At 69.9% G+C, this 115,343-nt stretch carries 87 protein-coding genes and 3 pseudogenes (1 of these 90 running past the window's edge); 39 read left to right on the top strand and 51 right to left on the bottom strand.

The features are described from left to right. Positions 1–1,170: the 5' portion of a pitrilysin family protein gene (locus tag KUM49_RS15430; protein WP_217237406.1), read on the bottom strand. The gene continues 180 nt to the left of window position 1, outside the view; 1,170 of the gene's 1,350 nt are visible here — the first part of the coding sequence; the start codon lies at positions 1,168–1,170; its stop codon lies off the left edge, out of view. A gap of 388 nt (positions 1,171–1,558) precedes the next feature. On the opposite strand from KUM49_RS15430, the gene KUM49_RS15425 reads away from it, so the two are divergent. Further along, positions 1,559–4,015: a DNA topoisomerase (ATP-hydrolyzing) subunit A gene (locus KUM49_RS15425; RefSeq protein ID WP_217237405.1), complete on the top strand. Its 2,457-nt coding sequence runs from the start codon at positions 1,559–1,561 to the stop codon at positions 4,013–4,015. On the opposite strand, the gene KUM49_RS15420 is transcribed toward KUM49_RS15425, so the two are convergent. After that, positions 4,012–5,043, bottom strand: a complete 1,032-nt coding sequence (locus tag KUM49_RS15420; protein ID WP_308406632.1) for a GTP-binding protein — start codon at positions 5,041–5,043, stop codon at positions 4,012–4,014. The genes KUM49_RS15425 and KUM49_RS15420 overlap by 4 nt on opposite strands. Before the next feature lie 467 nt (positions 5,044–5,510). Here KUM49_RS15420 and KUM49_RS15415 point away from each other — a divergent pair, with 467 nt between their 5' ends. Together KUM49_RS15415 and KUM49_RS15410 are read left to right on the top strand one after the other, a co-directional pair. Next, positions 5,511–6,008, top strand: coding sequence for a DUF6082 family protein (locus KUM49_RS15415; protein WP_308406631.1), 498 nt, complete (start codon positions 5,511–5,513; stop codon positions 6,006–6,008). Between the two features lie 121 nt (positions 6,009–6,129). Next, a complete protein-coding gene (locus tag KUM49_RS15410; protein ID WP_254401285.1) occupies positions 6,130–6,789 on the top strand; it encodes an alpha/beta fold hydrolase in 660 nt (219 codons plus the stop codon). A gap of 18 nt (positions 6,790–6,807) precedes the next feature. On the opposite strand, the pseudogene KUM49_RS48300 reads toward KUM49_RS15410, so the two are convergent. Continuing rightward, positions 6,808–7,226 (bottom strand): annotated as a pseudogene (locus KUM49_RS48300) (transposase); the annotation flags it as partial. A 232-nt stretch (positions 7,227–7,458) separates the two neighbouring features. On the opposite strand from KUM49_RS48300, the pseudogene KUM49_RS15395 reads away from it, so the two are divergent. The 3 genes and pseudogenes from KUM49_RS15395 to KUM49_RS48295 form a co-directional block, all read left to right on the top strand. After that, positions 7,459–7,768, top strand: a pseudogene (locus KUM49_RS15395) (transposase); the annotation flags it as partial. Between the two features lie 223 nt (positions 7,769–7,991). Next, a complete protein-coding gene (locus KUM49_RS15390) occupies positions 7,992–9,119 on the top strand; it encodes a PP2C family protein-serine/threonine phosphatase (RefSeq protein ID WP_217237401.1) in 1,128 nt (375 codons plus the stop codon). Between the two features lie 544 nt (positions 9,120–9,663). Continuing rightward, on the top strand, positions 9,664–9,903 hold the full coding sequence (locus tag KUM49_RS48295) for a hypothetical protein (RefSeq protein WP_254401284.1): 240 nt from the start codon (positions 9,664–9,666) through the stop codon (positions 9,901–9,903). A gap of 46 nt (positions 9,904–9,949) precedes the next feature. Here the strand turns inward: KUM49_RS48295 and KUM49_RS15380 are convergent, their stop codons facing one another. Then, complete coding sequence (locus KUM49_RS15380; protein WP_217237439.1) at positions 9,950–12,667, bottom strand: SpoIIE family protein phosphatase/ATP-binding protein; 2,718 nt, start codon at positions 12,665–12,667, stop codon at positions 9,950–9,952. A gap of 435 nt (positions 12,668–13,102) precedes the next feature. Here KUM49_RS15380 and KUM49_RS15375 point away from each other — a divergent pair, with 435 nt between their 5' ends. From KUM49_RS15375 to KUM49_RS15365, 3 genes and pseudogenes are all read left to right on the top strand, one after another. Beyond that, positions 13,103–15,160, top strand: a complete 2,058-nt coding sequence (locus tag KUM49_RS15375; protein WP_308406629.1) for a SpoIIE family protein phosphatase — start codon at positions 13,103–13,105, stop codon at positions 15,158–15,160. A 60-nt stretch (positions 15,161–15,220) separates the two neighbouring features. Continuing rightward, positions 15,221–17,671, top strand: coding sequence for a SpoIIE family protein phosphatase (locus KUM49_RS15370; RefSeq protein ID WP_217237399.1), 2,451 nt, complete (start codon positions 15,221–15,223; stop codon positions 17,669–17,671). 744 nt (positions 17,672–18,415) lie between these two features. Further along, positions 18,416–19,069: pseudogene (locus KUM49_RS15365) on the top strand (helix-turn-helix domain-containing protein); the annotation flags it as partial. 61 nt (positions 19,070–19,130) lie between these two features. Here KUM49_RS15365 and KUM49_RS15360 read toward each other — a convergent pair. Next, a complete protein-coding gene (locus KUM49_RS15360) occupies positions 19,131–19,868 on the bottom strand; it encodes a dienelactone hydrolase family protein (protein ID WP_217237398.1) in 738 nt (245 codons plus the stop codon). Between the two features lie 424 nt (positions 19,869–20,292). Here KUM49_RS15360 and KUM49_RS15355 point away from each other — a divergent pair, with 424 nt between their 5' ends. Further along, entirely contained in the window at positions 20,293–20,532 is a 240-nt protein-coding gene (locus KUM49_RS15355; RefSeq protein WP_217237397.1) for a hypothetical protein, read from the top strand. Between the two features lie 700 nt (positions 20,533–21,232). Further along, entirely contained in the window at positions 21,233–21,760 is a 528-nt protein-coding gene (locus tag KUM49_RS15350) for a DUF6082 family protein (RefSeq protein ID WP_217237396.1), read from the top strand. Positions 21,761–21,771: 11 nt separating this feature from the next. Here the strand turns inward: KUM49_RS15350 and KUM49_RS15345 are convergent, their stop codons facing one another. Then, positions 21,772–22,935, bottom strand: a complete 1,164-nt coding sequence (locus KUM49_RS15345; protein ID WP_217237395.1) for a citrate synthase/methylcitrate synthase — start codon at positions 22,933–22,935, stop codon at positions 21,772–21,774. Between the two features lie 123 nt (positions 22,936–23,058). On the opposite strand from KUM49_RS15345, the gene KUM49_RS15340 reads away from it, so the two are divergent. The 4 genes from KUM49_RS15340 to KUM49_RS15325 all read left to right on the top strand — a co-directional run bounded on the left by KUM49_RS15340 (position 23,059) and on the right by KUM49_RS15325 (position 27,791). Then, positions 23,059–24,315, top strand: coding sequence for a citrate synthase (locus tag KUM49_RS15340; RefSeq protein ID WP_217237394.1), 1,257 nt, complete (start codon positions 23,059–23,061; stop codon positions 24,313–24,315). 53 nt (positions 24,316–24,368) lie between these two features. Continuing rightward, positions 24,369–25,313, top strand: a complete 945-nt coding sequence (locus KUM49_RS15335; RefSeq protein WP_217237393.1) for a sucrase ferredoxin — start codon at positions 24,369–24,371, stop codon at positions 25,311–25,313. A gap of 130 nt (positions 25,314–25,443) precedes the next feature. Further along, the gene (locus KUM49_RS15330) at positions 25,444–27,114 is read left to right on the top strand and encodes a sensor histidine kinase (RefSeq protein ID WP_217237392.1); all 1,671 of its coding nucleotides are present in this window, start codon (positions 25,444–25,446) and stop codon (positions 27,112–27,114) included. Further along, positions 27,111–27,791, top strand: a complete 681-nt coding sequence (locus KUM49_RS15325) for a response regulator (RefSeq protein WP_217237391.1) — start codon at positions 27,111–27,113, stop codon at positions 27,789–27,791. The genes KUM49_RS15330 and KUM49_RS15325 overlap by 4 nt, the downstream gene beginning before the upstream one ends. A gap of 168 nt (positions 27,792–27,959) precedes the next feature. Here the strand turns inward: KUM49_RS15325 and KUM49_RS15320 are convergent, their stop codons facing one another. From KUM49_RS15320 to KUM49_RS15295, 6 genes are all read right to left on the bottom strand, one after another. Beyond that, positions 27,960–29,552 carry a cation acetate symporter gene (locus KUM49_RS15320; RefSeq protein WP_217237390.1) on the bottom strand — a complete coding sequence of 531 codons (1,593 nt, stop codon included), beginning with the start codon at positions 29,550–29,552 and terminating at the stop codon, positions 27,960–27,962. Then, complete coding sequence (locus KUM49_RS15315; RefSeq protein WP_217237389.1) at positions 29,549–30,109, bottom strand: DUF485 domain-containing protein; 561 nt, start codon at positions 30,107–30,109, stop codon at positions 29,549–29,551. The genes KUM49_RS15320 and KUM49_RS15315 overlap by 4 nt, the downstream gene beginning before the upstream one ends. Before the next feature lie 69 nt (positions 30,110–30,178). Further along, positions 30,179–30,862 (bottom strand): response regulator transcription factor, encoded by a 684-nt coding sequence (locus KUM49_RS15310; RefSeq protein ID WP_217237388.1) that lies wholly within the window; start codon positions 30,860–30,862, stop codon positions 30,179–30,181. After that, positions 30,859–32,010: a histidine kinase gene (locus KUM49_RS15305; protein WP_217237387.1), complete on the bottom strand. Its 1,152-nt coding sequence runs from the start codon at positions 32,008–32,010 to the stop codon at positions 30,859–30,861. The genes KUM49_RS15310 and KUM49_RS15305 overlap by 4 nt, the downstream gene beginning before the upstream one ends. After that, the gene (locus KUM49_RS15300; RefSeq protein ID WP_217237386.1) at positions 32,007–32,531 is read right to left on the bottom strand and encodes a DUF1453 domain-containing protein; all 525 of its coding nucleotides are present in this window, start codon (positions 32,529–32,531) and stop codon (positions 32,007–32,009) included. The genes KUM49_RS15305 and KUM49_RS15300 overlap by 4 nt, the downstream gene beginning before the upstream one ends. 713 nt (positions 32,532–33,244) lie before the next feature. Continuing rightward, positions 33,245–35,365, bottom strand: coding sequence for a type IIA DNA topoisomerase subunit B (locus KUM49_RS15295; protein ID WP_217237385.1), 2,121 nt, complete (start codon positions 35,363–35,365; stop codon positions 33,245–33,247). 441 nt (positions 35,366–35,806) lie between these two features. On the opposite strand from KUM49_RS15295, the gene KUM49_RS15290 reads away from it, so the two are divergent. Continuing rightward, positions 35,807–36,037 carry a hypothetical protein gene (locus KUM49_RS15290; RefSeq protein WP_217237384.1) on the top strand — a complete coding sequence of 77 codons (231 nt, stop codon included), beginning with the start codon at positions 35,807–35,809 and terminating at the stop codon, positions 36,035–36,037. A gap of 110 nt (positions 36,038–36,147) precedes the next feature. On the opposite strand, the gene KUM49_RS15285 is transcribed toward KUM49_RS15290, so the two are convergent. The 7 genes from KUM49_RS15285 to KUM49_RS15255 all read right to left on the bottom strand — a co-directional run bounded on the left by KUM49_RS15285 (position 36,148) and on the right by KUM49_RS15255 (position 47,601). Beyond that, the gene (locus tag KUM49_RS15285; protein ID WP_217237383.1) at positions 36,148–37,005 is read right to left on the bottom strand and encodes a serine protease; all 858 of its coding nucleotides are present in this window, start codon (positions 37,003–37,005) and stop codon (positions 36,148–36,150) included. Between the two features lie 121 nt (positions 37,006–37,126). Beyond that, positions 37,127–38,662, bottom strand: a complete 1,536-nt coding sequence (locus KUM49_RS15280; protein ID WP_217237382.1) for an RNA polymerase sigma factor — start codon at positions 38,660–38,662, stop codon at positions 37,127–37,129. A 429-nt stretch (positions 38,663–39,091) separates the two neighbouring features. Beyond that, entirely contained in the window at positions 39,092–39,979 is an 888-nt protein-coding gene (locus tag KUM49_RS15275) for a FadR/GntR family transcriptional regulator (RefSeq protein WP_217237381.1), read from the bottom strand. A gap of 162 nt (positions 39,980–40,141) precedes the next feature. Continuing rightward, entirely contained in the window at positions 40,142–42,010 is a 1,869-nt protein-coding gene (locus KUM49_RS15270) for an ATP-binding cassette domain-containing protein (RefSeq protein ID WP_217237380.1), read from the bottom strand. A gap of 170 nt (positions 42,011–42,180) precedes the next feature. Continuing rightward, a complete protein-coding gene (locus KUM49_RS15265) occupies positions 42,181–42,939 on the bottom strand; it encodes an NUDIX domain-containing protein (RefSeq protein ID WP_217237379.1) in 759 nt (252 codons plus the stop codon). Between the two features lie 129 nt (positions 42,940–43,068). Beyond that, on the bottom strand, positions 43,069–45,036 hold the full coding sequence (locus tag KUM49_RS15260) for a glycogen debranching N-terminal domain-containing protein (RefSeq protein ID WP_254401298.1): 1,968 nt from the start codon (positions 45,034–45,036) through the stop codon (positions 43,069–43,071). 804 nt (positions 45,037–45,840) lie between these two features. After that, a complete protein-coding gene (locus KUM49_RS15255; protein ID WP_217237378.1) occupies positions 45,841–47,601 on the bottom strand; it encodes a DUF4192 domain-containing protein in 1,761 nt (586 codons plus the stop codon). Positions 47,602–47,775: 174 nt separating this feature from the next. Here KUM49_RS15255 and KUM49_RS15250 point away from each other — a divergent pair, with 174 nt between their 5' ends. Beyond that, the gene (locus tag KUM49_RS15250) at positions 47,776–49,947 is read left to right on the top strand and encodes a RecQ family ATP-dependent DNA helicase (RefSeq protein ID WP_217237377.1); all 2,172 of its coding nucleotides are present in this window, start codon (positions 47,776–47,778) and stop codon (positions 49,945–49,947) included. 282 nt (positions 49,948–50,229) lie between these two features. Then, positions 50,230–50,865, top strand: coding sequence for a hypothetical protein (locus KUM49_RS15245; protein ID WP_217237376.1), 636 nt, complete (start codon positions 50,230–50,232; stop codon positions 50,863–50,865). A 286-nt stretch (positions 50,866–51,151) separates the two neighbouring features. On the opposite strand, the gene KUM49_RS15240 is transcribed toward KUM49_RS15245, so the two are convergent. The 3 genes from KUM49_RS15240 to KUM49_RS15230 form a co-directional block, all read right to left on the bottom strand. Further along, positions 51,152–51,793 (bottom strand): hypothetical protein, encoded by a 642-nt coding sequence (locus KUM49_RS15240; protein ID WP_217237375.1) that lies wholly within the window; start codon positions 51,791–51,793, stop codon positions 51,152–51,154. A 68-nt stretch (positions 51,794–51,861) separates the two neighbouring features. After that, positions 51,862–52,563 carry a ribonuclease HII gene (locus KUM49_RS15235; RefSeq protein ID WP_217237374.1) on the bottom strand — a complete coding sequence of 234 codons (702 nt, stop codon included), beginning with the start codon at positions 52,561–52,563 and terminating at the stop codon, positions 51,862–51,864. A gap of 60 nt (positions 52,564–52,623) precedes the next feature. Then, on the bottom strand, positions 52,624–53,268 hold the full coding sequence (locus KUM49_RS15230; protein WP_217237373.1) for a TetR/AcrR family transcriptional regulator: 645 nt from the start codon (positions 53,266–53,268) through the stop codon (positions 52,624–52,626). Between the two features lie 187 nt (positions 53,269–53,455). Here KUM49_RS15230 and KUM49_RS15225 point away from each other — a divergent pair, with 187 nt between their 5' ends. Next, positions 53,456–55,003, top strand: a complete 1,548-nt coding sequence (locus KUM49_RS15225; protein ID WP_217237372.1) for an MFS transporter — start codon at positions 53,456–53,458, stop codon at positions 55,001–55,003. 370 nt (positions 55,004–55,373) lie between these two features. On the opposite strand, the gene KUM49_RS15220 is transcribed toward KUM49_RS15225, so the two are convergent. Then, positions 55,374–56,279 (bottom strand): ADP-ribosylglycohydrolase family protein, encoded by a 906-nt coding sequence (locus tag KUM49_RS15220; protein ID WP_217237371.1) that lies wholly within the window; start codon positions 56,277–56,279, stop codon positions 55,374–55,376. A gap of 611 nt (positions 56,280–56,890) precedes the next feature. On the opposite strand from KUM49_RS15220, the gene KUM49_RS15215 reads away from it, so the two are divergent. Then, the gene (locus KUM49_RS15215; protein ID WP_217237370.1) at positions 56,891–58,132 is read left to right on the top strand and encodes an IS110 family transposase; all 1,242 of its coding nucleotides are present in this window, start codon (positions 56,891–56,893) and stop codon (positions 58,130–58,132) included. A 53-nt stretch (positions 58,133–58,185) separates the two neighbouring features. Then, on the top strand, positions 58,186–58,722 hold the full coding sequence (locus KUM49_RS15210; RefSeq protein ID WP_217237369.1) for a DUF4240 domain-containing protein: 537 nt from the start codon (positions 58,186–58,188) through the stop codon (positions 58,720–58,722). Between the two features lie 69 nt (positions 58,723–58,791). On the opposite strand, the gene KUM49_RS15205 is transcribed toward KUM49_RS15210, so the two are convergent. Next, entirely contained in the window at positions 58,792–59,451 is a 660-nt protein-coding gene (locus KUM49_RS15205; protein ID WP_217237368.1) for a histidine phosphatase family protein, read from the bottom strand. 119 nt (positions 59,452–59,570) lie between these two features. Beyond that, a complete protein-coding gene (locus KUM49_RS15200; RefSeq protein WP_217237367.1) occupies positions 59,571–60,176 on the bottom strand; it encodes a YdbC family protein in 606 nt (201 codons plus the stop codon). 148 nt (positions 60,177–60,324) lie between these two features. Between KUM49_RS15200 and KUM49_RS15195 the strand changes: the two genes are divergently transcribed. Next, positions 60,325–60,858, top strand: a complete 534-nt coding sequence (locus KUM49_RS15195) for a TerD family protein (protein ID WP_217237366.1) — start codon at positions 60,325–60,327, stop codon at positions 60,856–60,858. Positions 60,859–61,014: 156 nt separating this feature from the next. Here the strand turns inward: KUM49_RS15195 and KUM49_RS15190 are convergent, their stop codons facing one another. Then, complete coding sequence (locus KUM49_RS15190; protein WP_217237365.1) at positions 61,015–63,909, bottom strand: vitamin B12-dependent ribonucleotide reductase; 2,895 nt, start codon at positions 63,907–63,909, stop codon at positions 61,015–61,017. 165 nt (positions 63,910–64,074) lie between these two features. Then, positions 64,075–64,635, bottom strand: coding sequence for a transcriptional regulator NrdR (gene nrdR / locus KUM49_RS15185; protein ID WP_217237364.1), 561 nt, complete (start codon positions 64,633–64,635; stop codon positions 64,075–64,077). Positions 64,636–65,209: 574 nt separating this feature from the next. Here nrdR and lexA point away from each other — a divergent pair. Next, complete coding sequence (gene lexA, locus KUM49_RS15180) at positions 65,210–65,989, top strand: transcriptional repressor LexA (RefSeq protein ID WP_217237363.1); 780 nt, start codon at positions 65,210–65,212, stop codon at positions 65,987–65,989. A gap of 159 nt (positions 65,990–66,148) precedes the next feature. On the opposite strand, the gene KUM49_RS15175 is transcribed toward lexA, so the two are convergent. The 4 genes from KUM49_RS15175 to KUM49_RS15160 form a co-directional block, all read right to left on the bottom strand. After that, positions 66,149–68,179: an ATP-dependent DNA helicase gene (locus tag KUM49_RS15175; protein WP_217237362.1), complete on the bottom strand. Its 2,031-nt coding sequence runs from the start codon at positions 68,177–68,179 to the stop codon at positions 66,149–66,151. A 355-nt stretch (positions 68,180–68,534) separates the two neighbouring features. Beyond that, positions 68,535–69,374 (bottom strand): GNAT family N-acetyltransferase, encoded by an 840-nt coding sequence (locus KUM49_RS15170; protein ID WP_217237361.1) that lies wholly within the window; start codon positions 69,372–69,374, stop codon positions 68,535–68,537. Between the two features lie 85 nt (positions 69,375–69,459). Continuing rightward, entirely contained in the window at positions 69,460–71,523 is a 2,064-nt protein-coding gene (locus KUM49_RS15165; RefSeq protein ID WP_217237360.1) for an IucA/IucC family protein, read from the bottom strand. Positions 71,524–71,747: 224 nt separating this feature from the next. Continuing rightward, the gene (locus KUM49_RS15160) at positions 71,748–73,397 is read right to left on the bottom strand and encodes an aminotransferase class III-fold pyridoxal phosphate-dependent enzyme (RefSeq protein WP_217237437.1); all 1,650 of its coding nucleotides are present in this window, start codon (positions 73,395–73,397) and stop codon (positions 71,748–71,750) included. 989 nt (positions 73,398–74,386) lie between these two features. On the opposite strand from KUM49_RS15160, the gene KUM49_RS15155 reads away from it, so the two are divergent. Together KUM49_RS15155 and KUM49_RS15150 are read left to right on the top strand one after the other, a co-directional pair. Then, positions 74,387–75,610, top strand: a complete 1,224-nt coding sequence (locus KUM49_RS15155) for a serine protease (RefSeq protein WP_217237359.1) — start codon at positions 74,387–74,389, stop codon at positions 75,608–75,610. Positions 75,611–75,900: 290 nt separating this feature from the next. Further along, positions 75,901–77,103 carry a serine protease gene (locus KUM49_RS15150; protein ID WP_217237358.1) on the top strand — a complete coding sequence of 401 codons (1,203 nt, stop codon included), beginning with the start codon at positions 75,901–75,903 and terminating at the stop codon, positions 77,101–77,103. 98 nt (positions 77,104–77,201) lie between these two features. Here the strand turns inward: KUM49_RS15150 and hflX are convergent, their stop codons facing one another. The 6 genes from hflX to miaA form a co-directional block, all read right to left on the bottom strand. Then, positions 77,202–78,695: a GTPase HflX gene (gene hflX / locus KUM49_RS15145; RefSeq protein ID WP_217237357.1), complete on the bottom strand. Its 1,494-nt coding sequence runs from the start codon at positions 78,693–78,695 to the stop codon at positions 77,202–77,204. Between the two features lie 168 nt (positions 78,696–78,863). Continuing rightward, positions 78,864–80,366, bottom strand: a complete 1,503-nt coding sequence (locus KUM49_RS15140; RefSeq protein ID WP_217237356.1) for a M1 family metallopeptidase — start codon at positions 80,364–80,366, stop codon at positions 78,864–78,866. 139 nt (positions 80,367–80,505) lie between these two features. Continuing rightward, a complete protein-coding gene (locus KUM49_RS15135) occupies positions 80,506–82,692 on the bottom strand; it encodes a bifunctional (p)ppGpp synthetase/guanosine-3',5'-bis(diphosphate) 3'-pyrophosphohydrolase (RefSeq protein ID WP_217237355.1) in 2,187 nt (728 codons plus the stop codon). Positions 82,693–82,900: 208 nt separating this feature from the next. Then, positions 82,901–83,770: a diaminopimelate epimerase gene (gene dapF / locus KUM49_RS15130; protein WP_217237354.1), complete on the bottom strand. Its 870-nt coding sequence runs from the start codon at positions 83,768–83,770 to the stop codon at positions 82,901–82,903. A 76-nt stretch (positions 83,771–83,846) separates the two neighbouring features. Then, positions 83,847–84,350: a hypothetical protein gene (locus KUM49_RS15125; RefSeq protein WP_217237436.1), complete on the bottom strand. Its 504-nt coding sequence runs from the start codon at positions 84,348–84,350 to the stop codon at positions 83,847–83,849. 108 nt (positions 84,351–84,458) lie between these two features. After that, a complete protein-coding gene (gene miaA / locus KUM49_RS15120) occupies positions 84,459–85,397 on the bottom strand; it encodes a tRNA (adenosine(37)-N6)-dimethylallyltransferase MiaA (RefSeq protein WP_217237353.1) in 939 nt (312 codons plus the stop codon). Positions 85,398–85,580: 183 nt separating this feature from the next. On the opposite strand from miaA, the gene KUM49_RS15115 reads away from it, so the two are divergent. Next, positions 85,581–85,916, top strand: a complete 336-nt coding sequence (locus KUM49_RS15115) for a hypothetical protein (protein WP_217237352.1) — start codon at positions 85,581–85,583, stop codon at positions 85,914–85,916. A gap of 24 nt (positions 85,917–85,940) precedes the next feature. Next, positions 85,941–86,210: an antitoxin gene (locus KUM49_RS15110; protein ID WP_217237351.1), complete on the top strand. Its 270-nt coding sequence runs from the start codon at positions 85,941–85,943 to the stop codon at positions 86,208–86,210. Between the two features lie 148 nt (positions 86,211–86,358). Here KUM49_RS15110 and KUM49_RS15105 read toward each other — a convergent pair whose 3' ends face one another. The 4 genes from KUM49_RS15105 to KUM49_RS15090 form a co-directional block, all read right to left on the bottom strand. Beyond that, on the bottom strand, positions 86,359–87,072 hold the full coding sequence (locus KUM49_RS15105) for a class III extradiol dioxygenase subunit B-like domain-containing protein (RefSeq protein WP_217237350.1): 714 nt from the start codon (positions 87,070–87,072) through the stop codon (positions 86,359–86,361). A 211-nt stretch (positions 87,073–87,283) separates the two neighbouring features. Beyond that, positions 87,284–88,801 (bottom strand): tRNA (N6-isopentenyl adenosine(37)-C2)-methylthiotransferase MiaB, encoded by a 1,518-nt coding sequence (gene miaB / locus KUM49_RS15100; protein ID WP_217237349.1) that lies wholly within the window; start codon positions 88,799–88,801, stop codon positions 87,284–87,286. Positions 88,802–89,025: 224 nt separating this feature from the next. Beyond that, entirely contained in the window at positions 89,026–89,697 is a 672-nt protein-coding gene (locus tag KUM49_RS15095) for a response regulator transcription factor (protein WP_217237348.1), read from the bottom strand. Beyond that, positions 89,697–90,647 carry a sensor histidine kinase gene (locus KUM49_RS15090; protein ID WP_308406627.1) on the bottom strand — a complete coding sequence of 317 codons (951 nt, stop codon included), beginning with the start codon at positions 90,645–90,647 and terminating at the stop codon, positions 89,697–89,699. Before KUM49_RS15090 ends, KUM49_RS15095 begins: the two co-directional genes overlap by 1 nt. A 199-nt stretch (positions 90,648–90,846) precedes the next feature. On the opposite strand from KUM49_RS15090, the gene KUM49_RS15085 reads away from it, so the two are divergent. After that, positions 90,847–91,332, top strand: a complete 486-nt coding sequence (locus KUM49_RS15085; RefSeq protein ID WP_217237346.1) for a TrkA C-terminal domain-containing protein — start codon at positions 90,847–90,849, stop codon at positions 91,330–91,332. Between the two features lie 4 nt (positions 91,333–91,336). Beyond that, complete coding sequence (locus KUM49_RS15080) at positions 91,337–92,581, top strand: cation:proton antiporter (protein WP_217237345.1); 1,245 nt, start codon at positions 91,337–91,339, stop codon at positions 92,579–92,581. A 73-nt stretch (positions 92,582–92,654) separates the two neighbouring features. Here KUM49_RS15080 and KUM49_RS15075 read toward each other — a convergent pair whose 3' ends face one another. Beyond that, on the bottom strand, positions 92,655–93,101 hold the full coding sequence (locus KUM49_RS15075) for a MazG nucleotide pyrophosphohydrolase domain-containing protein (RefSeq protein ID WP_217237344.1): 447 nt from the start codon (positions 93,099–93,101) through the stop codon (positions 92,655–92,657). Positions 93,102–93,308: 207 nt separating this feature from the next. Here KUM49_RS15075 and KUM49_RS15070 point away from each other — a divergent pair, with 207 nt between their 5' ends. After that, complete coding sequence (locus tag KUM49_RS15070) at positions 93,309–94,298, top strand: TAXI family TRAP transporter solute-binding subunit (RefSeq protein ID WP_217237343.1); 990 nt, start codon at positions 93,309–93,311, stop codon at positions 94,296–94,298. A 161-nt stretch (positions 94,299–94,459) separates the two neighbouring features. On the opposite strand, the gene KUM49_RS15065 is transcribed toward KUM49_RS15070, so the two are convergent. Together KUM49_RS15065 and KUM49_RS15060 are read right to left on the bottom strand one after the other, a co-directional pair. Beyond that, on the bottom strand, positions 94,460–95,851 hold the full coding sequence (locus KUM49_RS15065; protein WP_217237342.1) for a HAMP domain-containing sensor histidine kinase: 1,392 nt from the start codon (positions 95,849–95,851) through the stop codon (positions 94,460–94,462). A gap of 9 nt (positions 95,852–95,860) precedes the next feature. Beyond that, a complete protein-coding gene (locus KUM49_RS15060; protein WP_217237341.1) occupies positions 95,861–96,547 on the bottom strand; it encodes a response regulator transcription factor in 687 nt (228 codons plus the stop codon). Between the two features lie 288 nt (positions 96,548–96,835). Between KUM49_RS15060 and KUM49_RS15055 the strand changes: the two genes are divergently transcribed. The 7 genes from KUM49_RS15055 (at position 96,836) to KUM49_RS15030 (ending at position 102,832) form a co-directional block, all read left to right on the top strand. Further along, positions 96,836–97,612, top strand: coding sequence for an amino acid ABC transporter ATP-binding protein (locus KUM49_RS15055; RefSeq protein WP_217237340.1), 777 nt, complete (start codon positions 96,836–96,838; stop codon positions 97,610–97,612). A gap of 90 nt (positions 97,613–97,702) precedes the next feature. Beyond that, entirely contained in the window at positions 97,703–98,548 is an 846-nt protein-coding gene (locus KUM49_RS15050) for a glutamate ABC transporter substrate-binding protein (protein ID WP_217237339.1), read from the top strand. 93 nt (positions 98,549–98,641) lie between these two features. After that, positions 98,642–99,316, top strand: coding sequence for an amino acid ABC transporter permease (locus tag KUM49_RS15045; RefSeq protein ID WP_030038910.1), 675 nt, complete (start codon positions 98,642–98,644; stop codon positions 99,314–99,316). Then, positions 99,313–100,224, top strand: a complete 912-nt coding sequence (locus KUM49_RS15040) for an amino acid ABC transporter permease (protein WP_217237338.1) — start codon at positions 99,313–99,315, stop codon at positions 100,222–100,224. The genes KUM49_RS15045 and KUM49_RS15040 overlap by 4 nt, the downstream gene beginning before the upstream one ends. 177 nt (positions 100,225–100,401) lie before the next feature. Beyond that, positions 100,402–102,030, top strand: a complete 1,629-nt coding sequence (locus tag KUM49_RS15035) for an FAD-dependent monooxygenase (protein WP_217237337.1) — start codon at positions 100,402–100,404, stop codon at positions 102,028–102,030. A gap of 7 nt (positions 102,031–102,037) precedes the next feature. Next, a complete protein-coding gene (locus KUM49_RS50685) occupies positions 102,038–102,199 on the top strand; it encodes a putative leader peptide (RefSeq protein ID WP_374200155.1) in 162 nt (53 codons plus the stop codon). 81 nt (positions 102,200–102,280) lie between these two features. Continuing rightward, positions 102,281–102,832: a cysteine dioxygenase family protein gene (locus KUM49_RS15030; protein WP_217237336.1), complete on the top strand. Its 552-nt coding sequence runs from the start codon at positions 102,281–102,283 to the stop codon at positions 102,830–102,832. A gap of 114 nt (positions 102,833–102,946) precedes the next feature. On the opposite strand, the gene recX is transcribed toward KUM49_RS15030, so the two are convergent. The 4 genes from recX to KUM49_RS15010 form a co-directional block, all read right to left on the bottom strand. Continuing rightward, on the bottom strand, positions 102,947–103,840 hold the full coding sequence (gene recX, locus KUM49_RS15025; protein WP_217237335.1) for a recombination regulator RecX: 894 nt from the start codon (positions 103,838–103,840) through the stop codon (positions 102,947–102,949). A gap of 3 nt (positions 103,841–103,843) precedes the next feature. Then, a complete protein-coding gene (gene recA, locus KUM49_RS15020) occupies positions 103,844–104,971 on the bottom strand; it encodes a recombinase RecA (protein ID WP_217237334.1) in 1,128 nt (375 codons plus the stop codon). 404 nt (positions 104,972–105,375) lie between these two features. Next, complete coding sequence (locus KUM49_RS15015; RefSeq protein WP_217237333.1) at positions 105,376–106,629, bottom strand: AI-2E family transporter; 1,254 nt, start codon at positions 106,627–106,629, stop codon at positions 105,376–105,378. A gap of 60 nt (positions 106,630–106,689) precedes the next feature. Next, on the bottom strand, positions 106,690–106,884 hold the full coding sequence (locus tag KUM49_RS15010) for a DUF3046 domain-containing protein (protein WP_217237332.1): 195 nt from the start codon (positions 106,882–106,884) through the stop codon (positions 106,690–106,692). 80 nt (positions 106,885–106,964) lie between these two features. Between KUM49_RS15010 and KUM49_RS15005 the strand changes: the two genes are divergently transcribed. Continuing rightward, positions 106,965–107,909: a hypothetical protein gene (locus KUM49_RS15005; protein WP_217237331.1), complete on the top strand. Its 945-nt coding sequence runs from the start codon at positions 106,965–106,967 to the stop codon at positions 107,907–107,909. Between the two features lie 100 nt (positions 107,910–108,009). On the opposite strand, the gene KUM49_RS15000 is transcribed toward KUM49_RS15005, so the two are convergent. The 3 genes from KUM49_RS15000 to KUM49_RS14990 are packed head-to-tail and all read right to left on the bottom strand — an operon-like array spanning position 108,010 to position 109,930. Next, positions 108,010–108,318 carry an AzlD domain-containing protein gene (locus tag KUM49_RS15000; RefSeq protein WP_217237330.1) on the bottom strand — a complete coding sequence of 103 codons (309 nt, stop codon included), beginning with the start codon at positions 108,316–108,318 and terminating at the stop codon, positions 108,010–108,012. Beyond that, on the bottom strand, positions 108,315–109,067 hold the full coding sequence (locus tag KUM49_RS14995; RefSeq protein ID WP_217237329.1) for an AzlC family ABC transporter permease: 753 nt from the start codon (positions 109,065–109,067) through the stop codon (positions 108,315–108,317). Before KUM49_RS14995 ends, KUM49_RS15000 begins: the two co-directional genes overlap by 4 nt. Further along, positions 109,052–109,930, bottom strand: coding sequence for an AraC family transcriptional regulator (locus KUM49_RS14990; RefSeq protein WP_217237435.1), 879 nt, complete (start codon positions 109,928–109,930; stop codon positions 109,052–109,054). Before KUM49_RS14990 ends, KUM49_RS14995 begins: the two co-directional genes overlap by 16 nt. Before the next feature lie 328 nt (positions 109,931–110,258). On the opposite strand from KUM49_RS14990, the gene KUM49_RS14985 reads away from it, so the two are divergent. After that, positions 110,259–115,241, top strand: coding sequence for an ATP-dependent helicase (locus KUM49_RS14985; protein WP_217237328.1), 4,983 nt, complete (start codon positions 110,259–110,261; stop codon positions 115,239–115,241). The last annotated feature ends 102 nt before the right edge of the window (positions 115,242–115,343 follow it).

Genomic DNA, 115,343 nt, shown 5'->3' with positions numbered 1-115,343 from the left:
CAGGACGGCGTAGCGGCACAGTTCGTCGGCGCGGCCCGCGACGGTGCCGAGCCGGTCCAGCCACTCGCGCTCCAACTGGGCCTGGGCGCGTTCCATCTCCTCGGCCGTGGGGCCCTCCTCGGCGAACCGGGCGAGCTCCTCGTCGATGGCGGCCTCGATGACCGGCACCTCGACGTCACCGGAGGTCTTCACGTCCAGCCAGCCCAGGGAGGGCGCCCCGGCCAGCCGCAGCAGGCCGAAGCCGGCCGCCACCGCGGTGCGGTCACGTCGTACGAGCCGGTTGTAGATGCGCGACGACTCGCCGCCGCCGAGGACGGTGAGCGCCAGGTCGGCCGCGTCGCACGCGCGTGTGCCGTCCTCCGGGAGCCGGTAGGCGGCCATCAACGCGCGCGCCGGAACCTCTTCCTCCACGACCTCACGCAGCTCCTCGCCGATGATGTCGGGCAGCGAGCCGTCGCGGGGCACGGGCTTGCCGTCGTGCGGTGCGATGGATCCGAAGTACTTCTCGATCCAGGCGAGCGTCTGCTCCGGGTCGATGTCGCCGACGACCGACAGGACGGCGTTGCCCGGCGCGTAGTACGTGCGGAAGAACGCGCGCGCGTCCTCCAGGGTGGCCGCGTCCAGGTCGGCCATCGAGCCGATCGGGGTGTGGTGGTAGGGGTGGCCCTCCGGGTAGGCGAGGGCGGTCAGCTTCTCGAACGCCGTGCCGTAGGGAACGTTGTCGTAGCGCTGCCGGCGCTCGTTCTTGACGACGTCCCGCTGGTTCTCCATCGACTCGTCGTCGAGGGCGGCCAGCAGCGAACCCATGCGGTCGGCCTCCAGCCAGAGGGCGAGCTCCAGCTGGTGGGTGGGCATGGTCTCGAAGTAGTTGGTGCGCTCGAAGCTGGTGGTGCCGTTGAGCGAGCCGCCGGCTCCCTGGACCAGCTCGAAGTGGCCGTTGCCCTTGACCTGGCCGGAGCCCTGGAACATGAGGTGCTCGAAAAGGTGAGCAAGTCCGGTACGACCCTTGACTTCGTGGCGCGAGCCGACGTCGTACCAGAGGCACACCGCCGCGACCGGGGTCAGATGGTCCTCCGAGAGCACCACGCGCAGCCCGTTGGCCAGGCGGTGCTCGGTCGCTGTCAGGCCGCCGGAGCCTGCCTGTGCTGTGGCCGTGTGACCCATGGGCATGTACGTCCCTTCCCTCGCGGTCGCGGTCGCTGAAACCGCGGTTTTCCTGCCGGTCCTGCCACTGTATGCAAGCGTGCGGACGGTCCGCGAAGTTCCCGGACGACGTACGCCGTCAGCGAGATCGCGTAGCCTGCGGGCAATCGCGGTCAGGCGCCCGCCCCTCCCGGGCCGGGCGGCCGACAGTGGGCCCCGGCCCGCACTGTCAGTGCCGCGGTCCACAATGGTCGCGTCAGATCCCGTTCACGCTTCAGCAAGAGTGAGCCGAAGGGACGCGTCGATGTCGAGAGGTCGAGCGCGCACAGGCCCGCAGGGCTGAGCACACTCGGGCCCTCGACACCGACCTCAGCGCCCCCAGGCGAACTACCAGAAACAGGAGGAGCCGGCAGCGATGGCCCGCCGCAGCACGAAGACCCCGCCGCCCGACGACTCGTACGAGGAGAAGATCCTCGACATCGACGTCGTCGACGAGATGCAGGGCTCCTTCCTCGAGTACGCGTACTCGGTCATCTACTCCCGCGCCCTGCCGGACGCCCGTGACGGCCTCAAGCCGGTGCACCGCCGCATCGTCTACCAGATGAACGAGATGGGCCTGCGCCCCGACCGCGGCTATGTGAAGTGCGCCCGCGTCGTCGGCGAGGTCATGGGCAAGCTGCACCCGCACGGTGACGCGTCGATCTACGACGCCCTCGTGCGCATGGCCCAGCCCTTCTCGATGCGCGTCCCGCTGGTCGACGGCCATGGCAACTTCGGCTCGCTGGGCAATGACGACCCGCCGGCCGCCATGCGGTACACCGAGTGCCGCCAGGCCGAGGCGACGAGCCTGATGACCGAGTCGATCGACGAGGACACGGTCGACTTCAACCCCAACTACGACGGCCAGGAGCAGGAGCCGGTGGCCCTGCCCGCCGCCTTCCCGAACCTCCTGGTGAACGGCGCCTCGGGCATCGCCGTCGGCATGGCCACGAACATGCCGCCGCACAACCTGGCCGAGGTCATCGCGGCCGCCCGCCACCTGATCCGCTATCCGAACGCGGACCTCGAAGCCCTGATGCGGCACGTCCCGGGTCCTGACCTGCCGACCGGCGGCCGGATCGTCGGCCTCTCCGGCATCCGGGACGCGTACGAGACGGGCCGCGGCACCTTCAAGATCCGCGCCACGGTGGCGGTGGACAACGTGACGGCCCGCCGCAAGGGCCTCGTCGTCACCGAACTGCCCTTCACGGTCGGTCCCGAGAAGGTCATCGCCAAGATCAAGGACCTGGTCGGCTCGAAGAAGCTCCAGGGCATCGCCGACGTCAAGGACCTCACCGACCGCGCGCACGGCCTGCGCCTGGTCATCGAGATCAAGAACGGCTTCGTGCCGGAGGCGGTCCTGGAACAGCTCTACAAGCTGACGCCCATGGAGGAGTCCTTCGGCGTCAACAATGTGGCGCTGGTGGACGGCCAGCCCCTCACCCTCGGCCTCAAGGAACTCCTGGAGGTCTACCTCGACCACCGCTTCGAGGTCGTACGCCGCCGCAGCGAGTTCCGCCGCACCAAGAAGCGCGACCGGCTGCACCTGGTGGAGGGCCTGCTCACCGCCCTGGTCGACATCGACGAGGTCATCCGCCTCATCCGCTCCAGCGACAACTCCGCGCAGGCCAAGCAGCGCCTGATCGAGCGCTTCTCCCTGAGCGAGATCCAGACCCAGTACATCCTGGACACGCCGCTGCGCCGCCTCACCAGGTTCGACCGCATCGAGCTGGAGTCGGAGAAGGAGCGGCTGAACGCGGAGATCGCGGAGCTGACCCGGATCCTCGACTCGGACTCCGAGCTGCGCAAGCTGGTCTCCACCGAACTGGCCGCGGTGGCGAAGAAGTTCGGCACCGAACGGCGTACGGTCCTGCTGGAGTCGGCGGGCTCCCCGGCGGCCGCCGTGCCGCTCCAGGTGGCCGACGACCCCTGCCGCGTGCTCCTGTCCTCCACGGGCCTGCTGGCCCGCACGGCGAACGGCGAGCCGTTCCCGGAGGACGCCGAGGCCCGGCGCACCAAGCACGACGTGATCGTCTCGGCGGTGCCGGCCACCGCGCGCGGCGAGGTGGGCGTGGTCACGTCCTCCGGACGCCTGCTGAGGGTGAACGTCGTCGACCTGCCCCAGCTCCCGGACACCGCGTCCGCGCCGAACCTCTCGGGCGGCGCACCGGTCGCGGAGTTCGTCCCCCTGGAGGGCGACGAGACGGTGGTCTGCCTGACCACGCTCGACGAGTCCTCTCCCGGCCTGGCGATCGGCACCACCCAGGGCGTCGTCAAGCGCGTGGTCCCGGACTATCCGACCAACAAGGGCGAGCTGGAGGTCATCACCCTCAGGGAGGGCGACCGGATCGTCGGCGCGGTGGAGTTGCGCACCGGCGAGGAGGACCTGGTCTTCATCACGGACGACGCGCAACTGCTGCGCTACCAGGCCGCCCAGGTCCGGCCCCAGGGCCGCCCGGCCGGCGGTATGACGGGCGTCAAGCTCACCGAGGGAGCGAAGGTGATCTCCTTCACGGCCGTCGACCCCGCCGCGGACGCGGTGGTGTTCACGGTCGCGGGCTCACGCGGCACGCTGGACGACTCCGTGCAGACGACGGCCAAGCTCACCCCGTTCGACCAGTACCCGCGCAAGGGCCGCGCCACCGGCGGCGTCCGCTGCCAGCGTTTCCTGAAGGGCGAGGACTGTCTGTCCCTGGCCTGGGCGGGCCCCGTCCCGGCGAAGGCGGCCCAGAAGAACGGCACCCCTGCCGACCTCCCGGAGATGGACCCGCGCCGCGACGGTTCGGGCGTGTCGCTGCCGAAGACGGTGTCGGTGGTGGCAGGACCGGTCTAGGCCTCCTGCGCAGCCTCTTCCTCCGGCTCCTGCACGTAGCGCAGAACGCCCCACATCCCGTGCTCGTCGGCGTGTGGGGCGTCGCTCTTGCACGCCTCCAGCTCCTTGCCGAGGGCGGGTACGTCGATGCCGGAGCCGATGAGCACGAGCTGGGTGAGGCGGGCGTCTGCGGGCGTCCAGGGCTCCGGGTAGAAGCGCAGGAACCGCCCGACGGCATGCACGCCGTAACGGTTCGCGAGGTCGTTCGGCCCGAAGTCGACGTATCCCTTGATCCGGTACAGCCCCTCGGGCCTGCTGTCGAGGAACTGCATCAACCGACGCGGGTCGAGGGGCACTTCGGAGATGAAGGCCACACTGTCGTAGCCGCTGTGCAGGTGCTGGTCGTGACGGTCCCCCGCGGTGTGATCGTGCAGGTCGTCGAAGGACAACTGCCCGATACGTTCCTCGCTGGGCCGGCAGTCGAAGAGGAACTCGGGGTCGATGCGGCCGTAGCGGGCCGGCACGACGGCAGCCCGGTCCACGAGGGACCGGACCAGCCCGAGGACCCGCTCGCCGTCGGCGGCCCGGTCGAGCTTGTTGACGACGACGAGGTCGGCGAGGCCGAGGTGCCGGTCGATCTCGGGATGCCGCGCGCGGGTGTCGGCGAACTCGGCGGCGTCGACGACCTCGACGAGCCCGCCGTAGACGATCCCCGGATGCTCGCTGGCGAGCACCATGCGCACGAGTTCCTGGGGTTCGGCGAGTCCGCTGGCCTCGATCACGATGACGTCGATGCCGAGGGAGGGTCGCGCGAGCCGCTCCAGGTATTCATCCAGCTCACTGGCGTCGACGGCGCAGCACAGACACCCGTTGCCGAGGGAGACCGTGGAGTCGCCGAGGGCCCCGGCGACGGCCATCGCGTCGATCTCGATGGCCCCGAAGTCGTTGACGACGGCGCCGATCCGGCTGCCTCCGCTGCGGTGGAGGAGGTGGTTGAGCAGGGTGGTCTTGCCGGAGCCGAGGAATCCGGCGAGCACGACGACCGGGATCTGCCCCGCTCCCGGAGTCGTCGGCCGACTCTCCGACGGACCCGGACGCGGGCCTGCGTTCGTCTGCGGGCTCGGCTGACTCAACGTGCGACCTTTCTCTCACCGAAGCGCGCACCGGCTCACGGCCCGGCGCACGTACCAGAATTGAATGCCGACCCAGGATACGAGCCGCAAGAATCCCCGCGAAGTGAACGATTGTTAGCAGCTCTTGCGGGGCAGACGTTGGGGAAGGCGCCGGACTGTGCGACCCTCGCTTCCCTCCGTGCGCCTCCTCTCCGCCTCCCCGCCGGTCAGAGCCGCTCGGCATTCTGGGAGGCGGCAAGCGCCGCCCTCCGCTCGCCGGTCCCCTCCAGTCGACCCGCACTCCGACGACCGGCGGACGGCCGCCTGATTCGGGGGTTGACATGGCCACACGGAAGCGTGGAACACGGGGGTTCCCTGGGCCCCTGGCAGCAGGCCTGGGCTTGGTGACGGGAGTTCTCGCCGCCCTGGCCGCACAACACCGCACGCTCCAGTCGCTGCGCGTACGGCTCGACCACCTGGAGGAACAGGTGGCTCACAGCCAGGTCCACACCAACCTGGCCAATCAGCAGCGCCTGCACTGGGAACTGCTGAGCAAGGCGATCGACAGCCCGGAACTGGCCGAGGTGCTGGACATCTTCGAGGCGCCCGCGTCGCAGCAGAAACGACGGCAGTATCTCTTCGCCAACGCGCTGTACACGAACCTCGTCTTCTACTACCGCATCGGCAACATCAGCCTCGAGGAGTTCTTCGGCTTCATCAGAGGCCTGCTGCAGAACCCCGTCGTCCGCGAGTACTGGTACGCCACACAGGGGCAGCGGGCAACCCTCCCGGACGGATCAGACGAAGCCGACCTTGGCCGGATGGTGGACGAACTCCTACGGCAACTGGAAGAGATGGACGGAGACGAATGGTGGGTGGTCGGGGATCCCCCGGCCGGCTAGTGCTGTGACCGCGTAGGTTCGCCGGGTCGGGTTGGGGTGAGCCGCCCGGTGTCAGAGCCTCCCGATAACGTGCCGACAACCAGATCTGACTCCTCCGGGAGAACCACTGAGGACATCCGGCTTGTGGCTCGACGGATCCGCATGGGACGGCGTCGTGCCCGAACTCGTTGCGCTCGGCCACCATCCCGTGCCGCTCACCTTCCCAGGTCAGGGCGACGGAGCTGCCTCCGCGACGCTTGACGATCAGCTGGGAGTGGCGCTCGCCGCGGTTGATGCAGCACCCGGAAAACCACTGGTGGTAGGGCACTCGGCAGCATCGACCCTGGCCTGGCTGGCCGCCGACGCACGACCGGAGAGGGTGGCCAAGGTCCCCCTGATCGCCGGCTTCCCCGCCGCCGATGGGCGGGCCTACGCAGATCACTTCGCGATCGAGGGCGGCGCTGTGCTCTTCCCGGGCTGGGAACCCTTCGAGAGCGCGGACGCCGCCGACTTGGACCAGCAGGCCCGGGACCGCTTCGCGTCCACCGCTATTCCTGTCCCCGAGGCGGTCACCAGGGAAGTCGTGCGCCTGACCAACGAGGGCCGCTTCGACGTCCCCGTGGTGGTGGTGTGCCCCGAGTTCACCCCCGCCCAGGCCAAGGAGTGGATCGCCGCCGGCGAGAGTCCTGAGCTCGCCCGCGCTACCCACCTTCAGTACGTGGACCTCGACTCGGGCCACTGGCCGACGACCACCCGCCCTCGCGAACTCGCCCGCGTGTTGTCGGAGGCCGCCAACTCCTAGCGGTGCCTAAATTGGGCTTCAGGCCACCGCTGACATCGGCCGGCCTCCCCGGCGGATGCCCTTCTCCCTGCGGATGCGGGCACGTTCCTTGCGCTGGGCCGCGAGAACATCGGGATGGCGAGCGTTGCTGTTCCGCCAGCGCAGGTAGGCGTGCAGGGCCCGGGTCTGCGCGGTGTGGTTGCGATGGTGGGAGTTGGCGACGGTGAACTGCCGCAGTGGCCCGAAGTGAGCCTCGATCGGGTTGGCCAGGACGCTTAGGTCGGGGTGAAGCACAGCTCGACACGGCTTTTGCTCGCCCAACGCCTGACGGTGTCGCCCTTGTGGGCGGACAGGTTGTCCAGGATCACGTAGATCGGGGCGCCGTCCGGACGGGCGGCCCGGATCGACTTCAGCGCGGCCAGACTGTTCGCGGCGCCCTTCTTGCGGCGGTTGACGCCGCTCCGACCACCAATCCTGTGAACCTTCCTGGCCACAGCACTAGCGGACAAGTGCAGGCAGGCTCTGGGCTTTTCAGCGTGCGGCTGGGGGCAGCTGCGGGGAGTCGGCAAGGCCAGCGTCACCCCGTGCGGCCCGAGCTGGTGGTGGAAGTCGGCGTCGACGTCGCCTGGACAGTTCCGGACGCTGGCGGCACCCGGCCCGCTGGTACCGCGCCCACCTCGACCCCCCAGGATCCTCATCGACGTCGGCGATGGCAGCAGGTTCCCGTCCGCCGCCCACCTCGCCGCTTACGCCGGACTCGCTCCGGCGACCCGCAGTTCGGGCTCGTCGATCCGCTGCGAACGGCCCTCCCGCCGAGGAAACGAGCAGCTAAAAAGGGGCCTTCCTCCTCTCCGCGTTCGCGGCCATGGCCGACCGGGTCTCCCGGACCTACTACGACAAGAAGATCGCGCAGCGCAAACACCACACCCAAGCCCTCCTCTACCACGCGAGACGACGAGCCGACGTGCTTTTCGCGATGCTCCGCGACGGCACCTTCTAGGACCCCTAGCCCTCCCCCACGGGCTGACGGGGACATCGTTCTCGACGGCTTGGAGTACGACACCCAGGACGCCGCAGCGCGTCCCGGTGCCCGTGGCCTGACCGCCGGGCCAGCCCGCGTCGGAGCGTTGCGCCGGACGGGTGGGAGGTCCGTTCAAGCGGCTGATCGTCGCGTATGAGCGCCTGCTCCCTGACCACTCGAAGTCTGATTCATCCCGGATAGGATGCATTATGTGATCAGGACAGGATGGCTCCGGGGCCGTAACCGTCCGTACGGTGGTCGGCAGCAAGCCGTGCTGCTGTCACCGTTGATGGTCACCATCCTCATCGCCGGCCTGGCTTTCTCCACTCCGCGGGAGATCGCCTTCAGCCGCCTCCTGCCCGCAGCACCGGCTCTCGCCGCCGCGATGTGGCCCGTGCTCCCGACGGTGCTGCTCGGGGCGTTCTGCCTGCTGATCATGATCGGTCTCAGCTTCGTCTATGCAGATCTGGGGACGCCGTACACGGCTGCCGCGATCATCGCGGTCACCTTGGCGGCAGCGTATGCGAGCCATCTCCGACTCCAGCGGGAGGAGACGCTCTTCCAGGTCCGGCTCGTCGCCGACGCGGCCCAGAAGGTGCTGCTGCGACCGCTGCCGTTCCGCATGCAGGACCTCGAGATCGAGGCGCTGTATCTGGCGGCCCAGGAGCAGGCCCGGATCGGAGGCGACTTCTATGAGGCGGCCGACACCCCGTACGGTGTCCGGCTACTCATCGGCGACGTGCGCGGCAAGGGCCTGTCGGCGGTGGGGGCGGCCGCTGCGGTGATCAACAGCTTCAGGGAGAACGCGTACGATCAGCCGGACCTGAGGAGCATCATCCATCGGCTGGAGATGAGTATCGCCCGCTACAGCGCGGGGAGCGTGGCCCGTGACCGGCTGGAGCACTTTGCCACCGCTCTGATCGCCGAGATCCCGTACGGCAGCGGGCAGGTCCGGGTTCTCAACTGCGGGCATCCGCCACTGCTTCTCGTGCGGCGCGGGAAGGTCCACGTCGTCGAGCCCACCACCGCCTCGACACCCCTCAATCTCGCGACGCTCCTCGGAGACGACTACTACGTCGAGACCGTCCCGTTCGGCCCGGGTGATCACATGCTGCTCTACACCGATGGAGTGACAGAGACCCGTGACCGCGCCGGCGAGTTCTTCCCTTTGGCCGACTGGATGGGGCGGCATACCACGGCGCCGCCCCGGGAGCTGCTGGGCCGGCTACACCGGGATCTGCTCCACTACAGCAGCGGTCGGCTCGACGACGACATCGCAGCCGTCGCCGTGCGCTGTCGGCCCGCCCCGGGTGAGGACCACTGCGCGTAGGTGCCCGGGAACCGTGCCGGGACTTACTGGCGGACTCGCGTGGCCTCGGTCGGGCCGCTTCCGCGGCATCCGCGTGATGCTTGGTGAGAGGCACCCCCAGGAGGACGGCCAGGAGGCGGTGACGGTGAACGCCGTCAATGCGACGGACAGCGCATCGGTGCGAGGCTGCCTTTGATGCGCCCGGTGTCCTTGTGGTGGTCTTCGCGGAGTCGGGACTTCTGGTTGTCGGCTTCTTCCTGCACGGTGACACGCTGCTGGTTTCGGCCGGTGTGCTGTGTGGGGGAAGTGCCCATCAGGCGCCCCGGCCGGAAATGTGGCAGGTACTCCTGTGCGGCGCCGTCGGCGCCGTGGCCGGAGGCGGGTCGGGCTCCTGATCGGGCGACAAGGCGGTGGGCGGACCCTGAGGCCCGCGTCTCGAACCGCCGTGTGCCGGAGGCCGCGGCTCGGGCCGAGAAGCTCCTGGCTACGGCAAGACTCTCATGATCGGCCGCATCGTCCCGATCCTGCAGACGGTGCTGCACCCGGCGGCGCGTGCCCTCTCGGCGTGCCCACGCCGACCGTCACCGTCCGGCAGGGCGTCGGTAGCCTGCTCTGGTCGCAGAGCCTTGTCCTGGCCGGATACACCCTCGGCTCTTCGCTTCCCGACATCGAGAACTACCTGCTGCCGCTGATCACCGTCGTCACCGCGCTCTCCTGCTGCCGCTGCTGGCCGAGGGACGTCGCACCCGGCGCGATCACGGTCCCCCTCGCGGTGAGCGGGCTCGTGGCGTGGGACAGGACATGATGACGGACGGCAGATCGCCCCTAGGGGCACCTGGTGCCGTCCGGCCTCAAAGGGCGGCATCACCGAACTGCTCGAGGAGTACGTCGACCTGTGTGGAGGACGCTGGTGCGGATAGGCCGTCGTGAAGAGTCTGTTCCGCCCAGATGACCTTGCCGCGGGGCGTGTGCCGCGTGCCCCATCGCTGTGCGAACTGGGCCACGAGGAACAGCCCCCGCCCGCCTTCGTCCGTGGTCGTCGCCCGCCGCAGATGCGGGGAGGTGCCGCTGGCGTCCGAAATCTCGCAGATCAGGCAGCGTCCGTACAGCAGCCGCGCTTTGACGGGTGGCGATCCGTAGCGGATCGCGTTCGTGACCAACTCGCTGATGATCAGCTCCGTGGCGAACGCGAGGTCTGCCAGGTCCCACTCCGCCAGCTTCTCCCTGCACTGTGCCCGCACCGAGGGCACCACCGCGGGGTCCGACGGCACGTCCCACTCGGTCACGTGCGAGGGCGGCGGCCACAGTCGGGTACGTGCCACGAGCAGCGCGATGTCGTCGGAGGAGTGTGCGGGCCTCAACTCGTCGATCACCACCTGGCACGCTTCCTCCGGTGTGCGCCCGGCGGCCCCGTCCAGCGCCCGGCGCAGCGAATCCAGCCCTACATCCAGGTCGCGGGTGCGGTCCTCCACGAGGCCGTCGGTGTACAGCACCAGCTGTGAATCTTCTGGCAGGTACATCTCGGCGGTCTCGAAGGGGTAGCCTCCAAGCCCGAGCGGGGCGGAGGCCTGCACGTCGGCGAAGTCAACGGATCCGTCCGGCCCCACTACCACCGGGTCGGGGTGTCCGGCGCGGGCCATGGTGCACGTCCCCGCCACCGGGTCGTAGATCGCGTACAGACAGGTTGCGCCTGTTACGCCCTCTCCCTCGTGGTGGTCCGGGGCGCCGTCGGTGCTCTCCTCCTTGTCCATGCGCACGACCAGGTCGTCCAGGTGTCCGAGCACTTCGTCCACGGGGAGGTCTAGAGCGGAGAAGTTGTGCACCGCGGTGCGCAGTCGTCCCATCGTCGCCGCCGCGTGCAGCCCATGACCGACGACATCGCCCATCACCAGCGCCACCCGTGCGCCGGGGAGCGGAATGACGTCGAACCAGTCCCCGCCCACCCCCGCTTCCGCCGGCAGATACCGCCAGGCCACCTCGAGTGCGTCTTGGTCCGGCTGCCCCCGTGGCAGCAGGCTGCGCTGCAGCGTGACCGCCATCGTGTGCTCGCGGGTGAATCTCCGAGCGTTGTCGATGGCCACCGCCGCGCGCGCGGCCATCTCCTCCGCGAAGGACAAATCCTCCGGCTCGAACGCTGGGGAGTCCCCCGTCCGGTAGAAATTCGCCACGCCCAGAGGCACACCCCGCGCCTGCAGGGGTACGGTGACCAGGGAATGCATCCCGCGGTCCAAGGCCTCACGCGCACGATCCGGGTCCTGCTCCTGCCAGCCGCGCGCCTTTCCCAGGTCCGCTTCCAGAACGCCCCGTCCCTGTTGCAGCGTCCACATCTGCGGAGTGTCCGGCAGAAAAGCGATCACTTCGCCGAGTGGGTACAAGGGCATCCCCTGCTGTTGGCCTCCGATCGCCGCCCGCCGTAGGTACCGCCATCCCTCGGCCGTCGGCTCCCACCCTCGCAGCACCGCGTCCAGCAGATCCACCGCGACGATGTCGGCGAACTGCGGCACGGCCACTTCGGCCAGTTCCTGCGCCGTCCGCGTCACATCCAGCGTCGTTCCGATGCCCACCCCTGCCTCGTACAGCAGTTGCAGCCGTTCCCGCGCCACCTCCGCCCGCCCCGAGACCGCGGCCAGCTCGGTGGTGTCCCGCAACGTCACCACGCTGCCGTCGCGGGCCGCGTGCGGGAACGTTGGGCGCTTGTTCACCGACAGCAAGCGGTTGCCCACGAGATGTACCTCATCGGTCACCACCTTCCACGACGTGAGCAGGCTTGTGATCGGCTCCGGCAGTCCCAATTCCCGGACCGGGCATCCCTGCGCCCGTGCCGACAGCCCCAGCAGCTGCTGCGCCTCGTCATTGGCCAGCAGCAGTCGCCCGTCGGCGTCGGTGATCAGCACCCCTTCCCGCACCGCGTGCAGGACGGCCTCGTGGTGCTCGTACATCCGCGCCAGCTCCGCCGGGGCCAGACCGTGCGTCTGGCGCCGCAACCGCCGGGCTACCAGGGTCGTCCCGACCATGCTGAGCGCGAGCGCTGCCGCGCCGGCGCCGACGATGATCGGCAACTGTGGCATCCACAGTCCCGACACGTTCTTGACCGTGATCCCTGCGGAGACCAGGCCGACCACCGTGCCGCGCGAGTCGGTCACCGGTACCACCGCCTGCACGGCCGTTCCCTCCCCCGCGGGCAGAGGCGGGCCGCCGGCCTGCTCGACGACGGTGCGGCCTTCCAGCGCCGGTGCGATGGTGCCGACGAACTTCCTCCCGATCTCCTCCGGGTAGGGATACGTGTGACGAATGCCCTCGGTGCTGATGGCGACGACGAAATCCACACCCGCTCTCCTCCGCGCCTCTTCGGTACGCGGTTGCAGCACCGCGCTAGGGTCCTGGCTGCGGAACGCCTCGACAACACCGGGCGCACTCGCGAACGACTGGGCCGCGACGACCGACTCCCTTCGCCCCTCCCTCAGAGCGTCACGTGCCGCCTGGAGCACCAAGGCGGTCACCGCGGTCACGACCAGCAGCACCACGATCACGACCTGGAGAAGGAACACCTGCCCGGCCGCACTGTGCATGTTCAGCAAGGAGACACGACAGTCAGGCGAACGTTCCGTGCGCCGATGACGCCACGGTGCCAGATATCGTCCGAGAGATACCTGCATACACCTTTCATAGCACCACCGTGCGAGCCCGGCCCGATGCCGTTACATGACGGAAGTGCCACTGTCGGATTCCCCCGCCGTCACCGAGCGCTCGCCACGGCGGGACCAAGGCCACGATGCCGCCGTCGCTCGCTTCTGAAGAGGCGAGGCCGCCCACAACCGGGGACGAAGAAGCAGTGGATCGCTGGGCCGCCGTCGGCGCCTCGGATACGCTTATGTGGTAAATGCCCCGTATGGATCACCCGAGAGGCCGTTACCCGACGACGCTGACGCGTCGGCAGAGTTCGCTCAAATCGCCCGGAATACTACGGCCCGAACAGGTCCCTGTGCCCCCGGGGTTAGGTCGCTGTGGTGGACACACACGAGTCGACAAGTGATGTGCCGGATCTGCCCCTGCCTACGGTTGGGCATGCGGGGCAACTGCGCGACCTGCTGTGGAGGGCCGATACGCAAGGGCGCATCGTGGAATGGTCGCGCGCCGCACAGGACCTGCTCGGCTACCTGCCGGGCCAGCTGCTGGGCCGGAACGGATTCCGGATTTTGGTCCCTGCGCCGGACCGGGAGCGTGCCGACCTACTGACGCGGAGAGTCCAGGCGGGCCAGGCCGTGCTCGAAACGCTGCGGGTACGGCACCGCGACGGGCATCTCGTACCGGTGGAGATGTGGATTTGTCCCGCCGAGGACCACCAGGGCAAAACGGGCACTTTGACCATCGCCGTGGAGACGTCCGGCGTCCGGGCCATGCGGGATTCGCTGACGGTGCTGGAATCCCTTTTCACCCAGTCGCCGATCGGACTGGCCACGCTCGGCCCCGACCTGCGTTTTCTGCGGGTCAACGACGCGCTGGCGCGGATGAACGGAGTCCCCGCGGCCGAGCACATCGGCAAGCGGCTGGCCGAAGTGGCGCCGGGGGTCAACGCCGCGATGCTGGAAGAGGTGATGAGGCAGGTCCTGGAGCGCGGTGAGGCGGTGGTCGACGTCCGCCGCACCGGTCGTACCCCTGCCGATCCGGATCACGACCGGACCTGGTCGTGCTCGTATGCACCGCTGGTCGGCAGCACCGGGCAGCGGCTGGGACTGATTGCTTCCCTGATCGACATCACCGAGGGGCAGCAGGCGCAGGCCGAGGCCGACCGGGCGCGGCAGCGCTTCGCCCTGCTGGCGGATGCCGGCTCCCGTATAGGGACCACATTGGACCTGCGGCAGACCGCGGAAGAAGTGGTGCACGTACTGGTGCCCCGGCTGGCTGACTCGGCCGACGTGCAGCTGCTGGAAGCAGTACTGGAACCGGACGAGGCCGCCGGGTCCACCCACGGCGTGGTACGTCGGCTGGCGGCCGCGTTTCCCGAACCGTCGGCCCCCACCGCGCTGCTCCAGGTGGGCGAGACGTTCCAGGTTCCGATCGGCTCGGTGTACGAGCGGGTGATCATCGACGGGCGTCCGATGAACCTCTACCAGGCCGACATCCCGGCGCTGATCACCGATCCGAGCGCCGAGCCTCTGCGCGCGTACCTCAGTACCCGTCTGGGCTCGGCACGACTGGTCCCGCTGGTCGCCAGGGGCAAGGTGCTCGGCGCCGTGGTGGTGACGCGTGTCCGCAGTCGCGAGCGGTTCGACGACCAGGACTGCGTCCTCGTCGACGAGCTGGTCGCCCGAGCGGCACTCAACATCGACAACGCCCTCATGTACACGAGCCAGCGCGCCGCGGCCCTCACCCTGCAGCGCAGCCTGACGAACAGCACGCTCCCGCAAGTGACCGGCCTTGAACTCACCGGGCGCTACCTCCCCGCCAGCGACCACGAGGTCGGCGGCGACTGGTTCGACGTCATCACCCTGCCGCACGGCAGGACCGGCCTGGTCATCGGTGACGTCATGGGGCACGGAATCCACGCCGCGGCCGTCATGGGACAACTGCGCACAGCGGTACGGACGCTGGCACGCCACGAGATTCCACCGGCTGAGATGCTCATGTCCCTGGATGCCGCCGTGGCCGACCTTGGCGAGAACGAAATGGCCACCTGCATCTACGCGGTCCACGACCCGGATGCCGGCGGCTGCCTGATCGCCAGGGCCGGACATCCACCGCCGGCGATGGTCGACGCCCGGGGAACGCTCGCGTTCCTCGACGGTTCCACAGGTACGCCGCTGGGGGCGGGCGGAAGGACCTTCCAGACCGAGTGGGTCCCTCTGCCCGTCGGCGGACTGCTGGTGCTGTACACCGACGGCCTCATCGAGGCCCGCGACAGAGACCTGGACCAGGGCATGCGGGAGCTCGCCGAGGCGCTGCGGGATCTCGACCATCCGCTGGAGGAGATCTGCGGGCACATCCTGCGCCGTGTGCTGCCGTCCACTGTCCGGGATGACGTGGCGGTGCTTCTCGCCAGAACGGTCCTGGGAACACGGTGAACAGCCGCCCCGAACGGCCCCACTCGCGCCGCGCCAGCCGGAGGCGGAAGGTGGATAGCGATGGAGATACCGGTGACGACGTTCAGCGAAGGGCAGGAAGACCCTTTGGCGGTGCAGCGCGCTGCCTCAGTGGTGTTGGACGACGGGGGCAGGATCGTCGGCTGGAGCGAGCGGGCTCAGGCGTTGCTGGGCTACCCGTCCGAGGAAGCCCTCGGGCGGTCGACCATCGGTTTCCTCGTCGACCCGAGCGACTACCACGTGGTCATGGAAGCAGCGGCGGCATGCCTCCGCGACCAGGGGTGGTTCGGGCTCGTGCCCGTACGGCACCGCGACGGCCGACGCATGGAGTTCGGGTGCTGGTCCCGGCCGATCATCAAGGGCGACTCCTCCCGGGAATGGTTTCTCCTCGGCGCACCCGCCGAGGAGGTTGTCCGGTGGAACACCGACCGGTCGGTCCTGGAGGGGTTGTTCCGCCGCTCCCCGATCGGTCTGTCGGTCCACGCCCCGGATCTGAGCATCCTGCGAGTGAACCGGGCGATATCACGATTCAGTCAGATACCGCCCGAGCAGCATCGCGGCCTCCGCACCAGCGACTTCCTGATCCAGCACGACACCGACACGGTGGAGAGGCAACTGCGGGAGGTACTGGAGACGGGCCAGTCCTCGATCTTCACCGAGCAGCCCTGCCGCCTGAGGAGGGAGCCCAGCCGTGAACTGATCGTGTCGATCTCGGCGTTCCGTCTACAGGACCCCTCTGGGCGGATCCTCGGGGTGACACAGACGGTCGAGGATGTGACGGATCGCTATCGGGCCCGTCGTCGGCTCGCCCTCCTCAATGAGGCCGGTGCCCGCATCGGGACCACGCTCGATGTGGCCAGGACCGCACGTGAACTGGCCGATGTGGCTGCCCCTGACCTCGCCGACTGCGTCTCCGTGGACCTCCTGGAGCCGGTGATCCACGGCGAGGAACCCGGGCAGCAGACGCTGGGCACCCTGCGCAGGACGGCAGTCCGCAGCCCCCTGCCGTCCGACGCGGACGTGATGTATCCCGTGGGCCACACCATCGACGTCCCGCCGGACAGCGTCCAGGCGCGGTGCCTGGCCGAGCGGCGACCCATCCTGGAAGCGCAGCTGCAAAGGTCCTCCGCCTGGCTCGACCTGGACCCGGAGCGGGCCGAGCGCGCCCTCAGCTTGGGCACCCATTCGCTCATGGTGGTTCCGCTGGTCGCGCGGGGCCTGGTGCTCGGCCTGCTCAGTCTGTGGCGCTGGCGGCAGCTCGATCCGTTCGAAGAAGACGACCTCAGGGTCGCCGAGGAGTTCGCCTCCCGGGCCGCCGTCTGCATCGACAACGCACGCCGCTACACCCAGCAGTACCAAGCGGCGCTCACCCTGCAGCACAGCCTGCTGCCGCACGAGGTTCCGAGGCACCTGGCGGTCGAGGTCGCCCACCGCTATCTGCCGGCCGACGCCGCGTCAGGCGTCGGGGGTGACTGGTTCGACGTCATCCCGCTTTCGGGGCTCCGCGTGGCCCTCGTCGTCGGCGACGTGGTCGGCCACGGCATCCACGCGGCGGCAACCATGGGCCGGCTGCGCACCGCCGTACACACCCTGGCCAACCTCGACCTCACGCCGGACGAGGTCCTCGCTCACCTCGACGATCTCGTGGACCGCCTGGCCGAGGAGCAGGAGCCGACCAGCGAGCAATCCCCCCAAATAGTGGGCGCTACCTGCCTGTACGCCGTCTACGACCCGGTCTCACAGCGCTGCGCGCTGGCCCGCGCCGGCCACCCGCCGCCCGCCGTGGTGAGTCCGGCCGGACAGGTCCACCTGCCTGACATACCGGCAGGACCGCCGCTGGGTCTGGGCGGACTGCCGTTCGAGGCCGCCGAGCTGACGCTGCCCGAAGGCAGCCTGCTGACCCTCTACACCGACGGCCTCATCCATGCCCGCAAGCGGGACGTCGAAGAGAGCCTGGCAGATCTGTGCGGGGCCTTGACCGCACCCGCCCTCTCCTTGGAGGAGACATGCGAGGCGGTGGAGGGCGCACTGCTGCGCGACCGCGCCACCGACGAGGTCGCCGACGACGTGGCGCTGCTCATCGCCCGTACCCGCGTCCTGGCGGCGGCGAACGTCGTCACGTGGGAACTGCCCGTGCAGGCCACGGCCGCTGCAGGCGCCCGGGCGCTGACGGCATCCCAACTGGCCGAGTGGGAACTGGAGGAGATGGCCTTCACCACCGAGTTGATCGTCAGCGAGTTGGTCACCAACGCCTACCGGTACGGCGGCGGGCCGATCACCCTGCGTTTCATCCGTGATCACCACCACCTCATCTGCGAAGTGTCCGACACCAGCAGTACCTCCCCGCACCTCCGTAGAGCCCGCACCACCGATGAGGGCGGCCGCGGCCTCTTCCTGGTGGCCCAGCTCACCGAGCGGTGGGGCACCCGGTACACGCGCGAGGGCAAGACCATCTGGACCGAGCAACTGTTGTCCTCCGGGTCGGCGCGGTGAGAGGGGCAACGCCAGCTCACCGTAGGCTTTCCCTCCGCTCTGCTCCTCCGCACCCGGCGATGTCCTCCGGCCCGACTGGAAGGGAACGCCGAAGGTGACCAGGGCGGCCGGCCCCGGCGTGAGGTGCGCCACCTCGTCGTTCTGCCGCAGCACGATCCGCCCGTTGATCGGCAGCAGGAGGCCGTAGTCCTCTTCCGGGGCCTGCCGTACCTGCTGGGCGGTCCGGCTGTATTCGATCTCGTCCGCCTCGAACCTGACGAGCTGGTAGTTGCGACTGCGCTGGCGGACCGTCGCGCCGCAAGCAGGTGCTTCTTGAAATGCCTCGCGGAGCCCCCACCGCCTGGTCGTCGTCCGCCGGGGCCGCCGGCGGCGTCGCTACTGGGGTGGTGTCGGCCGTGGCGGCGTCGGGCTCTGCTGCGGGGGCCGGCGGGGGTGAGGCTCCTCGCGGTCTGCGGCCGGGGTCGGCTCGGTGGTGTGGACGGGTCGGCCGGGGTGTTGCTCCAGGCTTCGGTCAGAAAGTCGGCAGGCGGCGATTCGGGGCGGCAGGCTTCTGCAGCTGGGTCGGGGCGGGCTGGGCGGGGACGGCCGAGTGCTTCTTGCCAGTTCACCGGTCCGGTGGTGGCCCTACTCACGGGCTTCAGCGTCGGCGCAGGCCCCTGGCTAGTGCTGACCGCGTAGGTTCGCCGGGTTGACGGTCGTGACGGTCGGATGTGCGGTGACGTCTATTCGACCGGTGGAGGCGCGGTGGCTGAGCCTGTCCGTGTACGCAGACTGACCGACCAGGAGGGGCAGAAGCTGCAGCAGATCGTGCGCCGGGGCAGCACCAGCTCGGTGCGCTTCCGGCGGGCGATGATGCTGCTGGCCTCGGCGGGCGGGAACCGGGTGCCGGTGATCGCCCAGCTGGTGCAGGCCGACGAGGACACCGTGCGCGATGTGATCCACCGGTTCAACGAGATCGGCCTGGCCTGTCTGGACCCTCGATGGGCGGGAGGCCGTCCCCGCCTGCTCAGCCCTGACGACGAGGACTTCGTCATCAAGACGGCCACCACCCGCCCGACCAGACTCGGCCAGCCTTTCACCCGCTGGTCGATCCGCAAACTCGCCGCCTACCTGCGCCGCGTGCACGGACGCGTCATCCGCATCGGCCGGGAGACCTTACGGTGCCTGCTCCTGCGCCGCGGCATCACCTTCCAGCCACCAAGACCTGGAAGGAGTAGCCCGACCCCGTCCGCGACGCGAAGCTCGACCGCATCGAGCAGGTGCTGGACCGCTTCCCGGACCGGGTTTTCGCCTTCGACGAGTTCGGGCCGTTGGGGATCCGGCCCACCGCGGGCTCCCCGCTGGGCGAAGCAGGGCAAGCCCGACCGCCTGCCGGCGACCTACCGCCGCACCCACGGCGGGGGAGGGGACTGTGAGTGCCCGACGCGGACCAGGCCTGGCGCCAGGCTGTTTGCCTGGGTCATGCCCGCAGATCTTCCGTCACGGGCAGGCACTCGGCGAGCAGGTCGACGACGTCGCGCCAGGCTCGCTGCGCGTGCCGTGGGTGGTAGCCGACGCCGGGGACCGTGGGATGGTCGACCGGCGGGTGGTGGAAGGCGTGCAAGGCGCCGCCGTAGACCGCGAGGCGCCAGTCGACGCCTGCGGCCTGCATCTCAGCGGTGAAGGCGTTCCGTTGCGCGGGCGGCATGATCGGGTCTTCCGACCCGACCCCGGCCCATACAGGGCAGCGAATACGCGCCGCCTCGCCCGGTCGGCCCGTGGTCAGTGCGTTGACTGTCCCGATCGCGCGCAGGTTGACGCTGTCGCGCCCGAGTTCCAGCCCGACGGCGCCCCCGGTGCCGTAGCCGACGGCGGCGATCCGATCGGGGTCGGCCCGCGATTCGCTGCGCAACACGTCGAGCGCTGCATGGCCGATGCTCCGCATCCGGTCGGGATCAGCGAGCAGTGGCAGGCAACGGTCCAGCATCTCCTCGGGGTCGCTCAAATAGCGCCCGCCGTGAAGGTCGAAGGCCAGCGCTACGTATCCCAGCTCGGCGAGAGCATCGGCCCGGCGGCGCTCGACGTCGCTGAGCCCCATGCCCTCTGGTCCGAGCAGCACCGCGGGCCGGCGGTCGACACCGGCCGGGAGCGCGAGGTGCCCGATCATCGTCAGACCGTCGGCCGGATACTCGACCGTACGCGTCGTAATCGTCGTCATGAGACTGGACTGCAGTGATCGTCGAGCCCGGTCCGGCCGGTGTTCTCCCGCTGGCAGAACAGTGCGCGTGTCCTCTGAAATACGGGGGCCGAGCGCTCAGGGCTTCAAGATCATCTCGTTGCCCCTCTGGCGCGTACCTCGGTCACACCCCTCCAACCGTTCCAACCGCCAACCCGGCGAACCATCGCGGTCAGAGCACTAGCAACACCACATCCCGGGAATCACACCCTCGGGCCATAACGAACGGGTCAAGTCACCAGTTGTCCCAGACGCCGCTGAGGTTGACTCACGCCTGATCGCGTAGAGCGACCCCACAAGCGTCGCTCACGCCGCCGGAAGACGAGTGCACCCCACAAGGCTGCCTTCGTACGCCGCAGCCGTCGTGTGCACAAGTTCTTCAGTCGTGGACCAGAGGGAAACAACAGTGAGTCAGATCATCCGTCGGATCGGTGTACCTCCCAGTGCTCGAGGGAGCGCGGGCGGGGGCAACTGCCCTGACATCTTCGAATTGGCCGACGGGAACTTCGCGGTAATCGGCACGGACGTCACGCAGAAGCTCGACGAGGAGCTCCCTCCCGACGCATCACGAGCCGACTACGAGCGAATCGTTGTCATCACCCGGGAGACGCTCATTCGGGCCAAGGCGGACATCCCGGAAGCCTGAGCACCTGGGAGTCCCTTCGACACCGGCAACGCGACTGACGAACGGCTCGTCCCAAACCGCATGTCCAGACGCGCCGGACTGGTTCTCCTCCACCCTTTCTCCGCAACGAAGGGATCCGGATGCCCATCCGTCTCGGGCGCAAGTCGGCCTGCCGACTACCCGCCACACGCCTCCGTATAAAGCAACGCATCGGCGTCCCCCCTCAGTCGAGGGGGAGCACCGGTGGCGCACACTGCCCGGACATCTTCGAACTCCGTGACGGCCGCTTCGCAGTCATCGGCACAGAACGCACGGCGGAGATCCGAAGGGCGCACCCAGGAATGCGCGCACTGGCCCCGTCCGAGATCGTCGTGGTCGTGGACCGGTGCACCCTGGCCTCCGCCAAGGTCGACATTCCCGATAACTGAGGAAAAAATGCCCGCCCGGAACTCCTGGGCGGGCATGCGCCGTCCTCATGCCGCCGTCAGTGGCACTGTTTCTCCATCTGAGCCTCGGGAAGGATTCGCCGGACTCGAGGGGGGCATGGATGGCGACACACCGCCAGATAGGGCGCTCACTGCTCACGATGTGTGTATGGGGTGCCGCCACGATCGCCGGGACCGCCCTCGTGGGTGCCGCGTCCATAGTGGTGAGCGGCTGGCTCGTCAGTGGCGTGGAGGAAGCCAATGGAGACAGACGCACAGCGTTGGAGCGCAGCTCCATGGGTGACTATTTCGGCGGGGTGAGTGCCGTCTTCTCGGGGATGGCGCTGCTCCTGCTCGTGGCGACCCTCCTCCTGCAGCAGCGCGAGATACGGATGCAGCGCCACGAACTCGCCCTGCAGCGTGAGGAACTTGCTTCCTCCCGTGACGAATTGCACCGGAGCGCGGAGTCCGACCTACGCGCCCTGCACATCGAACTGACGCAGATGGCAATGGACGATCCCGCCTTGGCCGAAGTCTGGAACGACTTTCCGGGAGTGTCCCGGCAGACGCTCCGTCAGAACCTCTTCGCCAACCTGACGTTCAGTCACTACCTGCTGGTCTACAGGTGGGGAGGCATCACAGAGGAGGAGTTGCTCGCACGGGCGGGAACCCTGTTTCAGAGCCCGGCCTTCGCTCGCTACTGGGAAGCCTCTCGCAGTGCCAAGGACGTTCTGCCGCCCGACAGCGACGAAGGGCGGCTGTTCAGGATCTTCGAACGGGCGATCCGTGAGAGGCGGCAGCGAGGCACGCCTCCCCCCGCGTAAGCGAGGCTCCGTCACCCCCTGGGAACCGCCACCGGGGCTCCCGGCCCCACATACCGGGCAACCGGCCTGATGATCTTCGAGTCCGCCGCCTGTTCCAAGATGTTGGCGCTCCAGCCCACCACCCGCGCAGCCGCGAACGTCGGCGTGAACATCTCGCGCGGCAGGCCGCACAGCTCCATGACCACACCCGCGTAGAACTCGACGTTGGTGTGGAGTTCCCGGCCCGGCTTCAGCTCGGCGAGGATCCGCTCGACGTGGCGCTCGACCTCGACGGCGAAGTCGACGCGCTGACCGCCGAACCGCTGGGCGACCTCACGGAGCATCCGGGAACGCGGGTCCTCCGTGCGGTAGATCGCGTGGCCGAAGCCCATGATGCGGTCACCGGCAAGGACCCGTTCGCGAATCCAGGAGTCGATGCGGTCGGGAGTGCCGATCGCGTCCAACGTGTCCAGCGCACGACTGGGCGCACCTCCGTGCAGCGGACCGGACAACGCCCCCACAGCCCCCACGAGACACGCTGCCACGTCGGCACCGGTCGACGCGATGACCCGGGCCGTGAAGGTTGACGCATTGAATCCGTGATCAATGGTTGAAATCAAGTACTGCTCGACGGCCCGGGCCGACTCCGGCTCCGGCTCCGAACCCGTCAGCATGTAGAGGTAGTTCGCCGCATAGGACAGGTCCTCACGGGGCTCCACGGGATCAAGCCCGGCCCCCATCCGGTGCAGCGCGGTGAGCAGCGTCGGTACGGCCGCCGCCGCGACAACGGTGTCCTGGCGACGCCGGTCCGCAGCGAGGTCGTACACCGGACGGAAACCCTTCGCCGCACCGAGCAGCGACAGCGCGGTGCGCATCCCGGCGAGCGGACCGGAGCCCGCGCCGGCCGCGGCGATGGCGGGCAGTGCAGCCCGCACCCGGTCGGGCAGTCGCCGCAGTGCGGCGGTCTCGGCGGCGAAGGCGGCCCCCCGCTCGGCCTCCGGCAGTTCGCCGTGGACCAGCAGATGCCAGACGTCCTCGAAGCTGCGGGTCTGCGCGAGTTCGACCGCCGAGTACTGGCGGTAGTGATAGAAGCCCTCGCGCCCCCGCACGTCCCCCACCTCGGTGTCGGTGACCACGACGCCCGCGAGTCCTCGCGGTACGTCGACCAGAGTGCCTGCGGACCTGTTGACGGACATGATTCCTCCCTCGACTTGATTTGACTGTCCATGATTGACTGATTTCCTGTCAACGTTGATTGAATCAATATAAGTGAAATCAACACGCGATCAACAGACCGGCTGCGGATACGGTGATCTCTTATGCGCGATCAAGAACCCCTCCCAGGCCCCGCCGGACAGCGGCTGAGCACCAAGGAGGCCGCCGAGCTGCTGGGCGTGAAGCCCGAGACCGTGTACGCCTACGTGAGTCGCGGCCAGCTCACCAGCCGTCGCGTCCCCGGCGGCCGGGGCAGCACCTTCGACGCCAAGGAGGTGGCGGCGCTCGCCCGGCGCAACAGCCGCGAAGGCGGCGGAAGTTCGAGTTCCGGAGGCGAGCTGTCCGTACGGACAAGCCTCACGTTGATCGACACTGATCGCTACTACTTCCGGGGCGTCGACGCGACCGAACTGGCCGCCCGGCACTCCTACGAAGAGGTCGCCGAGTGGCTGTGGACCGGGCGGATGCGGCCCGGCGTCACCTTCACGGCTTCCGAGGCCGCCGTCGCCGTGGCCCGCCGTGCCGTGGACGCACTGCCCGAACACGCCGCTCCCACCGACCGGTTGCGGGTCGCGGCGATCGCCGCCTCCACCGCCGATCCGCTGCGCTTCGACCTCTCCGAGGAGGCCGTGCTCGGCACCGCGCGCGTCCTCATCCCCACGATGGTGGCCGCCCTGCCGCCGATCGTGCACGACCCGGGCGACGGCGGCCCGCTCGCCCACCGCCTGTGGACGCGACTCAGCGGCCGTCACGCCGACGAGGCCGGTCTGCGCGCCCTCGACACCGCGCTCGCGCTGCTCGTCGACCACGACCTCGCCGCATCGACTCTCGCCGTGCGTGTCGCGGCGTCGGCCCGCGCGCACGCCTATGCGGCCGTCTCCGCCGGGCTCGGCGTGATCGAGGGCCCTCTGCACGGCGCGGCCAGCGGGCTTGCCCACCGGCTGCTGCTCGACGTGCTCGACCAGGGCAGCGCGGCCCCCGTGATCGCGGACGAACTGCGGGCCGGCCGAAGCATCCCGGGGCTCGGCCATCGTCTCTACCCGGGCGAGGACCCACGCGCGCGTGCCCTGTTCGCCCTCCTGGAGCAGATCCCCAAGGCCGAGTCCGCCCTCGCCGCCGCCCAGGACATCGTGGCCACCACCGCGCGTCACGCTCCCCTTCACGCCAACATCGACCTGGCGCTCGCCGTTCTCACCGCCTCCTCGGGCATGCCCGCCACGGCGGGCGAGACGATCTTCGCGGTGGCCCGTACGGCGGGCTGGATCGCCCACGCCCTGGAGGAGTACGGGGAACGCCCCCTGCGCATGCGCCCGAGCGGCCACTACGTCGGTCCGAGGCCGCCGCAGCCCCTCCCGGAGTAGGACACCCGCCCGCCCGGAAGTCGCCTGCCTCAAGTCAGGTTAGGCTCACCTCTGTGAGTACGTGCTCAACCGTCTCCCAGGAGCTCGACGAGCCCATCTCCGGGACCGCGGCGACAGCGAGGACCTGGCTGCTTCTGGAGCAGCCCGGCCCCTGGGGTGCCAGGGCGCTCACTTCGAGCCACCTGGACCCCGCGCTGGGCCGCGCCCTGGAGGCGGCCACCAACGGTACGGACGTACGCGTCGCACTGATCCGCCGCCCTGGACGCCACGCCGACAGCGGCACCCCCACCGCGCGTCACGTGTATGCCGCGCACACCCTGCCCGGGAACGCGTGGCTGCGCTCCGCCACGACCTGCGATCCGCGCCGGCTGCTCGACCTCGACTTCGCCGCGCTCGGCAGGGGCGACCACAGCTCCTTCGACGCGGCGCTCGACGGGCGGCCCCACACCGGCGATCCGCTTGCACTCGTCTGCACCAACGGCAAGCGTGACCGCTGCTGCGCGCTCCTGGGCCGCCCGCTCGCCGCCGAGCTGGCCGCGTCCGGCCTCAAGGGCGCCTGGGAGGTCACCCATCTGGGTGGTCACCGCTTCTCGCCGACGCTCCTCGTCCTGCCGTACGGATACGCCTACGGCCGGGCCGAGGCCCATGCCGTCAAGGAGATCCTGCACAGCGTCCAGGAAGGACGGATCGTCGTGGCGGGGTGCCGCGGGAACTCGGCCTGGGAGCGGCCCGGCCAAGCGGCCGAGCTGGCCGTGCGCACGGCCGGCGGGGAGGATGCGGCGGACGCCCTCGCCGTCGTCCGCACGGAGGGCGAAGCGCCGCGCTGGGAGGTGACCGTCGCGCACACCGACGGACGCCGCTGGCGTGTCGTCGTGGCCCAGGACGCGTCGCTGCCGCCCCGCGCGGAGAGCTGCGGGGCGTCGGTGCTCGGCTCGCCCGCGCGGATGGACGTGGTGGCGGTGCACGAGCTGACGGGGACAACGGCACACGCGAGCTGAGGGCGCACGCGTCGTCCTGGCCGAGTCCCCTTCCGACAACACGCGTCGTCCAGGCATCTCACATATTGATCAAGTAATCCACGCCACACCCCCTGCGGCAGTTGAGGCACACCCACGTACCTTCATGGGTATGAGCCGCACTTCCCCCGCCCGCCGCCTGCGCCTCGGCCTGCCGAGGCGCGTGTTCTCGCAGGTGCTGCTGATGCAGCTGGCGATCGCCGCGGGAGTCGCGGTGCTCGCGACCGGCCTGTTCCTCGCCCCCCTCAGCGACCAGCTGGACGACCAGGCGATGCGCCGGGCGCTCGCGATCGCCCAGACCACCGCCGCCGAGCCGCGGATCGCGGACGAGGTCAAGAACACGCCTCCGACGGCCGACGGACCGGTCCAGAAGGCGGCGGAGCGGATCCGCGAGAGGACCAGGGCCGAGTACGTCGTGGTGATGGACTGGCGGGGCGTGCGCTGGTCGCACCCCACCCCCGACCAGGTCGGCAGGACCGTCTCCACCGACCCCGGCCAGGCTCTCGCCGGCAAGGAGGTCATGGAGATCGACAGTGGCACTCTGGGCCGCTCCGCCCGCGGCAAGGTGCCGCTGCGCGACAGCGACGGCGACATCGTCGGCGCGGTCTCGGTCGGCATCGCGTACGACAGCGTGCGGGCGCGGCTGATCCACGCGATCCCTGGCCTGTTCGCGTACGCCGGCGGCGCCCTGGCCGTCGGTGCGCTGGCCGCCTGGCTCATCTCGCGCCGGGTCCATCGGCAGACCCACGACCTGGCCTTCTCAGACATCTCAGGGCTGCTCGCGGAACGCGAGGCCATGCTGCACGGCATCCGGGAGGGCGTCGTCGCCCTGGACCGCGCCGGCCGCGTCCGCCTGATCAACGACGAGGCGCAGCGGCTGCTCGGCATCGGGGAGGAGTCCGTCGGCCGCTCCCCCGACGAGGCGCTCGGCGCGGGCCGTACGGCCGACGTCCTCGCGGGCCGGGTGACCGGCACCGACCTGCTCACCGTGCGCGGCCAGCGCGTGCTGGTCGCCAACCGCATGCCCACCGACGACGGCGGCGCCGTCGCCACCCTGCGCGACCGCACCGAGCTGGAGCAGCTCGGCCGGGAACTCGACTCCACGCAGGGGCTCATCGACGCCCTGCGCGCCCAGGACCACGAGCATGCCAACCGCATGCACACACTCCTGGGACTGCTCGAACTGGAGATGTACGACGACGCCGTGGAGTTTGTCGGCGAGGTCGTCGGCGACCACCGTGCCACCGCCGAACAGGTCACCGAGAAGATCCAGGACCCCCTGCTCGCCGCCCTGCTGGTGGGCAAGGCGACCGTCGCGGCCGAGCGCGGGGTCGCCCTGTGGGTCTCGGACCGGACCCGGTTGCCGGACCGGCTGGTCGACCCCGGTGGGCTGGTCACGATCCTCGGCAACCTGGTCGACAACGCGCTGGACGCCGCCGCGGGCACGCCGCACGCGCGCGTGGAGGTCGAATTGCGCGTGGAGGGGCGTACCGCCGTCCTCAGGGTGCGGGACACCGGCCCCGGAGTCCCGGTGGAGAACCGCGAGCTGGTCTTCACGGAGGGCTGGTCCACCAAGAAGCCGCCGGCCCACCGCAACCGTGGCATCGGGCTCTCCCTGGTGCGCAGGCTCACCGAGCGCCAAGGCGGCACCGCCACTGTCGGCGAGGCGAGCGGCGGGGGTGCGGAGTTCACGATCGTCCTGCCCGACGCCCTGGCCGATCCGGAACCGGCCCTCACCGCGCCGCAAGCCCCGCAGTCCGCCACCGAGGAGGAATCACGATGATCGAGGTCCTGGTCGTGGACGACGACATCCGGGTCGCGCGGGTCAACGCCGCCTACGTGGAGAAAGTGCCGGGCTTCCACGTGGCCGGCGAGGCGCACAGCGCGGCGGAGGCGCTGCACCAGTTGGAGGCGCTGCCCCACGTGGACCTGATCCTCCTGGACCACTACCTGCCCGACGAGACGGGCCTCACGGTCGTCCAGGAGATGCGCCGACGCGGCCACCAGAGCGACGTGATCATGGTGACGGCGGCGCGGGACGTCTCGACCGTGCAGGCCGCGATGCGGCAGGGCGCGCTGCAGTACCTGGTCAAGCCGTTCGCCTTCGCGGGCCTGCGGGCCAAACTGGAGGCGTACGCGCAGCTGCGCCGCACCCTCGACGGCGGTGGCGAGGCGGAACAGGCCGAGGTGGACCGCATCTTCGGCGCCCTGTCCACACCGTCGGAGCCCGGACTGCCCAAGGGCCACTCACCCACCACCGCGGAACTGGTCCGCCGCTCCCTCATGAACGCGGAAGGCCCCCTGTCCGCCCAGGAGATCGCCGAACGCACCGGAGTGAGCCGCCAGACCGCCCAGCGCTATCTGAAGCTCCTGGAGCGCACGGGACGGGCCAGACTCACCCTCAAGTACGGCGACGCGGGCCGCCCGGAACACCGTTACGTGTGGGCGACCCGCGCCTGAGGACACGGCCGGGGGAACGGGGGAAGGCACCGTGCCCGCCGTTACTTACGGATGCGAGCCGCGGGGATGTCAGCCCGGGGCCAAGGACTCCTTACGCCGGTGGTGACGCTTGCCGTTGGGAGCCGTCTGGGCGAGCTGCGCACCGGTCGGCGAAGCACGCGCCGCCCTCTACACGGCCCCCGCCCCCGTCAGCGACCGCACCTCGGTCTCCGCGTGCTTGGCCTCATCAGGCAGTTCCGAGGAGGTGACCGTGCCGAACCAGCCCGCGACGAAGCCAAGGGGGATCGAGACGAGGCCGGGGTTCTGCAGCGGGAAGTACTGGAAATCGACGCCGGGGAACAGTGATTCGGGGCTGCCGGACACCACTGGCGACAGCAGCACGAGCACGACGGCCGGGATCAGCCCGCCGTAGACGGCCCACACGGCTCCGCGAGTGGTGAAGCCGCGCCAGAACAGCGAGTAGAGCAGCACCGGCAGATTGGCGGACGCGGCGACGGCGAAGGCGAGGCCCACGAGGAACGCCACATTCAGGTCGCGTGCCAGCAGGCCGAGGGCGATCGCGATCACCCCGATGCCGACGGCGGCGGCGCGGGCGACGGCCACTTCGCTGCGCGGCTTGGACTTCCGGCGACGCAGCGAGGCGTACAGGTCATGGGCGACGGACGCGGAGGAGGCCAGCGTGATGCCGGCGACCACGGCGAGGATCGTGGCGAACGCGACGGCGGCGACGATCGCGAACAGAACCGTTCCGCCCGTGGAGTCCGCGCCGCCGCCCAGGTCGAGTGCCAGCAGCGGGACCGCCGTGTTCCCGGCCGCGTTCGATCCCCGTACCGCCTCCGGCCCCACGATCGCCGCCGCACCGAATCCGAGGACGATCGTCATCAGGTAGAAGCCGCCGATGAGCCCGATCGACCACACGACCGAACGCCGGGCGGCCCGCGCGGTGGGCACGGTGTAGAAGCGGGACAGGATGTGCGGCAGCCCTGCCGTGCCCAGCACCAGCGCGAGTCCCAGGCTGATGAAGTCGAGGCGGGCCGTCCAGTCCCCGCCGTACTTCAGGCCGGGGGCCAGGAACGATGCCCCGTGACCGCTGCGCTCCGCCGCCGTGAGCAGAAGCCGGTCGAAGTCGCCGTGAAACCGCACCAGGACGAGCACAGTGAGCGTGACGGTGCCGCCGAGCAGCAGGACCGCCTTCACGATTTGGATCCAGGTGGTGGCCCGCATCCCTCCGAACGACACGTAGATCACCATGAGCGCGCCGACCCCGATGACCGTCCAGGTCTGCGCCGCCCCGCTGGTACCCCCGAGCAGCAGCGCGACCAGACTGCCCGCTCCCACCATCTGCGCCACCAGATACAGAACGGACACGGTGACCGAGGAGGTTCCCGCCGCGATCCGCACGGGACGCTCGGTCATCCGCGCCGCAACCACGTCGGCAAGCGTGAAGCGCCCGCAGTTGCGCACGAGTTCCGCGACGAGGAACAGCACCACGAGCCAGGCCACCAGGAAGCCCACCGAGTACAGCAGCCCGTCGTAGCCGTAGAGGGCGATGAGGCCGGAGATGCCGAGGAAGGACGCGGCCGACATGTAGTCACCCGCGATGGCAAAACCATTCTCCATCGGTGAGAACAGCCGGCCACCCGCGTAGAACTCCTCCGCCGAACCGTGCCGGTGACGACTCACCCACGTCGTGATCCCCAGTGTCACGGCGACGAACGCACTGAACAGAAGCAACGCCAGCGCCTGATGGTCCCCCGTCACGACACACCTCCTCGGAGGCCGCGCGTCAGTTCCTGGGTGTCCCACCGCAGTTCGAGCGCGGCCCGGTCCCGGCGCAGCCGCGCGTGCCGCGCGTACGCCCAGGTGAACAGGAAGGTGGTGAGGAACTGTCCCAGCCCCGCCAGCATCGCCACGTTCACAGCGCCCGTCACGGGGCGTGCCATCAACCCGGGCGCCGTCGTCGCGGTCACCACATAGGCGACGTACCAGGCGAAGAACACGGCGACCCCCGGCACGACGAACCTCCGGTACCGGCTGCGCACCTCCTGGAAGGCCGCGCTGCGCTGGACCTCCAGGTACACCTCGGCCGCCGCGACAGCCGGGGCCTCGTGTTCCAGCGACACCGAAGACACCGCGGACACGGGCGCTTCGGCCCCACCCGACTCGCCCCAGCCGGAGGCCAGTGCGTCGTACCAGGGGTCGTCGTACCTCACCTGTCCGGGCCCCTCGGCGAGCGCCGAATCATGACCGTCATGGTTGTCGACCGAACTCTCGGCACCACCGCCGCCTCCGCGGGGGCGACCGTTGCTTGACTGCATGCCCAAGGATGGACAGAACGGGAAGATCCCCGACTCTTTTTCCCTGCGCTCTTCACCCCATTAGGTGACTCACCCCGTCGGTGGCCGTACAAGCCCCTTCCCGTACGCGTAACGCACCGCCTGCGCTCGGTCCTTCAGCCCTGTCTTGGCGAAGAGGTTGTTGATGTGGGTCTTCACCGTCGCCGTGGAGACGTGCAACCGACGGGCGATGTCCTGATTGCTGAGACCCTCGGCGATCAGCACCAGCACCTCGGTCTCCCGCATGGTGAGCCCGTCCGGCACCTCGGTCGGCACCGCCGACGCCCGCTCGGGTTCGGACAGCCGCTCCAGCAGCCGCCGTTGGATGCTCGGCGACAGCCCCGCGTCCCCTGACAGCACGCTCCGAACGGCCCGCACGATCTCGTCACCCCCCGCGTCCTTGGTCAGGTAGCCGCGCGCCCCCGCTCTCAGCGCCGGGAACAGCGACTCGTCGTCCGCGTACGTCGTGAGCACCACAACCTGCGTCCCCGGATGCTCCGCCCGAATACGACGGGTCGCCTCCACCCCGTCGCAGCGGGGCATGCGCAGATCCATCAGCACCACGTCCGGGCGGAGTTCGGCCACGAGCCTCACCGCCTCGTCCCCGTCCCCCGCGGCTCCCACGACCTCGATGCCGGGCAGCAGTCCCAGCAACATCACGATGCCCTCACGGACCACGGTCTGGTCGTCCACGACCACGACCCGCGCGTCCTTCTCCCCCGCCCCCTCCGTCATACCGGCACCTGCAACGTCACCACGAACCCCTCCTTGTCCGGCCCCGTGTCCAGAGAACCGCCCAGCAGCTCGGCACGCTCCCGCATGCCCAGCAGACCGTACCCGGCACCGGTCCCGGCGAGTTCGCCCGGCGAACCGCCCGAGTCCCGCACCACCAGCGTGACTTGGTGCTCGCCGTACTCGAGTCTCACCTGCACCTTCGCCCCGGGCGCATGCTTGCGGACGTTGGTCAGGGCCTCCTGCGCGACCCTGCGCACGGCCTGTGACGCCTCGGCCGGCAGAGGTCTGCGCTCACCCGAAATGGTGGCCTCGGAACCGTCGGCCGTGCCTACGATCTGAGTCAGGAACTCCTCCAGCGGGGTCAGTTCGCCGCGCAGCGCCGACAGTGCCTGCCTTGTCTCGGTAAGTCCGTCGCGGGCCATTCCCCGTGCCGCCACCACCCGCTCAAGGATCTGCTCCCGGTCGGCCCCTCCCTCGATCAGCAGTCGGGCCGCCTCCAGATGCACCAGCTGCGCCGAGAGACTGTGGGCCAGCACGTCGTGGATCTCTCGTGCAATACGCGCCCGCTCCGCGAGTGCCGCAGACTCCGCCTCCGCCACCCGCGCGGCGCGCTCCTGGACGAGCAGCCGCTGCGCACTGCCGCGCGCCTCGGCATCCAGCCGCAAGACGTATCCAGCGAGGGCGAGCCCAGCTGCCGTCACCGCGGTCGTCAGCCAGGCGTCGTCGTTGACCGCGGCGTACGACGTGAGAGCGACCGCGGTGACCGGCAGCGCCGCCGCGAGGGGCAGTCGCTCCAGGGCGGTGACGGCACACCCGCACCACAGGACCAGGGCGGGAACCCTGAAGTCTGCGCACTGGGCCACCACCGCGATCCCCAGGAGCAGGGTCGTGAGGGCCAGAGACGGCCAGAGTCGGTGCGCGAGGGTGGTGCGATAGAGGGCCCAGGCGACGAACGCGGCCAGCAGCACGGCCACCGCGGCTCCGAGCGCCCCCCACCCGTGCACCTGGCTGCTTGTGAAGATGCCCCACAGGAGCATGCCCAGTACCAAGGCCCGCACCACCCATCCGAGCAGGCGCCGAGGAGCCGCGGTCTCTCCGCGCTCGAGTGCCTCTCGGGAAGGCCAGCGTGTCCAGGCGTTTTCCGTCACACACGTTCCTTCCACGCGGGCGGAGACATGCGGTCACCGTACGCCGTGGCGGACACGGCGGCCGGGTGCAGGCAGTGGGCCCGCCAGGCGAGAATCCCGGAGCGGACAAGAAGGGTGGCCGCCAGGGCGAGCAGCAGGGCGGAGGAGTCCTGGTGGATGCCGAGCGTCGCGCCGAGAGCGAAGAGGCCGACCCGCAGTCCGACGCCGACGCCCCAGACCGCTCCGCTTGCCTTGGTGCTCCTGCACCACACCGCGCCGTCCGGCTCCGCCCATATTCGGGTGATCCAGGCCCAGCCGGCTCCGATTGCGAGGCCGGTGACCAACTCGGCGGCGAGCAGGGCGATCGATGCCGCGTGATGGCGGGCGTCCACCATGTGCGGGTCGCGGAGCGCCATGACGGCCAGTACCGCGGGCACGAGCCACCAGCGTCTGTCGGTGCCGATCCGACTGGCGCGGAACTGCCGGACGACCACCAGGACAACCACGGCCACGATCACCAACGCGTCGACGAGCCCGGGCATCTGAGCCTCCGTAGCGAGAAGGGCACGGCCGACAGCGAGCGCTGCCGACGCCTTCGACGCTACGCAAAGCCGCAGGTCGGCAGATCGGAGCGGGGGTGGATCTCGGGTGGATACCCGACAAGTGTCAACCTCCACCCAAGGGTGGAGACGCCTCCAACGCACGCACCGACGTCACACCCGCGCACCCGCGCACCCGCGCACCCGCCAGACTCACGTGATGCGGGCCGGCGCGGCCCATACAGCCGCGCACGCGGACTTCCACCACCTGCCCCTACAGCAGAGACCGTCGGCGTATACGCCCGCTAACCGAGACGGGCGCTCAGCCTCGCCCCGGCACTTGCCCGCCCCGACTCGCCGGCCTCGATGCACGCGTATGGCACGGGCCGTATGCCTCACTGACGCCGACCCGGTCGGCATGTGTTGCCCTCGGCCCGACTTTTCTGCGCCGGTCCCAGTCGACATCCAGGCGGGCGGCATCGCCCCAGCCGAGCCAGAGCCACAGACTCCACCTCGGTGCAAAGCCGACTCGGGCCCCGCGCGTCAGCCTCCGGCCCACCGCACACTCGACGCGCAGAGCCGCACCCAGTTGACCCGCCACCTCACCGCCCCGGCCCACCCGCACCCACCCACGCCTCGACCTCGGGGCGGAGCCAGCGCTTGAAGCGGCGCCCGGGACCAGTCCCATTCCCACCGGTCCGGGTGCAGCGCAGCGGCTATGCGTCGATGCGCGACCGGTCCAGCGTCGCGGCCGAGCTGGAGATGAACTCCTTACGAGGTGCCACGTCGTTGCCCATCAGCAGGTCGAAGACCTGCTCGGCAGCGTCCAGGTCGGAGAGGTTGATCCGGCGCAGGGTGCGGTGACGTGGGTCCATGGTCGTCTCGGCCAGCTGGTCGGCGTCCATCTCGCCGAGGCCCTTGTACCGCTGGATGGAGTCCTTGTATCGGACCCCCTTGCTCTGGAACTCCAGGAGCTTGTCCCGCAGCTCACGGTCCGAGTACGTGTAGACGTACTTGTCCTGGCCCTTCTTCGGCTGGATCAGCTCGACTCGGTGCAATGGCGGCACCGCGGCGAACACCCGGCCCGCCTCGACCATGGGACGCATGTAGCGGTGGAACAGCGTCAGCAGAAGGGTCCGGATGTGGGAGCCGTCCACATCGGCGTCGGTCATCATGATGATCTTGCCGTAGCGGGCCGCGTCGATGTCGAACGTGCGACCCGAACCCGCTCCTATGACCTGGATGATCGCGCCACACTCGGCGTTCTTGAGCATGTCAGTGACGGACGACTTCTGGACGTTGAGGATCTTTCCGCGGATCGGCAGCAGCGCCTGGAACTCGGAGTTCCGCGCGAGCTTGGCGGTGCCGAGCGCGGAGTCTCCCTCGACGATGAAGAGCTCGCTGCGCTCGACGTCGTCACTGCGGCAGTCGGCGAGCTTGGCGGGCAGCGACGAGGACTCCAGAGCCGTCTTCCGGCGCTGTGCGTCCTTGTGCTGACGTGCGGCGATCCTCGTACGGGCGGCGGCGACGGCCTTCTCCATGACGACCCGGGCCTGGGCCGCGGCGTCCCGCTTCGTGGAGGTGAGGAACGCCTTGAGCTCCTTGGAGATCACGGTGTTCACGATGCGACGGGCCGCCGAGGTACCGAGGACCTCCTTGGTCTGCCCCTCGAACTGAGGCTCGGCGAGGCGGACCGTGACGACCGCGGTGAGTCCTTCGAGGGCGTCGTCCTTGACGACGTCGTCCTCGGCTACGCGCAGCAGCTTCTTGGTGCGGAGCACTTCGTTCATCGTCTTGACGACGGCCTGCTCGAAGCCCGCGATGTGGGTGCCGCCCTTGGGCGTGGCGATGATGTTGACGAACGACTTCACGGTGGTGTCGTAGCCCGTCCCCCAGCGCAGCGCGACGTCCACGCCGAGCTCACGGGTGACCTCGGTGGGCGTCATCTGGCCATGGTCGTCCAGGACCGGGACGGTCTCCTTGAAGATTCCCTGACCAGAGAAGCGGAGGACGTCGCAGACCGGCTTGTCGGTGGCCAGGTATTCGCAGAACTCGCTGATCCCGCCGTCGAAGCGGAAGGACTCCTCGCCCTTGCTGCCGCCCTCGCCCAGGCCGTACTCGTCACGGACGACGATGGTCAGGCCGGGGACCAGGAAGGCGGTCTGACGTGCGCGCTGGTGCAGGTTCTCCAGGGAGAGCTTGGCGTCCTTGAGGAAGATCTGGCGGTCGGCCCAGTAGCGCACGCGGGTACCGGTGCGGTTCCTGGCGATCTTCTTGCCCTTGCGCAGGCCTCCCGGTTCGAACTTGGCGTCGGGGCCCATGGTGGCGAAGGCTCCGGGGACACCGCGCCGGAAGCTGATGGCGTGGGTGTAGCCGCTGCGGTCCACCTCGACGTCCAGCCGCGCGGACAGGGCGTTCACCACGGAGGCACCCACGCCGTGCAGACCGCCGGACGCGGCGTACGAGCCGCCGCCGAACTTGCCGCCGGCATGCAGCTTGGTCATGACGACCTCGACACCGGAGAGGCCGGTCTTGGGCTCCACGTCGACCGGGATGCCCCGGCCGTTGTCGCGAACCTCCACAGAGCCGTCGTCGTGGAGGATCACGTCGATGTGGTCGCAGTACCCCCCTAGGGCCTCGTCGACGGAATTGTCGATGATCTCCCACAGGCAGTGCATCAGTCCACGGCTATCGGTCGAGCCGATATACATGCCCGGGCGCTTGCGCACTGCCTCGAGCCCCTCAAGGACGAGCAGGTGCCGCGCGGTGTAGTTGGAACCGTCCCGGTCTGCTCCTGCCAGCAGAGCTGTGGACGGCACGGACGTTTCGGCGGTCACGCGGTTCGCTCCTCGCTGAATTTCAGGTGGGGCCCTTCTGGGTAAGGGCGCGGCTTCGGTAGCCGCTCAGAGGGTACCGAGGCCTGGTAGAGCCGATGTAACGCCACCCTCTCTTAAACTCACCCTAGTCCACGGTCGCATGCGTGTTCGATCCCTCGATTGAGTGAAGTACATATCACGTTCCCTTCGGGGCATGAACCATTTAGGCTCCGGGCACGTCCTCATGAACAACCGGCAACCCAGCCGGGAGGACCGACCCCCCGACCGACAGCGCGAACCCGTAAGCAACGAAGACACGCAATACGGCACATTCGCCGCCAACCGGCAGCAGACAGCAGCCTCGGAGAGATTTTTCGAGGAAAAGCCCCGAGCGGGAACGTTTTAGGGCTGGTTGGATGTTGACCCTGGTACGACAGCTCGTCGAGCTAGAGAAGAGGCGACGTGACTACTGTTCTGACCCCCGCGAGCCCGCTGACGGCCGCTGACCGCTGCGACCGCTGCGGCGCCCAGGCGTACGTACGCGTCGTCCTGCTCAGCGGCGGAGAACTGCTCTTCTGCGCCCACCACGGTCGCAAGTTCGAGCCGGAACTCAAGAAGATCGCCGCTGAGATACAGGACGAGACGGAGCGGCTCACGGCCATTCCTGCATCCGCCTCCGAAGAAGAGCGCTGACACTCGCGTTCCACGACGAGCCAGCACCGGCACAGGCCGGCCAAGGGCGGCCGCCCCTGCTCCCAGGGGTAGCCGCCCTTGCTCGTGCCCATCGAGCCCCTCAGTCGCCGTCAGGCGCCCGTACGCGGCATGTCCGACCCGCCGCCCCCGACCAGCGTCCGCACGACGTCGGACACGCGCGTGTAGACACCAGGGCTGCCCGCACGGCCGCAGCCACTCCCCCAGGACACGAGCCCGATCAGCTCCCCGCGGGCGACCAGCGGTCCTCCGCTGTCCCCCTGGCAGGCGTCCCGGCCGCCCTCCTCCTCCCCCGCACACAGCATGGTGCCGACGAGGTACGTACCGTCGGCGCTGCCCGGATACGCCCGCTCGCACAGAGCGTCGGGCAGCACGCGCAGGCGTGCCGCGCGCAGGCTCTGCACGTATCCCCCCGCACCAGTGGCATCGCCCCACCCGTAGACCGTGGCGCTCGCCCCCGGTAGGTATCCCGGATCACCGGCAGCCGCCATGCCGATCACCGAGCCCTGCGGTAGCGGCTCGGTGAGACTGAGCACGGCGAAATCCCCCGCGTTGCTTCCTTCGTCGTAGTCCGGATTCACCCAGGTGTCCCGGACGTGGATCTCCTGGCCCTGGTCCGAGAGGAGGTCCGTGCGGCCTGCGATCACCTTGAGGTCGCGGACGCGGTCCGGTGGGTCGCCGAGGACGTCCTCCCCCAGACAGTGGGCCGCGGTCAGCACAGTGGTCCGGCCGACTGCCACACCGCCGCAGAACTGCCCCGCCCTCGTACCTCCGAACCGGTCACGACTGGACAGAGCCACCGTCCAGGGACTCTCCGAGACATCGACCGGGAAACCGCCCACGACGATGTTGTCGGCGGCCACAGGGACGGCCGACACCAGTGGTATGGCCGCCGCGGCGGCCGCCAGAACCAGCGGCCGGGCCAGCGCCCGAGCAATGCGAGACCGCATGCCTGCTCCTTACTCCGGGGTGTTGATCGGACACCCAGAGTCATGCAGAGCATCGCGGCCCGCAGCACGAAGGCCCGGCTCCCTTCAAGGAGCCGGGCCTTCCATGTCGAACGAACGCGACCTAGTCGAGGTAGTCGCGCAGCACCTGGGACCGCGACGGGTGGCGCAGCTTCGACATGGTCTTGGACTCGATCTGGCGGATGCGCTCGCGCGTGACGCCGTACACCTTGCCGATCTCGTCGAGGGTCTTCGGCTGACCGTCGGTGAGACCGAAACGCATGGAGACGACGCCCGCCTCGCGCTCGGACAGCGTGTCCAGGACGGAGTGCAGCTGCTCCTGGAGGAGCGTGAAGCTGACCGCGTCGGCCGGAACCACGGCCTCGGAGTCCTCGATGAGGTCACCGAACTCGCTGTCGCCGTCCTCACCCAGGGGGGTGTGGAGGGAGATCGGCTCACGGCCGTACTTCTGGACCTCGATGACCTTCTCCGGGGTCATGTCGAGCTCCTTGGCCAGCTCCTCCGGGGTGGGCTCACGGCCCAGGTCCTGGAGCATCTGGCGCTGCACGCGCGCGAGCTTGTTGATGACCTCGACCATGTGCACCGGGATACGGATGGTGCGGGCCTGGTCGGCCATCGCGCGGGTGATCGCCTGACGGATCCACCAGGTGGCGTACGTGGAGAACTTGTAGCCCTTGGTGTAGTCGAACTTCTCCACCGCGCGGATGAGACCGAGGTTGCCCTCCTGGATGAGGTCCAGGAAGAGCATGCCGCGACCGGTGTAGCGCTTGGCCAGGGAGACCACCAGACGGAGGTTGGCCTCCAGGAGGTGGTTCTTGGCGCGGCGGCCATCCTCGGCGATGATCTCGAGCTCGCGCTTCAGCTTCGGGGCGAGCTTGTCGGCGTTGGCCAGCTTGTCCTCGGCGAAAAGACCGGCCTCGATGCGCTTGGCGAGCTCGACCTCCTGCTCGGCGTTGAGCAGCGGGACCTTGCCGATCTGCTTGAGGTAGTCCTTGACGGGGTCGGCGGTGGCACCGGCCACGGCGACCTGCTGGGCAGGCGCGTCGTCCTCGTCGTCGTCGGAGAGGACGAAGCCCTTGTTCTCGGCCCCCTCCTCTTCCTCTTCACCGGGCTTGACTTCCTCGACGGCCTCGTCCTCGACGGCCTCGGCGTCATCCTTGCCGGCGGTCGTCTTCTTGGCCGTCGCCTTCTTGGCCACGGTCTTCTTCGCGGCCGCCTTCTTGGCGGTCGTCGTCTTCTTGGCAGCGGCCTTCTTAGCGGTCGCCTCGTCCTCGACGGCAGGCTCGGCGGCGGGTGCCGCCGGCGTGGCGGTGGCGGTGGCCTTCTTGGCGGTCACCGTCTTCGCCGCAACCGTCTTGGTGGCGGTGCGCTTGGCCGGACTCTTCGCTGCGACGCTCTTTCGGGTGCGCTTGGGCTCCGCGGCACTGACCATCAGCGTCACACCCTCTTCCTCGAGGATCTGGTTGAGGCTGCGCAGTACGTTCTTCCACTGAGTGGCCGGAATCTGGTCAGCTTCGAAGGCCCGACGCACGTCATCGCCGGCGATCTGCCCCTCAGCCTTTCCCCGCTCAATGAGCGCCATGACAGAGACGGACTCGGCGATCTCCGGCGGGAGCGTACGGGATGTGCTGGCCGACACGAACAACCTCTCGGAACGTTGGAAAACGGCTTCCGGCCCCGTCCATGCGGACAGGAGCCGACCACCGGCCTTGGGGATGGGCCGACGGCGCGGGCGGGGGCCGGGGAGATGCACAGCGCCTTGAACGGCGTCCGTATTCCCTCCGCGGCTGTCACCTCTTAGGTCATCGCGCTGTCTCCCCGAGCGTTACGCCCAATCTGCGTGGCCCGAGTCACACCCCGTAAGCAATCAAAAACGGTCAGACACGGACAGAGGAGGTCAGGCGCAGTCTCGGCCTGGCGATTCCGGCCCAATCACCGCCACGTCGCACCGTCGGACCCCGCAGGATTCCCTGAGGATCCTGCGGGGTCCGACGGGAGACGGTTCGACGGCCGGGCGATGCCACAGGAGGGGCGAGACATCGCCGACCGCGCCGCCTGAGGTACCCGGTCAGTGCTCGCGCGGCGCGGGCACCACGCGCTCCACCTCGGGGTGGACGGTGAGAAGTTGCCGCATGGCCGCCTCGGCCGCCGCGCCGTCCCCGGTGGCGAGGGCGTCGGCGATCCGGCCGTGGTGCGCCAGCGAGGCCTCGGTCGGCCGGTCACAGCCGGCGATCGGGCCACCGGAGACCTGCAGGGCGGCCGACACGATCCCGGACAGGTGCTCCAGCATGCGGTTGCCCGCGAGCTGGATGAGCAGGGAGTGGAACTCGGCGTCGGCGCGGGAGAAGGTGAGCACGTCGCCCTGCGCCATGGCGTGACCCATGATCTCGACCATGTCGGTGAGCCGCTGCTGGACGTCCTCGCGCCCGTGCCCGGCGGCAAGGCGGGCGGCAAGCGGCTCGATCGTCCAGCGCAGCTCGCTCAGCTCGCGGCGCTGGTCGTCGCGCTGCGGCCCGTAGGCACGCCACTCGATGATGTCCGGATCGAGGAGGTTCCAGTCACTGACGGGGCGCACCCGCGTACCCACGTTCGGGCGGGCGCTGACCAGGCCCTTGGCCTCCAGGACACGGAGCGACTCGCGGACGACGGTGCGGGAGACCTCGAAGCGCTGGCCGATCTCCTCGGGGACCAGCGGACGGTCGGCGCCCAGGTCACCGGAAACGATCATCTGGCCAAGCTGTTGGACGAGTTGGCCGTGCAGTCCGCGCCCGCGGTTGCCTGCGGCGCGTCGGCCCATGCGGCCCAGCTCCGGGTCCGCGCCGTCCCAGGAGGGGATGCCGACGCGGTCGGGCGCCGACGCCTCGGCGTAGGGGTAGCGGTCGAGTTCGCCCGGGCCGGCGAGACCGGAGTCTGCGGAGCGGGCGGCGGTCATCATGGTGTGCGCAAGGGTACTCACGGATCTTTTGTCGGCGTCGCCTCCAACTCCCTTGAGGTCTTTGGTGAAAAGCACACGAAAGGGTGATCGCTCACCCCGTCGCAATTGACGCCTTATCGGAAAGAAATGGGCGCACCCCGGGGAGTTGTGCGCACGGAGGAACCGATGGGGAGCGGACGGTCGTCATCGGACCCTGCTACGCAGGGTCGTGAACAGGTATGCGCAGAGCAGAGCGGTCAGCGACAACGTCAGCGCACCACCGACGGGTTGGGCGAGCACACGCACAGCGGCAGACAGATAGCGCTCTCCCCCGAAGGGCCACTGCGAAAGGAACACCTCACGCAGCCGCACGGAGAATCCGGCCGCCGCCCGCACGGACGCCCCCTCCAAGGCCTTTTGTACGAGAGGTACGACGAGAACCGGTACGGCGACCACTGCGGCGAGCCCGGCCGTGGTGGACCGGAAGACTCCCGCGGCCAGCACTCCGGCCCAGGCGCACCCGATCACGAACCCGATCCAACTGACACCCAGCGGCAACCAGTCGGCTGGAACTTCTGCGAGCTCCTGTCCGTAGACGAGGTACAGCGCTTCGGCGTCGCAGCCCAGCGTCAGCAAGGCCAGCAGCAGCGCGGTGGCCGCGGCGACCACGAGTTTCGCGGCGAGCAGCCCCAGTCGGCGGGGCACCGTGCCGCGGTCCACCGCCAGGGCGGGATGGCGGAACTCGTCACCGAAGGCGAGCGCCCCGAGCAGCCCCGCGCCGAGTGCCGCGGGCGGCAGCGGGAGTTCCCGCGGCCACGCGGCCAGCAGACGCGGCTGCGGGGTGTGTCCGACTCGTGCCAGGAGTACGGCGGTGAGGGCGGACGCGACGAGAACACCGGCGCCGGTGAGGAACCCCGTCCCGACCCCGGCGGCGCGACGCAGTTCGTAGCGCAGCGGACGCAGGGGGCTGGGCGCGGGGCGGACGGAGATCGGGGGCGGGAGGGGGGCCAAGGGGTCGATGGTTGTGACGGCTTCGACGGGGCCGGCCGCGGCTGATGGGCAGCTTTCTCCGTCGCTCGCACCGGTGTGTGTTTCCGCTGGACCGGACACCTGCGACGGTCCGGGTTCCCCCTCCACGCCGTCCGACAGCGTCCCGTCGAGTACGTGTGACTCCACAGAGGGGGCCGGCGCCACACCCGTGCCCGTGTCACCGACCTCGTCGGCGAGTTGGTGTACCAGGATGCCGTGCCGGAATGCGGTCTCACCCACGTCGGCACACGTACTGCCGTATACGGACAGACGATTGCCGCTCTCCCGTACGACTTCGACGGAGCGCTGAGCAGCGCGGGCCTCCCTGGCGAGCAGCGACGCGAGGCGGGCGGCGTGAGGGCTGCGCACGGCTACCCGGGGGCGCAACCGGGTACGGGCGAAGTCCGCGGCGTCCTGGTCGGCGACGAGTCTGCCCTCGTCGAGCGTGACGACACGGTCGGCGGCGCGCGCCGCCTCCTTGGGGTCGGCCGTGGTGAACAGGACCGTGCCACCCTGCGTTGCGTGCGCCCGCAGCATGCCGTGCAGCCACTGGTTCTCGCGGGCGGACAGGCCGTCGGCAGGGTCGTCCAGGAGAAGGGTGTGCGGGTCGGGCAGAAGGGCACAGGCCAGACCGAGACGGCGGTCCACGCCGCGCGAGAGAGTGCCGAGCCGTTCTTCCCGCAGGCTGACGAGACCGACCACCTCGAGGACTTCGTCAGCACGCCGGACCGGGACGCCCGCCGCAGCGCACAGCATGCGCAGGTGACCGCGCACGCTTCGGGCGGGATGGCCCGGCACGTCACCCAGCAGCACCCCGACCTCGCGCGAGGGGTGCGCGATGCGGTGCAGGGGACGGCCTCTGAAATAGGTGATGCCGCGGCCCCGTTGGAGTTCGAGCATCAGCCTGAGCGCCGTCGTCTTGCCCGCTCCCGCCGCTCCGAGGAGCGCGGTGACATAGCCTGCGCGCGCTTCGAAGGAGACGTCGTCGACCGCGGGCGGAAGATCCTTGCGGGGGTTGCTGGTCAGTCCGAAGGCCTGGATCACCCGTAGCAAGATAGCGCGCTATGTCCGTTTTTTCGGGTACCGCAAGGCCCGCTACGCAGCCTCCAACAGTCCCTCGGCAGCCCAGACGGCCCCTGTTCGCCGTTTGGACCAGAGGCCGGTCCGCGGGTTCCGTCAGAGCCGGTCGGCCCTTCAGGCCCCGCTTCTCGGTCTCACACCTCTGGCCGCAGCATCGGCGGGTTGAGGAGCGTGGCCCCGCCGGCGCGGAAGAGCTGGGCGGGGCGGCCGCCCTGGCGGGTGGTCGTACCGCCGGTGGGCACGAGGAAGCCGGGCGTGCCCGTGACCTTGCGGTGGAAGTTGCGCGGGTCGAGCGCGACACCCCACACCGCCTCGTAGACGCGACGCAGCTCGCCGACAGTGAACTCGGGCGGGCAGAACGCGGTGGCCAGCGACGAGTACTCGATCTTGGAACGGGCTCGCTCCACGCCGTCCGCCAAAATCTGCGCATGGTCGAAGGCGAGCGGTGCGACGGGTTCGCCGTCCCGGCCGTAACCGCCCTGCTGCAGCAGTTCCTCGACGGGCGCCCAGCGTGCGTTGCTCGCGTCGCCTCCCGCGCGCGGAGCGGGCAGATCGGGGGCGAGGGCGAGGTGGGCGACGCTGACCACGCGCATCCGGGGATCGCGCTTGGGATCGCCGTACGTCGCGAGCTGTTCCAGGTGTGCCCCGTTGTCCTGGACGGGAACGGCCGGGTCGTGCGCGCGCAGTCCTGTCTCCTCCGCCAATTCGCGCGCCGCTGCCTGTGCCAGATCCTCGTCGGCCCGTACGAAACCGCCGGGAAGCGCCCAGCGTCCCTGGAACGGCGGCTCCCCCCGGCGCACCGTCATCGCGCACAGAGCATGGCGGCGCACGGTCAGCACGACAAGGTCCACGGTGACGGCGAAGGGCGGGAAGGCTGACGGGTCGTAGGGCATGCGGCGATCATAGTCGTCTGCTTGACGATAAACACTCCTTTCGTCGGCCGCACCGGCGGCCGGTCCGCTTCGGTCCGGTCGGGGTTCAGACTTGGCTCCGGTCGTCTTTCTTTGCCGTGTCGTACGAGGTCACGCCCCGAGTTGCAGGCCGTCGGCCGCCTCCTCGACCATGGCGAGGCCGAGTCGGCTGACCCGCACGGAGAAGGGGGCACCTGCCACGCGCAAACCGGTCAGGCTGATCTCTCCGAGGGGCGCGCTGCGCATCGGGCGCAGCGTGACCGTCCCGGCCGGGGCGTCGGGGCGGATCCCTGCCAGGGTGGTCAGCAGCAGGACACCGGCAGCCGCTGCGGTCGCCGACGGGCGGCAGGCCGCCGGATGCGGGAGTGGCGCGGCCCCTTCCGTGCGCTGCTCGCCCGCGTACATCTCGGGGAGCCGGTGACCGAACGTCTCGGCTGCCGCCATGACGCCTCGCAGCAGCGAACCGGCCTCCTTCTCGTAGCCCGCAGCGGCCAGACCGGCGACGGCGACGGCCGTCTCGTGGACCCGTACGGCACCGGCGCGGTGGCCGAACGGGTTGTATCCCACTTCCTTCTCGCCCACTCCGCGCAGGCCCCAGCCTGAGTCCATGGCCGGGCTCCCGAAAAGCCTGGCGAGCTGTTCGGTCTGCACCCGGTCGAGCAGCCCTGGTGCCGGCTCGCCCCCACCCAGCAGGCCGGTGTCGAGCAGATGGACGGCTGTGGCGCCAAGCTGCGGAACGAGACGCCCGTCCGGGGCACGGGCGATCGCCGGCCGGCCGCCGCCACGGTCCTCGACCCAGAAGTCCTGGCGGAACGCCGTACGCAGTTCTCGTGCCCACTGGCGCAGCTCCGTGCCGCCCGGCCTGCCGCACGCGTCGAGCAGTTCGGCGCCGAGCACCGCCGCGCGATGGGCATGGGCCTGTGTCTCGCAACGGACGGGCCCGCCGGGCTGCGGGTCGCACAGGTATGTACCGTCGCCCACGGTCGTCCGCAGCCAGGTCAGGCACCGCTCGGCCACTGGTAGCAGTTCCTCCGTCTCCGGCTGGGGAAGCCCCCACCTTCGGGCCTCCGCGAGGAGGGCCGGGAAGAGCAGAGTGGCCTCCGTGCCCGTGCAACCGGGCGGCAGATGCACCCCCGCGTCCCGCCTCGGTCCCGGGATCATGCCGAACCGCGGTCCGCCCGCGCCCGGGAGTTGGGTACGGGCCAAAGTGCGCAAGGTGCCGGCCGCAAGCCTGGTACCGAGCGGCAGCGTCATCCTGGCCGCGGCGAGTGCCTCGACCGGTGCCATCCCGCAGCGCCAGGGTGCTCCTGCCGCCAGGTGCGTGTCGGTGGGGTGCGCCGGATCGCGCAGCAGCAGGGCCTGGAGGTCCTCGATGCCGGTGTGCAGCAGGGCCGGCACTCCGGGGTGGTCGCCGGACGCCCGTGCGGTAGCCAGCGGGCTCGTCGCGGCACGTCCCGCGGCCCTGACGGGTCCGGCACCGTCGGGCCGTACGCGCAGTTCCAAGCTCGCCGTGCCGCCCGGGGGCAGTTGGAACTCCCAGCGCAGCAGACCTGCTGAGGCCAGGGCATCGGCGGGCGGCGGATCGGCCGTGACCGATGCGCTCGCGCCGGCGCAGGACCAGCGCAGGCCGGAGTCGTGGACGCTGGCGGACAGCTCGGGTCCCGCCCGTCCCGACGCGATCGCCCCCAGGTCGGCCAGATCCGTACCGAGGGCCACCTCCACCGGCAGGCGGAGCGGGCGGGTGGCCGCGCTGTGGAGAGTGATGCGTTCCGTGCCGTCCGCGTGACGCGTGCGCTCAACCACGACGTCCGGGTCCGGTCCGGCGCCCGGGGAGGCGCGCAGTGTCCCCACGAAGCGTGCGCGATCTGCCGCGGTCGTCCTGGCCTGGACCGCGACCGGTTCGCGTCCGGCGACGCGAAGCTGGCAGCGGGAGAGCACGCGTCGGCCCGCGCGATAGAACCCCTCCAGGCCGTGTCCGGTCAACTGCCCCTGGTCCGAGGAGATGACGAGCCCCGGGAGCGCGACGCAGATGAGCGTTGCGTGGGCCGGGGGCAGGTCGGCCGAGCGGCGAGGCGGCAGGGGCGAGGTGGGATTCGGGGGTGAGGGCGGGGGCGACGAGGGCGAGTGCAGGTGGTCCTGTTGAGTGGGCACGATCGAGCGATCCGGACGGGAGATGGTTCGGTGCGGCCTGCGCTGCTGCGTCGTCGACGGAGCGGGGCGTGGTGGCTGGGCCGTCGGCAGCGGCGGGTTCGGCTCCGTGGGCGCAGACGACCGGCGTTGCGGACCCGTGCCTGAGACGGGCCGGGGGTTGTCCTGTGCCAGCGACGGAGACGGATACCGGCGGGGATCCACACCCGGCCGCTGCCTCTCCTGTCCCCTGGATTCGGTCGAGTCCGGCACCTGCGGCGGTGGGCTCGCGGCTCTGCTCCAGGGCGGCGCGGAACTGCCGAGAATAGAGCTGTCGTCGGTGGCTGAGGGCGGAGTCGGCTGATGCAAGGGGCGGCTTCCTCTGCGCTCTGTGCGCCTGGGTCGTGGTCGGCGCCGGGTGCGGGGCTCCTGGGGGACAAGGGCGGTACGGCGGCACCCCTACAGGTGTTCCGCCACTCAGGTGAACGGGCCGGACCTCCTCGGGGTCACGCCCGCGACGAGGGAAGCCGACCGAATGGCGGCGAGGGCGAAGGCTGGGGATCTCTTGTCGCCCGAGCAGGAGCCGAACGCCATCTCGGTGCCTCACCCGGAGTCGCTCAGCCCAGTCGTGCCGGAGGTTGCCCTGGGCGGGCTTGCCCGCCACCCGGCGGCGGAGGGCGGGCCACAGCCGCGCGTATCCCTCACGCAGTCGGCCTGCCAGACCACGGAGTCGCCCGACGACTTCGCGGCGGTCGTTCATCCCTCCCCCTCGGTGGCGTCGTCTCCCGCCTGCGCGGCTGTGGGACGGGTACTGCGGCGGCGCGTGCTGTCCTGGCCCGTGAAGCGTCGGCACGCGTTCTCCTGCCCCGACGGCCGTCGACGCGTACCGCCGGTCCCGGGAGCGCCAGGACGGGTAGCACCAGTGGGACGTGTGCGGGTGTGCGGCTCGTCCTCGTCCCTCCCCGTCAGTCGTCCTCCCGCACCGGCGGAATAAGAGCGGCCGTCGGAGCCACCGCCCGCCCGGGTCCGTCGACGGCGACGGGGAGCTCCCGCGGGCGAAACCGCCGTGCCGGGTCCGCCGGTACCCGACCCGTTCTGCGACACGGGAGCTTCCCCCGCTGGCCTCACCTCCTGCAGCGTCGAAGTCCCATCAGCACATGGCGCTTCTCCCTGCACCGGTGCCGCGAATTCCCGTGGCACCGAGGATTCGGTTGCCCTCTCGCAGGCGCCTCCCCCAGCCTCCGCACGCGCTCGCGCCATCCGCGCCTCGCGTTCTGCGCGCAGACAGTGGCGGATGGACTCGGGGTCCAGGCCCTCGTTGCAGGCCTGGTGCAGGAGCCGGGCGAAGAGGTAGTCGGGATCGGCGCCCAGCGCCATGGCCATGGCCTCCCGTGCCTCGATGTCGTCACCGGCCGACCAGGCGACCCAGCCGACGAGGGTGAGCGGGGCCGCAGCGTGCTCGCCGTACGACCCGACGCAGCGGCGTGCCAGAGCTCGCCAAAGACGCAACGCCGGGCCGGCTTCGTGGCCCTCCATCCACTCCGCCGCGCGGTCGCGGGTCGAGCGGTCCTGCAGGCCGAGGATCAATGTGGCCGCTTCGTCGTGTCCGAGCAGTTCGTCGTCCCGCAGGTCCCCCAGGAGGTCGCTGGAGACGGGCGGCGCTTCGGCGAACCGGGTCATCACCCGCTCGGCGAGGGCCACCGTCTCCTCCGCCACGTCCGCCCGGCTCGCCTCGTCGAGCATCCTGGGGACTTGCGCCATGCTCGCGGTGTCCAGGGCGACCTCCTGCTCCAGTGCGGCGGCGGTCTCCCAGGGCAGCAGCCTGGCCCGCAACTCGCGCAGCGTGCCGCGCACCTGCAGTCCGGCGTAGGTGGCCGCGGCAGCCAGCACGGAGGTGCCGGGCAGCCCCATCGGCACCCCGGCGGGGGGACAGCAGCCCTCGCTCGGGCAGCAGTACGACCAGAAGCGGCCGTCGGAGATGCACAGCGCCTCGATCACGGGCACGTCGAGCCGCCCGCACTCCGTGCGCAGAAGGCCGGCGAGCCGGGCCAGCCGCCTCATGACCTGCTGGCCGGTCTGGCCCTTGACCGGTTCCTGGCACAGGTAGGCGACCATCTGCTCGGGTTTGGCACCCCTGCGCTCGCTGCCCGTGATCAGGCCCCGGGCCAGCTGTCGGGCCGCCGGCTCCCAGTCGTCCTCGCTCGACGGAATGCCGAGCCGGGCACGTCCACCGAAGCGGCCGCGCCCGCCTCGGTCGTGCAGAGCGACCAGGACGATGCTGTCCTCGGGGCGGTACCCGAGCAGGTACGGCAGGGCGTCGGCGAGCTCGGCCGGTGTGCGCAAGGTGAGCTGATGGTCGCTTCCGTGGGCGTCGTACGTCACGCACTCGACGTGTTCGCCGGCCACGGCCGGGAGGCGGAGGCCGTCCGCAGCCGGGACTTCGGGCCTCTCATATCCGTCACGTCCGCCGATGTCGCCGTTCTCGGAGGATCCAGTCGTTTCGCTGTGATTCGTCATGCGCAGACGATCTCGCGGATCGACGCATTCCGCTTTCGCCTGTGGATAAGTCCGGTCAGGGTCACGCCAAACACGGTCCCCGCACGCCTGACCTCCTTGCGCACGCACATGTCCCTGCCGCCTCGGCCCGGCCTCGGAGCCCGCCTGTCAGTGCCGTCCTGTTGTATGGGACGTATGACGCACACGAGCAACGCGGAATTGCGCGCGGCAGCCGATGCGGTCCTCACCCGACTCGTCGGGGACGGCACCGGGTCGGCCCGACTGCGCGAGGACCAGTGGCGGGCGATCGAGGCATTGGTGGCTGACAAGCGCCGGGCCCTCGTCGTGCAGCGCACGGGCTGGGGCAAGTCCGCGGTGTACTTCGTGGCGACCGCCCTGCTGCGCGAGCGCGGTGCGGGGCCGACCGTGATCGTCTCTCCGCTGCTCGCTCTCATGCGCAACCAGGTCGGCGCCGCCGCCCGCGCCGGCATCCAGGCCCGGACCATCAACTCCTCCAACACGGAGGAGTGGGAGACCATCCAGGCCGAGGTCACCGCGGGCACGGTCGACGTGCTGCTGGTAAGTCCGGAGCGACTCAACAACCCGGACTTCCGCGACAACGTCCTGCCCGAGCTGGCCGCCGCCACCGGGCTCCTCGTCGTCGACGAGGCACACTGCATCTCCGACTGGGGCCACGATTTCCGCCCCGACTACCGGCGGCTTCGCACCATGCTCGCCGACCTCCCGTCCGGCGTTCCGGTGCTCGCCACCACGGCCACCGCCAACGCACGGGTCACCGCGGACGTGGCCGAACAGCTGGGCACGGGCACGGGCTCGGACGCCTTGGTGCTGCGCGGCCCGCTGGACCGCGAGAGCCTCAGCCTGGGTGTGCTCCAGCTGCCCGACGCGGCCCACCGGCTGGCGTGGCTCGCCGATCACCTGGCTGACCTGCCGGGTTCCGGGATCATCTACACCCTCACGGTCGCCGCGGCCGAAGAGGTCACCGCCTTTCTGCGGCAGTGCGGTCACACGGTCGCCTCCTACACGGGCAAGACGGAGAACGCCGAGCGGCAGCAGGCCGAGGAGGCCCTGCTCGCGAACCAGGTCAAGGCGCTCGTGGCCACGTCCGCACTCGGTATGGGGTTCGACAAGCCCGACCTCGGCTTCGTCGTGCATCTCGGTTCCCCCTCTTCCCCCATCGCGTACTACCAGCAGGTCGGCCGCGCCGGGCGCGGCGTGGAGCACGCCGAGGTGCTGCTTCTGCCGGGCCGGGAGGACGAAGCGATCTGGGCCTACTTCGCCTCCGTCGCGTTTCCGCCCGAGGAGGCGGTCCGCCGCACTCTCGACGTCCTCGGGCAGGCGAACCGCCCCTTGTCCCTGCCCGCGCTCGAACCGCTCGTGGAGCTGAACCGCACCCGCCTGGAGACCATGCTCAAGGTTCTCGACGTGGACGGCGCCGTCCACCGCGTCAAGGGCGGCTGGACCGCCACCGGCATCCCTTGGTCGTACGACACCGAACGCTATGCCTGGGTTGCCAAGCAACGCTCCACCGAGCAACAGGCCATGCGCGACTACGCCACCACGAGCGGCTGCCGCATGGAGTTCCTGAGGCAGCAGCTGGACGACGAGGAGGCGGCCCCTTGCGGTCGCTGCGACAACTGCGTCGGCCCCCGTTTCACGGCTGACGTCTCCCCGACCGCACTGGACACCGCGGGCGGCTCCCTCACGCGCGCGGGGGTCGTGGTCGACCCCCGCAAGATGTGGCCGACCGGCCTCCCTGCCATTGGCGTCAACCTCAAGGGCCGTATCCCGTCCGGAGAACAAGCCACCCCGGGCCGGGCATTGGGCCGGCTCTCCGACATCGGCTGGGGCAACCGGCTCCGCCCCATGCTCGCGCCCCACGCCCCGGACGCCCCCGCTCCCGACGACGTGATGAAGGCCGTCGTGACGGTACTGGCCGACTGGGCCAAGGCACCGGACGGCTGGGCGTCGGGCAAGCCGGACGCGCCGCCCCGTCCCACCGGCGTGGTCACCATGCCCTCGCGCACGAGGCCGCAGCTGGTCCGGTCTCTCGGAAACAGAATCTCCGAGGTCGGCCGACTGCCCCTCCTGGGGTCCCTGGCGTACACGGACCATACGGCCGACCTTTCCTTGCCCCGCTCCAACAGTGCCCAACGACTGCGCGCCCTCGAGGGAGCACTCGTCGTGCCTCCACCGCTGCGGGAGGCGCTTGATGCCGCGCACGGCCCTGTGTTGCTCGTGGACGACGTGACAGAGACCGGCTGGACCCTCGCGGTCGCCGCCCGTCTACTCCTGAGGTCCGGTGCGCAAGGGGTGTTGCCACTGGTCCTGGCGGTACGCGGCTGAGCACGCGTCAGACATCGGAGAGCCCCGTGGCGGCGTACGGATGTGTCGTGCTCGAACGTCCCGTGCGTCGTCTTTCGGAACACCGGGTAGGGATATAAGACGCTAACCTCTCGAAAAGGTCCTGTAGGCCCAATTGCTCGTTGCCGCAACCAAGTTCGACAGGAAGAATTGAAGTCCGCTCCCCGCACGGCTCGTCCGTGACCAGGTAGGGCTCTGCTGCGGTGTGCGCTCCCCCGAATCCGACCCCGCCCGCAGTGTGGGCGCGTAGCCGAAGGGAGGACCGTGACCTTCGGATTCGCTCCGTCCTCCGCGGCGTCGACATCGTCGCCTGCCGACCTGTCCGCCGCATCCACCAATCCTCTGGCCCGCATGCTCGAACCCGCGGAGTGGGCCGCTGCCGGGATCCCCCTGCTGCGCAATCCCCGCGAGGTCGTCAGCGGGTTGCACACACGGCATCTCCCCAAGCCGGCGACCGCGATCGTCGCGGTCCTCGACGCCGACGAGCGGCTTCGGGCGAGCGCCTCGTTCACCCGCCGTCCGGCACCGGCTGACGGCTGGATGTCCCGCAACGTGCTGCTGGCCCAGCTGCGCCGGGTGATTCCGCACGACCTGCGTCGCCGCACACCGGTGCGCACCGCCGTGCTGCTCTACTGCCGTGAAGGGGACGCGCGTTGGACCGAGGAGGACGGCGCGTGGATGTGGGGACTGCGTGACGCCTGCACCCTTCACGGGCTGCGCTGCGGGGCGTACATCACGCTGACCCGGGACGGCTGGCAGGTCCTCGGCGAGGGTCGGGGCGGACGCCGCCCGAACGCGGACTCGGCACCGGAGCCCTTCGCCACATCCGAGGCGCCGCCTCCGCTGCCGCGCACAGGCGGCGCCGTCTCGGAGGTACTGCGCCGCGCGGCGGCTCGCTGACACCGGCCGAGCGTCTACTCGGCCGGGTGCTCATGCCGTACGCGTACGGCCTGGTGGGGCACCCGCCGCACGCCGCCGAGCCCGTACGACAGCTCGAAGCACCGGCACGGCGAACAGCAACGACCGCGTGGCTGACAGCCACGGCACGCACGCGCCCCGCAGTGCGCAGGGCAAGGCAGAGCGCTGACCGTACGGATGCCGGCACGACAAAGCAGCCGCCGTGCAGGTGCCGCCTGGGCGGCACCTCCATCACCCCCGGCGTCCCGCCGGGCGTACGGAAAGCCGCTCAGACGTCAGTGCCCAGAACCGAGTTGAGCTGCTGCGGGTTACCGCAGACGACCAACAGGGCACCGGCCCGCGCGTGAGCGAGCGGCAGGGCGTCGGCGGCTGCCGAGTCGGGACCGCCGTTGACGGCGACCACGACCACGGGGCGCGATGCGGCGCGGGAAGCCACGGCGGCGTCCGTGTAGAAGACGTCGTCGGCCGCGTCGTGCTGCGCCCAGTAGGAGGCTTCACCGAAGGACAGTTCATGGACGGCCCACGGGTGCTGTTCGCCGGTGGTGATCACCAGCACGTCACCGGGGGCGCGACCCGAGTCCAGCAGTAGGTCGACGGCTTCCTCGGCAGCATCGAGCGCACCCTCGGCGGAGGCCGGGATGAGCTGGATCTGCGGAGTCACCGCGGCCGGAGCAGCGGCGACAGGGGCGGCGGGGCCCGGCGCTCCGGGCTTGGCCACGGCAGCGTCGCGCGGTGTGTGTTGCACCGGCGGCGTGGGCCGCAGCGGGCCGGGCCGACCGGGGCGCGGGTGAGCCGCGGGTCGGGGGCCGGGTACGGGACGAGGGGTCGGCGCGGTACGGCCACTGGCCGGAGTGGCGCGGGGACCCTGGGCACTCTCGTGAATCTGAGGCTCCTCGGGAATGAGAGGCATGAGCTGATATTTATCAAACGTTGGTACGGCTCGCGTCGGCGGGTGGCACATGAGTACGAGCGGATCCGTCAGAAATCGAAGCCGAGCTGACCCTCGATCCTTGGAACGCTTCCCTCCACCCAGCTGCGGGCCTTCTTGAGGTGCCGCCACTGGGGCAGCGCATCAAGATACGCCCACGACAACCGGTGGTACGGGGTCGGGCCCCGCTCCTCCAGTGCGGCCTTGTGCACGGGCGAGGGATACCCGGCGTTGGCCGCAAAATCGAAGTCTGCATGGTCGATACCCAGTTCGGCCATCATTTTGTCGCGCTGAACCTTGGCGATCACAGAGGCCGCCGCGACAGCCACGCACGACTGGTCACCCTTGATCACCGTGCGGACCTTCCAGGGCGTGCCGAGATAGTCGTGCTTCCCGTCGAGGATCACCGCGTCGGGACGGACCGGCAGGGCATCCAGCGCGCGCACCGCCGCGAGTCGCAGAGCGGCCGTCATACCCATCTGGTCGATCTCCTCCGGAGAGGCGTGACCCAGGGCGTAGGACGTGACCCACTTCTCCAGCTCCAGGGCGAGCCCCGTGCGCCTCTTGACGCTGAGCAGCTTGGAGTCGGTGAGGCCTTCGGGGGGCCGGCGCAATCCGGTGATCGCCGCGCAGACGGTGACGGGACCGGCCCACGCGCCGCGCCCCACCTCGTCGACACCGGCAATGACCTTCGCTCCGGTCGTGGCGCGCAGGGAGCGCTCGACGGTGTGAGTAGGCGGTTCGTACGGCATGGCGCCCTTAGCGTACGCCGCCGGGATCACTCTCCGACACCCCGGTTTCGCTGAACGCCTTCACCGGCTCACGAGACCCCGGTCACCCACTGCCGGCCGCAGCAGCGGGAGCATCAACTGGTCGATCATTTCTTCCAGATCCCGATCGCTCCATTCGCTCGCGCACACCTTGGATCGGTACATCATCATGGCCGGAATGGCATCGAAAACGAAGCCGTTCATCGCATCGGCCCGCACCTCCTCCCGCTCCACCCCACGCGCAATGATCTCGCGCAGCAGTCGGAGGGTCGGCTCCACGACCCCCCCGAAGATCACGCCATGAAAGCGTTCCGCTTGCGCAGGATCGCATTCGTGAATCACTGCACGGAGCGCGAAGCCGGGCCGCGAGAACATCGCGTCGCGCGCCCGCCGACACAGGGTGAGCAGGTCCTCGCGCACGCTGCCCAGATCGGGTGCCTCCTCGACAGCTGGAAGTCCGGCCTGGAGTGCGTCCGCGACGAGGTCCTCCTTCGACGGCCAACGGCGATAGACCGCGGCCTTCCCGGTCTGAGCGCCGGCTGCAACGCCCTCCATCGTGAGGCCTTTCCAGCCGACCGTACTGAGTTGATCCAGGGCGGCATCGAGGATCGCGCGTTCCAGTACGGGACCGCGCCGGCGAAGGGAGACCGGCTGAGCGGGGGCGGCCGTCCAGCGCGAGGTAACCATCTGAGCTTCTCCAACAGGCGGGGGAAGTGGGGATTCCGGGAGCGGGGACAGCGCCGCGCGGCGACAGTGGGGGACGTGCCACACGACGACATATTGAGTGAACGGTTGCGTTCACTACTCAGGGCTCACTACCGTTGACGCGACAGTGAACGCGACCGTTCACTAAGGCACTTGTGGGGGACCCATAGTGACAACCTCTCAGTTGACTCAGGACCAGAAACCAGGTGCGGCCCGCCGGGAGGGACATCCCGGTATCGCACTCACCGTCATCGCGGCCTGCCAACTCATGGTGGTACTCGACGCGACGATTGTGAACATCGCGCTCCCGCACATTCAAGACGCGCTCAAGTTCAGTACGACCGACCTCACCTGGGTCGTCAGCTCCTACACGCTGACCTTCGGCGGTCTGCTGCTCCTCGGCGGCCGGGCCGGCGACATCCTCGGCCGCCGCCGGGTCTTCATGACCGGGATCCTGCTCTTCACCTTCGCCTCGCTGCTCGGCGGCCTTGCCCAGGAGCCCTGGCAGTTGCTGGCCGCACGTGTACTGCAGGGAGTGGGAGGCGCGATCGCGTCGCCCACGTCGCTGGCGCTCATCACCACGACGTTCCCCGAAGGGCCGGAACGGAACAGGGCCTTCGGTGTCTTCGCCGCGGTCTCCGCGGGCGGCGGTGCCATCGGTCTGCTCGCGGGAGGCATGCTCACGGAGTGGCTCGACTGGCGTTGGGTGCTCTTCGTGAACGTCCCGATCGGCGTGCTGATAGCCGTGCTCACCCCGCTCTACATCAGCGAGTCGGAGCGGCACACCGGGCGCTTCGACGTCTCGGGCGCCCTGACCTCCACGGCGGGCATGGCTCTGCTCGTCTACGGCTTCATCCGGGCGGCTGACGAGGGGTGGCGGGACAGCCTGTCCATAGGTTCCTTCGGTGCCGCCGTGGTCCTGCTGGTGGCCTTCGCCGTCATCGAATCCCGGGCGAAAGAACCGATCACGCCGCTCAGGATGTTCACGGACCGCAATCGCTCTGGCACGTACGTGATCATGCTGAGCCTCGCCGCGGCGATGTTCGGCATGTTCTTCTACATCGTGCTCTTCGTGCAGAACGTGCTGGGGTACAGCCCGATCCAGGCTGGTCTCGCCTTCCTGCCGGTGACGGTCGTGATCGCGCTCGGGGCGGGACTGTCCCAGCGGTTTCTGCCGGTACTCGGGCCCAAACCGTTCATGATCGTGGGCTCCGCGCTCGCGGCGATCGGGCTGGGCTGGCAGGCCCTGATCAGCTCCGGCAGCTCTTACGTCGGTGGCGTCCTCGGGCCGATGCTGGTGTTCGGCTTCGGTATGGGTCTGAACTTCGTGACGCTGACGCTCACCGCAGTCTCCGGTGTCGCCCAGCACGAGGCGGGCGCGGCGTCCGGACTGCTCAACGCCACGCAGCAGGTGGGCGGCTCGCTCGGCCTGTCCATCCTGACCACGGTGTTCGGCTCGGCGAGCAAGAGCGAGACGGAGAAGCAACTGCCGAAGTTCCTCGCCGAAGGCTCGGCGGAGCAGAAAGCTGACTTCAGTCAAACGCACCAGCTGCCTGCCCCATGGGGACACGAGGTGCTCGCCCAGGGCATCTCGACGGGCTTCATCGCGGCAACAGCCATGGCCGTGGTCGCGCTGGTCACCGCCTGGTTGGTGATCAAGGTCCGTAAGAGCGATCTGGATTCCCTCGCCGGCACGGCGGGTCCGGGTATCGGCTGAGCCGACCGGTCGCGTGCGAAGCTGCGGATGGCCGGTCCCAGTCCGTGAGACCGACGGCGAGGACCACGGTCCGGCCATTCGCCCGCAGAACGCGCGAGCCACCGAGCCCGACATGCCCAGCGCGCCAAGCATGGCCAGAACGCCCAGAACGCCCCGCAGCGTCACCGACCCCGTTACGAACTGCATGATCACCCCCTGCGGCCGCCCTATCACGTGTCTACGTTCCGCCCACGCACCACACAGCGGATGCCATAAGAACGCCGCAGCGGTCACGCACAGTTCCCGACGACCACAGAGAGTTTCAGCGAGTTCATCGGCCCATGCTCCCGACGGACGGTCGAGCGGGAAGAGCCACAGGCGGCGGGCCCCGTCAGTCGACGGTGGGAACCCAGTCGGGCGGTGCCTCTGTCTGTGCAGCCCACGCGGCCGGCGGCGCTCCCGCTTTACCGGAGGACACCACCCCGCCCACGATGGCGCAGGTCGTGTCCACGTCGCCGCCGACCTGCGCGGTCGTCCAGAACGCCTGCTCGTAGTCCCCCAGGCCTCGGGCGGCCGACCAGAGCGCGAAGGGCACGGTGTCGTGGGCCGTCGTACGCCGCCCGCAGCCGAGCACGGCCGCGACGGTGCCGACATCGGCGTAGTCCAGCATGTCCCGGGCGCGTCGCAGGCCCGCGCCGACAGCGCTCTTCGGAACGAGTGCCACGACTCCGTCGAGGAGCGCCTCGGGGCTGGGCGGACCGCCGGGAGCGGCAGCCAGGGCGGCGGCCGCGGCGACGGCCATGGCGCCGACGACGGCCTCACGGTGCTGGTGCGTCGGGTACGAGGAAATCTCCGCCTGGTGGGTCGCCTGCTCCGGGTCGTCCGCGTACCAGGCACCCAGGGGTGCGATCCGCATCGCGGCACCGTTGCCCCAGGACCCCTGACCGTTGAAGAGCGCCGAGGCGAGTTCCCGCCAGTCACCGCCCTCCCGGACCAGCCGCAGCAGACGGTTGACCGCCGGACCGTAGCCGCGGTCGAAGTCGTGGTGCTCGGCGAAGGAGTGGGCCAGGGCGTCCTGGTCGATGCGGTGGTGGGCGGCCAGGACGGCGACCACGGAGCAGGCCATCTCCGTATCGTCCGTCCACTGCCAGGGGCCCGGCGGCAGCTCGCGGTCCTTGAGCAACGGGTAGTTCACCGGCACGAAGAACTGCGAGCCCAGCGCGTCCCCCACGGCCAGTCCGCGCAGGCTGGCCAGGGCACGCTCCAGGCGCCCGTCGGGAGAGGAGTTAGCAGTCATCGCCCTGCCACTCTAATTCGTTGCTGACGGATCCAGCACCACCCACCACGCATGTGGTCTTGCTGGGCCCGTTCGAACACTGGGGCCGTGACATCTGTTGCCACTCCGGCTGATGGAAGCCTCCGGATAGACCGGTGCACGGCCCTGGTGTTTGTAGTGGTGGCGGTGGTGTGGGCGTCGAGCGGATGTCTTCACGCGACTTGGTCGGAACGAGACCTCCCCAGAGAGCGACGGCGCTCGGCGTCTTCACGACCGCCACCGCATCAGACGTTGGCGGGCCCGTGGACTGTTGCTGGATGCCTCGTCAGGACCGGGCAGCAGAATGCCTCTTCGAAGATCGGCAGCACCTATGACCACGGGCTCGTCAACACCGTCGGCTTGATCACTCGTTGGAGTTGGTGGTGCGAGCCCTCCACACGGTGACCTCTTGAAGCTCTCGAGCCAGTTCGAGCTCCCGAGTAGACCGAGGCCCGTGAGGTGAGCTGGTGCCACGAACACGGCTGATGAGGTGTCGGACCAGCTCTGGTGGCTGAGTCCTGGAATTAGGTCGCTGCGTGGCCCGCATGCGCTCGTGACCAGCGCAATCACCCGCGCCATGGGGAGGGAACAACTTGATCTACTGCGGAATCGACTGGGCCGAGCGCCATCATGACGTCGCTCTGGTCGACGACACCGGCGAACTGCTCGCCAAGCGCCGCATCACCGACGGCGTTGCCGGCTATCAGCTGCTGATGGACCTGCTTGCCGAGTACGGCGACACGGAAGACGCCCCGATCCCGATCGCGATCGAGACCTCTCGCGGTCTGCTGGTCGCCGTTCTGCGGACCGGCAAGCGACAGGTCTTCGCGATCAACCCGATGGCCGCAGCCCGCTACCGGGACCGCCACTCCGTCTCCCGCAAGAAGTCCGACCCCGGCGACGCCCTGGTCCTGGCGAACATCCTGCGCACCGACATGCATGCTCACCGGCCCCTGCCGCAGGACAGCGACCTGGCCCGCGCCATCGCCGTCCTGGCCCGAGCTCAGCAGGATGCCACCTGGAACCGGCAGCAGAACTCCAACCAGCTCCGGTCCCTGCTGCGCGAGTACTACCCATCCGCCCTGGACGCCTTCGCCACCTGGCAGAACGGCCTCTGTCGACCTGAAGCACGCGAACTGCTCAGGCTCGCCCCCACGCCCTCGCAGGCCGCGCGGCTGAGCCGCACGCAGATCCAGGCCGCGCTGAAGCGAGCCGGCCGCAAGCGGGGCATCGAGGCCGAGGCGGACCGGCTCCGCGAGGTCTTCCGCGCCGAGTGGGCCCACCAGCCGCCGCTGGTCGAGGACGCGCTCGGCAAGCAGATGCTCGCCCTCCTGATCCAGCTGGAGGCCGCCTGCACGGCCGCCGACGACCTCGCAAAGGCGGTGGAGGAGGCTTTCCCTCAGCACCCGGACGCTGAAGTCATCCTCAGCTTCCCCGGCCTCGGCGTCCAGCTCGGCGCCCGGGTGCTGGCCGAGATCGGCGACGACCGAAGCCGCTTCGCCGACGCCCGCGGCCTGAAGGCTTACGCCGGCGCCTCACCGATCACCAGAGCCTCCGGGAAGAAATCGAGCATCACCCGGCGAAGGGTGAAGAATGACCGGCTCAACCACGCCGGCTATCTCTGGGCCTTCGCAGCCCCCAACGGATCACCCGGAGCCAAGGCCCACTACCGGCGCCGACGCGACGTCCACGGAGACTGGCACGCGGCCGCCCTGCGCAACCTCTTCAACCGGATGCCCGGCCAGCTCTACTGCTGCCTCCAGGAGCACACGCTCTTCGATGAACTGGTCGCCTTTCCGGCCCCAGCGCTGGAGGCAGAGAAGGCCGCAGCGTGATCTCCCACCGTCGAGACCTGCTCTGTCAGTACCAGGTGACATGCTCTGCCACCATGAACAAGGAGCAGTTCTGGGAGCTCATCGCGGCGGCCCGTGACCGGGTGATCGCCCCGCACGACGGCGAAGCGGTCGCTCGCGAGGCGACCTCGCTGCTGGCCGACCGGCCGGTCGAGGAGATCGTCGCCGCTGAGCAGGTGCTGTGGGACCTGATGGTTGAGTCTTACACCAACCCTCTGTGGGCCGCTGCCTACATCGCCAACGGTGGATGCTCTGACGACGGCTTCGACTACTTCCGCGGCTGGCTGATCGCTCAGGGGCGTGAGGTCTTCGAGCGCGCAGTCGCTGACCCTGATGCCCTCGCGGAACTGTCCATCGTTCAAGCTGCCGCGGCCGACGGCGTCGACCTAGAGGGTGAGGACATGCTGGGCATCGCCTGGAACGCGCACATCACGGCGACCGGCGATCAGCTTCCCGCCGGCGCACCCACCATCCGCTATCCGGAGCTGGATGCTGCCTGGGCCTTCGACTTCGACGACTCGGACGAGATGGCTCGCCGCCTGCCGCGTCTGGCTGCTCTCTACCTGGAGTGAGACGCCCCACGAGCGATCGCTGTTCGAACACCGGAGCCGACACCTTGACGAGTTAGCACCATGAGGTGTCTATCCGGTGATCCCGTACGGCTCAGGATCCCGCCAGTGTTCGAAGGGCCGGTCCATCGCGTACTTGCCGTCGTCCCCGAGAACGAGCATCCGCATCTCTGCGTTCCCGGGATTCGACAGCGACTCGAACTCCGCGACCGTCCAGTGGAACCAGCGCATGCAGAACAGCCGCATGGCAAGGCCGTGGGTGACCAGCAGCACGTTCGGCGGGTGGTCGGGGGCCTCGAAACTGCGGTACAAGCTTTCCAGGAAGCCGCCGACCCGGTCGTACACGTCGGCGCCGGACTCGCCCTGGGCGAAGCGGTAGAAGAAGTGGCCGTAGGCGTCCCGGTACGCCTTCTGGAGGCGGACGTCGTCGCGGTCCTGCCAGTTCCCCCAGTCCTGCTCGCGCAGCCGCGGCTCTTCGCGCACACGTATGAGGTCGGGGTCGAGATGGAAGGCCCGCAGCGTCTCGTGCGTACGCCGGTACGGGGAGACGTACACGCTGACGCGTTCGCGGCCGAAGACCTCGCGCAGCCGTTTCCCGGTCTCCTCTGCCTGCTGCCAGCCCTGCTCGGTCAGAGCAAGGGCGTGGTCGGGTTCACGCTCGTAGACGGTGTCATCAACATTGCCCGTTGACTCGCCGTGCCGGACAAGGACGATGCGCCGTGGTCGTGCCATGCCAAAACCCTAGATCGGGTGAGGCTCCATAGAGCACTCGTACGGCCTCCATACGGCGTAGGTCACACACTTTCCGCACCAACGGCCACTGCAAGACGCACGAGTAACAGGTCCGGACGTCACACCGTCCAGGTCGGTTCGAGCTGCACGATGTCGCCCGTCAGGGATGCGACGTCCGCTTCCGTCTGGGCCCGCAGCGCAAGGCGCTCCACTCTCTCGGTTCGGTATTTGCCGTGTTCAGCGGCCGACAGCCACATCGACAGCACCAGGAACTCGTTCCCCGGCGCCTCGCCGAACAGCCCACGGATCATCCCGGGAGAACCGGCCATCGCGGGGTTCCAGACCTTCTCCTGCATCAGCGTGAAGTGCTCGGCGCGCTCCTCGTGGACACGGCAGTGGGCGACCCGTACCAGGTCCGCGTCCGAGAACCGCGGTTGGAAGCCGGTCTTCACGTCGAAGCGGTAGTCGAACAGCTTGGCCTGGCTGTCCTTGAAGGTGCCCGACTGGGCCGCCGCCAGCCGGTCGTGTGACCGGGCCATGAAGGAGTCGTAGAAGGCACGGCTCTCCCAGAAGGCGAAGATGTGCGCCACGCCTTGCCGTCCCCGGCTCCATCCCCCACCCTGCCCCCGAAACCCCGGCTCTCCCAGAAGCCCCGCCCACTTTCGCTGCCCCCGCTCGAAACCGCGACGGTCCACCACGGTGCAGCGAATCCACTTGACCAGCACCGCGCCATCGTAAGGCCACGGAGCGTGGCGTAGGTCACTCTCGGACGGAGAGCTCGCCCGTAAAGGCACGGAGTCGCGTGGCAGGATGGACAACCTGCCTTGCCGGCCCGGCAGTTCGGGCGGCGCCACAGGGGGAAGGGGAAGCCTGGTGAACGGCCTCAAGAAGGGCATCCGCAAGGTCGAGATCGCCGTCAAGTGGGACCCGAGTCCGGCGGGCCGGCCACCCAGCGATCTGGACGTCGTCGCCGCCACGTACTTGGCGAGCGATCCGTACGGGGATCCCGCCTATGTCGTGCACTTCGACAGCCGCTCACCCGACGGGACCATCTACCTCAACCGCGACAGCAAGGACGGCAAGGGCTTCGGCTGGGACGAGGTCATGACGCTGGAGTTGGACCGGCTGGATGCCCGCTACGTGCGCGTGGTGGTCGGCGTCGTCATCCAACAGCGCTCCGACCACACGACCTTCGTCAACGTGCTCAACCCGGCGCTCCGCATTCGTGAGGGATACACCGTCCTGACCGAGGACAACTTCGGCGACGTCCTGGGGGCGACGGCAACGACAGTCGCGGAGTTCGTGCGCGAGGGGTCCGGCACCTGGACCTTCCAGCCCGGCGTCCACGGCTTCGAGGACGACCCGGCGACGTTCACGGCGACCATGGGCCGAGCGCGCCGACCCTGACCCTCGAACCCCGAACGAGGAGCGATCTCAGGACGGCAAGTCCGGGTGTCTTGCTCGCTGGGGGACGCAAGACCCGTCAAAGACGCCGAGGGCGGTGGCGCCGAGAACCGGCGCCACCGCCCTGACAGTGGCTTCACACCCTGAGGGTGCCGACGATCAGCTGCACCCGCTGGTCGAGCCGCAGCCCTCGCAGATGTAGCAGGAACCCGCCCGCTGCATCTTCGTACCGCAGGAGAAGCACAGCGGGGCGTCTGCCTGGATGCCCATCTGCATCTCCACCAGTTCGGCGCTGGTGTGGGCCTGCTGCGGGGCGGGCTTGACCGCCTCAACCTCGGCCTTCGGCGTGGCGACGGCCTTCAGCTCCTGGGCGCGCGGCGCCGACTGGGCCAGGCCCTCGACGTCGACCTCGTCGTCGGACGGCTCGTACGAACCCGTCTCCAGGTGACGCTGGCGCTCCTCGGCGGAGTGAATGCCGAGGGCGGAGCGCGTCTCGAAGGGCAGGAAGTCGAGCGCCAGGCGGCGGAAGATGTAGTCGACGATCGACTGCGCCATCCGCACGTCCGGGTCGTCCGTCATGCCGGCCGGCTCGAAGCGCATGTTCGTGAACTTCGAAACGTACGTCTCCAGCGGCACGCCGTACTGAAGGCCGACGGAGACGGCGATCGAGAAGGCGTCCATCATGCCCGCGAGGGTCGAACCCTGCTTCGACATCTTCAGGAAGACCTCGCCCAGGCCGTCGTCCGGGTAGGAGTTGGCCGTCATGTAGCCCTCGGCGCCGCCGACCGTGAAGGACGTCGTGATACCGGGACGGCCCTTGGGGAGGCGCTTGCGGACCGGGCGGTACTCGACGATCTTCTCGACCGTCTCGCGGATGGTCGCTTCCACCTTCTCCGTGACCTCGGCCTTTTCCTTCTCCTTGGTCTTGGCGGAGAGGGGCTGGCCGACCTTGCAGTTGTCGCGGTAGATGGCGAGCGCCTTGACGCCCATCTTCCAGGCCTCGAAGTAGACCTCTTCGACGTCCTCGACGGTCGCCGTTTCCGGCAGGTTGACCGTCTTGGACAGCGCGCCGGAGATCCACGGCTGGATGGCGGCCATCATGCGGACGTGACCCATCGCGGAGATGGAGCGCTCGCCCATGGCGCAGTCGAACACCTCGTAGTGCTCGGACTTGAGGCCCGGTGCGTCGATCACATTGCCGTGGTCGGCGATGTGGGCGACGATCGCCTCGATCTGCTCCTCCTGGTAGCCCAGGCGGCGCAGGGCCTGCGGGACGGTGCCGTTGACGATCTGCATCGAGCCGCCGCCGACCAGCTTCTTGAACTTGACCAGGGCGAGGTCGGGCTCGAGGCCGGTGGTGTCGCAGGACATCGCGAGACCGATGGTGCCGGTCGGGGCGATGACGGACGCCTGGGAGTTACGGAAACCGTTCTTCTCACCGAGGCGCAGCACGTCCTGCCAGGCCTCCGTGGCGGCGGCCCAGATCGGCGAGTCCAGGTCGTCCACCCGGACGGCCACGGTGTTGGCGTCCGAGTGCTGCTTCATGACGCGCAGGTGCGGCTGGGCGTTACGGGCGTAGCCGTCGTACGGGCCGACGACCGCGGCGAGTTCGGCAGAGCGCTTGTACGACGTGCCGGTCATCAGAGAGGTGATGGAGCCGGCGAGAGCCCGGCCGCCGTCGGAGTCGTACGCGTGGCCGGTCGCCATCAGCAGGGCGCCGAGGTTGGCGTAGCCGATGCCGAGCTGGCGGAACGCGCGTGTGTTCTCGCCGATCTTCTGGGTCGGGAAGTCCGCGAAGCAGATGGAGATGTCCATCGCGGTGATGACGAGCTCGACGACCTTGGCGAAACGCTCGACCTCGAAGGACTGGTGGCCAAGGCCGTCGTCCTTGAGGAACTTCATCAGGTTCAGCGAGGCGAGGTTGCAGGACGTGTTGTCCAGGTGCATGTACTCGCTGCACGGGTTCGAGCCGTTGATACGGCCCGACTCCGGGCACGTGTGCCAGGCGTTGATGGTGTCGTCGTACTGGATGCCGGGGTCGGCACACGCCCAGGCCGCCTCGGCCATCTTGCGGAAGAGCGACTTGGCGTCCACCTCTTCGATGACCTCGCCGGTCATCCGCGCGCGGAGGCCGAACTTGCCGCCCTGCTCGACCGCCTTCATGAACTCGTCGTTCACTCGGACCGAGTTGTTGGCGTTCTGGTACTGCACCGACGTGATGTCGTCGCCGCCCAGGTCCATGTCGAAGCCCGCGTCACGCAGGGCGCGGATCTTCTCCTCTTCCTTGACCTTGGTCTCGATGAAGCCCTCGATGTCGGGGTGGTCGACGTCGAGGATGACCATCTTGGCGGCACGCCGGGTGGCGCCACCGGACTTGATCGTTCCTGCGGAGGCGTCGGCGCCGCGCATGAAGGAGACGGGCCCCGAGGCGTTGCCGCCGGAGGACAGCAGTTCCTTGGAGGAGCGGATACGCGAGAGGTTCAGGCCGGCACCGGAGCCGCCCTTGAAGATCATGCCCTCTTCCTTGTACCAGTCGAGGATCGACTCCATGGAGTCGTCGACGGACAGGATGAAGCAGGCGGAGACCTGCTGGGGCTGGGGCGTACCGACGTTGAACCAGACGGGGCTGTTGAAGCTGAAGATCTGGTGCAGAAGGGCGTACGCCAGCTCGTGCTCGAAGATCTCCGCGTCAGCGGGCGAGGCGAAGTACTTGTAGTCCTCGCCGGCCTTCCGGTACGTCTTCACGATGCGGTCGATGAGCTGCTTGAGGCTCACCTCGCGCTGCGGGGTGCCGACAGCACCGCGGAAGTACTTGCTGGTGACGATGTTGACCGCGTTCACCGACCAGAAGTCGGGGAACTCGACGCCACGCTGCTCGAAGTTGACCGAGCCGTCGCGCCAGTTGGTCATGACGACGTCACGACGCTCCCAGGCCACCTCGTCGTACGGATGCACGCCGGGGGTGGTGTGGATGCGCTCGATACGCAGCCCCTTGGTCGCCTTGGTGCCCTTGGCGCGGGAACTCCGTGCCGGACCGCTCGCCGTCTCTGTCATGCCGCCTCCCTGTACAGGCAAAAACGCCCTGAAATGCCACGATGTTCCCGTGGCACTGTGTTGTGTCTGGTGTCGCGGGCACCCACTCGCATACCGCCCGCAACAAGTCGTCGTCCGACGCCGCCCGGCCGAACCCGGGGTCTTGGCCCGGTTCCGGCCCGCCGGTCAGTCGGCGGCGTGGGCGGGTTCGGGGACCTGAGCAGTCCCGCCGGACCCGCGGTCGTCTTCCTGGCTCCCCGTGACAGCCCCTTCGCGGTCCTCGTCGTCCGCGGTGGGTGGTCCCGTCTGCTGCCTGAGTTCCGCGATCGCGGCCTCGAAGTCCTCGAGCGAGTCGAATGCCCGGTAGACGGAGGCGAATCGCAGATAGGCGACGAGATCGAGTTCCTGCAACGGGCCGAGTATGGCCAGCCCCACGTCGTGGGTGGTCAGCTCGGCGCTTCCGGTGGCCCGCACCGCCTCCTCGACCCGCTGGCCGAGCTGGGCGAGTGCGTCCTCCGTGACAGGCCGTCCCTGACATGCCTTGCGCACGCCATTGATGACCTTGGTACGACTGAAAGGCTCGGTGACTCCGGACCGCTTCACCACCATGAGCGAGCACGTCTCCACGGTCGTGAAACGACGGGAGCAGTCAGGGCACTGGCGGCGCCTGCGGATCGACGTACCGTCGTCGGTCGTTCGACTGTCGACGACACGGCTGTCGGGGTGCCTGCAGAAGGGGCAGTGCATGAATTCCCAACCCTCCTCAACAGCAGACTCAATAGCCCCAAGAGACCTCTCAGGCCTCTTGGGCCCCTTGAAGCAGCCTCAAGCATAGGCGATCGCCGAGGGCTCAAAGACCCGGGGGACCACAACTTCTGGGCCGCTGCTGCAATCCAACCACTACATGTGGGGATTGGCCCATACATACACGCCGTACACGTGTGTCGCGGGCGTATTGGCATGTGCCCCACGTCCGTACCGCCACACCGACACACAGTCCGCACGGCCGTACCGCTGTGACACATGCGGAGATACCGTGGGCGCCACGGGGAGGGCGCGTGGGATTCCCGCACAGATGGGGGCCGGTCCCCGGCTGCCGGGAAGGCTGATGGCAGACTGGGCCGGCACTCACGAGCTCGCCGTCCCGGCGGTGAAGAGTACAACAATGGGCGCTTTTGTCTGCCAGGCGTCGCGTCATCCATACACCCAGGCATGTGATCGAGTCAGGTTATTCACGGTTTTTCACTCGAACGTGTGTTTGGCGCAACCTTTCGAAAGCAACTACCGTTGTCCAGCAGGGAGACCATCGAGAGGGGCCGACGTGACCACCACCGCAGACAGTGCCATCATCACTGCCCAGGACCGCTCCCAGGGCCGACTCGAGCCGGTGCATGCGATGAACGAAGCCATGAATCCCGAGGCGCACAAGCGCTCCTTGCCGGGCCGACCTCCGGGCATCCGGGCGGACAGCTCCGGGCTCACCGACCGGCAGCGGCGGGTGATCGAGGTCATCCGGGACTCAGTGCAGCGGCGTGGCTACCCGCCGTCGATGCGGGAGATCGGCCAGGCGGTCGGCCTGTCCAGCACGTCGTCCGTCGCGCACCAGCTCATGGCGCTGGAGCGCAAGGGCTTCCTGCGCCGTGACCCACACCGCCCGCGCGCGTACGAGGTGCGCGGTTCCGACCAGACCTCATCGGCGCAGCCCACGGACACCGCGGGAAAGCCCGCCGCGTCGTACGTCCCGCTGGTCGGCCGCATCGCCGCAGGTGGCCCGATCCTCGCGGAGGAGTCCGTCGAGGACGTGTTCCCTCTCCCCCGCCAGCTGGTCGGCGACGGTGAGCTGTTCGTCCTCAAGGTCGTCGGCGACTCCATGATCGAAGCCGCGATCTGCGACGGCGACTGGGTCACGGTCCGCCGTCAGCCTGTCGCCGAGAACGGCGACATCGTCGCCGCGATGCTCGACGGCGAGGCGACCGTCAAGCGCTTCAAGCGCGAGGACGGCCATGTCTGGCTCCTCCCGCACAACTCCGCGTACGAGCCGATTCCCGGCGACGACGCGACCATCCTGGGCAAGGTGGTGGCAGTGCTGCGGCGCGTGTGACGGCTGCGGCGGCGGCTCGTATCGGCCGCCCCCTGTGACCGGGCCCCGGGACCTCTGCGCCGGTTCCGGGGCCCTGTGCTGTGCGATCCCCGGCGACAAGGGGGATTCGAATCGGGGGTGGGGGCTTGTCCCAGCGCTGGGACAAGCCCCCACCCCCGATCACTCAGCCTCAGTTTCGATTTCGGCCTCCGCTTTCGCCTCAGCTTCAGATGCCGCTTGCGGTTCCGCCTTCTTCGCCGCCGCATCGATCGCGGCCAGCGACCGGCGGACCTGCTCACGGTCCGTGGTGTACCAGAAGTCGGGCAGTGAAGCCTTCAAGTAACTTCCGTACCGCGCCGTCGCAAGGCGCTGGTCCAGTACGGCGACCACACCACGGTCCCCTGAAGCCCGTACGAGGCGACCGGCGCCCTGGGCCATGAGAAGGGCCGCGTGGGTGGCGGCGACCGCCATGAAACCGTTGCCGCCCGCTTCCTCCACTGCCTTCTGGCGGGCGCTCATCAACGGGTCATCCGGCCTCGGGAACGGGATCTTGTCCATCACGACCAGCTGGCAGCTGGGGCCGGGGACGTCGACGCCCTGCCAGAGCGAGAGCGTGCCGAAGAGACACGTCTGGGGATCGGCGGCGAAGTTCTTGATCAGTTCGCCGAGCGTCTCCTCGCCTTGGAGGAGGATGGGGAACTCGGGGATACGGGAGCGAAGCTCCTCCGCTGCCAGCTGGGCTGCCCTCATCGAGGAGAACAGGCCCAGGGTGCGCCCGCCGGCCGACCGGATCAGCTCGGTGAGTTCGTCGAGCATGTCTGATCGGTCGCCGTCCCGCGCGGGGCGCGCCAGGTGTTTGGCGACGTACAGGATGCCCTGCTTGGGGTAGTCGAAGGGCGAGCCGACATCGACGCCCTTCCACTGGGGAACGTCCTCGCCCTCCGTGCCCTCGGGGGCGAGGCCCAGGGAGGCACCGACACCGTTGAAGTCGCCGCCCAGCTTCAGGGTCGCCGAGGTCAGGACCACCGAGCGATCCGCGAAGAGCTTCTCCCGGAGCAGGCCCGAGACCGACATGGGGGCGACGCGCAGAGAGGCGCCGAAGCGGTCATGGCGCTCATACCAGACGACGTCCCATTCGGAGCCGTTCGTGATCCGCTCCGCCACGTCGTGCACGCTCTCCACCGAGGCCAGCGCCTGCTTGCGGACCGCGTCCTCGTCCTGGATCGACTTGTCACGGGTCGCACCGATGCCGGAGATCACGGTGCGACAGGCGTCGCGCAAGGCCATCAGTGCGTAGCCGAGATCCTCCGGAACCTCCTCCAGGCGGCCGGGGAGAGCGAGTTCCATCAACCGTTCGAAGCCCTCGGCAGCGGTCTGGAGCTGGTCGGCTGCCTTCTCGTTGACCAGCTTGGCCGCGCGGCGGACCGCACGGTTCACCTGCCCGGGGGTGAGCTCACCGGTGGCCACCCCGGTGACCCGGGAGACCAGCTCGTGCGCCTCGTCGACGATCAGCACCTCGTGCTGTGGGAGAACCGGGGCGCCCTCGATGGCGTCGATGGCGAGCAGCGCGTGGTTGGTGACGACGACCTCGGACAGCTTGGCGCGCTCGCGGGCCATCTCGGCGAAGCACTCCGCCCCGTACGCGCACTTCGAGGCACCCAGGCACTCCCGGGACGAGACGGAGATCTGGGCCCAGGCACGGTCGGAGACGCCGGGGGTGAGGTCGTCGCGGTCACCGGTCTCCGTGTCGCCCGCCCAGTCACGCATGCGCAGCAGATCCTGGCCGAGCTTGCTGGTGGGCGCGGCCGCCTCGAACTGATCGAAGAGGCCCTCTTCCTCGTCCTGAGGGACGCCCTCGTGGAGCCGGTGCAGACACAGATAGTTCGACCTGCCCTTGAGCATCGCGAACTCCGGGCGGCGGCGCAGCAGTGGGTGCAGTGCGTCGACGGTGCGCGGCAGGTCCCGCTCCACGAGCTGACGCTGCAGGGCGAGGGTGGCGGTCGCGACGACAACACGCTCCCCGTGTGCGAGCGCGGGCACGAGATAGCCCAGCGACTTTCCGGTGCCGGTGCCGGCCTGCACCAGAAGATGGGAGCCGTCGTCGATCGCGTGCGCGACAGCTTCGGCCATGGTCACCTGGCCTGGGCGCTCCGTGCCGCCGACCGCAGTGACGGCAGCATGCAGGAGTTCGGGGAGTGAGGGCTTCGTCATAGCGCGACCACCCTACGGCCCGGCACTGACAAACGGGTGATCAAGGCGGTGACGAGGGGCGGGATCAAGACCGGGTGCTCCTCTGACGTGGATCGATTCGGTTCGGTAGCGGCCGGGGCAGGTCCGGTCGGGTTCGGAGTAGCTAGCTTGAGGGACCGGGTCGTTTCGGCTCTGGTGGATGGCAGGGCTATGACGCCTGACGTCGGTCTGGAGGCTGGTGGAGATCGAGCCTGGTCACGGTGTCCATCGGGCCCGGATACGGCGGAGACCGACGCGGCTGGAAATCCGTGCGCCGCGAGTGGGAACCGGATGGGCGCGGGCGGTGTACCAAAAGTGATGACGCTGCGACGTGGCGTCACAGGAGATGGCGTAGGGACCGGTCTCGGATCATGAGGGCAGCTTGCTTGGCGGGCAGGTCGATCTCGGTGGCGAAGCCGAAGCCTGCGCTCAGAAAGGCGGCGATGGAGGGGATGTTGCGAAGGTCGGGTTCCGCGACCACGCGGGCACAGAGGAACCGCTTGGCGAGCACGAGATCAGCTACGGCTCTCAGCAGGGCGCTGCCGAGACGCCTCCCCCGGTCGGCCACATCGCCAATAAGCAGATGAATGCCGGTGTCGTGGGGTCGAGCGGGGTAGTGGCAAGCCAGTGGATCAAGGTCTGCCCGGTAGATCTCCCAGTAGCTCATCGGCGTGCCCTCCAACATCCCGAGGCACGGAACGCTGCGTCCCTCGCCGGAGAGCTGGGCCGCCAGGTGATCCGCCGTGACGGACTCAGGTCCGGCCAACTCCCAGAACCGTGCGACGGCGGAGTCGTTCATCCAGCGGCTGACCACCGACAGGTCCCGCTCGATGCGAACGGGGACGAGATGGAACACGCCCACAGGGGTGGTGGTCGGCCCCCACTCCGCGACCTGGTCGAGCAGGTCATCGGATGCCGATGGGACGGTGGCGGGTCTGACCGCGCCCTCAAGCCGGTCAGGGGGCGGGGCGACGTTGGCCCTTCTCCCCACCTCCAAGCGTTCGCTGTGGTTGTCGGGCAGGCGCAGTTCCAACGTGTCCTCACTGCCCAAACTCTCGGGGACGCTCGCGTCGGTGCGGCTCGTGCTGGTGCAGGTTCCGGGTATCACGCCGGTGCCGATGCCTGCGACGGGGGTGGTGCCGGCGGTGGCACTGGCAGTGGCGTCGGACCGAGGCACGGCGGTGCTCCTCTCGGGAGGTGCGATGGGGCATGTTCCTCAGCAGGGAGGGAGTTGCGGGGGTTGGCGGTGATCACAGGCCGCGTCAGTAATGAAGGGGGTTGGCGATGGTGACGTAGACGGACTGGGTGTCCACCGGGCCCACTAGCTCGTCGAGGCCGTGCACACGGGTGAGCAGGTTGGCCTTGCAGCGAAGGACAGGGGAGTCGAGCAGACGGGTGGGCAGCGTGGTGCGCAGGCGGCCGGGCCCCGAAGCCACGTCGATGAGGAAGCCCCGGAAGGCGGCGAGGAGGAGCCGTTCGTCGGCGAGGTGCTGGGAACCGAACGCTCCGATTACGCCGAGGACGTTGTTGATCGCGAGGTAGTACGCGAACCGTTCGTCGGTGACCTCGTCGGAGACGAAGGTGTCGCTGCGTTCGCCGATGCCGGGCAGGCGGGCATCGAGTTCCGCGCGCCGGGATTCGCGGAAGTAGTAGCCCTGGTTGTCGCGGTAGCGACCGCCGACGGGCCAGCCCTCGCCGTCGAGCAGGAGCAGCGTGTTCTGCTGATGTGCTTCCAGGGCGATTCCCGCTTCCGCGTCCAGCCACAGCACTGGGCGGACGACCTGTTCGAGGTAGCGCAGGAACCACTCGGCGGCGACGGCTCCTCGGGGCCGGCCGGTCCGGTCTGCGAGGCGTGTGACGACCTCGGCCAGTCGGGACCGCAGGACTGGTCGGTCGGCGTGCCGATCGGCTTCGGCGGCGCCCAGAGGGGCCCGGGGTCGGGGCGAGACAAGTCCGGCGATGCAGGAGGCGTCGTCATCGGGGCTGAACGGGTTGTGCCGGATCACCACGTCGAGCCCGGGCACGGGGTTGCCATCGGGCCCGTCGATGGCAATCCAGGCCGGGTCGCGGAGGATGTCGAACCCCGGGTGGGCCGCCTGCCACTGCTTGGACAGGCCGCTGCGGAGCAGCCGGTGGACCTCTACTCCGCGATGGAGTTCCTTGCGGAGGTTTTCGCGACGGGAGTTGGTGATGCGCAGGCCCAGCGACAGTTTGAGCATGGCTGGGGAGCTGGATCGGTGGACGGTGCGCACGGAGGAGGTGGGATGCCATGGGGAGCCGTGCGTGCCGAGGTTCTGGAGCAGTCCTGCCTCCAGCAGAGCCGTCGTCTCGGGGCGGTGCAGGACCTCGCGCACTTGCCATGGGTGCAGGGGCAGGGCCGTGTGGCCGTCGGGTAGCGGGAGCCCGGCTCCGGCGAGCCGGGCCGTGAGCCGGGGTGCGGAGACCAGGCGGCCGCGTTCGGTCCAGGCCGAGTCGGTGGCCAGTACGGAGGGAGCTACAGCCATCCAGTGGAGAGGGAAGGAGCCGCGCAACTCGGGTGAGTACGGCTGCGCTTCGGCCTCGGTGAGCCCTTCACGGCTCTTCGGGGTCGGGTGCAGCGGGTGTCCGAGCACGAGTGCCTGCTCGGCGGCGAGGAAGAGGTCGGGTTCGTCGGCAAGGCGTTTCCGGCGCTCGGTGATGAAGGCGGCGGTTCGGCGAACGGAGTCCGCCACGCGGGCGACGAGATCGGCACCGGCGCCGGCCGGGGCTGGCGCCGGGTGCGTCGTGATCGGAGGGTGGGTCGGGGGGGCGGGAGCGCTGTCGGTGGGCTTCTGCGCGCCGGGTGCCTCACGTGTGAGCAAGGCGGCGACTGTGACCGCGTCGGCGGGTGGGGCGTCGCCCGGGGCGTCCGCGAGGCGCGGGGGGCCGAAGCGGTGCCAGCCTGTCGGGGACCAGTAGCGGACGGGGACGAAGAGCGCCGTGCCGCTTGAGGGGAGGGGGATACGGAGGGTGCCGTTGTCGGGCGCGGCGAGGTGAGTCTCGCGTACCCAGCAGCGCAGCAGGTTCTCGACGGCCGCGGCCTCGGCTGCCGTATGCGGGTCGGGATGCTCCAGGAGGTCGGTGGCGGCGCCGGGGACCCACTCCGCCTCGGGACGTCCTCCCTGCGCGGGAACCCTATCTTCCGACACCGCTGGAGCCACTTCTTCCCGCTCCGCAGAAGCCACTCCCCGCTGGTCGGCGGCCGGCGTGGTGGTCGGTGCAGGTCGTGGTCGCGCGGAGGTTGGAGCGCCCGAGAGCCCGGGGGCGTGTTGGTGAGGACGGCTGTCGGGCGCGGGGGTGGTGTTCAAGGTGCGTTCCTCGGGGTGGTCCTGGCTCGAGCCGCCGACGGGAAGCGGCTTCGTGCTGTGCGGTACGGCGTGTGGAGGGCCTGGGCGTTCAGGAGGTCGTGCGATGGGTGGGGTGAAGGCGAGGGATGTCCGTGGTCTCAGGGATGTCAAGGACGAGCTCGGCAGGTGAGAGCTGGGGAAGGAAGCGTGTGGGCGTAAGAACTCGCGGGGGCACAGCCACCGGGCTACCCAGCCCGCTCGACGGAGGCGCCGGGCCAGCCCGTCTGCCGGTGGTGTGGTTGCTGTGGGTCCGCCTTGTCTCCACGATCACGGTTGCGGGCCACCGTCTCCACCGCGTCGGCCAGTCGGTGCAATACCGCGGCCGCTTGCTCATCGATGATCGTCAGCGGTGGAAGCAGGCGTACGACACTCGCGTGACGGCCGCCCAGTCCGACGATCAGGCCACGGCGCAGGCACTCCCGCTGTACGGCGGCCGCGAGTTTCGGAGCCGCGGGGCGAGGGCGTCGAGCGAGGCCACGGACTCCGGCGTCCGCTCTCCCGATGCCGGTCGAAGGCGTCCGACCACGACCGGCCCGGTCCATGCCCTCGCCCGCGGCCGCTCCGGCTCCGGCTCCGGCTCCGGCTCCGGCTCCGGCTCCGGCCAAGGAACCCAAATCGTCAGCATCGGAACCGCCCAGGCCGAACCCAGCACCAGCACCAGCACCAGCACCAGCACCAGCTACTGTCCCCGGCCGGGGACCGGCGCCAGTCACCGCCAAGGCAGCCTCACGATTCCCCTCAGCCTCGACCAGCTCAATCCCGATCATCAGCCCTCGCCCCCGGACATCGCCGATTATGGGGAACTGCCGTGCAAGGTCTCGAAGTTGGTCAAGCATGCGCGCGCCCAGAGTCCCGGCCCGTTCCGCGAGACTGTTTTCGCGGACGTAGGACAGAGTCGCCGTGCCCGCGGCCATGGCCAGTTGGTTGCCGGGGAACGTGCCGGCGACGGTGCCGGGTTCCCGGGCGTCGAGGTCGTCTCGGTACACCAGGACGGCCAGAGGCAGACTGCCGCCGATGGCATGGGAGAGGATCATCACGTCGGGGGTGATGCCACTGTGGTCGACCGCCCAGAAGGCGCCCGTGCGCCCGACTCCTGTCTGGACCTCGTCGGCGATCAGCGGGACGGACCGGGCGGCAGTCATCTGCCGCATGCGCCGCATCCACCCGTCGGGCGCGGGGATCACACCGCCCTCGCTCTGAACGGGTTCGAGAATCATCCCGGCAGGCAGTGGCAGCCCCGACCGGGAGTCGTCGAGGACCGACTCGGCCCAGTCGGCGGCGAGTCCGGCGCCGCGCGCACCTCCGACGCCGAAGGAGCAGCGGTAGTCCTGCGGATAGGGCAGGCGCATGATCCGCGAGTCGACGGCGAATCGGGCCTCTTCGAACGGCTCCTCCAACATCTCTTCGAAAGCCCCGTAGGCCGCACCGTCGAACGCCCCGTGAGGGGCGCCCGTGACGGCGAGCAGGCCGCTGCGTCCGGTCGCCGACCGGACGAGTTGGAATGCGGCCGCCACCGCGTCGGTACCGGCCGGACCGCAGAACCGCACCCGCGCGCGGTCGGCGAGTTTGGGCGGCAGGGTGCGGAACAGCTCAGTGACGAAGGCGTCTTTGACGGGGGTCGCGAGGTCCAGGGCGTCCAGCGGGGCGCCGGAGTCGAGGACCTTGCGGATCGCCTCCAGCACGACGGGGTGATTGTGGCCGAGGGCCAGGGTGCCCGCGCCCGAGAGGCAGTCCAGGTAACGGCGGCCGTCAGCGCCCTCGATGGTCAGCCCTCGCGCCCGCACCGGCACGATCGGCAGGGCGCGAGGGTAGGTACGGGCCGCCGACTCGCGCATCGACTGACGCCGCAGAATTCCCTCGTGCACAAGGCGCCCGCCACCGGACTCCTCTGCGGCAGCACGCCCCTCGGCAACCCCCGCAAACCCCCTCACACCAGCCTCGCCGACCCCGGTCACAGCGCCCTCCCAGCCCCGACCCCGGCTGCTTCCCCGAGCTCAGTCCCGGCGGCCTCTTCAAGCACAGACGCGGCGGTTCCTCCGACCAGGGCGGCCATAGCGGCCCCCCGTTCGCATACAAGCCTCGCGGCCACCCTCAAAGCGCTCCACTTCACAGCCACGGCTCCCCGCTCTCGCGTAGTCCAGGGGCAAGCCGTTCCTCGCCACTCACCCGACTCGACATACGAAACCCCGCGAGCGTTCACTCGAAGACACTCAAGACTCACGGGGTGGGCGCGCGGACCAGGCCGGTCACCTCGACACCGACCATCGGCACCGTGCCCCGTCGCTACCAACCCCGGACCGCTCAGCGGGTTACGGGCCACAGCAAGATCCTTGCCCCGAGGGAGCCGTTGCCGTGACAGACCGCCCAAGGATCACAGGTACTTGTTCTCACTTGCCCGAAATCAGTCACCGGTGCGTTCCGCCAAGACCTGTCCGGCCACCCGACGGCGCCATTCACCGCCTCATCAGGGAACGGGGCGTAGATCTGCGCATGTCGTCCAACGTGCTTGGCAGAAGTCCGGATGATTGCCAGGTCAGACAGCTCGTAGCGAAACCGTTGCCGTTCCGCGGGAAGTCCCCCACAGCGAGCGCATAGTGTGTGATGCCGTTCCAACACTCCGTGAGCTCAGCGCGAGAACAGGCCGATTGGACTCGTATCGACCCGGCCCAGCCCAGGTCGATCCAAATCAGCCCGGGTCGATTTCCATCAGCCCGGGCCGGTCCGGATCAGCCCGGTCGATCCGGATCGCTCCACGTCGTCGGCCCGACCGCGCCCGAGTTCACGGCACAGCACCCAGTTCGTTCACCTCAGGGGGAGTCACACCATGCGACCCATACGGCCGTCCTTCACCGCTCGTCGAGGAAGGAACGCACGCCGCGGAACCTCCCCCGCGTTGGCCGCCGTTGCCCTCGCCTCGGCGCTCGTGTTCACCGCCACCGCCTGCAACTCGGGCAATGCCGACGCCGGCGGCGAGGCCTCCGCACCCGTCGCGTCCGCGGGCGACGGCAAGATCACGATCCCGGACGACATCAAGGACAAGCTCAAAGAGCATGGGATCGACCTCGACAAGTGGAAGAACGGTGCCTGGAAGGACTGGAGCAAGGAGGACTGGCTGCGCGAGGCCGACGAGTACATCAACCCGATCATCCAGGGCCTCTGGGATCCGGACCGGATGCGGGAAGCCGAGGACCCGGACAACGCCGTCGACGACGGCGACATCTCCGGTGACCAGGGTGTGACCGACCCGGAGCCCGCGCCGGTGGACGCCAAGGCCGTCGCGCCTACGTACCATGCCAACGCTCCCGAAGCGGGCAAGGTGTTCTTCGACTCCCCCGAGGGCACGATGGTCTGCTCAGCGACGGTCGTGCAGGACCCGGCCCACCCCGGCAAGTCCAACCTCGTATGGACGGCCGGTCACTGTGTGCACGCCGGCAAAGACGGCGGCTGGTACCGCAACATCGCGTTCGTGCCGTCGTACAACAACGAGGGCTTGGGGACCGCGGACTTGGAGAGCGCCGCCAAGGAGGAGGTCACTCCATACGGCGTGTGGTGGGGCGACTGGGCGCAGACCTCGGACCAGTGGATCGAGCAAGGCGGGGCGACGGGCGGTGACGGCGCCTCGTACGACTTCGCCGTCATTCACGTGACTCCGGAAGAGGGCAGTGGCGGCAAGTCGCTGGAGGAGACCATCGGTTCGGCTCTGCCGGTGGACTTCAAGGCGCCGGCCGTGACGAAGGTCGCGAGCATCACCGCGACCGGCTACCCGGCCGCGGCGCCGTTCGACGGCCAGACCATGTACCAGTGCCAGGACAAGCCGGGTCGGCTGTCGATCAGTGCCCCGGACCCGACGATGTACCGCATCGGCTGCACGATGACGGGTGGCTCGTCGGGCGGCGGCTGGGTGGCGGCCGGCTCGGACGGCAAGCCGGCACTGGTCTCCAACACCTCGATCGGTCCGGTGACCGCGGGCTGGCTGGCGGGTCCGCGGCTGGGTGAGGTGGCCGAGGGCGTGTACGACTCCGTGAGCAAGAAGTTCGCCGGCCAGTGACGGCCTGCTGGGCCTGAGCCTTCTGAGCTTGGGCCTGCTGAGCAGGAACGGCGGTGCGGTGTCTCAAAAAACCTTCACCACCTCACCGCCGTTCACCCTCAACTCCACGGGCATAGTGGGGTCTCGTCCGCAAGGTGATCCACAAAGGCCCTGCGGGCTGGACGGGACCCAAAGAGATCGACCGGGTCCCAGGAGATCGACGGGGTCCAGGCAGACCGCCGGCATCCACGGACCCCACCCTCGCCTGACAAGCACATGACATTCGCACTTTTCACGGGGGTTACCGCACCATGCGTTCCACACGTACGCCCGCAGCGCCACGACCTGGGCGGCGCACCCGCACGCTTCTCACCGCCACCGGGCTCGTCGCAGCCTTCGCGCTGACCGCGACGGCCTGCGGCGGTTCGGGCGAGGACACCGCCGGCGACAAGCCCGGCGCCACCACGTCCCAGGCCGCCGGGGGCAAGGTCAAGGTTCCCGCGAAGATCGCCGACAAGCTCAAGGAGCACGGCATCGACGTCGACAACTGGGCGGCCGGTGGCTGGAAGGACTGGGACAAGGACAAGTGGCTCAGTGAGGCCAAGGACTTCGTCAACCCGGTGATCAGGGACCTCTGGAAGCCCGAGCGGATGCAGTCCGCGAAGGAGGCCGACAAGACGGTCTCGACGAAGGACGCCGCGGCGGACCAGGGCGTCAGTGACCCCGAGCCGGCGCCCGTCGAGGCCACGGCCGAGAAGACGCCGTACCACCAGAACGCGGCCCCGGTCGGCAAGATCTTCTTCGACTCCCCCGACGGCCCGATGGTCTGCTCGGGCACGGTCGTCAAGGACGTGAACCATCCCGGCAAGTCCAACCTGGTGTGGACGGCGGGCCACTGCGTGCACGCCGGTGGCAGTGGTGGCTGGTACCGCAACATCGTCTTCGTCCCGGCGTACAACGACCTCGGCAAGTCCGAGGCGCAGCTCGGCAACGCCACAGCCTCTGAGATAGCGCCCTACGGCAACTGGTGGGCCGACTGGGCCTCGACGTCGAACGGGTGGATCCAGGGCGGTTCCGAGACCGGTGGCGCGGGTGCCGCGTACGACTACGCCGTGCTGCATGTGAAGCCGGAGTCGGGCTCCAAGTCCCTGGAGGAGACCACCGGCGCCCTGGACGTCGACTTCTCCGCCCCGTCCGCGAGCGAGGTCGTCACGATGGGCGCCTGGGGCTACCCGGCCGCGCCGCCGTACAACGGTCTGCAGATGTTCAAGTGCCTCGACCAGCCGGGCCGGTTCTCGCTCAGCTCGAGCCTGCCGACGATGTACCGCATCGGCTGCACCATGACGGGCGGCTCGTCCGGCGGCGGCTGGTTCCGCGTGCTGGACGGGAAGACCACGCTGGTCTCGAACACCTCGATCGGCCCGACCGACAACACGTGGCTCGCGGGCCCACAGCTCGGCCAGGACGCCGAGGCGCTCTACGAGAGCATGAGCAAGACGTACGGCGGTCAGTGATCCGCACACGCTGATCCGCACACGCTGAAGGCCCGCCGCCTGCGACGAGCAGGCGGCGGGCCTTCAAGCTGTTCCGGGACGGTCAGGCGAACGGACGGTCAGGCGAGGGGCGCCGGAACGTACGGCGCGAGATCCGCCGCCAGTTCCTCGTGCACCCGCGCCTTGAGCAGGGTGCCCTCCGGGGTGTGCTCCGCGGAGATCACCTCGCCCTCGTCGTGGGCGCGGGCCACCAGCTTGCCCTGCGTGTACGGCACGAGCGCCTCGATCTCGACCGACGGCCGCGGCAGCTCGTTGTCGATCAGGGCAAGCAGTTCCTCGATGCCCTGGCCCGTGCGGGCCGACACCGGGATCGAACGCTTCTCGATCCGCATGAGCCGCTGGAGCGTCAGCGGGTCGGCCGCGTCCGCCTTGTTGATCACGACGATCTCGGGTACGCCGGTGGCGCCGACGTCCCTGATCACCTCGCGTACGGCGGCCAGCTGCTCTTCCGGGTTCGGGTGCGAGCCGTCCACCACGTGCAGGATCAGGTCGGACTCGCCGACCTCCTCCATGGTGGAGCGGAACGCCTCGACCAGGTGGTGCGGCAGGTGCCGGACGAAGCCGACGGTGTCCGCCAGGGTGTACAGACGGCCGCTGGGCGTCTCCGCCCGGCGCACGGTCGGGTCGAGGGTCGCGAACAGGGCGTTCTCGACCAGCACTCCCGCGCCCGTGAGGCGGTTGAGCAGCGAGGACTTGCCGGCGTTGGTGTAGCCGGCGATGGCGACCGACGGCACCTTGTGACGCTTGCGCTCCTGGCGCTTGATCTCGCGGCCGGTCTTCATGTCCGCGATCTCCCGGCGCATCTTCGCCATCTTCTCGCGGATCCGACGCCGGTCCGTCTCGATCTTGGTCTCACCGGGACCACGGGTGGCGAGGCCGCCGCCCTTGCCGCCGCCCATCTGACGGGACAGCGACTGACCCCAGCCGCGCAGCCTCGGCAGCATGTACTGCATCTGCGCGAGCGCTACCTGCGCCTTGCCCTCTCGGGACTTGGCGTGCTGGGCGAAGATGTCGAGGATCAGGGCCGTACGGTCGATGACCTTGACCTTGACGACGTCTTCGAGATGGATGAGCTGGCCCGGGCTGAGCTCACCGTCGCAGATGACGGTGTCCGCGCCCGTCTCGAGCACGATGTCGCGCAGCTCCTCGGCCTTGCCGGAACCGATGTAGGTGGCCGCATCGGGCTTGTCGCGGCGCTGGATCACGCCGTCGAGCACGAGCGCGCCCGCGGTCTCAGCGAGAGCGGCGAGCTCCGCGAGGGAGTTGTCCGCGTCCTGCGCGGTCCCCGAGGTCCAGACGCCTACGAGTACGACCCGCTCCAGGCGGAGCTGGCGGTACTCGACCTCGGTGACGTCCTCGAGCTCGGTGGAGAGGCCCGCGACGCGGCGCAGGGCCGCGCGCTCGGAGCGGTCGAACTGGTCGCCGTCCCGGTCTCCGTCGATCTCGTGGCTCCAGGCGACGTCCTCTTCCATCAGGGCATCGGCCCGAAGACCTTCGGGGTAGGCATGCGCGACGCGCTCAGTGTCCTGGGAAGAAGATGAAGAGGAGGTCATTGGGTCCTTACGTCGATGAGGATTCCGGCAAAGCGGCGACAGAGCCGAAGCCGAACTTCTGAGCCGGCCGTCACTGCTCACAACGCACGAGTACCCCGGGAGATTCCCGTGTCCCGTGCCGCGCCGACCTGAGGATGGTCGCACGGCACGGCCCGTCTCGTCACCGTCTTATTTCGCGGGAGCCTGCTGAGGTGCGGCCGACTTCCAGTCCGGGTGGCCGGGCATCGGCGGGGTCTTCTCGCCGTAGAGCCAGCCCTCGAAGAAGCCGCCCAGCTCGCGGCCGGAGATCTCCTCGGCGAGCCCGACGAAGTCCGCGGTCGAGGCGACGCCGTCCCGGTGGCGGGTCACCCAGGCCCTTTCCAGGCGTTCGAAGGCGGGGCGGCCGATCTCCTGGCGCAGGGCGTACAGGGCCAGTGCGGCGCCGTCGTAGACGTTCGGCCGGAAGATGCTGATCTTCTGGCCGGGGTCGGGGACCTTGGGGGCGGCGGGCGGTCCGCCGGCCGCGCGCCAGCGGTCGGAGGCGCCGTACGCCGCCTTCATCCGCGCCTCCATGGGGCGCTCCGCCTTCTCCTCCGCGTACAGGGCTTCGTACCAGGTGGCGTGCCCCTCGTTCAGCCACAGGTCGGACCAGGTACGGGGGCTCACACTGTTGCCGAACCACTGGTGGGCGAGCTCGTGCACCATGATCGAATCGACGTGCCACTCCGGGTAGCCGGGCTCGGTGAACAGGTTCTTCTCGAAGAGGGAAAGGGTCTGCGTCTCCAGCTCGAAACCGGTGTCGGCGTCGGCCATGAGCAGGCCGTACGTCTCGAAGGGGTACGGCCCGACCTTGCCCTCCATCCAGGCGATCTGGTCCGGGGTCTTCTTCAGCCACGGCTCCAGCCGCTCGCGGTCCTTGGTGGGCACGACGTCTCGTACGGGCAGTCCGTGCGGGCCGCTGCGGCGCAGCACGGTGGAGCGGCCGATGGACACCTGAGCGAGCTCGGTGGCCATGGGGTGCTGGGTCCGGTACGTCCAGGTCGTCGCCCGGCCCGCCCGGTCCACGCCGGTCGGCAGACCGTTGGCGACGGCCGTGTAGCCCTTGGGTGCGGTGACCCTGATGGTGAACATCGCCTTGTCGGAGGGGTGGTCGTTGCAGGGGAACACCAGGTGGGCGACGTCGGCCTGGTTGGCCATGGCGAGGCCGTCCGCGGTCCGCACCCAGCCGCCCTCCCGGTCCTCGTCGGACACGGGGTCGCTGGTGTGCCGCACGGTGACCCGCATCCAGCTGCCCTCGGGCAGCGGATCCTCGGGCGTCACCACCAGGTCCTCGCCGGCGCTCGTGAACGTCGCGGGCTCGCCGTCGACCTCGACAGAGTCGACCTTGCCGTGCGCGAAGTCGAGGTTGACGCGGTCCAGCGAGGCCGTCGTCCAGGCGTCGATCGTGGTGACCGCCTGGAGCGGCTTGCTGTTGGTTCCCGGATAGGTGAAGGAGAGGTCGTACGCCGCCACGTCGTACCCCGGGTTGCCCAGGTGCGGGAAGAGGCGGTCGCCAACGCCCAGCGGGGCGGCCGGGGCGCTCGCGGCGAGGAGGCAGACGGAGACTGCGGAGGCGAGAAGGGCGCCGGCCTTTCGGCGCCGGGAGGGCGTGAAGCGGGCTCGGGGAGCCGGGGTGCGGGGGGTGAGCAGCATGCACCACGGCTATCAGCGGGCGCGCGCGGTGCGGCGGCGGCGCGCGATCGGCCCACTCGAACGGGTAGGTCAGCGGGACGAGGGGGCCGCCGTCCGCGAGAGCGCGCCACGCGCGCGTGCCGGCGTCGACAGGCTCCTCTCAGGCCCCCGGCGTCTGTGCCCGGCTCACGTCGTACACCCCCGGCACGTCCCGCATCGCCCGCATCAGGGCGGGCAGGTGTGCCGCGTCGGGGAGTTGGACGGTGTAGGTGTGGCGTACGCGTTGCTGGCTGGGGGGCTCGACGGTCGCGGAGACGATCTCGGCCCCCTCCGAGGCCATCGCCTCGGTGAGGTCGGCGAGCAGATGCGGGCGGCCGAACGATTCGGCGAACAGGGTGACCCGGCATCCGCTGGTGTCTCCCCAGCGCACACCGACCTCCGCACGCCCCGCGCTCTTCATGCGAGCCACCGCGGCGCACTCCACGCGATGGACGGTCACCGCTCCCCCACGAACGGCGAAGCCGATCACCGCGTCGGGCGGTACGGGCGTGCAGCAACCGGCCATTCGTACGCTCGCCCCGGGCTGGTCGACGACGGCGTTCGCGGTGGCGGGACGGTCGGCAGTCGGGGCGGCGTGGCCTTCGGAAGCGGTCACGGTGTTCCCGGCGGCGGGCGGCCGGAGCGATGCCTCGCCGGCCTGGAGGGTCGGGACCGGCCCCGCCTTCTGCGCCTCGGCGGACGCCGGATGCGTCGTGAGCCACCGCTGGATGGCGATCCGGGCGGTGGGCGTGTGGGCGTGGTCCAGCCACTCCCTGGAGGGCTCGGAGGCGGGGTCCTGGCCCATGAGGAGCTGGACGGTGTCGCCGTCCTTCAGGACCGTGCTCAGCGTCGCCAGGCGGCCGTTGACGCGGGCGCCGATGCACGCGTGCGCGTCCTCGCCGTACTGCGCGTACGCGGCGTCCACACAGGTCGCCCCCGCGGGCAGACCCAGCCTGCCGCCGTCGGGCCGGAACACGGTGATCTCACGGTCCTGGGCGAGGTCCTCGCGCAGGGTGGACCAGAACGTGTCGGAGTCGGACGCGGCCTCCTGCCAGTCGAGGAGGCGGGAGAGCCAGCCGGGGCGGGTCGGGTCGGCGCGCTCACCGTCACGCGAAACGGTCTGCTCCTCCGAAGGGGGAGCGTAGGGATTGCCCAGCGCGACGACGCCGGCCTCCGCGACCTTGTGCATCTGGTGGGTGCGGATGAGGACTTCGGTGACCTGGCCGTCCTCGCGGGCCACGGCGGTGTGCAGCGACTGGTAGAGGTTGAACTTGGGGACGGCGATGAAGTCCTTGAACTCGGAGACCACGGGCGTCATACAGGTGTGCAGTTCACCGAGTACGGCGTAACAGTCGGCGTCCTCGTTCACCAGCACCAGCAGACGGCCGAAGTCGGCGCCGCGCAGCCGGCCGCGTTTGCGGGCGACGCGGTGCACGGAGACGAAGTGCCGCGGGCGGATGAGGACTTCGGCCGGGATGCCGGCGTCCCGCAGGACCGTGCGCATCTCGTCGGCCATCTCGGCGAGCGGGTCGTCCGCGCGGGAGGCGTTGTCGACGATCAGCTCCCGGGTGTGCTCGTACTCCTCGGGGTGGAGGATCGCGAAGACCATGTCCTCCAGTTCGGTCTTGAGCGCCTGGACGCCGAGCCGTTCCGCGAGGGGGATGAGGACGTCCCGGGTGACCTTGGCGATGCGGACCTGTTTCTCGGGACGCATCACGCCGAGCGTGCGCATGTTGTGCAGCCGGTCGGCGAGTTTGATCGACATCACACGGACGTCGTTGCCGGTGGCGACGAGCATCTTGCGGAAGGTCTCGGGCTCGGCGGCGGCCCCGTAGTCGACCTTCTCCAGTTTCGTGACGCCGTCGACGAGGAAGCGCACCTCCTCGCCGAACTGCTCACGGACCTGATTGAGCGTCACGTCCGTGTCCTCGACGGTGTCGTGGAGCAGAGACGCCGTCAGGGTCGTTGTCTCGGCGCCCAGTTCGGCGAGGATCAGGGTCACGGCGAGCGGGTGTGTGATGTACGGCTCACCGCTCTTGCGCATCTGACCGCGATGCGAGGACTCGGCCAGGACGTAGGCGCGGCGCAGCGGTTCGAGGTCGGCGTCGGGGTAGTGGGCGCGGTGGGCCTCGGCCACGTGACCGATGGCGTCGGGCAGCCGGTCACGGGCGGCGGGGCCGAGCAGCGCGGCCCGGCCGAGACGGCGCAGGTCGATCCGGGGGCGGGCCTTCCTGCGGGGCACTGTCGGCAGGACCGGGCCTGCTGTGACCGGGCCTGGGCTCGCGGGATTCGTGGCCTCCGCACTCATGGGCACCTCCGGCTGCGTGGACCGGCGGACGGGGTGCCCCAGGGCGGACACAGCTCGGGGGATGGCATCAGTCCCCCGTCCGGGCCGGTGCTTGATGCTACCGAGCCCATCACGTGCGCCCGACCGCCTCTCGTCGAGCGTGAAAAGGATCACCCATTCGAGCGACGGTTTGCAGGTTTACGGTTCGCATGCTGTGACCTGCGGCCAGTCAGCGAACGAAGCGTTCCAGCCACTCCGCGTCGATTTCTCCCTCGGCGACGATCACCGCGGGGCCGGTCATCTCGATCTCGCCGTCGGGTCGCTCGGTGATCACCAGGGTGCCGCCGGGCACGTCGACGGTGTACGTCACCGGGGTTCCGGTGGCGGTCGGGTCGGCGCCGTCCCGGCGGGCGGCGGCCACGGCGACGGCGCACGCGCCCGTGCCGCACGAGCGGGTCTCGCCGGAGCCGCGCTCGTGCACGCGCAGGGCGACGTGCCGGGGGCCGCGGTCGACCACGAACTCGACGTTCACCCCGTCGGGATAGGCGGCGGCCGGGCTGAAGGGCGGGGGGGAGTACAGGTCGCCCGCGTGCGCGAGGTCGTCCACGAAGGCGACGGCGTGCGGGTTGCCCATGTTCACGTTTCGCGCGGGCCAGCTGCGCTCGCCCACACTCACCGTGACGTCCCCTTCCGGGAGCAGCGCCTTGCCCATGCCGACGGTGATGTCACCGTCCTTGGAGAGGTGCACCGTCTTCACGCCCCCGCGCGTGGCGATCGCGAGGTCGCCCTCGTCGGCGTGTCCGGCGCGCTGGAGGTAGTGCGCGAACACGCGCACGCCGTTGCCGCACATCTCCGCGATCGAGCCGTCGCCGTTGCGGTAGTCCATGAACCACTCCGCCTCGGCCGCCATGTCCTTGGCCTCGGGGTGTGCCACGGACCGCACCACGTGCAGCAGGCCGTCACCGCCGATGCCGGCGCGGCGGTCGCACAGGGCGGCGACGGCGGCCGGGGGCAGGTCGATGGTGTTCTCGGGGTCCGGGACGATCACGAAGTCGTTCTCGGTGCCGTGCCCCTTGAGGAAGGCGATCCGCGTGCTCATTCCTCGATCGTACGGGGTGGGTACGACAACCCACGCGCGCGTGGGAGACCGGCACAGCCGACCGGCCCGGCGCTGCTCAGCGCAGCCGGGCCACGCGCCACACGGCCAGCACGACCACCGCGGCGACCATCACGGCATACGCGACCACGACCCGCCAGTCCGGACGGCGTCCGGAGCCCCGCTGCGGCAGCCCGGGCCACGTGTAACCAACGCGACGAGCGGCCATCATGCCCCAGCCGGCCGCGCAGGAGCAGATCAGCAGGCCCAGCATGGCGATCACGGCTCCGCTGTCGCCGAAGTCGAAGGCCAGCGGGAACGCGAACATCAGGGAGCCGACCGCGGCCAGGCTCACGATGGGAGCGAGCTGCCAGATGCGCATCCGGCGCTGCGGGCGCAGCTCGACCTCGACCTCGGGGCCGCCCGCGAACATCTCCTCGGGCTCCGGGCCGTCGGCGGTCACGCCGTCCGGCGTCTCGTCGGGCCCGTCGGGGCTCAGACGGTCGCCGTCCTGCTCCGCTTCACCGCTGTCAGCGGTGAGGGGCTCGGTACCTTGTGCGGTGTCGCGAGGGCCGGCCTCCATCGCCACGCGCCCTCCCAACTCGGACTCCACCTGGTCGATCGAAGCTCGATGATGGCACGGTGCCGAAGGCCGCGATGACGGCCGGAGCGTCCCGATGCCATGACGTGATCAGGCTGTGACCGGTCGTTCGACCAATGCCAGTGCGAGCTGCGGAAGTTCTGTGACATCCGCCGCAGCCCCACTCAACCAATGCACACGCGGGTCGCGCCTGAACCACGAATCCTGACGGCGCGCGAAGCGCTTGGTGGCACGTACGGTCTCGGCCCGCGCCTCCGCGTCGGTGCACTCCCCTGCGAGCGCAGCGAGCACCTGCTGGTAGCCGAGCGCGCGCGAGGCCGTACGCCCCTCGCGCAACCCCTGCGCCTCCAGTGCGCGTACCTCGTCCACCAGCCCGGCTTCCCACATCCGGTCGACCCGGCGCGCGATGCGCTCGTCGAGTTCGGGGCGCGCCACGTCGACGCCGATCTGCAGGGTGTCGTAGACCGAGTCGTGGCCAGGGAGGTTGGCGGTGAAGGGCTTGCCGGTGATCTCGATCACCTCGAGGGCCCGGACGATACGGCGGCCGTTGCTGGGCAGGATCGCGTGCCCGGCCTCGGGGTCGGCGACGGCCAGGCGCGCGTGCAGCGCCCCCGAGCCGCGCAGGGTGAGCTCCTCCTCCAGCCGGGCCCTGACCTCGGGGTCGGTGCCGGGGAACTCCAGGTTGTCGACGGCCCCGCGGATGTACAGGCCGGATCCGCCGACCAGGATCGGCCAGCGGCCCTCGGCGAGCAGGGTGTCGATCCTGGCGCGGGCCAGTCTCTGGTACTCGGCGACGGAGGCGGTGACCGTGACGTCCCAGATGTCCAGGAGGTGGTGCGGGACGCCGTCGCGTTCCTCGGGCGTCAGCTTGGCGGTGCCGATGTCCATCCCTCGGTAGAGCTGCATGGAGTCGGCGTTGACGACCTCGCCGCCGAGACGCCGGGCCAGAAAGACGCCCAGATCGGACTTACCGGCCGCGGTCGGTCCGACGACGGCGATGACTCGGGGGGCGGGGGGTGCGCTGCTCACCGCCCCAGTCTCGCAAACCTCACGACCACGCCTCGAACGAGTTACGTGACGGTACGCGCGCGGGGTCGTTGCCAGTTGCGAGGTTTTCCGCCGCCTGATCGCAGAGGCGGCGGCCCGGGCGGCGCAAACGGACGTACCGGACGACGCGGGATTTCGCCCGCATGAGTAACGTATGGAGTGGATATGGGCGTTTTCGCACGACTTCTCCGGAGGTCAAAGACCACGGAGGAGGCGTCAACCGCCGAGCCGCAGGCCGATACGCCGACGGCCGAGCCCTCGGCTGAGAAGGCGGCAGAGGCGAAGGGGTCTGTCGAGGCCGAGGCTGAGACCGAAGCCGGTACGACGTCCGAGACGAAGACTGAGACGAAGGCCGAGGCCAAGGTCGAAGACGCTGTGGAGGAGTCGGCTGTACCGGCCGCCGAGGACACCTCCGGCTCCGGCGAAGGCGTCGAGATCCCCAAGCAGCAGTCCGCGGAAGAGGCTGCCGACAGCGAGGCCGGCGAAGGCGCTCGCACGTAACTGCCCCGCAAGGGAAGGTGGACCATGGGTCTCCTGGACAATGTGAAGGCCAAACTCAGCCCCGCCAAGGACAAGGTCTCCGGCCTCGCCCAGCAGCACGGGGACAAGATCGAGCACGGCCTCGACAAAGCCGCCAAGGTCGTCGACGAGAAGACCAAGGGCAAGTACAGCGACAAGATCCAGTCGGGGACGGGCAAGGCCAAGGGAGCCATGGACCGGATCGCGCACAAGGACGGCACGGACCCGGGCGGCGACATCGGTACGCCACCGGCCTCCCCGCCTCCGGCTTCCTGAACGACACGGCACACCGACGGACGGCCGCGGAGCACGACGCTCCCGGCCGTCCGTCGTTTCCGTCGAACCCGTCGGTCCCCTCGTTGCGCCGTTTCCGTGGCTGCGCCTTTTCCGTCGTTGCCGTCGCCTCCGCGGTACGGCGAGGCGGCTACGACCAGGCCGCGACCACGTATCCCACCCCGTACGGCGCGCCCTCGTACAGCAGCGTGCCGCCGAGGTTCGTGCCCTGCGCCGCGCCGGCCAGCACCTGCCAGGGGGCCCGGCCCGATGCCTTCAGCTCGTACGCCAGGTCTGCGTCCAGCGCTTTGAGAGCCACCAGGTCGGCCGCGCCCAGTGCACGCGTGACCTCAGCGTCGAAGGGCGCCGCCCGGTCGTCGAGATAACCGGGTGCCTTGAGCGTGCGGCACGCGCTGGCGTCGCCCATCACCAGCAGCGCCACCCGCTCGGCACGGCCCGCGATTTCCCCTCCGACTTCGATACACCGCTCGGCCTCGAGAGGTTCCCCCACGCCGAGTCCCTCGATCGGGGCATCCGACCACCCGGCCCGCTCCAGCAGCCACGCGGCCACCGACAGCGAGGGCGGGAGCAGGCGATCGGCTCCTGCGTCCCGGTCCGCGCCCAGGCGTACGTCGAGGTCCACGCCGAACCCGCGGAACGAGCCCGGGGTGCCCTCCGGATGCGTCCCGCGCCCGCTCTGGTCGGCCGGCCCGACGACCACGAGCCGGTCGGGCCGGGCCGCGGCGAGAACACCGAGCGCGTCCGTGCACGCGGCACGCGCGACGTCCAGTTCGGGTGCGGCACCCGCGGCGACCTCGGGCACGAGCAGGGGCGGGCAGGGACAGACTGCGGCGGCGACAAGCATGATCGGCAGGGTAACCCTGGCGGGCGGTACGAGGGAGCCGAGGACCGGCGGAACGGCCGTACGGCCCCCGAAACTCCCCGCGTGTCCACACGCCGCTCCGCGGCGCGTGGGGGCGCAGTGGTGGGCCGTCGCCGCAGACGTCGCTGCGCGGCCCGCCTCAGCAAGCAGCCCCTACCCGCAACCCGGTCACGCCGCAGGCTCAGCCGCGGCGTCAGTCGCAGCCGCAGCCGCTGCCCGTCGTGGCCGGGAGCGGCTCGGGGGCGCCGATCTTCGGGAGGCCGAGCATGACGCCGGCCGGCGCGGCGGCCTTCTCGGCGTTGCGCTTCTCCCAGGCGTCGCCCGCGCGCGTGGGGCGCACCGCGAGGGTGGGTCCCTCGGCGAGGAGGTGGTGCGGGGCGGCGTACGTGATCTCGACGGTCACCACGTCACCGGGGCGGACCTGCTGCTCCGGCTTGGTGAAGTGGACCAGGCGGTTGTCGGGGGCGCGGCCGGAGAGGCGGTGGGTGGCACCGTCCTTGCGGCCCTCACCCTCGGCGACCATGAGGTCGAGCGTGCGGCCGACCTGCTTCTTGTTCTCCTCCCAGGAGATCTCCTCCTGGAGGGCGACAAGACGCTCGTAGCGCGCCTGGACGACCTCCTTGGGGATCTGGTTCTCCATGGTCGCGGCCGGGGTGCCGGGGCGCTTGGAGTACTGGAAGGTGAAGGCCTGTGCGAACCGGGCCTCTCGGACGGCGTGCAGCGTCTCCTCGAAGTCCTCCTCGGTCTCGCCGGGGAAGCCCACGATGATGTCGGTGGTGATCGCCGCGTGCGGGATGGCGGCGCGCACCTTCTCGATGATCCCGAGGTAGCGCGCCTGGCGGTAGGAGCGGCGCATCGCCTTGAGGACCGTGTCCGAGCCGGACTGCAGGGGCATGTGCAGCTGCGGCATCACGTTCGGCGTCTCGGCCATGGCCGCGATCACGTCGTCGGTGAAGTCGCGCGGGTGCGGAGAGGTGAAGCGGACGCGCTCCAGGCCCTCGATGGCGCCGCAGGCCCGCAGCAGCTTGCTGAAGGCCTCGCGGTCGCCGATGTCGGAGCCGTACGCGTTGACGTTCTGGCCGAGCAGCGTGATCTCGGAGACGCCCTCGGCGACCAGGGCCTCGATCTCGGCCAGGATGTCGCCGGTCCTGCGGTCCTTCTCCTTGCCCCGCAGGGCGGGGACGATGCAGAAGGTGCAGGTGTTGTTGCAGCCGACGGAGATGGAGACCCAGGCCGCGTACGCGCTCTCGCGCCGCGTCGGCAGAGTGGAGGGGAAGGCTTCGAGCGACTCGGCGATCTCGACCTGTGCCTCTTCCTGGACGCGGGCGCGTTCCAGGAGGACGGGCAGTTTGCCGATGTTGTGCGTGCCGAAGACGACGTCCACCCAGGGCGCCTTCTTCACGATGGTGTCGCGGTCCTTCTGCGCGAGGCACCCGCCGACCGCGATCTGCATCCCGGGGCGGCTCGCCTTCCTCGGGGCGAGGCGGCCGAGGTTGCCGTAGAGCCGGTTGTCGGCGTTCTCACGCACCGCGCAGGTGTTGAAGACGACGACGTCCGCGTCCCCGTCCGACCCCTCGGGTGCGCGCACGTACCCGGCGTCCTCGAGCAGCCCGGACAATCGCTCGGAATCGTGAACGTTCATCTGGCACCCGTAGGTGCGCACCTCGTATGTCTTCACGCCCACTGCCAGGCTCCGGTCGCTGCTGCTCATGCGACAAGGGTAGGCGGTGCCCGAAGGGCCTCCTGCCGCCGACGGTCTGCCGGCCGGCTCCGGGGATGCGCCGCTCCCGCACCGGCATACGCCCTGTCACGCGCCGGCTACGGGAGGTGGCTGTCACGCCGGTCGCTTCTCGGTCACCTGTTCCGTCCCGACGAGCTGCCGCAGTGGCGTTGGCAGCGGCACAGCGGGCACGCCGTGGAACCGGTTCGATCGCTTCACGGGTCGATGAGGCCCGCCCGGATCGCGTACCGGGTCAGTTCCAGACGGTCGCGCATGCCCAGCTTCTGAAGAAGGTTCGCGCGGTGGCGTTCGACTGTCTTGGTGCTGATGAAGAGCAGTTCGCCGATCTCCTTCGAGGTGTGGCCCTCGGCGACGAGTTTGAGGATCTCCTCCTCACGCTCGGTGATGGCCCGCTCGGGCAGACCGTCGCCCCGGTGGAGGCGGTCGAGGTACGAGCGGACCAGGGCCCGTTCCGCCCCCGGATAGATGAACGGCTCGTCCCGTACGGCCGCCCGGCACGCCTGGACGAGGTCGCGGTCGGCGACGGACTTCAGGACGAAGCCTCCGGCGCCGGCCTTGAGGGCCTCGAAGAAGTACTGCTCGTTGTCGTACATCGTGAGGATGAGGATGCGCAGGTCCGGCAGGCGGCGGGAGAGTTCGCGGGCCGCCTGGAGGCCGGTCATCCGAGGCATCGCGACGTCGAGGACGGCCAGATCGACGTCACACGCGCGTGCCAGCTCGACCGCCTCCGCCCCGTCGCCGGCCTCGGCCACGACGGTGAGGTCCGGCTCATTCTCGAGGATGAGGCGCACGCCTCTGCGTACGAGGGTGTGGTCGTCGGCGAGCAGGACGCGGATCGGGGTCTTCAGCGGTGGGCCGGGCGCCATCAGCGGCTCTTCCCGGTCGCGGCCGGAATGCGCAGCCGTATGTCGGTGCCGCGGCCCGGGGCGGGTTCCACCGAGAGAGCGGCGCCTACGAGGAGGGCACGTTCGCGCATGCCGCTGATGCCCGAGCCCTCAGGGGCACCGCCGAGACCCTTGCCGTTGTCGCGTACGAGGAGTTCGACGCCGTCCGTGACCGGCCGCAGCCGGACTTCCGCGCGGTCGGCGGCGGCGTGCCGCGCGGTGTTGGTCAGACCCTCCTGGGCGACGCGGTAGACCACGAGTTCGGACTCCTCCGTCAGCCGGGGCAGATCGCCGGGGACGTGGTGGCGCACGGTCAGTCCGTGCGTGGTGAACTCGGCCGCGAGGGAGCGCAGGGCGCTCGGCAGCCCGAGCTCGTCCAGGACGCCGGGGCGCAGTCGGCGGGCGATGCGGCGGATCTCGTCGAGGCCGGCGCGGGTGGCCTCCTGGGCCTGGCCGACCTCCTCGCGCAGTTCCTCGGGCACCCAGTCTGCGACGCGCTTGAGCTGGAGGAGGACCGCGGTCAGGGTCTGGCCGACCTCGTCGTGGAGTTCGCGGGCGACGCGGTGGCGTTCGCGTTCCTGGGCGGAGAGCGCGCGGGCGGCGCCGGTGGCGCGTTCGTTCTCCAGCCGGTCGAGCATCGTGTTGTACGTCGTGATCAGCGCGGCCGTCTCCGCGGGACCGGCGACAAGGGCACGGGCCCCGGGGCGCAGCAGGTCGGCCGTCGCCATGGCCCGGCCCAGGCGCTGGAGCGGGGCGAGGCCGATGCGCAGCACGAGCGCGTTGGCGGCGAGCAGTGCAGCGAGGCCCGCCACGACGGCCAGTGCCTCGCCCGGCAATACGGGGGTGGACACGGTGACCGGACCGAGCAGCAGTGCGGCGGCCGCGATCAGGCCGACGGCGTTGAGCGAGAAGATCCGCCAGAACAGCGACACGGTTCTTTTCTCGCCCCTTCCCGTCCTTGTCTGCGGCCCTTGGGTATCCGCGTACGGCACCGTCGCAGCCACCCTCGCCGCGCGCCTTCGGCCTCGTATATCCGTGACGACACCCATGTCGTCACCGTACGGGGCAGTGGCAGCATGCGGACTTGGCAACCGCGTACACCGCATCACGACGAGTTAAGGGGAGAAAAACGTGTCTGCTCCACGCCTGAGGGCGACGCCGCTACCGGGGATCGGGGTCCAGTACGACCTCATGACCCGGGAAGACCGCCATCTGTCCGTGGTGGCACACCGCGACGGCGCCCGCACGGTGAGCGTGTACCGGGCCGACGATCCCGACTCCTGCGCCCAGTCGCTTCGGCTGACCGGTCCCGAGGCAGGCGCCCTGATCGACGCGCTGATGCCGTCCCATCACAGTGCGAGCCTGCTCTACACCACGGACCTGGGGCTGGTCGCCGAGCGCGTCGAGATCGCCGCGGGGTCCCGGTGGAACGGGCGGGTGCTGGGCGAGACCCGGATGCGGACCGAGACGGGCGCGTCCGTCGTGGCGGTGCTGCGGAGGGCGGAGGCCATTCCGTCGCCGGCGCCGGACTTCCGGCTCGTCGGCGGGGACACCCTCATCGTGGTCGGTACCCGTGAGGGCGTCGACGCCGCCGCGGCGATACTCGGGCGGGAGTGATCCGGTGCATTCCGCGGTCCTGCTGATCGAGTTCGGTTCCATCATCCTCGCCCTTGGCCTGCTCGGCCGGTTCGCAGCCCGCTTCCGGCTCTCCCCCATCCCGCTGTACCTGCTCGCCGGTCTGGCCTTCGGCGAGGGCGGGCTGCTGCCGCTCGGGGCGAGCGAGGAGTTCGTCGCGACCGGCGCCGAGATCGGCGTCATCCTGCTGCTGTTGATGCTCGGCCTGGAGTACTCGGCCGGCGACCTGATCACCAACCTCAAGTCCCACTACCCGTCCGGTCTCGTCGACTGCGCGTTCAACGCCCTGCCGGGTGCGGCGGCGGCGCTGCTGCTGGGCTGGGGGCCGGTGGCCGCCGTCGTGCTGGCCGGCGTCACCTGGATCTCGTCGTCCGGCGTGATCGCGAAGGTGCTCGGCGACCTGGGCCGGGTGGGCAACCGGGAGACGCCGGTGATCCTCAGCGTCCTCGTCCTGGAGGACCTGGCGATGGCGGTGTACCTGCCCATCGTCACCGCGCTGGTGGCCGGCGCCGGCCTGCTGGCCGGGAGCGCGACCCTGGCGATCGCGCTGGGCGCGGCGGGTCTCGTGCTGTTCCTGGCGGTGCGTTACGGCCGGCTGATCTCCCGGTTCGTCTCCAGCGACGACCCCGAGAAGCTGCTGCTGGTCGTGCTCGGCCTGACGATCCTGGTGGCAGGCATCGCCCAGCAGCTCCAGGTGTCCGCCGCGGTCGGCGCGTTCCTGGTCGGCATCGCGCTGTCCGGGGAGGTCGCCGAGGGCGCGCACACCCTGCTGAGCCCGTTGCGGGACCTGTTCGCCGCCGTCTTCTTCGTGTTCTTCGGCCTGCACACCGACCCGGCCAGCATCCCGCCCGTGCTGCTGCCCGCTCTGGCGCTGGCGGTCCTCACCGCCGGGACGAAGATCGCCACCGGGTACTGGGCGGCCCGGCGCGCCGGGATCTCCGTCAAGGGACGCTGGCGTACGGGCGGGGCGCTGGTGGCACGCGGCGAGTTCTCGATCGTCATCGCGGGGCTCGCCGTGAGCGCCGGCATCGAACCGTCCCTCGGCCCCCTGGCGACGGCGTACGTCCTGATCCTGGTCATCCTCGGCCCCCTCACCGCGCGTTACACGGAGCCGGTGGCGTCCTGGTGGACCCGCCGCGCAGAGGACCGCCGGGAGACCCGGAAGGCCTCGTCGCGGGCAGCGGCCGAGGCGGAGGCAGAGGCGGGGGCGTCGGTGGGCGGCGGCGACTGAGCGACGGGCCTCGCCGCCGCATGCCGCCGCCCTGACGGCACGGACGGCAGAGGCGGGGCGGGGCGGGGCGGTGTCAGTCGGCGGCACCCGGTCCTCCGGCACCGGCACGCCCCGCCGCGCCGTCGCCCGGCACCCATCCCTGTCGGCGCAGCACGCCCGACACGTCCGGAGCCTCGTAGTGGTCGCCCTTGAGGATCTTGCCGTCGGTGCGGCGGGCGACGCGGCCGTCAGGGCCCCGCTTGGTCATGTTGGACCGGTGGATCTCCGCGATCACCGCGTCGAGGTCGATGCCGTGGACGAGGGCCGTGCCGTAGGCGACGTAGACGACGTCGGCGAGCTCGTGCGCGAGCCGGTCCAGCGGGCCGGTGACGGAGACCTCGGCGACCTCCGCGGCCTCCTCGGCGAGCAGCTCACCGCGATGGGCGGCCAGGTCGGGCGAGACCTCGGTGGGCGTACTGCGGGCGGCGAGCCCGACGGCGAGGTGGAACGCACGGACCAGGTCGGCGGGCGAGGAGCTCATCCGGCGACTCTAGCCACCGCCCCTGACAACACCGCCGGCGCATACGGCAGCCCCGGTCACCGTCCCTCCAGGACCCCGCCCCGCCCCCGGCGCATACGGCAGCACCGGCCGCCGTCCCTCCAGACCCCGGCCCGGCACCCCTCCCGCCCCGCCCCCTGTGACGCCGCCCCTGGTCAGCACGGCGTCCCGGCTGGCAGGATCGCCCGCATGTCCAGAGTGCTCCCCCGTATCGGCAGGCGCCGGGCCCTGCAGGGCGCGACCGCCGGATTCGTCGCGCTCGGGCTGCTGCTGTGGTGGCTGGTGCCTCTGGGCGAGGCACCTCCGAGCGGGACGATCAGGTTCAGTACGGGGACGAAGGCCGGCGTCTACCAGGAGTACGGGTGGCGACTGCGCAGCGAGCTCGACAAGGACATGCCGAATCTCAAGGTGCGGCTGATGACCAGTGACGGCTCGCAGGAGAACGTCGCGCGCGTGGCGACCGGCGGCGCCGACTTCACCATCGCGGCGGCCGACGCCGTGGAGGCGTACACCGGCCCCGACGCCGACGGGCTGCGCGGTGTCGCCCGCCTGTACGACGACTACGTCCAGCTCGTCGTCCCGAGTGACTCGGACGTCCGGACGGTCGCGGACCTGGAGGGCAAGCGGGTCGCCATAGGGCCACCCCACTCGGGCGTGCGGCTGATCGCCAACCGGGTGCTCAAGGCGGCGGGCATCGACGCGAAGAAGGACATCACCCCGCTGTCCGACGGGATCGACATCGGCCCGGCCCGGCTCAAGCGGGGCGAGATCGACGCGTTCTTCTGGTCGGGCGGGTTGCCGACGCAGGGTCTGAGGAAGCTGTCCGCCACCTACGCCTTCCGGTTCGTGCCGATCGGCACCGATCTCGTCGCCAAGCTGCACCAACAGGGCGGGGCGTCTCGCTACTACCGCGCCACCAACATGCCGGAGTCGGCCTACCCCTCGGTCCAGAAGGGGTCCACGGTGGCGACGATCGCGGTGTCCAACCTGCTGATCACCCGCAAGGACGTGGACCCTAGGCTCACCGAGTGGTTGACCCGGGCCGTACTCAAGAGCAGGGACGACATCGGCGAGCGCGTCCACTCCGCCCAGTTGGTCGACGTACGCACGGCGATCTACACGGACCCATTGGACCTGCACGAGGGTGCGCAGCGGTATTACAGCTCGGTCAAGCCGTAGACGTCGTAGACGACCCCACGCGCGCGTCGTAGGAGATGGCGCGCACGCGTCGTACGAACGTTTCGTCGGCTGTCGCAGGAAGCCTCACCGCGCGGCCCGGCGCGCACCCTCACAACACGCGCTGCGCCTGGGTCGCCCGTCGTAGCCCGGCGTACCGAACCTCACGTAGTGGGACCCGACCGGGGCACTCGCACCGTCACCGTCAGCCCGTGCGGCTCGTGGTGGTCGTACGTGATCGAGCCGCCGCCCGCGGCGAGGAGGGTGCGGGAGATGGACAGGCCGAGGCCGGAGCCCTTGACGTTCTGGTGGCGGCCGCTGCGCCAGAAGCGGTCGCCTACGCGCGTGAGTTCGTCGTCGGTGAGGCCGGGGCCGTTGTCGGTGACCACGACGACGGAGGTGCTGCCGTCGGAGGCGACCGTGACCTCGACGGTCTCGTCCTTCGGCGTGAACTTCACCGCGTTGTCGATCACCGCGTCCAGCGCGCTGGAGAGGGTGACCGGGTCGGCCCAGGCTGTGGTGGGCGGGCAGATGCCCACCAGCCGTACGCCCTTGGCCTCGGCGGTCGGTGTCCAGGCCGCGACGCGCTCGGAGGTGAGGGCGCCGATGTCGGTGACCCTGAGGTCCGCCTCGGTGTGCTCGGCGAGGGCCAGGTCGAGCAGGTCGTCCAGGACCTGTGCCAGACGCTTGCCCTCGGCCTGGACCGAGGCGATCTCCTGGTTGCCCTCCGGGAGTTCGAAGGCGAGCAGTTCGATGCGCAGCAGCAGCGCCGCGAGGGGGTTGCGCAGCTGGTGCGAGGCGTCGGCGACGAAGGCGCGCTGCTGTTCCAGGACGTCCTCGACGTTGTCCGCCATCTCGTTGAACGACCGGGCCAGGCGCCTGAGTTCCGGCGGTCCGCCGGCGACCGCGACGCGGGACTTCATGGCCCCGCTCGTGATCGCGTGGGTGGTGGCGTCCAGGACGCGCACGGGTCGCAGGACCCAGCCCGTCAGCCGTAGCGCGGCGCCCACGGCCAGCAGCATGGCGGCGATCTCCCCCGCTCCGATGACCAGCCAGCCGTGCAGGATCCGCGAACGCATCTGCCCGGTGGGTGAGTCGGTGACGACGACGGCGACGACGTCGCCGTCCCGGATGACCGGCGAGGCGACGACCAGACGGTGGCGCTGCCAGGGCCACACCTGCTTCGGATCGTGGCTGCGCCGGCTGAGCAGCGCCTCGCCGAACGCCTGGCGGACCTCACCCTCCTTCGGGAGGACGAAGGTGGAGGGCGCCTTGGCCATGGGGGTGGCGTTGCGGTAGAAGACGCCCGCCCGGATGCCGTAGACGTCGTGGTAGCTGGCGAGTTCGATGCCCAGCGTGTCCTTGCGCTCGTTCGTCTCGCCGGGCGGGTCGGTGACGTACTGGGCGAGGGCCGCGAAGCGTGCCGTGTCGTCGATCCGGTCCACGATCACGTTCTGCTGCTGGGCCGCGGCCACACTGATGGCGAGCGGGACACCGAGGGCGAGCAGAACGGCCGCCATCAGGACGATGAGCAGCGGAAGCAGGCGTGTGCGCACCCGGCCCCGCTACGCGCCCGGGGCGACGAGCCGGTAGCCCACGCCGCGTACGGTCTCGATGAGTGCCGGCATCCGCAGCTTGGCGCGCAGGGACGCCACGTGCACCTCCAGGGTGCGGCCGGTCCCCTCCCAGCTGGTGCGCCACACCTCGCTGATGATCTGTTCCCGGCGGAACACCACACCGGGGCGCTGGGCCAGCAGGGCCAGGAGGTCGAACTCCTTGCGGGTCAGCTGGACGACCGAACCGTCCACGCTGACCTGGCGGGTGGGCAGTTCGATGTGCACCGGGCCGAGGCGCAGGCCGGTCTCGCTCGCCCCCGGGGCGTCGTCGTGGGCGGTGCGCCGGGCCACGGCGTGGATGCGGGCCAGCAGCTCCCCGGTGTCGTACGGCTTCACCACGTAGTCGTCGGCGCCGAGGTTGAGGCCGTGGATGCGGGAGCGGACGTCCGAGCGCGCGGTCACCATGATCACCGGGGTGCTCGTGCGCTTGCGGATCTTGCCGCAGACCTCGTAGCCGTCCTGGTCGGGCAGGCCCAGGTCGAGGAGGACCACTCCGAAGCCGTCGACTTCCGGGACGAGGGCCTGCAGGGCCTCCTCGCCACTGCGGGCGTGGGTGACGTCGAAACCGTGCCTCGCCAGGACCGCGGACAGGGCGGCCGCCACATGGTTGTCGTCCTCGACGAGGAGCAGTCTCATCCGGGCCCCCTTCGGTTCATCGGACGTACGATCGGGATGTGTACAAAAACGTGGGCACGCGCGCGCGTGCACATGGCAGTCACGCTGATGGATGAGGACGACGTCAAGAGGGTTCCGGTTGCGCGCAGCTTCCGTTACCCGGCCGATACGCGCCCAGCTCGCAAGTGCTACGACATGTGTCCGATTGCTATCGGATCGTGATGCTCAGATTCCCCTCAGATGTAATGACGCTGGTCGCGAGTGGTTACTACTGTCCTCCGAAACCGAGGAGGACGGAGCCCTAAAGCGATGACCGAAGTATCGGTGGCCAAGGAAGATGCGGCCGCGACCGGAGAACTGGTCGTCCTGAAGAGCGTCAACAAGCACTTCGGCGCGTTGCACGTGCTCCAGGACATCGACCTGACGATCGCCCGCGGCGAGGTCGTCGTGGTCATCGGGCCCTCCGGGTCCGGGAAGTCCACCCTGTGCCGCGCCATCAACCGCCTGGAGACGATCGACTCCGGCACCATCGCCATCGACGGCAAGCCGCTGCCCCAGGAGGGCAAGGCGCTGGCCCGGCTGCGCGCAGACGTGGGGATGGTCTTCCAGTCCTTCAACCTGTTCGCACACAAGACCGTGCTCGAGAACGTGATGCTGGGCCAGGTCAAGGTCCGCGGGACCGACAAGAAGGCGGCCGAGGAGAAGGCCCGCTCGCTGCTCGACCGAGTGGGTGTCGCCAACCAGGCGGACAAGTACCCCGCACAGCTGTCCGGTGGCCAGCAGCAGCGTGTCGCCATCGCGCGTGCCCTGGCCATGGGCCCCAAGGTCATGCTGTTCGACGAGCCCACATCCGCGCTCGACCCGGAGATGATCAACGAGGTGCTGGAGGTCATGCAGCAGCTCGCCCGCGACGGCATGACCATGATCGTCGTCACCCACGAGATGGGCTTCGCCCGTTCGGCCGCCAACCGGGTGGTGTTCATGGCGGACGGTCGGATCGTCGAAGAAGCTGTGCCGGACCAGTTCTTCAGCAACCCGCGCAGCGACCGCGCCAAGGACTTCCTGTCGAAGATCCTGCACCACTGACGCATCCGGATCACTGACGCGACCGCGCCACCGACGGCCCGCGCCACCCGCAACGACGGCACTCTCCTCACCACACAAAGGATGTTCACCATGAAGCTCCGCAAGGTCTCCGCCGCGGCGGCCACCGCACTCGTCCTCGCCCTGACCGCCACCGCCTGTGGCAGCGACGACGGCGACAGCGACAGCGGCTCGGGTTCCGGTGGCGGCGACAAGATCAAGATCGGCATCAAGTACGACCAGCCCGGTCTGGGCCTGAAGGAGCCCGACGGCTCCTTCTCCGGCTTCGACGTCGATGTGGCGACGTACGTGGCCAAGGAACTCGGCTACGAGCCCAACCAGATCGAGTTCGTCGAGACCAAGAGCGCCGACCGCGAGAACGCCCTCGCCCGCGGCGACGTGAAGTTCATCGCGGCCACGTACTCGATCAACGACGAGCGCGCCAAGAAGGTCGACTTCGCCGGCCCGTACCTGCTGGCCCACCAGGACCTGCTGGTCAAGGCCGACTCGGACATCACCGAGGGCACCGACCTCAACGGCAAGAACCTGTGCTCGGTGACCGGCTCCACCTCGGCGCAGAACGTCAAGGACGACATCGCTCCGAAGGCCAACCTGAAGCAGCTGAGCGGCTACTCGGAGTGCATCTCCGGCCTGCAGGCCGGCTCCGTGGACGCGCTGACCACGGACGACTCGATCCTCGCGGGCTTCGCCGCGCAGGACCAGTACAAGGGCCAGTTCAAGCTCACCGGCCTCAAGCTCAGCAACGAGAACTACGGCATCGGTGTGAAGAAGGGCGACACCGCGACCGTGAACAAGATCAACGACGCTCTCGAGAAGATGGTCAGCGACGGCGCGTGGGAGAAGGCGGTCACGGAGAACTTCGGTCCGGCCGGCTACAAGAACGAGCCGGCGCCGAAGATCGGCAACATCGTCAAGTAGCACGATCCCCGGCGTGCCGTCGCCGATCGCGATCAGGGCGACGGCACGCCGCGCTGTCCACGTACGCCACCGACCCCGGAAGCGCGGGAGATCGTGTTCGACTTTCTTTCAGACTATGACGACCCGAGCATTTGGGGCGCGTTCTGGATGACGGTGAAGCTCACCGCCCTCTCCGGCGTCGGCTCCCTGGTCTGGGGCACCCTCCTGGCCGCGATGCGGGTCAGCCCGGTCCCGCTCATGCGCGGATTCGGCACCGCCTACGTCAACATCGTCCGGAACATCCCCCTGACCGTCATCATCCTCTTCACTTCGCTCGGTCTCGCCGACATCTTCGGCATGACGATGGGTGCCTCCGACTTCAAGGTCCAGGGCTTCCGGCTGGCGGTGCTCGGTCTCGTCGCCTACACTGCGGCGTTCGTCTGCGAGGCGATCCGCTCCGGCATCAACACGGTGCCGCTCGGCCAGGCCGAGGCGGCACGCGCCATCGGTCTGAGCTTCAGCCAGACCCTGTCACTGATCATCCTGCCTCAGGCCTTCCGCTCGGTCATCGGCCCGCTGGCCAACGTGCTGATCGCGTTGACCAAGAACACCACCGTGGCCGCCGCGATCGGCGTGGCCGAGGCCGCCTTCCTGATGAAGGAAATGATCGAGAACGAGGCCCAGACGCTGCTCATCGGCGCCGTCTTCGCATTCGGGTTCGTGGTACTGACCCTCCCGACCGGCCTCATCCTTGGCTGGCTGAGCAAGCGACTGGCGGTGAAGCGATGAGCTCCGTCCTCTACGACACTCCGGGGCCCCGCGCCAAGCGGCGCAACATCCTGTTCTCGGTGGTCTTCTTCGTCCTGCTCGTCCTGCTCCTGTGGTGGGTCTGGCGGACCATGGACGAAAAGAACCAGCTGACCTGGGCCTTGTGGAAGCCGTTCACCGAGTCGGAGGCCTGGACGACGTATCTGCTGCCCGGGCTCGCCGACACGCTGAAGGCAGCGGCGCTCGCCATGGTGATCGCCCTCCCGCTGGGCGCGGTCTTCGGCATCGCCCGCCTGTCCGATCACCGTTGGGTGAGGGTTCCGGCCGGTGCGGTGGTCGAGTTCTTCCGGTCCATCCCGGTGCTGCTGCTGATGCTGTTCGCCAACGAGTTCTTCGCTCGCTACACGGGCGTCAGCACTGAGGACCGCCCTCTGTACGCGGTCGTCACCGGCCTCGTGCTCTACAACGCCTCCGTCCTCGCCGAGATCGTGCGTGCCGGCATCCTGTCCCTGCCGAGGGGTCAGTCGGAGGCCGCGATGGCGGTCGGGCTGCGCAAGGGGCAGACGATGACCAACGTCCTGCTGCCGCAGGCCGTCACCGCGATGCTGCCGGCCATCGTCAGCCAGCTCGTGGTCATCGTGAAGGACACCGCGCTGGGCGGCGTGATGATCGGCTTCACCGAGCTGCTCAACACGCGCAGCACGCTCGCGGCCGTCTACGCCAACGTCATCCCCAGCTTCATCGTGGTGGCGGTCATCTACATCGTGCTCAACTTCATCCTCACCACCTTCGCGGGCTGGCTGGAGCGCAGGCTGCGGCGCAGCAAGAAGGGCACGGGCGTGGTCCTCGGCCAGGAGGACGTGGAGGAGCTCAACGCCGCCGAGGTGCGCGGCACCTTCGGCACCGGCGCCGGAGGGGGCGGCGTCTGATGATCAGTCAAGTGACCTGAACGACACGGAGGGCAGTGGCATGATCGCCACTGCCCTCCGTCACTTGACGCAAGCACCGGCAATGGGTTGCATACGTTCTGTGATCGTGCACTCTGCGCCAACTTCCTGTTCACCCACGTCCCTCGGGACACCGCTGCGGGCAGGGGGCGCCGCGCCGTGGACCCGGTGATCATCGTCGGCGCGGGGCCCGTCGGGCTCACGCTGGCCCTGGCTCTGGCCCGTCAGGAAGTGCCGTCCGTCGTCCTCGACGAGGGGCCGGGCAAGGACGAACCACGCCTCGCGCGCACCGTCGTACTGCGCGAGGACACCGCCGCCCTCATGGAGCGGCTGACCGGCGTGCCGCTCGACGAGGCCGGCGCCCACTGGGCCGGATGGCGGTCGATGCGGCGCAAGCAGGTGATGCGCGAGGTCACGTTCGGGGGTGACACCGACGCCGAGGACGACGCCGGTCCGTCCCCTCTGCACATCGCCCAGCACGTACTGACCAGCGCCCTGCGCGCCGCCCTCGCAGGTGAGCGCCTCGTCAAGATCGCCGTGAACAGTCGTCTCGACGCCGTCGAGCAGGAATCCTCGGGCGTCACGGCCCACACCCGTGGCCCCAAGGGCACCTGGTGGCGGGGGAGCTACCTGGTCGGCTGCGACGGCACCCGCTCGACGGTGCGCAAGCTCCAGGACATCCGCTTCCCGGGCCGTACGGCGGTGGAACGACACGCCGTGGCGGCGCTGCGCACGGAACTCCCCTGGCCCGACCAGGCCTTGCTCCACAGGATGCCGCCGTGGCGCACGACCGGCCCCTCGGTCGGGGAGGTCACCGGGCGCCCCCTGCCGGACGGGGTGTGGCGTCTCGACTGGCTGCTGCCGCCGGGCAAGGACCTGGTCACACCCGAGCTTCTGGTGGCCCGCGTCCGGGAGACCCTGGCGGGCTGGACCGGCGGCCCGACACCGCCGTACGAACTCCTGGACACCGGCGTCCACACGGTCCATCACCGCCTGGCCCGCCGCTGGCGCTCCGGTCGGGTCTTCCTCGCCGGGGACGCCGCCCACCTGCTCGGCGCGCTCGGCACGCAAGGCCTCGACGAAGGGCTCGAGGACGCCGACAACCTCGCCTGGAAGCTGGCGCTTGCCTGGCATCACGGGCCGCACGAGGCCCTGCTCGACAGCTACCAGGCGGAGCGGCGCGCGGTCGTCGCCGCCCGGCTGCGCGCCGCCGACCAGGCCATGCCGCTGCTGCGCGGAGCCGGGAACCTGCGCGCCTACGTCCCCGGCTCGGCCCGCGGCCACGACGCGCTGCTCACGGACGGTCACTTGGGGCGCGGCGCGCTCGGTGCGCCGGGGGCGTACGCCCATTCACCGCTCGCACCCCGGCACCTCGAAGGCGAGGCTCTCGTCGCCACGGAGCCCGGTGCTCCGGTCACCGACGTGCGGGTGACGGCGGAGGACGGCTCCTTCGTACGGCTGCGGGACCGCCTCGGCCGCGGCGCGCTGCTCGTCGTACTGATCGCGCCGGGCACCGGCGTGTGGGAGCGCAAGCACTGGGTGACCGCCGGGATCATGCCCAGGCTGGCGGCGGCGGTGAGCGCACTGCCGCACACCGCCGAGCTGCTGGTCGCCGAGGAGTACCCCGGCGCGGCCCCGCACACCGTCCTTCTCGTACGACCCGACGGGCACCTCGTCACGGCTCTGACCGGGGTCCGGCCGGCCGACCTGTACGCGGCGGCCGAGGCGGCACTGGGCGGGCCCGCACGGGCGGGCGCTGAAGCCAAGGCGGGCGCCGCCTCCCGGTGACCCACTGGTGCTCACTGTCACGGTGCGTCCACATAGTGACAGTGAGTTGACCGGTCTGCACCGGCATGGTCTACTCCGGATCGTGACTGACACCTGTGTGCACCTGTGGCGGAAGGTCCATGTGGACCTCGTCCGCTACGCGGGCTGCATGTGTCGCCCGTCCTGCTGAATTCGCATTCCTCTTCACCTTGGCGCGCGCCGCTTCTGCGTTGACGCGCGCTCCACGCGAACGCTCTTCAGGACGGTGCCCGTGTCTGTCTTCCCTGCTGTCTCCCCCGGTTCCGCTGTCTCCCCCGGTTCCGCTGCCTCCGTGCCCACACAGGCGGATCTCCTCGCATTCGTGCGGCATACGGCCGCCGACGCCGAGCTGATCGCCTCGCTCCCCCTCGACCCGGAGGGCCGCACCTGGGTGCGGCTGGAAGGGCCGGGCGGCAGCGAGGCCTGGCTGATCGGGTGGCCGCCCGGCAGCGGCACCGGCTGGCACGACCACGCCGAGTCGGTCGGCGCCTTCCTGACCGCGTCCGGTGAGCTCAAGGAGCACTCGCTCGCCGCCCGGCTGCCCTCCGACGGCTGGAAGACGCTGGAACTGAGCGAAGGCGTGGACCGGGAGCGCCGGCTGACCGCCGGAGAGGGGCGCGCCTTCGGCCGCCACCACGTCCACGAGGTCCTCAACGAGTCCACCGAACACCACGCGATCTCCGTACACGCCTACTACCCGCCCCTGCCGCAGATCCGCCGCTACAGCCGCAGCGGACCGATCCTGCGCCTGGAGCACGTGGAGCGGCCGGAGGACTGGCAGTGAGGTCGGCAGTCACACGGCAGGCGGGCCGCCCGGTCGGTATCGACGAGCTGCTGGAGCGGGTGTGGATGGGCGCCCCCGCGCATCCATGTGTCCGGGCGTGAACCACACCACCCCTCAGAACCCCTCGTCACCGAGGAACTCCGTGTCCTCGCCCTCCTCCTCCAGCGCCTGCCGGACCACCCGAAGGGCCATGCCCTGGGGATAGCCCTTGCGGGCGAGCATGCCGGCGAGGCGACGCAGTCGCTTGTCGCGGTCGAGGCCGCGGGTGGAGCGCAGCTTGCGGGCGACAAGGTCGCGCGCGGTCGCCTCCTCCTGCTCGGAGTCGACCTGTGCCACGGCGTCGTCGATCAGTGTGGAGTCGACGCCCTTGGTCCGCAGCTCCTGGGCGAGCGCCCGTCGGGCCAGCCCACGGCCGTGGTGCCGGGACTCCACCCAGGCCTCCGCGAACGCGCTGTCGTTGATCAGCCCGACCTCCTCGAACCTCGACAGCACCTCCTCGGCGGCGTCATCCGGGATCTCCCTCTTGCGCAGGGCATCCGCGAGCTGCTTCCGCGTGCGCGGGGTACCGGTGAGCAGGCGCAGACAGATCGCCCGTGCCTGCTCGACCGGATCCCTCGGAGGCTCGTCCTTCGTGTCCCCAGACGAGAAGGAGACGCCGCCGTCCTCTCCTGGCGACTCCGCGCGGCCGCGCCGACGACGCCCACGTGAGCCACCAGTGCCCCGTGCCCCGCCGCCCCGGCGCGAACCGCCCACCGGCGAATCCGCGCCGAACGCCGGGGAGCCGCCGTCCGCCCTGTCCCCGTGAACCCCGTCAGACCACTGTCCGACGCCCGGCTCGTCGTCGTACGACCCCCTCGTGCCGTACGACGCCGTGCGGGCAAAGTCCCCCTGTGCGTCATGGACCGCGTCGCCGCTCATTCCGGCGATGCCCCCGTCGCCTCCCCCGCCCCGCTCACCCGGAGCGTCCGGATGGGCGGCGTACTCGGACCAGTCGGTTCGCCGTGTCACGGATCAGCTCTTGGCCGCCGCGGCCTTGGTCTTGGCTACCTTGGCCACCGCCGGAGCGGGCACCGTCTTACCGGCGTCGTCCGTGGCTGCGGAGACCACCGCGTCCGCGCCCGGCTCGGCGGCCGGCTCCACGGGCCGGACGCCGACACCCAGCTTGTCCTTGATCTTCTTCTCGATCTCGTTGGCCAGGTCGGGGTTGTCCTTCAGGAAGTTGCGCGCGTTCTCCTTGCCCTGGCCGAGCTGGTCGCCCTCGTACGTGTACCAGGCGCCTGCCTTGCGGACGAAGCCGTTCTCCACGCCCATGTCGATCAGGCCGCCCTCACGGCTGATGCCCTGCCCGTAGAGGATGTCGAACTCGGCCTGCTTGAAGGGCGGGGCGCACTTGTTCTTGACGACCTTGACGCGGGTGCGGTTGCCGACCGCGTCGGTGCCGTCCTTCAGCGTCTCGATACGTCGGATGTCGAGCCGCACCGAGGCGTAGAACTTCAGTGCACGGCCACCGGTCGTGGTCTCCGGCGAGCCGAACATCACACCGATCTTCTCGCGGAGCTGGTTGATGAAGATCGCGGTGGTCTTGGACTGGTTGAGCGCACTGGTGATCTTCCGCAGGGCCTGGCTCATCAGACGGGCCTGGAGACCGACGTGACTGTCACCCATCTCGCCCTCGATCTCCGCGCGCGGGACGAGTGCGGCGACGGAGTCGATCACGATCAGGTCGAGAGCGCCGGAGCGGACCAGCATGTCCACGATTTCCAGAGCCTGCTCGCCGTTGTCGGGCTGGGACAGGATCAGGTTGTCGATGTCCACGCCGAGCTTTTTCGCGTACTCGGGGTCGAGGGCGTGCTCCGCGTCCACGAACGCGACCTGGCCGCCGGCCTTCTGAGCGTTGGCCACGGCGTGCAGGGTCAGGGTCGTCTTACCGGAGGACTCCGGCCCGTACACCTCCACGACACGGCCGCGCGGCAGGCCACCGACGCCGAGCGCGACGTCGAGTGCGGTCGACCCTGTGGGGATGACCTCGATGGGCTCGTTCGGTCGCTCGCCCAGGCGCATGACCGCGCCCTTGCCGAACTGCCGTTCAATCTGTGCGAGTGCGGCGTCGAGCGCCTTCTCGCGGTCGGTTCCTGCCATGGGTTCCACCCGGTTTGCTTGAGTCGATCGCTTCACGTCAAAGACGCTAACGCCTGCCACTGACAATGCGCCTCGACGCCCGTCCGGCCTGTGGATAACTCGGGCACTTATCCACCGAAACCGGGTCGAAAGCCCCGCCGAGAGTCTCGGCCGGAGCCCTCATAAGAATGGATGTTCGATTTTCGTGTCAAGCGCACCACGCGGCACTTCCGAGGCTACGTCTCGGTCTCTGCCGTCGAGGGCTGGCAACCGCAGATGAGCAGTGGCTTCGGGTGTCGTCGTGACCCAGCCGGGCGGGACCGCACAGGCGCCGCTCCCCTGGCACCGGGCGGAGAAGCCGCCCATGGCCGATCGACGGCCCACATCAGGTCGGCCTCGGCCTGTACGCCGCCTGGGTCCCGCGATCACGAGGAACGGTCGCCGGAGTCCTCCGCCCCCGGTCGCCGCGTCCACAGCGCACGCAGGCGCCTGAACGGACTGTCCTCCGCCCCACGTCTCCGGTGCCCGTGGACCCGGGGGTCGTCCGTGACGGCGTACCGCTTCACATACGCCCCGAGGAAGGCCTGCAGTGTGGCGATCGCCGGGATGGCGATCAGCGCGCCGACCGCACCGAGGAGGGCAGTCCCGGCGATGACGGAACCGAAGGCGACCGCGGGGTGGATGTCGACGGTCTTCGAGGTCAGCTTGGGCTGCAGCACGTAGTTCTCGAATTGCTGGTAGACCACGACGAAGATCAGCACCCACAGCGCGTACCAGGGGTTGACCGTGAAGGCGATCAGCATGGGCAGGGCGCCCGCGAGATACGTACCGATCGTGGGGATGAACTGCGAGACCGCCCCCACCCACACCGCGAGCACGGGCGCGTACGGCACGCTCAGCGCCTCGAGCAGGATGTAGTGCGCGACGCCGGAGATGAGGGCCATCAGCCCGCGCGAGTAGATGTAACCGCCGGTCTTGTTCACGGCGATCTCCCACGCGCGCAGGACCTCGGCCTGCTTGGCGGGAGGCAGGACGGAGCAGAGCGCGCGGCGCAGCCGGGGCCCGTCGGCGGCGAAGTAGAACGAGAACAGCAAGATCGTCAACAGCTGGAACAGCCCGCCGAGGACCTGGGCGGACACGTCCAGGACGCCGGTGGCGCTGTTCTGCACGTAGTTGCGCAGCCAGTCGGACCGGAGCAGGCCCTCCTGGACGTCCACGCGCTTCAGCTCGGTGTTGAAATGCGTGTTGATCCAGTTGATGACGGAGTCGAGGTATTCCGGGAAGTCCTCGACGATCTTGATGATCTGGCCCGCCAGCATGGAGCCGAGCAGCGTGACGAAACCGGCCGCCACGATCATCACGCCGAGGAAGACGAGCGCGGTCGCCAGTCCCCGGCGCAGCCCGCGCGAGGCCATCCAGCTCACCGCGGGCTCGATGGCCAGGGCCAGGAAGAACGCGATGAGGATGTTGATCAGCAGGCTGGTGAGCTGGTGGAAGGCCCAACTGCCCAGCTGGAACACGGCGATGAGGGCGAGCGCGAGCACCATGGCGCGGGGAAGCCAGTGCGGCATACGGGCGTTCGGCCCGGCGGCGCCTGCGGCCGGGGGCCTGTTGGGCGGCGTCGTGCCGAACGGGGATGCCTGCTCGGTGACCTGATCGGTCTCGTCAGTTGGTGCCACGGTGCAAGTCTCGCCCACGTGACTGACAATCGGTTACCGTCCTTCGATCTTCGTGACGGATCAGTGCTTCTCCCACGGAACGTTCATGACGGTGCAAACCACACGCCACACGTCCTTGGCATCCCAGCCGGCGTCCAGCGCCTCGTTCACCGTGCGCCCGCCGAGCTCCGCCATCACGTGATCGCGCGCGAAGGTGTCGGCGTAGCCCGGACCGAAGTGGTCCGTCATCCGCTCCCAGAAAACCGTCAACCGCATGACTTCAGTATCCCGCCCCTGAGGGTGGGCCTGAGCCGGGACCGCTTGCCGAGACCGCTTTCCGCCCTACGGTCTGACGCATGGCCGAAACAGGAGCTTCCCCACTCCCCCCGACGCCCCCGGCGCACTCCCCACTCGCACGCGCCGAGCACTTCGTCTGGCTCACCGCACGTGTGCTGGAGCAGCGCCTCTTCGCGTATCACTTCCTGAAGGGAAGCGCCGACCCGGTGGAGACGGCGCTGGACGCGTACCGCAACGAGGACGGCGGGTACGGCCACGCGCTGGAACCCGATCTGCGGGGCCCGGTCAGCCAGCCACTGCACACCGGGCACGCCCTGCGGGTCCTGGACGCCATCGGGCGCTGCGGCGGACAGCGCGTGGAGCGCGTGTGCCGCTATCTGACCTCCGTGACCACGCCGGACGGCGCACTGCCGGCGATCCATCCCAGCCAGCGCGGCTACCCGGCGGCCCCTTTCCTCCCGATCCTGGACGACCCGCCGAGCGAACTCCTCGCCACCGGACCAGTGGTGGGCCTCCTGCACCGCAACGAGGTGTGGCACGCGTGGCTCTTCCGGGCCACGGACTTCTGCTGGCAGGCGGTCCAGTCCCTGGAGCAGTCCCACCCGTACGAGATCCAGGCCGCCGTCGCCTTCCTGGATGCCGTCCCCGACCGCCCGCGCGCGGAGGCGGTCGCCGACCGCCTCGGCCGTCTGGTGCGCGAACACCGCCTCGCGGTACTGGACCCCGAGCGACTCGACGCGTCCGCGGTCGCGCCGGACTACGCCCCCGGGGAGCACCACTTCCCGCACGACTACGCGAAGACACCGACCTCTCTGGCGCGCGCGTGGTTCACGGACGACGAGATGGCGCGCTCGCTGGACTTCCTCGCGGACGAACAGCAGGAGGACGGCGGCTGGCCGGTCCGCCGGCGCCAGTGGGCTCCGGGCACAGCCCTGGAAGCCCGCCCCCTGGTGACGCTCGATGCGCTGCGCACCCTGCGGGCGTACGGCCGTCTCCTGGGCTGAAACAGCAGCTGTCCTGCGCATACCCCCACCAGAAAAACCGGTCCGGGTGGCATGACGCACACACGCGTTGGAGCCCTGCGACACGCGAGTCTGCGACAGATCACCCACCCATCGCCCGCACCCCGGCGGTCACCAGCACGGCGGCCGCGACGACGAATAGGAAGGGGGCGCGCAGAACCAGCGCCACGGCAGCCGCGGCGAGTCCCGCGGCCCGCGCGTCCAGTACCAGAGCCTGCCCGTCGGCGAAGGTCTGCTGGGCCGTGAGCGCAGCCAGGAGGGCCACGGGCAAAAGGGCGGCCAGACGCCTGACGAGAGGCCGCTCAAGGGCACCGGCGGGCACGAGAAGCCCGGCGAGCTTGACGGCGTAGCACCCGAGGGCGGTCACACCGATCGCGATCCAGATGTTCAACGATCTCCCTCCAGGCCATCACGCTGTACGCCGTCAGGGTCGGCGCCCCTACGACGGCCATCCGCCCACAACACGGCCGGCGCCGCGAGCGCGGCCACCAGAACGGGGACGCCGGCGGGCAGCACAGGCAGCAGCCCGAGTCCCAGCAGGACCGCCAGCGCGGCGACCGCCCGCTCGACGGCGGTGATCAACATGGGCGCCAGCAAGGCCAGGAAGACCGCGGGCCCGGCCGCGTCCAGCCCCCAGGCGTCGGTGTCCCCGATGGCCTCGGCGCCCAGCGCGCCCAGCAGGGTTGTGAGGTTCCACAGCACGTACAGACTGAGCCCTGTCACGGCGAACCCGATCCGCACACCGCGTCGCGTGGGCTGCGCCAGCGCCACGGCCGCCGTCTCGTCGATGACCCACTGCGCGGCGAACGGACGCACCACGCGCGGGAGGGCCAGCAACTGCGACAGCCGCAATCCGTAGAACGCGTTGCGCGTCCCGAGGAAGAACGCCCCCGCGGCCGCCGTCAGCGGGTTGCCGCCCGCCGCAAGGGCCCCGACCAAAGCGAACTGCGACGCCCCCGTGAAGACCAGCAGGCTGAGCGCACAGCTCTGCAACACCGTCAGCCCGCTCCCTGCCGAGGTCACCCCGAAGGCGAACCCGGACAGCCCGACGGCGATTCCGACCCCCAGGGCATCCCTCACCACGGCGGAGTCGGGCTTCGCTCCCTCACGCATGTCCATGAGATCTATCTGCTCTGCCATCCGTCCAACGGTAGAAGCAGCCGCCCCCGCTCGTCTTGTACGTTCTTGCGCTCACGCCGGTACGCCCCAGGAGGCACGCCCACGATCCGCGTGAAGTGCCGATTCAGGTGCGGTTGATCCGTGAACCCCACCGCGACGGCCACCTCGGCCGGAGTCGTACCGGCATCCAGCAGCCGCCTCGCCCGGCGCACCCGCGCATCGGTCAGCCAGGCATGCGGCGGCATCCCGTACGCATCGCGAAACGCCCGCAGCAACGCGAACGGGCTGGTCCCCAGCTCACCGGCCAGCTTTTCCAGCGTCGGCGGCTCGACCATCCGCTCCTCCAACACGGCACGCGCGCGTTCCGCGACCCGGGCACCGGCTGTCCGTACGTCCCGCTGCGGCAGCGTCCCGCCGTTCAACCGGAGCAGCCGCGTCACGGCAACCCGCAGCAACGTGTCGGCGGCCAGCGCGTTCCCCTCCTCTGCGGCCCGCAACACCTGATGCACCAGCCCCGCGGCATACGGGTCGTCCAGCACCGGCCGGACGAATCCCGGCGTCCCCCGGATCAAGGTGGTCTCGGCAGCGATCTCCGCCACCACCTCCGACGACGGATAAACGGCCCCGTACCGCCACCCGTCGGGAACGCCGGCACGTCCCGTATGGGCCGTATCCGGATTGATCAGGGCCAGCGCCCCCGCCCCCGCGTACTGGTCGGCACCCCGATGATGAAAGACCTCGACCCCGTCGGCGATGGCCGCGATGACGAAGTGCTCGTGTGTATGCCGTACGAACGCCTTTCGGATATACCGGGCCCGCAACAGATCGACCCCTGGCAGCTCGGCATACTGCCAGTGCCGTGCCCTCTCACCCGAACCCGCCATGCCCCCATCTTCCGACACGCCGACCACCACCCCGGCAGGCGGCTCGGACACCGCGCACCGCCAGGCGCGTACGGCGGCAAGGGGCCGTGCCGGGGGGTGTCCGCCCGCAGCGGTTGGCGCGTCAACGCGAGCACCTCGATGGGCAACCGATTCCGCGCCGTTCCGAGGACGGACACCCCCCGACACGGCCCCGACCCACAAAGCACAAGGCGCTACCCGCGCACCCCCACCCAGCCCCCAGGCCGCCGCAGGCATGAGGTTCACGGAGCCCAACGCACCATCCTCCCAGGTCAGCAGCATTGTCAGTCCCCGGGTGCAGGATGGACACATGGTCAGCTCCGCACACGAGGCCCTCAAAGCCTTCTCCCCCGCGACCCGCAGCTGGTTCACGGGCGCCTTCGACGCGCCCACCGCCGCCCAGGCAGGCGCGTGGCAGGCCATCGCAGAGGGCTCGGACGTGCTGGTCGTCGCCCCCACCGGTTCCGGCAAGACCTTGGCCGCCTTCCTCGCGGCACTGGACCAGCTCGCCTCCACACCCCCACCCGCCGACCCCAAGAAGCGCTGCCGAGTCCTGTACGTGTCCCCGCTGAAGGCCCTCGCGGTGGACGTGGAGCGCAACCTCCGCAGCCCTCTGACCGGCATCCGCCAGGAGTCCGTCCGCCTGGGCCTGCCCGAACCGGAGGTCAAGGTCGGCATCCGCTCCGGCGACACACCCCCCGCCGAACGCCGCGCCCTGTCCACCCGCCCTCCGGACATCCTGATCACCACCCCGGAGTCCCTGTTCCTGATGCTGACGTCGGCCACGCGCGACGCACTGACCGGCATCGAGACGGTCATCCTCGACGAAGTCCACGCGGTCGCCGGCACCAAGCGCGGCGCCCACCTCGCCCTCTCCCTGGAGCGCCTGGACGAACTGCTCCCCAGGCCGGCCCGTCGCATCGGCCTCTCGGCCACGGTCCGCCCGGTCGACGAGGTCGCTCGCTACCTCTCCCCCCGCCGCAAGGTGGAGATCGTCCAGCCGAAGTCCGGCAAGGAGTTCAACCTCTCGGTCGTCGTCCCGGTCGAGGACCTGGGCGAACTGGGCGGCTCTCCGGTAGCCGACGGCTCCGAAGGCGCGGAGCGTCCCTCGATCTGGCCGCACGTCGAGGAGCGCATCACCGACCTCGTCCAGGCCCACCGCTCGACGATCGTGTTCGCCAACTCCCGCCGCCTGGCTGAACGGCTGTGCAACAGGCTCAACGAGATCGCCTACGAGCGAGCCACCGGCGAACCCCTGGACGAACACCACGCCCCCGCCGAACTCATGGGAGGCTCCGGAGCGGCCCAGGGCGCCCCGCCCGTGATCGCCCGCGCCCACCACGGCTCGGTCTCCAAGGAACAGCGCGCCCTTGTCGAGGAGGACCTCAAGGCCGGCCGCCTCCCCGCGGTGGTGGCGACCTCCAGCCTCGAACTGGGCATCGACATGGGTGCCGTGGACCTCGTCATCCAGGTGGAGTCCCCGCCCTCGGTGGCCTCCGGCCTGCAGCGGGTCGGGCGCGCCGGCCACCAGGTGGGTGCGGTCTCCACCGGCGTGGTCTTCCCGAAGTACCGCGGCGACCTGGTCCAGGCAGCAGTGGTCACCGAGCGCATGCGCACCGGCTCCATCGAGTCCCTGAGGGTCCCCGCCAACCCGCTGGACGTCCTGGCCCAGCAGGTCGTCGCCATGACCGCGATGGACACCTGGCAGCTCGACGACCTGCTCGCGATCGTCCGCCGGGCCGCCCCCTTCGCCGCACTCCCCGAATCGGCGTTCACGGCCGTCCTCGACATGCTCGCCGGCCGCTACCCGTCCGACGCCTTCGCGGAGCTACGCCCGCGCGTGGTCTGGGACCGCGTCGCCGGCACGATCACCGGCCGCCCCGGCGCCCAGCGCCTCGCCGTCACCTCGGGCGGCACGATCCCCGACCGCGGCCTCTTCGGTGTCTTCCTCGCCGGTTCCGACCCCAAGAAGGGCGGCGGCCGGGTCGGCGAGCTCGACGAGGAGATGGTCTACGAGTCGCGGGTCGGCGACGTCTTCACGCTCGGCACCAGTTCCTGGCGCATCGAGGACATCACCCGGGACCGCGTCCTGGTCTCCCCCGCGCCCGGCGTGCCGGGCCGGCTCCCCTTCTGGAAGGGCGACCAGCTGGGCCGCCCGCTCGAACTGGGCCGCGCGGTGGGGGCGTTCCTGCGCGAGGTCGGCTCGCTGCCCAAGGAGGACGCCCGCCTCCGCCTGCTCGCCGCGGGCCTGGACGCCTGGGCCGCTGAGAACGTGTTGTCCTACCTGGAAGAGCAGCGCGAGGCGTGCGGCCACGTCCCCGACGACCGCACGATCGTCGTGGAGCGCTTCCGTGACGAGCTCGGCGACTGGCGGGTCGTCGTGCACTCCCCCTTCGGCGCCCAGGTGCACGCCCCGTGGGCGCTCGCGCTCGGCGCCAAGCTCTCCGAGCGGTACGGCATGGACGCCCAGGTCATGCACGCCGACGACGGCATCGTCCTGCGGTTGCCCGACGCCGACCTGCTGAGCCTGGACCTGCTCGATCAGGAGCCCATGAGGGCGGGCACGGAGTACGACGCCGAGCAGGCGCCCGTCGGGGCGGCGGACGTCGTCTTCGACAAGGGCGAGGTCGACCAGCTCGTCACGGACCAGGTGGGCAGCTCGGCCCTCTTCGCGGCCCGCTTCCGCGAGTGCGCCGCCCGCGCCCTGCTGCTGCCGCGCCGCAACCCGGGCAAGCGCACCCCGCTGTGGCAACAGCGCCAGCGTGCCTCCCAACTGCTCCAGGTGGCGAGTGAGTTCGGGTCGTTCCCGATCGTCCTGGAGGCGGTCCGCGAATGCCTTCAGGACGTATTCGACGTCCCCGGCCTGGTCGAGCTGATGGGAGACCTGGAATCCCGCAAGGTGCGCCTCGTCGAGGTCACCACCCCCGAGCCCTCCCCCTTCGCCCGCTCCCTCCTCTTCGGGTACGTCGCCCAGTTCCTGTACGAGGGGGACTCACCGCTCGCCGAGCGCCGCGCCGCCGCCCTCTCCCTGGACTCACGCCTGCTGGCCGAACTCCTCGGCCAGGCGGAACTGCGCGAACTGCTCGACGCCGAGGTGCTGACCGAGCTGGAGCAAGAACTCCAGTGGCTCACCGAGGACCGCCGCGTCAAGGACGCCGAAGGCGTCGCCGATCTGCTGCGGCTGCTCGGCCCGCTCAAGGAGGCCGAACTGACCGCGCGGGGTGCCGACCCACAGTGGGCCCAGGAGCTGGCCGGCGCCCGCCGCGCGATCCGGGTACGCGTCGCCGGGGCCGACCACTGGGCGGCGATCGAGGACGCGGGCCGTCTGCGTGACGCGCTCGGCACGGCACTGCCGGTAGGCGTCCCGGAAGCCTTCATGGAGCCCGTCAAGGACCCGCTGGGCGACCTCCTGGCGCGCTACGCTCGCACCCACGGCCCGTTCACCTCGGCCACCGCGGCGGCCCGCTTCGGCCTGGGCGTGGCGGTCACCGAGGGCGCTCTGCAGCGGCTCGCGGCGACGGGCAGGGTGGTCCAGGGCGAGTTCCACCCGGCGGGGATCGGCCAGGAATGGTGCGACGCCACGGTCCTGCGCCGCCTCCGCCGCCGCTCCCTCGCCGCCCTGCGCCACGAGCTGGAACCGGTGCCGCCGCCGGCGCTCGCCCAGTTCCTCCCCCAGTGGCAGCACATCGGCAAGGGGCACGGCCTGCGTGGCATCGACGGACTGGTGCGCGCCGTCGAGCAGCTGCAGGGCGCATCCGTTCCCGCGTCCGCCCTGGAGAAGCTCGTCCTGCCGTCCCGCGTCGCGAACTACACCCCCGCGATGCTCGACGAGCTCACCGCCGCCGGAGAGATCGTCTGGGCCGGCGCGGGAGCCCTCCCGGGCAAGGACGGCTGGGTCTCGCTGTACGTGGCGGACGCGGCCCCCCTGCTCCTCCCGCCGGCCCACCCCCTGGAGCTGACGGCGCTGCACCAGTCCGTCCTGGACGCCCTCTCCGGAGGCTACGGCCTGTTCTTCCGGCAGATCGCCGACCACGTCCGCGCCACCACCCACCCCGAGGCCACCGATCCCCAACTGGCCGACGTCGTATGGGACCTGGCGTGGTCCGGACGGCTCACGAACGACACGCTCACCCCCATGCGCTCCCTCCTGGGCTCGGGCCGCACCGCCGGCTCCACGGCCCACCGCGCCAAGCGGACCGTCCCGCGCGGGCGGTACGGCTCCCTCACGGCCGCCGCCCGCCCCGCGTCCCGCACCGGCCCTCCGACCGTCGCCGGCCGCTGGTCCCTGCTCCCGGACCGCGAGGCCGATCTCACCGTGCGCGCCCACGCCCTGGCTCGTGTCCTTCTCGACCGGCACGGCGTGGTGACCCGCGGAGCCGTCTCCGCGGAAGGCGTCGAGGGCGGTTTCTCCGCGTTGTACCGGATCCTGTCCGCCTTCGAGGACAGCGGCCAGGCACGACGTGGCTACGTGGTGGAAGGACTCGGCGCGGCGCAGTTCGCGATGGACGGCGCGGTCGACCGCCTGCGCGCGGTGGCCAACGCCCGCGACCGGGGCGAAACCCTGCCACCCCCGGCCCCGCCCGACGGCTCCCAAGACGGCTTCGGCCCACACCCTCCTTCCACGCCGACCGCCCCCTTCGCTCCAACCCCCTTCGACTCCCCCACCGACCTGGCATCCGACCCCTTCGCGTCACCCGCCCCCCACCCGGCCGAAGGGCCGAGTCCGACCGACGGCCACACAGACCAGGGTCCCGCCACCTTCGACACCGGTTTCACCGACGACTGGCTCTCCCCCGCTCCCACCGCGCGGAGCGAGTGGACCTCCCCCCGCGACTTCCCACCACCGGCCGGCCCGGCTTACGGCCCCTACGCCTCCCCCTCCTCAACCCGCCGCACCCCCGACTCCCGAGCCGTCGTCCTGGCCGCCGCCGACCCCGCGAACGCATACGGCGCAGCTCTCCCCTGGCCCGATCCCCCGACGGACGCCGGCCACAAGCCGGGCCGAAAGGCGGGCTCCCTGGTAGTGCTCGTCGACGGTGAGCTGACTCTCTATATGGAGCGGGGCGGCAAGACCCTGCTGGCCTGGCCCTCCGACCCGGTCGGCACCGCCACCGACGATCCACGTCTCCAGGAGGCGGCCCAGGCCCTGGCCACCGCGGCCAAGGCAGGCTCCCTGGGCACCGTCACCGTCGAGAGGGTCAACGGCGCCTCGGCCCTGACATCCCCCATCGGCACCCTCTTGGAAGGGGCGGGCTTCATCGCCACCCCACGCGGCCTTCGACTTCGTGCATGAACCCGACAAAATGCCGTCACAGCCCACCCCGCACCACACAGCCCACACAGCCCACACAGCCCAGCCCACCCCCGCACCACACCGCTCACGCCCGCACCAGAC

Origin of the sequence: Streptomyces sp. AC555_RSS877 (assembly GCF_019049245.1) — a bacterium.
In the GTDB taxonomy this organism is placed as follows: Bacteria; Actinomycetota; Actinomycetes; order Streptomycetales; family Streptomycetaceae; genus Streptomyces.
Note: the sequence above shows the minus strand (reverse complement) of the source record. Positions and strands in the feature narration are given on the sequence as shown.

What these genes read in the sequence shown, in the direction of transcription:
- KUM49_RS15150 (WP_217237358.1), top strand. Translation starts at nt 75,901, where the DNA reads ATGCGTTCCACACGTACGCCCGCAGCGCCACGACCTGGGCGGCGCACC.
- KUM49_RS15040 (WP_217237338.1), top strand. Translation starts at nt 99,313, where the DNA reads ATGAGCTCCGTCCTCTACGACACTCCGGGGCCCCGCGCCAAGCGGCGC.
- recA (WP_217237334.1), bottom strand. Translation starts at nt 104,971, where the DNA reads ATGGCAGGAACCGACCGCGAGAAGGCGCTCGACGCCGCACTCGCACAG.
- KUM49_RS15135 (WP_217237355.1), bottom strand. Translation starts at nt 82,692, where the DNA reads ATGAGTGCGGAGGCCACGAATCCCGCGAGCCCAGGCCCGGTCACAGCA.
- KUM49_RS15380 (WP_217237439.1), bottom strand. Translation starts at nt 12,667, where the DNA reads ATGCACAGTGCGGCCGGGCAGGTGTTCCTTCTCCAGGTCGTGATCGTG.
- KUM49_RS15140 (WP_217237356.1), bottom strand. Translation starts at nt 80,366, where the DNA reads ATGCTGCTCACCCCCCGCACCCCGGCTCCCCGAGCCCGCTTCACGCCC.
- KUM49_RS15205 (WP_217237368.1), bottom strand. Translation starts at nt 59,451, where the DNA reads ATGGCACGACCACGGCGCATCGTCCTTGTCCGGCACGGCGAGTCAACG.
- KUM49_RS15325 (WP_217237391.1), top strand. Translation starts at nt 27,111, where the DNA reads ATGATCGAGGTCCTGGTCGTGGACGACGACATCCGGGTCGCGCGGGTC.
- KUM49_RS15110 (WP_217237351.1), top strand. Translation starts at nt 85,941, where the DNA reads ATGGGTCTCCTGGACAATGTGAAGGCCAAACTCAGCCCCGCCAAGGAC.
- KUM49_RS15300 (WP_217237386.1), bottom strand. Translation starts at nt 32,531, where the DNA reads ATGCCCGGGCTCGTCGACGCGTTGGTGATCGTGGCCGTGGTTGTCCTG.
- KUM49_RS15115 (WP_217237352.1), top strand. Translation starts at nt 85,581, where the DNA reads ATGGGCGTTTTCGCACGACTTCTCCGGAGGTCAAAGACCACGGAGGAG.
- KUM49_RS15345 (WP_217237395.1), bottom strand. Translation starts at nt 22,935, where the DNA reads ATGTCCGTCAACAGGTCCGCAGGCACTCTGGTCGACGTACCGCGAGGA.
- KUM49_RS15010 (WP_217237332.1), bottom strand. Translation starts at nt 106,884, where the DNA reads ATGCGGTTGACGGTTTTCTGGGAGCGGATGACGGACCACTTCGGTCCG.
- KUM49_RS15425 (WP_217237405.1), top strand. Translation starts at nt 1,559, where the DNA reads ATGGCCCGCCGCAGCACGAAGACCCCGCCGCCCGACGACTCGTACGAG.
- KUM49_RS15390 (WP_217237401.1), top strand. Translation starts at nt 7,992, where the DNA reads ATGCATTATGTGATCAGGACAGGATGGCTCCGGGGCCGTAACCGTCCG.
- KUM49_RS15050 (WP_217237339.1), top strand. Translation starts at nt 97,703, where the DNA reads ATGAAGCTCCGCAAGGTCTCCGCCGCGGCGGCCACCGCACTCGTCCTC.
- KUM49_RS14985 (WP_217237328.1), top strand. Translation starts at nt 110,259, where the DNA reads ATGGTCAGCTCCGCACACGAGGCCCTCAAAGCCTTCTCCCCCGCGACC.
- KUM49_RS15175 (WP_217237362.1), bottom strand. Translation starts at nt 68,179, where the DNA reads ATGACGAAGCCCTCACTCCCCGAACTCCTGCATGCTGCCGTCACTGCG.
- KUM49_RS15350 (WP_217237396.1), top strand. Translation starts at nt 21,233, where the DNA reads ATGGGTGACTATTTCGGCGGGGTGAGTGCCGTCTTCTCGGGGATGGCG.
- KUM49_RS15240 (WP_217237375.1), bottom strand. Translation starts at nt 51,793, where the DNA reads ATGCCTCTCATTCCCGAGGAGCCTCAGATTCACGAGAGTGCCCAGGGT.
- hflX (WP_217237357.1), bottom strand. Translation starts at nt 78,695, where the DNA reads ATGACCTCCTCTTCATCTTCTTCCCAGGACACTGAGCGCGTCGCGCAT.
- KUM49_RS14995 (WP_217237329.1), bottom strand. Translation starts at nt 109,067, where the DNA reads ATGGCAGAGCAGATAGATCTCATGGACATGCGTGAGGGAGCGAAGCCC.
- KUM49_RS14990 (WP_217237435.1), bottom strand. Translation starts at nt 109,930, where the DNA reads ATGGCGGGTTCGGGTGAGAGGGCACGGCACTGGCAGTATGCCGAGCTG.
- KUM49_RS15155 (WP_217237359.1), top strand. Translation starts at nt 74,387, where the DNA reads ATGCGACCCATACGGCCGTCCTTCACCGCTCGTCGAGGAAGGAACGCA.
- KUM49_RS15360 (WP_217237398.1), bottom strand. Translation starts at nt 19,868, where the DNA reads ATGACGACGATTACGACGCGTACGGTCGAGTATCCGGCCGACGGTCTG.
- dapF (WP_217237354.1), bottom strand. Translation starts at nt 83,770, where the DNA reads ATGAGCACGCGGATCGCCTTCCTCAAGGGGCACGGCACCGAGAACGAC.
- KUM49_RS15250 (WP_217237377.1), top strand. Translation starts at nt 47,776, where the DNA reads ATGACGCACACGAGCAACGCGGAATTGCGCGCGGCAGCCGATGCGGTC.
- KUM49_RS15235 (WP_217237374.1), bottom strand. Translation starts at nt 52,563, where the DNA reads ATGCCGTACGAACCGCCTACTCACACCGTCGAGCGCTCCCTGCGCGCC.
- KUM49_RS15210 (WP_217237369.1), top strand. Translation starts at nt 58,186, where the DNA reads ATGAACAAGGAGCAGTTCTGGGAGCTCATCGCGGCGGCCCGTGACCGG.
- KUM49_RS15095 (WP_217237348.1), bottom strand. Translation starts at nt 89,697, where the DNA reads ATGGCGCCCGGCCCACCGCTGAAGACCCCGATCCGCGTCCTGCTCGCC.
- KUM49_RS15330 (WP_217237392.1), top strand. Translation starts at nt 25,444, where the DNA reads ATGAGCCGCACTTCCCCCGCCCGCCGCCTGCGCCTCGGCCTGCCGAGG.
- KUM49_RS15285 (WP_217237383.1), bottom strand. Translation starts at nt 37,005, where the DNA reads ATGCGGTCTCGCATTGCTCGGGCGCTGGCCCGGCCGCTGGTTCTGGCG.
- KUM49_RS15005 (WP_217237331.1), top strand. Translation starts at nt 106,965, where the DNA reads ATGGCCGAAACAGGAGCTTCCCCACTCCCCCCGACGCCCCCGGCGCAC.
- KUM49_RS15265 (WP_217237379.1), bottom strand. Translation starts at nt 42,939, where the DNA reads ATGCCCTACGACCCGTCAGCCTTCCCGCCCTTCGCCGTCACCGTGGAC.
- KUM49_RS15315 (WP_217237389.1), bottom strand. Translation starts at nt 30,109, where the DNA reads ATGCAGTCAAGCAACGGTCGCCCCCGCGGAGGCGGCGGTGGTGCCGAG.
- KUM49_RS15060 (WP_217237341.1), bottom strand. Translation starts at nt 96,547, where the DNA reads ATGAGACTGCTCCTCGTCGAGGACGACAACCATGTGGCGGCCGCCCTG.
- KUM49_RS15160 (WP_217237437.1), bottom strand. Translation starts at nt 73,397, where the DNA reads ATGCGCGAGTCGGCGGCCCGTACCTACCCTCGCGCCCTGCCGATCGTG.
- KUM49_RS15125 (WP_217237436.1), bottom strand. Translation starts at nt 84,350, where the DNA reads ATGGAGGCCGGCCCTCGCGACACCGCACAAGGTACCGAGCCCCTCACC.
- KUM49_RS15340 (WP_217237394.1), top strand. Translation starts at nt 23,059, where the DNA reads ATGCGCGATCAAGAACCCCTCCCAGGCCCCGCCGGACAGCGGCTGAGC.
- KUM49_RS15310 (WP_217237388.1), bottom strand. Translation starts at nt 30,862, where the DNA reads ATGACGGAGGGGGCGGGGGAGAAGGACGCGCGGGTCGTGGTCGTGGAC.
- KUM49_RS15055 (WP_217237340.1), top strand. Translation starts at nt 96,836, where the DNA reads ATGACCGAAGTATCGGTGGCCAAGGAAGATGCGGCCGCGACCGGAGAA.
- nrdR (WP_217237364.1), bottom strand. Translation starts at nt 64,635, where the DNA reads ATGCACTGCCCCTTCTGCAGGCACCCCGACAGCCGTGTCGTCGACAGT.
- miaB (WP_217237349.1), bottom strand. Translation starts at nt 88,801, where the DNA reads ATGAGCAGCAGCGACCGGAGCCTGGCAGTGGGCGTGAAGACATACGAG.
- KUM49_RS15075 (WP_217237344.1), bottom strand. Translation starts at nt 93,101, where the DNA reads ATGAGCTCCTCGCCCGCCGACCTGGTCCGTGCGTTCCACCTCGCCGTC.
- KUM49_RS15220 (WP_217237371.1), bottom strand. Translation starts at nt 56,279, where the DNA reads ATGACTGCTAACTCCTCTCCCGACGGGCGCCTGGAGCGTGCCCTGGCC.
- KUM49_RS15370 (WP_217237399.1), top strand. Translation starts at nt 15,221, where the DNA reads ATGGAGATACCGGTGACGACGTTCAGCGAAGGGCAGGAAGACCCTTTG.
- KUM49_RS15070 (WP_217237343.1), top strand. Translation starts at nt 93,309, where the DNA reads ATGTCCAGAGTGCTCCCCCGTATCGGCAGGCGCCGGGCCCTGCAGGGC.
- KUM49_RS15105 (WP_217237350.1), bottom strand. Translation starts at nt 87,072, where the DNA reads ATGCTTGTCGCCGCCGCAGTCTGTCCCTGCCCGCCCCTGCTCGTGCCC.
- KUM49_RS15230 (WP_217237373.1), bottom strand. Translation starts at nt 53,268, where the DNA reads ATGGTTACCTCGCGCTGGACGGCCGCCCCCGCTCAGCCGGTCTCCCTT.
- KUM49_RS15190 (WP_217237365.1), bottom strand. Translation starts at nt 63,909, where the DNA reads ATGACAGAGACGGCGAGCGGTCCGGCACGGAGTTCCCGCGCCAAGGGC.
- KUM49_RS15255 (WP_217237378.1), bottom strand. Translation starts at nt 47,601, where the DNA reads ATGACGAATCACAGCGAAACGACTGGATCCTCCGAGAACGGCGACATC.